Source organism: Rothia sp. 88186D007BW (assembly GCF_053544215.1).
Window position 1 is genome coordinate 1 of sequence record NZ_JBPPTR010000003.1, and the last position, 115,343, is coordinate 115,343.

Here is a 115,343-nt window from a genome sequence, read left to right on the forward strand (position 1 = left end):
GATATTGGTCGGGATCAGACCTACCGACTCATGAAAATAGCCGGTGTTGCTGGTGCTCATCGGGGTCGTAAACCTATGACCACCAGAGCGGCCACAGTGATTGATGACCGTCCTGATTTGGTTCAGCGTAACTTTACCGCTGATGCGCCTAACCGCCTTTGGGTAGCAGATTTTACCTATGTCAGAACCTATTCAGGTTTCTGCTATACGGCCTTCATTACTGATGTGTTTTCCCGGAAGGTTGTGGGTTGGGGTGTTTCTTCGACCATGCATACTCTGGGGATGCCTTTGACGGCGTTGAAGCAGGCGCTTTTTGAAGCGAAGAAGGGTGGCTCTGATCTAACGCAGATTGTGCATCATTCTGACCGTGGTTCGCAGTATATTGCGCAGGATTACACTGCTGGTTTGAAAGAACTAGGAGTGCAGTTATCAGTCGGTTCTACTGGTGATTCGTATGATAATGCTCTGGCTGAGAGTGTGAATGGTGCTTATAAGGCTGAGCTGGTGAGGAATCGCCTTTTTGCTTCAGTTGGTCAGTTGGAGGTTGAGACTGCGTCTTGGGTTGCTTGGTGGAATGCTGGTCGGTTGCATCAGAGTCTTGGTTATCGGACTCCGCAGGAGGTGGTTGATGGTGCTTTAGTGGTCTTATAATTGTCGGAACTAAAGCCAGTACATATCAGGCTGTTAGTAGCGTGGTGAATCGCTGGTTGGATAGCTCTGTTGTAGGCTGGTGCTACAACGGTCTTTTCGGTTGGTGTGGAGGTTATTTGGTTGAAAATTTAACTTTTATTTTGCTCTGTGGTGGATCTATAGTCTCTTGGTGAGTATGAGATGACCTACTTTTGAATAGAATTCAATTCCAGTAGATCATCTATAATGAAATAGTTGCCAAGCGGATAGGCCAAATTATTAAACTGCTATAATTATAGTACCTGAGATATATTTATCGAAATGAAAGGATTAATTTTAATGAATATTTATAAATATGTTATTAGTCTAGAAGGTTCAAGTAGAATTGATGGATTTAAAAAGCAAAAAGGGGCTGAAAACTTCAAAATATTTGATGCAATAGATGGGAAGTATTATAGTGGACAAGATTTTAATAGAAATGGTTTTAGAAATCTCTATGGATTTGATGCATCAGATCCCGTCGTTGGGTGTGCTGTAAGCCATTATTTGGTGATGAGGGATTTTGTTTTAAATTCTAGTGATGACTCCGATCTGCTCTTAGTTGCCGAGGATGATGCAATATTTTCAAAAAACTTTGAGGAGGTAGTTGAAGGGGTTGTCAAAGATATCTCAGGCTTGCAGGTGGCGCTTTTGGCTACACCTTTTAGTTCAGCTGATAAAAAGAATTTCTTTAGTGATGATGAGTATTGGTTTCAGCAATCTCTGATAGGGAAAAAATATTTAAATAAATACAAGTTGGCAAGATATGATGGGACTGTCTGGGGTACGGGTCTATATGTTATGACCCGTGATGCTGTTTGTAATTATATAAAGTTCGTTGAAAGATGTTCCGGAATTCATTGGGTTGCGGACGCATGGGATTATTTTAAAGATCCTGCTAATTTGGATATCCTTGTTGTGAAGCCATCTCTTGCTTCATGGGTGGGAGATAGTGGTATTCAAGCACATGGTTTTATTGAGAAAAATGGGTATTCAAATACAAAAATCGGAAAAATAAAAGAATTGGTTGGGCTGCGCACGCGGTGTAAGCGTGCACGTTCGGTTGTTGCTGCTACTTTATATAATTTATACAAAATCTTAACTTACCCCAGGTAGTCTTCAAAAACTCTAAATGAGCATAAAAGTGAATGAAATCGCGTAGCGTTGAGGGGCTAAAGAGAGGCTTATTCATAAGGGGTGCCCAGCAGCGTTTTCACGCCAACTAGAAACAAACATCTCTACGAAGAATCAGGTAAATAATGGATGAGGCAAACAAGGTCGGGACGCTGACTCTTGCAGATCGGCTGAGCACAAACAATAACGCGTTGAATTTTGTACGCCTTGTGCTAGCTACTCTAGTTATCTTTGGGCATGCATTCCTACTGGGAGATTTTGAGCCATTAGTTATTGGCTCCTTTGCTTTGGGTGCGTGGCACGGTACGGCTGTTGAGTGCTTTTTTGTTGCTTCTGGATACCTTATTCTTGCTTCAGGTATGAGAATGAGAGCAAAACCATTTTTATGGAGACGCTTCCTTAGAATTTATCCCGGATATCTTATAGCGCTACTAGCTACAGCTTTTATATTTTCTCCTCTTGGAAAAGTCTTCGGGGCTGAATGGAAACTGTCAGAAGCACTATACTTCTTCTTCAAATCACTAACTCTCAAATCGGGTGATTTGCCTGTCAACGCAGATGTTCCCTTTGCGGTTACGTGGAATGGTTCGTTGTGGACCCTCTTCTACGAGGCTCTTGCCTATGTGGGGGTGTGTCTCTTTGTGATGGTTCCATGGGTTCGTAAACATCTGAAACCAGCGGTAATAGTGCTAGCTACTCTGATGGTTTTGATTTCCTTATTTATTCCTTCCTCTGTCTACACTTTCTTTCCGGGGCCGCTAGAAGTTATTATCGCGAACGGTGTGAGGCTCTGGACCTTTTTTGCGGTAGGTATGCTGTTTTATGTCTTCGCTGATAAAATCCCTGCAAGCTTACCTTTAGCTGTTGTTGCATGCTTAGTTACACTCTCCTTGGTATCGACGTCCCATAATATTTGGGGCAGCATTATCATTTTTGTTGCAATGCCCTATATGGTTCTAGCGTTGGGAGCAACACTGCCTACTCGCATTGGCACTCGAAATGATATTTCATACGGGATATATGTATATGCTTTCCCTGTTCAACAGCTACTTGTATTAGCCGGAATTACGCAGTATGGGTGGTTTTTTACTGCTTTTTCTTGTTTTGCTCTTACCTTACCGCTAGCTTTCTTGTCATGGCATTTCATTGAGAAACCAGCCATGCGGTTTAAACGGTTAGTGCCGACAGGGCTAGGGAGTTACACAGAAAAGATTGCATAAGCCGGTGTATACCGCTTTGGGGACCCCTCTGAGTATCCAAAGCCCACCCTAACTACCAATTCCGCCCCGCAGGGAATAGGCTAGAAAAACATGCCGTTATACCAGGCGTACCCAACGGAAAGGCAAAAACAGTGGCCAGTAGCTACAGCACTCCAGCCGGAGCAGAGCTCACCAACGAACTCGTCACCGACCTACGCAAGGACTACCCCATCCTCAGCCGCGAGGTCAACGGCCACCCCCTGGCCTACCTCGACACCGGAGCCACCAGCCAAAACCCCCTCCAGGTACTCGATGCCGAACGTAACTACTACCTCGGAGCGAACTCAGCCGTCCACCGCGGTGCCCACACCCTCGCCGTTGACGCTACCGACGCCTTCGAAGACGCCCGCCGCACCGTCGCCTCCTTCATCGGCGCCGCCGAAAACGAGCTGGTCTGGACCTCCAATGCCACCGAAGCCCTCAACCTGCTCACCTACTCCTTCGGCAACGCGTCCGCCGGAATCGGCGGGGACGCCGCTGCCCGCTTCGCGCTGGCAGAGGGCGACGAAATCGTCACCACCGAGCAGGAACACCACGCCAACGTCATTCCCTGGCAGATTCTGGCAGCCCGTACCGGCGCCACCCTACGCTACATCCCCGTTACCGATGAGGGCCTCATCGACTACGAGGCAGCCGAATCCATCGTCACCGACCGCACCCGCATCCTTGCCTTCACCCATGTCTCAAACGTAGCGGGCTCTATCACCGACGTGGACTTCATGGTCACCCTGGCTAAGAAGGTCGGAGCTCTGACGGTGCTGGACGCCTGCCAATCAGTGCCCCACATGCCCGTCGACGTGAAAAAACTCGGCGTAGACTTCGCAGCTTTCTCAGCCCACAAGATGTTAGCCCCCACCGGTATCGGTGCCCTCTACGGCCGTAACGAGCTGCTTGCAGCCATGCCCCCCTTCCTCACCGGTGGCTCCATGATTACCAAGGTCACCATGACCGAAGCGGAATGGATGCCTGCCCCCATCAAATTCGAGGCAGGCACCCAGCGGGTCTCCCAGGCCGTCGCCTGGGCCGAAGCCGTGCGCTACCTGCAGCACCTGGGCATGGATCAGGTTCACGCCTGGGAATCCAAGCTAGGGCAGCTCCTGGCAGAGGGCGTCAGCTCAATCCCCGGCGTCCGCCTCATCGGCCCGGCAACAGGGCAGCCCCGTGCCGGCCTGACCGCCGTTCACGTCGATGGTGTGCACCCCCACGACGTCGGCCAGCTGCTCGACGAAAAAGGCATCGCCGTGCGCGTAGGCCACCACTGCGCCCAGCCCCTGCACCGGGCACTCGGCATCACTGCATCAACCCGAGCCAGCGCCTACATCTACAACACCACCGACGAGGTAGAGCGCTTCATCGAAGAACTCGCCAAGGTACGCAGCTACTTCGGCTACACCGACTAAAGATAAGCGCAACTAGCCCCCCCACCGTGAAAGAAGGACACCGACTATGAGCGGTCTTGAACAGCTCTACCAGCAGATCATTCTCGAACACTCCAAACAGCGCTCCGGTGAGGGACTCATCGACCCCGCCGACGGAACCCGGGCCGCAACCAACCACCAGTACAACCCCACCTGCGGCGACGAAATCAACCTGCGCGTTACCCTCAAAGACGGTGAGAACACCATCGACACTATCTCCTGGGAAGGCGACGGCTGCTCCATTTCCATGGCAGCTGCCTCCGTACTCTCAGAGATGGCCCCCGGCATGAGCACCCAGGAATTTCAGCAGCTTGTCGACGACTTCCGTGAGATGCTCCGCTCCCGCGGTCAAATCGAACCCGATGAAGAAGTTCTGGGCGATGCAGCAGCTTTCGCCGGTGTCTCCAAGTTCGTAGCCCGCGTGAAATGCGCCATGCTCTCCTGGGTCGCAGCCGAAGAAGCCACCAAGGAAGCAGCAGCTGCCTAACCCGGCATAAAATCCTAGCTCAGCTCAAAGCCCCAGCTCAGCGCACAGAACCCACCCCAAAGTGTCCGCCCCTGTCGGGCTGTAGCGGGGTGGGTTTTGTTACCCCAACCACGCCCTGACCTGGGCTGTCCCCCAAAGTGCCCCCGGTATCGTCCTTACCTTGCTCCCCACCTTAACGTAGGGTTAAGTGGAGAAACACACCTGTACTAGCGCGTTCGCACCGCGCCCACACGCACACTCTGGGGGACCCATGAACATTGGCTATGCCGCCGGCGCCTTCGACCTTTTCCACGTTGGCCACCTCAACATCCTGCGCCAGGCCAAGAAAAACTGCGACTACCTTATCGCCGGGGTAGTCTCCGACGAGATGCTCGAACTTACCAAGGGCCGCAAGCCCATCGTGCCGCTGGCCGAGCGCATGGAAATCGTCTCCCACATCGACTTTGTGGACGAAGTCCGCGCTGAAACCGTGGTCGACAAGCTCGAAACCTGGGAACAGGTACGCTTCAACACATTCTTCAAGGGCGACGACTGGAAGGGCACCCAGCGCGGCATCGACCTGGAAAACCGCTTCGCTGAGGTCGGCGTGCAGGTAGTCTACTTCCCCTACACCGCCCATACCTCCAGCACCAAGCTGCGGGCAGCACTTGAAGCGCTCAACACCCCTGTCGCCGCTGCTGCGTAACTGCTTCCTGCCCTAGAGCAAAGCCCAGACATAATGAAGGACGCCCCGCCCTCCTTCCCCTTGAAAGGGGAGTGGAGGGCGGGGCGTCCTCGGTATCTACGGGCTCTTAGTAGTTAGCCTTGATGTACTCTTCGGCGCTGGTGCCCAGGGCTGAGAAGACGCGGCCAATCTGGGGCTCAGCTGCTGCAGCAATCTTCTTACCAACCAGGGGAATGGAGCACTTGACCTCACCGTCGACCTTAACCTCGGTGGTCTCACCGGCGGGGGTCAGGGTCTGGGTTGCGTTACCGGTAACGGGGATACCCTTGACGGTTACCTCAGACACCACAGTGCGGGAGCCGTCAGCCGCAGGAGCCGACACCCGGTCAACCTGAGAAACAGTCACACCGTTGGATACGCCGGGGAGCTTCTTCGCCATATCGGGAATACGGTCAGCGGGGATAGCGCGCACGGTGGTGGCGGTAAAGGCACCGGCGGGGTCACCATCAACAGAGAAGGACTCGAAGGAGATACGGACCTTTTCGCTGGCGAAGCGAGCGAAGTTCTCGTCAGCAAAGGCGCGGATGACGTTGTCGATAGAAGCGTTGATGGTGGTTGAACTCTGAACAGCCATGGGCTCTCTCTTTCAGGGGCGGTGATAAAGGTGTCGTGCCCTATTCTACGGGGTGTGCTTGAGGGCGCGAAAGCGCGGAGCAGCCTTGCTTACTGAGAGCGGAATCCGGCAATAATCTGGGCGGTTCGGCGGATGAAACCGCTGTTATAGGCTGTGCCCAGGGCTTCTAGCTCGGCTGAGAGGTTATCTGAGGCCTGGTCACTACCGGGCACCCGGTAGGTGCCCCGGAGCGAACCGGGGTCGGCAAAGGCCGCGTCCAGCTTGTTTCGCAGGTCTTCGGGGCTGGTAACAACGATAGCCTCACCGTGGGTTTCCATAACCCGGGAGAACTCGACCTGGTGGTTATCAACGACTTCATCGAGCTCAGCCACACGCGGTACAGCAAGCGGGATAGCCCCGACCTCACGGGCATCGAGAATCGACCCCGGGCCACCCTGAACCAGCACTACTTTGGCAGCCCGGTAAAGATCAAGCAGGTCGGCCCGGGGCATGCGTTCGACGGCGTCCGCATGCTGGGGAGGCGCGGTGAAACCGTGCTGCACCAGTGCCGTGACCTCTGGGCGATCTGCCAGGTAGGAATCAACCCACTGAATCAGCCGGTCAAAGTGGTGATGGTCGGTGCCCAGAGACACCACTAGATCGTAAGCCTTAGCCTGGGCGGCATCCGGGCGCGGGTTTTCTGTCACGGCAGCCTCCTAGAGAATATGGCCGATATTGACGGCTTCGGGGAAGGTTTTCTTCTGCTCATCCCACTGCACCACAAAGAGGTCGCTCATGGGGTAGCACATGCGGCCGGTGAGGGTGGGCATGGTAATGCGGTCATAGGCCTCGATAAAAACGGTCTTGATGCCCAGCAGCTTAGCAATGATAAAGAAGGGCACAGCGACCGCGGCTCCGGTGGAGACCACCGCATCAGGCCGCTCCTTACGGAGCACCCGCCAGGCTACCCCGATATTGCGAATAGCGTTGGGAATGTTGCGGGTGGTGGGGAAGTGCACCCAGTAGGTGCGCTCGCCCTCTAGAGCAGCTTTGACTTCGGGCAGCTCGAAGGTGGCCCAGGCACGGTCGTGTTCTTTCCAGAATTTATCGAGGGCAATGAGCTGGGCCAGGTGGCCGCCAGCGCTTGCGGTGAGGAGTACTTTCATGGCTGCTTATTTCTGGGTGGGTGCGTCGAAGTAGACGGGGATGACCTTGGTGGAGCTGGCCGGGGTGAGCTCGTCGAAGAGTCGCTGGGCGCTCTTGACGGTGCTCTTTGAGGTAAAGGGCAGCAGCAGCACGCGGGTATGGTCGGCGGCCAACAGGACCTTTGAGGTCGAGGCAGACGCGGGGGCATCGATGATGACGGGGGAGTTCTGCTTGATGTGGTCCTTGAGGTTCTCCAGGCCCAGGGCGTTGAAAGTAGCGGCGTCGGCGATGCTGTAGTTGCTATCGGTGAGGACACCGGTGAGCAGGGAAGTCAGCGAGGCTGCTGCGCGGGGGGTGGGGGAGAAGATGGTGATGCCGCGCAGATCGGCGTTCTTGAGGCGCCCGTCTGCTACGCCGATACGGCGTAACAGCTGGGTTGCTGATTCGGTTTCGGCACCGCGGGCAATGATGGAGACGGGAGCCCCTGAGATTTCTGAGAGGCGCTCTGAGTAGCCCAGGGTGCGGTTGGTGCGGTCTACAACGTAGGCTGCGAAGATACCGATGAGCAGACCCATGGCGCCACCGATGAAGATGGTCTGGGCCAGGCTAAAGTTTGAGGGGGCGTCGGGCACTTGGGCCTCTGAAATGATGGTGCCGCTGTCGGTAGAAGTTGCTTCTAGGGTCAGAATTGCCTGGTCAACGAGGGCCTTATCCATACCGTTAGAGACAGCGTCGATGTTCTCTCGGGTCTCTTCTCGGCTGGCACGCAGGGTATCTGATCGATGGGCCAGGTAGGCGCGGGCAACGGTGTTGGCGATATCTGCTGCCTCGTTGGGGTCCTTGGCATTGACGATGATATCGAGGATAGTGCTATTGGAGTGCCCCGCTGCGGTGACCTGGTCTTTAAGGTCGGCTACGTCCATACCCAGCTCGTCGGCTGCGGCCTGCAGAACCACCCGGGAGGAGGCGATGGCTTCTTCGGTGTCCATGTCGATGGAGTTGAGGGCAGCACGCAGGCCACTGGCGCCGGCGCTGGGCTGGGTGACGTTGATGACGGCCTTGGACTCATAAGAGTGGGGCAGGGCTAGGCCGGCGACTGCACCCAGGGCAGCGAAGATGAGGGCGCTGATGAGTACAACGATTTTGTGACGCAGGATACGGCGGACGGCGGCCCCCAGCGAAATGGGGGTAGCCTGCTGGTCGTTGGCTCTGGCTCGTGAGGAGCGTTCCATGTGTGTTCCTTCCCTAGGAGTGTATGGGCCTAGCGGCGAAGTTTGCGAGTGATTGATGTGACGAGAGATTCAAGGCCGATTGCTCGGCGGAAGCGGTAGATGAGGACTAAGTAGAGGGGGACAAGGAGTAGCGCGTAGACGGCTAGAGCTACGAGGCTCTGCCCCCAGAGGGTAATAATCGCGGCTGCCCCCACGCCCGGCGTCAAGGCCGCTAGAGCCATGACCGGTAAAATTTCGCCAGGGCGCGGGCGAATACCCAGTTTGCCGTAGACCTGGGCGGTAGCAAGGCCACAGTCGGTGAGGACGGCTGCCGCCCAGGCTGTTGCTGCCCCGGCAAGCCCCCAGAGAGGGATGAGCGTTAGGTTCAGCACAAGGGCTACCAGCAAAGCTGAAAGCTTGTTGTAGAGCTGCCAGCGGGCGCGTCCGCTCATCAGCAGTACCGACTGCACGCCGCCTGCCGCCATCTGCACCAGCATCGCCGCGCCGATGATATAGAAGAGCGGGGCGCCAGCGGTAAAACCTTCACCGAAGAAACCCAGTAAGACCGGCCCAAAGGTGGCAAGCGTAATGAAGAAGGGCCATCCGACAGCAATCAGAATACGGGTAGCGGAGACAAAAATCTGGCGGGCCCGGGGCTGGTCGCCGGTAGCGATAGCTGCTGAGATATCGGGGCCGGTGACCACCCGGGCGGTGTGTTCAACCATAGCGCCCACCCGAACACAGCGATTGACGGCACCGTAAATACCGCTAGCAGCGGGCCCCAAGAAGAGGCCGATGAGCAGCACATCAACCCACTCCAGTACCGCTTCGACCATGGCAGAGACACCGCGAGCCGAGCTAAAAGCCCAGAACGAACGGGCCGACTCGGGGGCTGCCACAGCGCTAGTGGGAACCTGCTCGACCGCAAGATGACGAGCCTGGTAACTGGGCACGTCCTCCTGCTGGGGCATATATTTCCGCACCCAGAGCGCTGCCACCACAAAAACCACCAGAAGGGGCACAGCCCAGGCAAGCGCCAGGTAGGCGATAGCTCCCGAGAAGGCCACCGCCAGTAAGACCGCGCCGATACGTAGGGTCGGCAGCAGGGCAGACTGCAAGAAGGTGAACTCAACCGTGTGCCCCAGCCCGCGCAGGGCACCGAAACACAGGGTCATCCAGGCTGCCACCACCACAAAGGGGGCTGACACGAGAACTGCGGCGCGGACGTCCGCCCCCAGGCCCGGGGTCACAGCCGGTAGCGCACAGAGCAGGGCAGCGGCAGCTAATACCAGAGCGATAACAGTGGCCGGACCGAAAGCAAAACGCATGAGCTGAGGCAGGCTAGAGTAGCGCCCCACGGCGCGTTGGGCGCTCATGGTACGCACCAGGCCGGTGTCGGCACCGAATACGCACAGAGAGGTGGCAATCGCGAAGAAAGCCATGACCTGGAAGAAGGCACCGGCCCCTGCCTCGCCCACCCCGTTAGAAACAATCAGGGTGGCCACAAAAGCAGCGGCAGAACCGTACATCACATACAGGGACGAAAAAGCCCCACTGCGGGCAAGCGAACGGGCCATCACAGACCCTCCCCGTACATGCGCGAACGCATCATCAGCGCCACCGACAGCATCAGCACGGTCAGCTGAATCACGTCAAAAGAGTAGAAGAAAACCACGGCCAGAGCCGCAACAATCACCGAGTGCACCCACATACCGGTAATCGAAGCGATGTTCCAGGTATTAATCAGAACCGAAACAACATAGAGCAGGAAAAGCCCCAAACCCACAAAGCCAAAGCAGAACATCAGCGCCCAGACCTGGCCTTGAGTACCCATCGACACACCCACGCTATCGGCCATCTTCGAGGTGCCATAGCCCACTAGAGGAGAGCGCAGGGTGTACTCAAAGGTCAGCTCGTAGAGCGAAGCGCGACCACCGGTGGAGTCAGAATACTCCTGACGGCCCAAAATATCTTCGACAGCGCCAGAAACCATCAGGTAGGTCACCGCACTAATGCCCAGCACCGCACCGATACCGAGCGCCCGCCAGTCACCCTTGAGTAGGAGCCGGAAGAGCACATAGGCAAAAGCTGACCCCAGACCAATAAACATACCCCGGTTAGAAGTAGCCACAGCAGGCACCAGCGACAGAGCCACCGCAAAACCCAGCCCCAGCTGAATCTTCTTCGAGTGCACACCGGTCATCACCGCAAACACCACAGGGGTCAGCAGTGCGTAGGCCAAGCCCCAGGAGTTAGCGTAGGGGAAAGGCGCGGACGGACGGATATAAGCCACCTCAGCGCCCCAGGGCCACTGCACCTCAGCCATCGGCGGAAGCACATAGTCCTTCACCAGCTCGTTATTGAGCAGGGCCCCCGGCAGAATGAAACTCATCGGGGTCGGCAGACGGAAATCGGGGAAGGCCAAGGCCAGGTACCCCAAAATCACCACCGTGAACCAAATCGTCAGCAGCCCACCCAGCATGATGTGGTTGGGAATGCGCTCGCGGGCATTGAAGAAGTAGAGCGTGTAGATACCCACGTTAAAGATATTCATGTAGCGCTGGAACCAGCCCAGGAACTCTGAAGCGGTATCAACCGAAACCACACAGATAAGGCCCCAGAACATGAGGGCAAACCAGATCCACATGGTGGAGTGCACCAGTACATGGCGGCGCATGACCATGAGCACAATCATCGATGCTGCAAGAAGGGTGGGCGCAAACTGCATCATGCCCATAGCCCATACGAGTGGGAAGCCGTAGAGCAGAACCAGAATGGGCCAGGCAGGCAGGGGAGCTCCGGCGGTAGGAGCAACAGCAGATAAAAACCTGTTGTGCCGGTGGGTCGGGGTAAGCACGGTCATGGGGCTAGAGGCCTCGACCGGTCTTATTCACAGCCGCCAAAAGTGCAGAGGGGCTCACCAGACCCAGGGCAACAGGCAACGCAGCCCAGGCTCGTAGCTGCGCGGGATCACGGCGCAGCGTAGCTTGTACATAGGCAAGAGCCAGCTTTTTATTCCCCAGCGCAGCGTGAATAAAAGCAATCTGCCCCGTTATGCGGGCAAGACCCTTGGGGTCGCTTTCAAACTCGGGGAACTTGCGCAGCAGGTAGGTGAGACCCGCGGCCATGTTTTCCCACTTGCCAGCAAAGAAGGACGGGCGATCCCACAGAATCAGTACCAGCGGCTTTTCGACCGAGTAGATATCACCGAACTTGGTGGCGCGCAGAAGCAGATCGTAGTCTTCACCGTAGGCAGCCGGGAGGTCCTCGTCAACGAGCCCCACGCGTCCTAGCAAATCTGAGCGGCGGTAGAGCATCGCCGAGGGGTGGATTTCGGTGATGCGGGACCGGAGAAAATCAGCGAAGGTGGCGCGGGCGGGAGCTAAACGGTCAATATCTTTACCGCCGGAGCGCACCCGGATACCCGAAGAAATTGCAATTGCCTGCGGGGCACTCTGCCAGAGCTCTAGCTGGTCAGCAAGCTTGGTCGGCAGCCAGTAATCATCGTCGTCGCAGAACCCAAGGATATCTCCTGCAGCCGCCTCAATACCGGTGTTGCGGCCACCGGCTAGACCCTGGGGGCGGGTATTAGGGATAGTGCGCAGGGAGCGGTTCTCAGGAACCTGAAGATCTGCCAGCGGGTCAATCTCAACGTGGTCAAAGACCACCAGCACCTCAACCGGGCCGGTATAAGTCTGTTCGAAAAGAGCGGTAACCGCGGTACGCAGTAGCTCAGGACGCTTGCCGTTCGTGGCGATAATGACGGAAACACTCTGCATTAGGCACCTGCCGGCTGAGCGAGGGTAACGAATTTACGGCGCATGGAAAGCAACACGGTGGCAGTATTGGCAGCAAAGAGCAGGCCATAGACCAGCACGAAGCCAAGCCCGGTGCCCCAGAAGATAAAAATCCAGCAGAAGGTACCGGCGTCCATGTGCAGGTTGACGAAAGAACGGAGGGTGCTACCGGTAGCCGGGGCAGCAGTACCCCGATTATTGCGTAGCTGTTCAGCCAGAATCTGGCTCATGAAATGCCCCGTAACAAGAATCGTAAAGGCAAGGGGGAGCCACCAGAGCTGCCAGCCGGTTACAGGGAAAGCCTGAGGGTACTTGATAAAGCCCACCAGAATCGTCAGATGCATTGCGGGGGTGCGCATAGCGTCAACCACGTGGTCGAGCCACTCACCGGCAGGGGAGGACGCCCCCGTCACGCGAGCAACCTGACCATCCGCCGAATCCAGGGCGTAGCCCAGCGCAAACAGCAGAGCCACCCCAACACCCAACAGGGGCGAAGGCGGGAAGAAAATCATCAAGAGCATACCCAGCACAGAAACCGTGGCGCTGAGAGCAGTGACCCCGTTGGGCCCAAGACCAGCCTTGACCGCAGCCGCAGCAAAGATACGGGCAACACGACGGTTGACCCAGCGGGTATAGGCAGGCACCCCAGCCCCAGACTTCTGGGCAGAGTTCAGTTGCGTCAGTGTTTCCCTAAACCCACGGGGGGCCAAAGTGCGAGTGCTAGTCATAAACCCTAGTTAATCCTTGAAAGTGTGTGCGAGACGGGCGTGGCTCTGAGTCTTAGGCAGAGCTACCACAGTGCGATGGTTAGGAGCTCAAACGAGAGGAACACGCCCGAGTACTTAATTTTAGGTGAACAACTGTGCCAGCCATAGGTGAAAACTAGCCCACAAAACTATGACCTTCAATATGTTCTTACCCCAGATCCGCTGACTCATCCTGTCGGGGTGAATACCGGCGTCCGCCTCTGCCGTCTTGAAGAAAAAGACGTGGCCCGTGCTCATCGAGCACGGGCCACAGACTCTTACCAGCAGGTATGTGCCTTACTTAGTGCGCAGAACAGCTTCCATATCGAAAGTCGCGCTTTCAGAACGGCGGTAGGAATGAACCTCAACGGCAATCACGTTCTTACCCTGGTTCAGCTGGCTAGCGGGAACAACCACGGTAATCGGGGTTGCCTTAGCCAGTGAGTAGGGAACAGCCTTCTGCGCCGGGGTATTGGGCGCAGCGTTAGCCATCAGGTTGGTGCGGTTGACCTCGCGGCCGTTGACGTAGATAGCGATACCGTCATCTGCGTAGGTGGTCAGAACCAGCTCCTGGTTAGCCTGCGGGGTCAGCTGCATCTCCTTACGCAGGAACATCGACATAGGCTGATTGTAGTAGGCGAACTGGACGCGGTTTGCCAGTGAGAATTCGCCCCAACCGATGGAGGTCGGTGCAACGTACCACTGACGGGCGGTGTTATAGGCGTAGTTGGTGTTACGCCAGGTCTTGTCGTATTCGTTGGTGAGTACGAAAGCGATATCCCAGTTATCGCCCGAGGCAACAACCTTCTGATCTGCAGGCTTGACCGGTTCAACCGGAGCAACAGGCTCAGCGGGAGCGGGGTTTTCCTCAACTACCGGGGGAACCGGCTCCTCAGTGATTTCCTCAATGGGCTTCACATTCGGGTTATCGGGCTGAGCGGGGGCCTCAGTGGTGGGCTCAGCAGTAGGTTCTGCGGTGGGCTCAGCCGGAGCTTCGGTGGTGGGCTCAGCGGTAGGTTCTGCGGTGGGTTCAGCCGGAGCTTCGGTCGTGGGTTCAGCGGTCGGCTCAGCAGGTGCCTCGGTGGTGGGCTCTACCGTGGGCTCAGGAGTGGGCTGAGGCTTAGCCGCTACGGCGACCGGGGTAGAGGCAGAGACGTTACCGGCAGCATCGGAGACGCGGACGAAGTAGCGAGCGTCTTCGGTGGTGGGCAGCTTGTAGCTGGTGTCCGCCGTTGAAGCAATCACGCGGTTATCGCGCAGAATCTGGTAGGTGACACCGCGCTCAGAAACACCGGTCCATGACAGGGTATCGGTGGTTCCGTCGGTGGTGACGGAGAGGTTGGACGCGGTAGCCGGAGCAGTAGAATCAGCGGGCGCATAGCGGGCGAAACCGACAGTCTGCTGCACACCGTTGTAGCCCAGGGAGCGGGTGATATCGCCGCCAACCCAGAGGGTGCCGGTGGAGTCGGTGAAGGACGCCCAGATACCGTGACCGCGCTGGCCCTGCAGGCTGGGATTGAACTGGGGCAGAATCTCGCCGGTCTGGGCATCAAATGCAGAAATCAGACGGATGGTGTTCACACCGCTGTAAGTGGGTGCGTTCCACGGATTGTCGTGGGTGGTTGCACCGTAGTAAATCCAGTCGCCACAGTGGCAGGCGGCGTAGAGCACGTTATTGCTATCGAGTGATAGGTCCTGGAAGTCGCCGCCGCTCTTGGTGATAGCAGTGGTCAGACGGTTGCTTAGATTGGACTTATCGTACTGGGCGACGAGATGTTCAGCACCCGCAGTCCAGATAGTTGATCCGGCATCCTGCACATCGAACTGGAAGCCATCGCGATGGGTGGGGTTGGTGGCACGGTGAGACAGGGTCCACTCCCAGTTCTGGGCTGCCTTGCCGTCGGTGGTGTTGATGTAGGCCAGCTTCCATGCACGCTGGTCGTTGAGGGTTGAGAAGTAGCCGGCGATAGCGACACCCTCATCGCTTGCCGAAACACCGTTGACGGTACCGTTGGTCACGGGGCGCCAGGACCAGTCAACCGAGTTGTCGTTCAGGCGGAAACGGGCGATGTTCTTGGAGTAGGCGTAGGTATCTGAGGTGGCACCCTTAACGTGGGTGAAGTTACCGCCGATGTAGACATAGTTGCCCTGCACATCGATAGCTTTGACGAAGGAGGTGCCGCTGGCGTTGCGGTTGACAACGTCCCAGCCCAGTGAGGTGTCGGTTGCACCGGTGACGGGGTCCAGAATGACAAAGCCGTTAGAGGGTTGACCGTTGACCCGGGTGAACTCGCCACCAACTGCCAGTTTGCCGTTAGGGAGGGGTGAAATAGCCTTGACCTGGCCGTTGAGCTGGGGAGCGAAGGAACGAACCAGCTCGCCGGTGTTGACGTTGTAGCCAGCGATGAACTTCTGCTGTACCTTCTCGCCGGTGGTGGCGTTTTCGACAAAGGCGAAGTCGCCGCCGGTGTAGACGGTATCACCCAGCTGGTTAATGGCCTGGACGCGGGTGTTCAGCTCACTGGTGGAACCGGTGCCGCTGTTAGCGCTGGTACGCCAAGTGACGCGGGATGAGAAGCTAGCGGGCAGCGCACGTTCGGTAGCTGCTGCGGTACCGCTATCTGCGATGTCGGTCAGGTTCAGGTCAGCCTGGGTAAGTTTGGGGCGGACGAAAACCTGGGTGAAGGGGATACCGTAGCCGGTACCGCGAGGGCCCCACAGGTAGGAGGCGGCGGTATCGGTGCCCTGGACGTTGCGACCAAAGGCGAAGCCAATCTTCCAGGACTGGTTGCTTCGGCCGTAGAAGTTGTTGGAGTAGTAGTAGTCGTTATCGTTGGAGATACGGTTGACTGAGGTGGCTACGGATCGGTCAGCGCCCAGTGAAGGGTCATTATCGTAGCGGATGCTTTCCCAGGGGTGGTAGGCAGAGAGGGTCCACGACCAGTTTTCAGTCTTGGTGCGCTTTGCATACATGTTCTGCCAGGCGGTGCCGGCGGCATTACCCGCGCGGTAGAAGCGCACGCCGTCCTCAAGGTCCTGTACCTTGGTGTCGCCCAGCAGGGCGTCCACGGTGGAGGAGGGAAGCTGGACAGGGGAGAAGGCATCGGTGCCGTCGGGGTTAGTTGCGAGCTCGCGGGGGTCGCCCTTACCGGCGTAGTCCTCGCTCCAGCCTTCACGGCCGCGGCCAATCATGACCCAGCCACCGCCGTTGGTTTCCTGGTCACAGTAGAACTGGGCGGGGGCGTCCATTTCGTCGGTCCAGAGCCAGTAGGCACCTGACTTGGATTCGGGGTCGTTCTGCTTGATTTCCCAGCAGGACGCCGCTGCGGTTTCGGTAGTGAGACCGTTGGCTACATACTCGTTGGTTGCAATAGCGCCGGGGATGACGGAGACGCCAACGCCCAGGGCAACCGCACCAACGGCGATCTTAGTAAACAGTGAGGGTTTTTTCATGTGTGTTTAGCAATCTGCGTTGTTGGGGAAGTCGTGGGAAGCAATCTTCCATTCCCCGTTGTTTTCGACCAGAGTAAAAATGTTGAGTGAGCGGGGGAACTGGTTGGAACTGACGGTGTTACCCGCAGCATCTACAACCTTGACTCCCGAGGAATCTAGACAGACTTCCATAATCTTGGCTGCCTGGCCGTTGTACTCACCATCGGCGATGCGGGGGGTGCCCACGACGGTTGAGGTTCCCTCAACATGCCAGCCTGACTGGGCGTACTCGGTTGCGGTAGCAAGGTACTGGTCAAGGGCTGTGCCGGTGGCTGCTGCTTCAAGCTGCGCTGTGGTTTCTGCAGAGACGTAGCTATCAACCGCGTTTTCGTTGGCTTGAACGCTTTCGGTATCGCTGGAAATTTCTTCCCCGGTGCTGTTTGCATCGCTGGACCCGGTAGCTGGTTCAATTCCGCCAAGCGCCCCTTGGATAGCGGTGTAGAGCTGTTCGGTGGTTTGAACTTCTTCGGTGTCTACAGCGGCTTCGCTCGCTTCAGCGAGGGCTTCGGAACCCGCGAAGTTTTCGGTGAGCGCTTCACCGGCGCTATTTGTTGCGGTTGCCGCTGCTGCAGAGGCTGAGCTTGAAGCACTTTCAGAGCTGCTAGCGTTGCTGTCGGATGAGCCGCAGGCCGCCAGGGCTAGAGTGGCGCTGGCGCACAGGGCAAGGACGCCGGTGCGCAGGCTGGGCGCGCGCAGGGCAGCAGAGAGGGGTGTCCCTAATTGTTTCATTAAGTCCCTAAAAGTTGTGGTGCGTGGTGGGGTAAAGCTCGCTGGTGCTCCGTGCGAAAGGAGTGGGGTTTTGCCAGAGTGCTTTACCGGTCATCTCATACTACCGGTTGGTCCTCGGGTGGGTTAATAGCCTTAGGCGGAAAAGATGGGGTTACTCGGTAGTAACTTATGGGGACAAGAATGGTTTTCCTCGAAAATACTATTGGTGTTTATCACACTTGTATTAGTTATTTCCTTGAATAGAGACTTCTACCGTCTTAGCGGTTTAGCCCTTAGGGTAGTGAAGATGCCTGTGGGATAATGGAGCCTGCACCAACCGGCCTTACCCCAGGGGAGCGAAGATGTCACTGAGCGGCCTTGCCCAAGCCCTCACCCACGAGCCCAGCTATACCGCAATCATCACCCAGGCAGGTACAGACCCCAAAGCCCGCCTCGATGAATTTCTGATTGGCTCTCCTGACGGGGCCAGGCCCTTTCTGCTTGCCGGTATAGCCCAGCAACTTGCCGCCCAGAACGAGCCGACCCCGCCCGTCCTGCTAGCTGTCACCGCTACCGACCGCGAGGCTGAAGACACCGTCACCGCCCTAGAATCGGTGCTAGAGCCTGGACAGGCCCAGCTCTTCCCGGCCTGGGAAACCCTGCCCCATGAGCGTCTCTCCCCGCGAAGCGATACCGTGGGCCAGCGCCTAGCGGTCTTGCGCGCCCTCGCCGAGGGGGGTGCGTCCGCTCCCCGGGTGCTCGTTGCCCCTATCCGCTCGGTGCTGCAGCCCCTGGTCGCAGGTCTCGAAAAAATGCAGCCGGTGACCCTGCGGATGGGCGAAGAACAAGACTTTGATGCCCTGATTAAATCTCTCGCATCGGCCGCCTATTCCCGCGTTGACCTGGTGTCAAAGCGCGGAGAATTTGCCGTGCGCGGCGGCATTATCGATATTTTCTCACCGACCGCAGCTCACCCCGCCCGTATCGAATTCTTTGGGGACGAGGTCGAGAATATCCGCTGGTTCTCGGTTGCTGACCAGCGCACCCTGCCCGGCAAAGACCACCCCACCGAGCTACTCGCCCCTCCCTGCCGCGAACTCCTGATTACCCCCAGCGTGATGAGCCGGGCAGCCAGGCTCAAAGGGTCCTTCCCGGGCGCTGCCGCCATGCTCGAAAAAATTGCCGGTGGTATTTATGTTGAGGGCATGGAGTCCCTGATTCCCCTGCTGGTTGACGATATGGTGACCCTGCTCGACCACCTGCCCCCGGGGTCCCTGCCCCTCATTATCGAGCCGGAAAAGGTACGCTCCCGCGCAACCGACCTGGTTGCTACCAACGAGGAGTTCCTGCTGGCTGCCTGGGATTCTGTCACCGACACTACGGACGCCCCCATCGACCTGGGTGCCAACGGCCCCGATGGTCTGAGCGCCGGTAGCTTCCGCACCATTGCCGCCCTGCGAGAAACCGCCCTCGCGAAGGGCTTTGGCTGGTGGGCTATGACGGCCCTGGGCGTTGACGACGCCATCGATGACGGGATTGACTCGGTCCAGCTGGCTGCCCGTGCCCCCCATACCTACTCGGGCAACGTGACCGAGCTGCTGACCGAAGTTGGGAAGAAGGTAAAGGACGGGTGGCGGATTACCGTGGTGACCGACGGGCCAGGCCCGCTCACCCGCCTGCTTGACCTTTTCCAGGAAGCCGAGATACCGGCGTCTCGCGTGGACAGCCTGACGAAACTGCCTGAGCCGGGCATCATCGAGATGACCACCGCCTCCATGGGGCGCGGCTTCATGATGGACGGCGAAAAGCTGGGTCTACTGACCGAGGCAGATATCCTGGGCCGCACCAGCCCCTACGCCACCCGCGACCTGCGCAGCGGTAAGCTACCGGTGCGCCGCCGCAAGAACGCGGTTGACCCCATGAGCCTGTCAGCCGGCGACTATGTGGTGCACGAACAGCACGGTATCGGCCAGTTTGTCGAGCTGATCCAGCGCCCCATTGCCGGGGCAACCGTCATGCCCGGGCAGCCCAAGCCCATGAAGGAATACCTGGTGCTGGAGTACGCCCCCTCCAAACGGGGCGGGCCCAAGGACCGCCTTTTTGTGCCCTCGGACCAACTGGACCAGGTCTCTAACTACGTGGGTGGCGATGCCCCGGTGCTCTCAAAGATGGGTGGCTCCGACTGGGCTAAGACCAAGTCAAAGGCCCGCAAGGCCGTCAAGGAAATTGCTGCTGACCTGATTAAACTCTACTCAGCCCGCCAGGCCTCCCGCGGCCACGCCTTCGGCCCAGACACCCCCTGGCAGCGGGAACTGGAAGAAGCCTTCCCCTACAACGAAACCCCCGACCAGCTCTCGGCTATCAACGAGGTCAAGGCCGACATGGAGCGCGAAATCCCCATGGACCGCCTGATCTCGGGCGATGTGGGCTACGGCAAGACCGAAATCGCGGTACGTGCTGCCTTCAAGGCTGTGCAGGACGGCAAACAGGTGGCCGTCCTCGTTCCCACCACCCTGCTGGCCCAGCAGCACTACGAGACTTTTACCGAGCGTTTCTCGGGCTTCCCGGTCTCCATCAAGGTGCTCTCCCGCTTCCAGAAGGCTAAGGAGTCAGCTGAAATCGCTGAGGGCATTAAGAACGGGTCGGTCGATGTGGTCGTCGGTACCCACCGCATACTTTCCGAGTCGGTGGACTGGAAGGACCTGGGCCTGGTCATTATCGATGAGGAACAGCGCTTTGGCGTTGAGCACAAGGAAAAGCTCAAAACCATGCGCACCAACGTGGACGTGCTGGCCATGAGTGCTACTCCCATCCCGCGAACCCTGGAGATGTCCCTAACCGGCATCCGCGAGACGTCCACCCTTGCCACCCCGCCCGAGGAACGTCACCCCGTCCTCACCTTTGTCGGCCCCCGCACCGACAAGCAAATTACCGCCGCCATCCGCCGCGAACTTATGCGAGAGGGGCAGGTCTTTGTGGTGCACAACCGGGTTTCAACCATCGAAGAGACCGCCAACGAGATTCAAAAACTCGTTCCCGAGGCCCGCATCGCGGTTGCCCACGGGCGCATGAGCGAATCCCGCCTTGAAAAAATCATCGTGGACTTCTGGGAACGTAAGTTCGACGTGCTGGTCTCGACCACCATCGTCGAAACCGGCCTGGATATCTCAAACGCCAACACCCTAATTGTCGACCAAGCCCAGAATTACGGCCTGTCCCAGCTCCACCAGCTGCGCGGACGCGTGGGGCGCGGCCGCGAGCGCGCCTACGCCTACTTCCTCTACCCGGCTGAGAAGGTGCTGACCGAGGTCGCCCATGAGCGTCTGAAGGCGGTGGCGACCCACAACGAACTGGGCGCCGGTATGCGCTTGGCCATGAAGGACCTAGAAATTCGCGGTGCCGGTAACCTACTGGGCGGTGAACAGTCGGGCCATATCGCCGGTGTTGGCTTTGACCTTTACCTTCGCCTTGTGGGGGAGGCCGTGGCTAACTTCCAGCACAGGGAGAAGGAAGAAGCTCCCGCTGAGATTAAGGTCGATCTGCCGGTCAACGCCCACATGCCGCACGACTACGTGAGTTCAGAGCGCCTGCGCCTGTCTGCCTATCGGCAGATTGCCCAGGCCCAGACCGCTGAAGAACTGGCAGAGGCCCGCGAAGAACTGGTTGATCGATACGGCACCCCGCCTGCCCCGGTTGAAAACCTGTTCAAGGTTGCAGCGCTTCGCCAGCGCGCTCGCGCTGTGGGGCTGAGCGAAATCGTGGCGATGGGCCCCAAGGTGCGTTTCTTCCCGGCCAATGACCTGCCGGAGTCCCGCCAGATGCGACTAGATCGCATGTACCCGGGTGCCCAGTACCGTCAGATTCCGGGTACCGAGAACTGGCAGATTCTGGTGCCCCGCCCCAAGACGTCCGCTGTTGGGGGTAAAGACCTGGTGGACGACGCCATGGTGGAGTGGACTGAGCAGTTCATCCACGCTATCTTCGAGGCCGGCGTCGCCGCTTCATAGGGCAAAAGGTACCACCTAAGTAAGAAAAACCCACCTAGTTCGTGGGTTTTTCTCGTTTAGATGGTACCTACCGTATCGGTGCTTCTGGAAACACAGATAAGGGGCAGCCCACCTGTTATAGGTGGGCTGCCCCTTAGATTGAAACTGTAGGTATCTCTTTACTTGAGGAAGAGATCTGCGCCGCCGGTGTGCTGCTTCTCGTTGGTCTTCGAAGGCAGGAACCACAGGGGGATGATGAAGGTGACGCCGTAGAGCAGAACAGCTACGGTCCACCAGCCCCAGCCACCCTCGGGGTACATGCCCAGGGTGTAGAGGCAGCCCAGCAGCAGTACGAAGCAGAGAACGAAGAGGGCGATGTTTGAGCCCAGCTCCTTGGTGCCTGAGTACTGGGGGGTGCCGCTACGCGCGGGAGCACCGGATTCCATCCCGAAGGATTCAACGTTGGAACGCTTCTCAGCGTCTGACTGAGCAGTGGTCTTAGCCATGGGGAAGTCCTTTTCGTGTGTGTACTTTATTACTCAGTATAGGTGCTGCCTCAGCGGTTCGCACCATATGACAGAGAAGAACCTGGCTTAGTAGCCGCCCTCTGCCGCTTCGCCGGCGCCGATGATGGCGATGCCCTTTGAAGCACCGATGCGGGTGGCGCCTGCTTCAATCATGGCCAGGGCTTCTTCGCGGGTGCGGACGCCGCCCGAGGCCTTCACGCCCAGGTCAGGTCCAACGGTGGCGCGCATCAGGGCGATATCTTCGACGGTTGCGCCGGAGGACGAGTAGCCGGTGGAGGTCTTGACGAAGTCGGCCCCGGCTTCAACAGATGCCTGACAGGCCACAACCTTCTGGTCGTCGGTCAGCTCGGAGGTCTCGATAATGACCTTGAGCAGGGCACCACCGGCGTGTGTTGACTCGGCGACAGCCTTGATATCGGCAACCAGGGCCTCCTTCTTGTTGGCACGGGCATCGGCGATGTTGATGACCATATCAACTTCGCGGGCACCGGCTTCAACGGCGGTCTTGGCTTCAAAAGCCTTGACTACGGTGGCGCTGGCGCCGAAGGGGAAGCCTACGACCACGCAGGGGACGGAGGCAGACCCGGCAAGTTCTTCGGCCAGCACGGGGGCCCAGACGGGATTAGCGCAGACAGAGGCGAAGCCGTACTGCTTGGCTTCGGCACAAAGGCGTCGGACGTCCTCTTCTGAGGCAGAGGGGGCCAGGATGGTGTGGTCAATCATGGCAGCCAAATCGGCTGATGAGAGTTCGAGAGTCATGGTGTTCTTCCTTGAAATCTTGGTTCGGTTAGAGGCCCAGAGCCGCTGACATGTCTGCCTTAAGCAGGGCCAGCTTGGTATCGGCTACGGAGCGGGCATCGGCGACGGTGGTGCTGACAGGTACGACCACTTCCAGGTAGCACTTGAGCTTGGGCTCGGTGCCGGAGGGGCGCACAATGACGCGAGTGGAATCCTCGGTGTAGTAGCGCATACCGTCGGTGGGGGGTAGGGTATCGGTGCCCTCGGTAAGGTCCTCTACCGATACCACGGGGGACTCAGCCAGTTCAGCCGGAGGGGTAGCGCGCAGACGCTGCATCATGGCAGGAATTTGGGCTAGGTCGTCTACACGTACAGAGAGCTGGTCGGTGGCGTAGAGGCCATGCTCGGTGGCAATCTCGTCAAGGAGCGCGGGGAAGGAGGAACCGGCGTCCTTGAGCTCCTGGGCGTAGTCGGCCATGACCAGGGCTGCCGAGATGCCGTCCTTGTCGCGTACCTGGGCGTGATCGACGCAGTAGCCCAGCGCTTCTTCGTAGCCGAAGGTCAGGTTATCGACACGGGCAATCCATTTGAAACCGGTCAGGGTTTCGCGATGGGCCACGCCTGCTGCCTTGGCGATAGCTCCGGCCAGACGGGAGGAGACAATTGAGTTAGCGAAAGTGGCCTCTGCGGGGTCGCTGACGGACGCCAGCACACGGGTAGCCAGGATTGCTCCGGCTTCGTCGCCGCGCAGCATAGCCCAAGTGCCGTTTCGTTTGACAGCGAAAGCCGCGCGGTCAGCGTCCGGATCGTTGGCAATGATGAGGTCAGCGTCAATCTTCTCAGCTAGAGCCATAGCCAAATCAAGGGCACCGGGCTCTTCGGGATTAGGGAAGGCGACGGTGGAGAAGAGCGGGTCGGGCTCAGCCTGTTCAGGTACGAGGGTGACGTTAGCGAAGCCAGCCTGGCGCAGCACAGCTTCAGCGGTCTGACCTCCAACACCGTGCATGGGGGTCAGCACGATCTTGAGGTCGCGGTCCTTCTGCTCGACCAGCGGGGTAACGCGGGCAATGTAGTCGGCTGCTACGCTCTCGGGCAGTACCGTCCAGCCGTCGGCTGCCAGAACCGGAGTGTCAACAGCTGCGATTGCGGCTGCGATATCCCCGTCGTAGGGAGGGATAATCTGGGCCCCGCGGGCACCTGGTTCAACGGCGGCTCCACCCAGGTAGACCTTGTAGCCGTTGTCGTTAGGGGGATTGTGGGAGGCAGTGACCATGACGCCAATTTCGGCGCCGTATTCGCGGGTCGCCCAGGCGGTTACGGGAGTGGGCAGGGCAGAGGGCATGAGGTGAACCTCGATACCGGCTGCGGTGAAAATAGCTGCTGTGTCGAGGGCGAAGATATCCGAATTCTTGCGGGCATCAAAGCCCACCACAGCGGAAATCTTCTCCCAGCCTTCAGCGGACGCGCGCGCGGTGGCGTAGTCTGCCAGGCCCTGGGCGGCACGCTGAACGACGACGCGGTTCATGCGCATGGGGCCAGCGCCCAGTTCGGCTCGCAGACCTGCGGTTCCGAACTGGAGGGTTCCCGAGAAGCGGTCGGCCAGATCAGCGGTTGCGGCCGCATCGCCTGCCTCAACCTGGGCGATGATGCTCTCAAGCTGGGCTTTGGTTTCTGTATCGGGGTCGATAGCGGCCCAGATGCGGGCTTGCTCAAGGAGCTGCTGAGTATCGAGTGACATGGTCTTTCCTTGTCCTTAGAGGGCCGCGATAATGTCTGCGAGCAGGCGGGAAATGCGGGGGCCAGCAGCTTCACCGGCCTCAATGACCTCTGCGTGAGAGAGGGGGGTCTCCTGGATACCGGCGGCCAGGTTGGTGACGAGTGAAATACCAAAGACCTCAAGGCCGGCTGCGCGGGCGGCAATGGCTTCAAGAGCGGTGGACATGCCCACTAGATCAGCACCCAGTACACCTGCCATCTTAACCTCAGCCGGAGTCTCGTAGTGGGGGCCGGGGAACTGCATGTAAACGCCCTCCTGCAGGGAGGGGTCAATGCCGCGGGCAATCTCGCGGATGCGAGGGGAGTACAGGTCGGTTAGGTCAACGAAGTGAGCACCGGTGAGCGGGGAGGCTGAGGTGAAGTTCAGATGGTCAGAGATCAGGACGGGTTCACCGGCGGAGTAGGCGGGGCTCAGGCCGCCACAGCCGTTGGTGAGAATCATGGTCTCAGCGCCTGCGGCAGCTGCGGTGCGTACACCGTGGACGACAGCGTCAACGCCACGGCCCTCGTAGAAGTGGGTGCGGGAGCCAATCACCAGGGCTCGCTTGCCGCTTTCGGTCAGAATTGAGGTCAGGGTACCGGGGTGGCCCACCACAGCGGCCTTGTGGAAGCCAGGTACCTCATCGGCTGAGAGAACATGGGTGGCCTCGCCAATGAGTGAGGCAGCCTCGCCCCAGCCAGAACCCAGCGTCAGCGCCAGGTCGTGCTTCTCGACGCCGGTTTTCTCAGCAATGAAGTCCGCGGCCTCACGGGCACGAACCAGTGCCGGGTGGTTGGGATCAGCGGTGGAAACAGCGGAAATATTTGAATCATTCAACACCCTTCTACGGTACCAAACCTGCCCAGAGTTGAGCGCGCGTGCGATGTGCGACACAATAAAAGGGTGACTCTCAAAACAGACTACGCATCACACAAGATTGTTATTCTCGGTGGTGGCCCTGGCGGTTATGAGGCCGCTCTTGTTGCCGCTAGCCACGGCGCCGACGTCACTATCATCGAAGATAAAGGTATCGGCGGCTCAGCCGTCCTCACCGACGTCGTACCCTCCAAAACCCTCATCGCCAGCGCGGACGCCCGCAACCGCTTCGGCAAAGCCCAAGAACTCGCCATCTCAGTAGGCGACGACGACAACCCACCCCCCATCTCCGTTGACCTGGCCAAGGTCAACCAGCGCCTCATCGACCTAGCCCACCAACAATCCCACGACATTAAACGCACCCTAGAACGCAGCGGTGTCAAAGTCATTGAGGGCCGCGGCAAGCTCATCGACCCCCACACCGTACAGGTAACCGACTCCACCGGCCTCACCTACGATTTGACCACCGAATTCATTATTCTGGCCGTGGGCACCCACCCCCGCGAGCTACCTACCGCCCAGCCCGATGGTAAACGCATCCTCAACTGGACCCAGCTCTACTCCCTAGAAGAACTCCCAGAAAATCTAATTGTGGTCGGCTCTGGCGTCACCGGCGCAGAATTCGCCTCCGCCTACAACGGCCTAGGCTCCCAAGTCACCCTGATTTCTTCTCGCGACCGGGTGCTCCCCGGTGAGGACGAGGACGCCGCCACCGTCCTTGAAAACGTCTTTGAGCGCCGCGGGGTGCGCGTCATGCCCCGCTCACGTGCTGATGCCGCCTGCTACAACGAGACCGGGGACGGCGTCATCGTCACCCTAGGGGACGGGCGTAAAGTCGCAGGCTCCCATGTGCTCATCGCTGTAGGCTCTATCCCCAACACCGACAACCTGGGCCTAGAAGAAGCTGGGGTCGAAGTCAGCGAGTCAGGGCACATTAATGTTGATCGTGTCTCGCGCACCAATATTCCCAATATTTACGCAGCCGGTGACTGCACCGGGGTCTACCCGCTCGCTTCTGTAGCGGCCATGCAGGGCCGGGTTGCTGTCTCCCACATGCTCGGTGATAGCGTCAAACCCCTGCGCACCCACCAGGTAGCAGCCAACATTTTCACCTCCCCAGAAATCGCAACAGTTGGTATTAGCCAAAGCGAAATCGAATCAGGTAAATACCAGGCCGATATGGTCATGTTGCCGCTGGCTACTAACCCCCGCGCCAAGATGATGGCAGTGGAGGACGGTTTCATCAAAATCTTTGCCCGCAAGCACTCAGGGACTGTTATCGGTGGCGTGGTGGTAGGGCCCCGCGCCTCAGAGCTGATCTTCCCCCTGTCCCTAGCTATTGATAAGAAGCTACACGTTGATGATATAGCCGAAACCTTCACGGTCTACCCCTCACTGACCGGCTCCATTTCAGAAGCGGCCCGCCAGCTACACATCATGCAGTAGCACACCTCATAGAAGAAGGGAGGGGTAGCGCTCGCTCAGTGCTGAGCGGGTGCTACCCCTCCCTTATGGGTGAAGGTTCATCTTCTCCTTATTTGATGCGGGCCATGGTGGTCAGGTCCACATCGCGGGTTTCATGGGTGATAGCCATGAAGAAGAGGGTCAGGACGCTGGTTGCGGCCAGGTAGAGACCAACGGCACCCACACCGCCGTTAGCATTCAGCCAGACCGCAGCGTAGGGGGTCAGGGCTGCACCCAGGATGGATGAGACGTTGTAGCTCATACCTGAGGCAGTGTAACGGACGTGGGTGGGGAAGAGCTCAGGCAAGTAGGCGCTCATGGAGCCGAAGGTGAGGCCCATCAGAATCATGCCGATTGCCATGAAGAGGACGATACGGCCGGTGTTGGCGTTCTCGCCGGTGCCTACAACCTGGGGGTCCATGAGGAAGCCGAAGGAGAGGCCGAAGACCAGAATTGCGGCGGTGATGACCAGCTGGGAAGAGCGGCGACCGTACTTATCTGCTAGCCAGCCGGAGACCGGGATCATGGCTGCCAAGAAGAGGATGGTGATGAGCTGGATGATAAGGAAGGAGCGGTAGGGGATACCCAGGCCGCCCTCTTCTGGCTTGCCGATACCGAAGGAGAGGATCCAGGCGGTCATCAGGTAGAAGAGTACGTAGTTAGCCAGCATGATGAAGGTGCCCTGAATCATGGGCCACCAGGCAATCTTGAAGGCTTCAGCCAGGGGGGCCTTGACCTTCTGGTTCTGGTTGAGGGCCTGCTTGAAGACAGGGGTTTCTTCCAGCTTGAAACGGACGTAGAGGCCCACCGCTACCATGACGATGGAGGCGATGAAGGGAACACGCCAGCCCCAGACCAAGAAGGTGTGGTCGATGGAGTCACCGGCTGCCAGGGAGGTAAAGCCCATGGCGACGGTCAGCAGTAGCATGAAGCCGTTGGCCAGAATGAAGCCGAACGGGGCGCCGAGCTGGGGCCACATGGCGGCGCGGCCGCGCTTGCCCTTTTCAGCGTATTCGGTGGCTAGTAGGGCTGCGCCAGACCATTCGCCGCCCAGGCCCAGGCCCTGGCAGAAACGTAGGATGGTCAGCATGGCAGGTGCCCACAGGCCGATCTGGTAGTAGGTGGGTAGTAGGCCGATGAAGAAGGTTGCGATACCCATGGTCAGCAGTGCACCGACCAGGGTTGCTTTACGGCCTACCTTGTCACCGAAGTGCCCGAAGACGACAGAGCCGATGGGGCGGGCGATAAAGGCTGCTGCGAAGGTTGCCATGGAGGCTAGGAGCTTGGCGGTTTCGTCCTCGCCGGTGAAGAAGAGGGCGGGGAAGACTGCTACAGCTGCGGTGGCGTAGATGTAGAAGTCGTAAAATTCAATGGTGGTGCCAATGAGTGAGGCCAAGATGACGCGGCTGCGGGGTACGGGCTTATGGGCCGTAGTAGGCGCTGGGGTTACAGCTGGTGTGCTCACAAGATCTCTTTCTAGAGGTATGCGTGACGTGTTGTATTGTTTTACTCTAAAACCGATGTCCCCTAGCTGAAACCCAGATTCCACTATGTGAGCAATAGTGGTGGGGTGTAGCGAATACCTGCACCCCACAAGGACTACTTGATAGTAGCGATCACCGCACCAGCTGAAACAGTATCGCCAGTCTTCAGCTTAAGACCAGTGACCTTACCCGCCTTATGGGCGGTAATGGGCTGCTCCATCTTCATGGCCTCAAGCACCACAATCAGATCACCTTCGGCAACCTTAGCGCCATCCTTAACAGCGACCTTGACGATAGTGCCCTGCATGGGGCTGGTCAGCTCATTACTGTTAGCAGAACCGGACGCACCGCCGCGGCTGGAACGAGACTTACGAGCCTTAGAGGCAGCAGCAGCCTTAGAAGCAGTACCACCCAGAGCCGGAAGGACTACCTCCATCCGCTTACCATTGACCTCAACAGTAATCTTCTGGCGCTCATCATCCCCCTCAGCCAGAGTAAGAGCACCATTATAGGAGGGTAGAGTGTTCTTGAACTCGGTTTCAATCCAACGGGTATGAACCGCAAAATCAGCCCCATCAGCGGGAGCAAAAGCTGGCTCATCAAGCACCGCACGGTGGAAATTAGCAACAGTAGGCATACCCTCAATCACCAGCTCATCCAAGGCACGGCGAGCCCGCTGCAAGGCCTGCTCACGGGTGGCACCAGTGACAATGAGCTTAGCAATCATAGAGTCAAAGTTGCCGCTGACAGTATCGCCTGCAATAACACCTGAATCCCAGCGGACGCCCGGGCCTGCCGGTACTACCAGCTTGTCGATGGTGCCAGGGGAAGGCATGAAGCTGCGCCCGGCGTCCTCACCATTAATACGGAACTCAAAAGAATGACCGCGCACCACAGGGTCAGTGGCCTCAATGGTCTCACCACGGGCAATGCGGAACTGCTCACGCACCAGGTCAATACCGGTCACCTCTTCAGAAACCGGGTGCTCAACCTGCAAACGAGTATTAACTTCAAGGAAAGAGATAGTACCGTCAGTACCTACCAGGAACTCACAGGTACCAGCGCCCTGGTAGCCTGCCTCCCGCAAAATAGCCTTAGACGCCTCATACAGACGCTCATTCTGCTCATCAGTCAGGTAAGGGGCAGGGGCCTCTTCGACCAGTTTCTGGTTGCGGCGCTGTAAGGAGCAGTCACGGGTAGACACTACCACCACGTTACCGTGGGCATCAGCCAGGCACTGGGTTTCAACATGGCGGGGCGAATCAAGGAAACGCTCAATGAAGCACTCGCCGCGGCCAAAGGCTGCAATAGCCTCACGGACAGCTGACTCGTAGAGCTCACCAATACCCTCACGTTCGCGGGCAACCTTAATGCCGCGCCCACCGCCACCAAAAGCAGCCTTAATAGCAACAGGTAAGCCGTACTCGTCAGCAAAAGCCTCAACCTCAGCAACGCTCTTGACAGGGTCCTTAGTGCCCGGAACCAGAGGGGCACCCACCTTCTCAGCGATATGACGGGCAGCTACCTTATCACCCAGACGGTTAATAGACTGAGGGGAAGGGCCAATCCAAGTAAGACCGGCATCAATGACCTGCTGAGCAAACTGGGCATTCTCAGAAAGGAAACCATAACCGGGATGCACAGCATCGGCACCAGAACGCTGAGCGACCTCAAGCAGCTTATCCATAACCAGGTAAGACTCAGCGGCGGTGGCGCCACCGAGGGCATAAGACTCATCAGCGAGCACCACATGCTGGGCTTCACGGTCAGGCTCTGCGTAGACAGCAACCGTGGAAATTCCCTCATCCTGGGCGGCACGAATCACACGCACGGCAATCTCACCGCGGTTGGCAATCAGTACCTTGCTGACGGGGCCGGTGTGACGACCTTTCACCGGGGTAAAAGTCTGGGCCAGGTCATTGTGTGCAGTCACTGTAAAAGCTCCTCGGGTTGATGCGCCGATGCCGGCAAGCACGCATTGCTGTGAGACGCCGAAAAACGGCGCCTCACAATATCGTATCTTGAAATTTATCGCGAAGTTTTCCAAATGGTGTTGATTGAAACACCAAAGTCAGCCAGCATTCTGCGCAGAGCATGAATAGAGAGGCCCACCACCGTATGGTACTCGCCCTCAATACCCTTAATAAAAGCCGCACCAAAGCCATCAATGGTGAAAGACCCCGCCACCCACAGGGGCTCCCCCGTAGCCACATAGGCACGGGCCTCCTCCTGGCTGAAGGTATCAAAATGCACGGTAGCTGTACGCAGCTCGCCAGCCTCTCCACAGTCAGCGCCCTGACCTGCTGTCCCGACCCGAGTATCAACCAGCCAATGGCCCGTGTGCAGCCGCCCGCTGCGTCCGCTCATTGCGGTAATCCGTTCCAGAGCTTTCTCAGCACTACCGGGCTTACCGTAGGCGGCACCATCGAGCTCAAACACAGAGTCACACCCCAACACCAGGGCACCAGCAGCCTCAGGGAGGGCAGCCACAGCCTGGGCCTTGGCTTTAGCCAATAACTGGGCGGTCTGGGCCGGGGTAATGTCACCCAGCCCCGCCTTATCGGCAGCCTGCTGGGCTTGGCGCAGAGCAGCCTGCTCATCAACATCGCTGACAATTACGGTGAAGCGGACGCCAGCGTCCTCCAAAAGTTTCTTACGGGCAGGGGAAGAGGAGGCAAGGACGAGCCGCACCGGCTGATCACTCGGCGCAGCTGTGGTTTCAGTGAGGTTTTGCATGGGTAACAGTCTAACGGGGTCTAGTAGGTCTACAGCCTAAAGCCTTGGCGCCAGGTGAAATGTGCAAAGCGGTATAGAGCCTGTGGTATCACCTTGGTATTGTTGAGATATGGCTCTTAGCCTACGACTTCCTGAAGATTTAGACCACCAGCTTGCAGATTTAGCAGAGCGTGAGCATTCATCTAAACACTCCCTCATTGTTGAAAGCGTCCGTCGCCTGCTGGAGGAAAGAGATCACCGCGCAATGGTAGAAGAGGGACTTGCATATGCCCTTGAACATGATGCGAAAACCTTGGAACGACTAGCCGACTCATAAATGCAACGAAAGAGACAGTAGGGCCTGGGTGCGCATCCCCACGGATTAAACAAACGAAAGATAACTTGTGACGTATTCTGACATCCGACTCTGCTCTCTTAAAGAGGTGAGTGACATGGTGGGCCGCCCGCTGGCTCAGGTGCAGATACTGGACCGGGCTCATGCCTTGGGGCGTGCATACACCACCGGCGCTAAGTCACGTTATTACCCCTATGAGCGAGTGGCTGAGCTCGCTTCTGCTCCACGCTGGGATAAGCCGGGCTTCATTCAACGGCTAGCTGAGCTAGGTGTTCGGGGTCAAAAAGTTGTTATTTTGCGGCAAATCGATGCCCAACCTACTGGAAGCCCGGCAGGGCGTACCTGGTATGGGTTTGATATGGCAGCTGAAATGTCTGAAGACACTACCGTTCGAGCAGGCCAAACAGATGCTTCACGGATGGCCTGGAAGGTTAGCTCTTCTAACCTGTCTTTGATTCGTTCTCTAGCCCCAGGGCAGACCCTTCCTCTTGTTATTACTGTGGGCGGGCTAGTGGTTGCCGGGCGAGAAATTATAGGTGTGGATGAGGCTATCACCGCTGAGATGGGTGACCTTGTGGCATTTGAGGTTCAGGACGCTGGCCCCTGGCTGGAAGCAGTGAGGTTTAGTTGGCTTAACTCTGGGCCTGGTCAGCCAATTCTCTGGTGGGATCTACCCCAAGGGTAGGCCTAGGGGACTCGAATCATTGAGCCGTCCCAGAGGGTTAGCGTATGGGAGACGGATTCTATATCGATGGTGAGCTTCCAATCTGCGTAGGTACTGCCTGGGCTGAGTCTGGCTTGCTGGTGGCAGTGCGGATTCTGGATAAGGACTTCTAACTCTTGTGGTGTTGGAGAAAACGGAATAAGCCAGGTGGTGTTGATGCCGAGTGCTTCTAGGTCGCTGTAGGAATTGCATCTGATAGGGGCGAGCGTAACGGTTTGCGCGGTGAGCGCCAGGACGACGTAGAAGCCGGTTTGGGCGAAAGGGTCGAGCTGCCCTTTGGGAATGGGGCAGCGGTTCCTTGTCTTGGGGCGCAGGTTGAAGTGGTAAAAAATCTGGCCGACAGTGATTCCCAGGTCTGTGGGTCCAGTGGGCTGCTCAGAGGAAGGGTTCATGACACACCTTTTTCTAACTGGTTGATTTAACTAGATAAGAGTATAGTGTGGGTAGTGTGAGGTGTCACCACGCCTGTGGGGCTAGGTGATAGCTGGAAAATCTTTAATTAAAGTGCAAAATTTTGAAAGAAATTTTTTGAACTTTGTTAAATAATATACGTTAGGAGAAGAGATTTTTATGTACAATGTGGATCTTATTAAGGAATATTTTTGTAATGAAGATATTTTCTTTCAAGGATATGTTGAGGCATGGTCGGAAAGCAGATGGGGTCGGATTCAAGAAGGTAGAGTTCAAGAAAGTGATATAACTGCACTGTTGTTAGCGACAAATGGATCCCTAGAGGATCGAATTATTGAGTTTTTTATATATGAAGCTGGCTTGTTGCTTGAGAGTGGATGTTTCTATAGACTCCGTTCCTCTCAGGATCCCTTGATTAAAAAGTTTCGGCGGCGCGATGAGGCTGGGAATTTGGTAAAAAATGTTCCTGATATTTTCGTGACTAAAGAAAGTGCTTCGGGTGATGAGGTGACTCTAGTTGTTGCGGTTGAGCTTAAAAAGAATGCCCAGGTAAATTACATAAACTGCCCAACGGGAAAGCATTTGCGTTATAGTAATCAGATTGTTTGCTATGCTGAGGGATGTTGTTTTTCAGATGAATTAAAAGACATTGTTCGATATATTTGGCTTTCCCCGAAGCGAAAAAAGAGGAGTCATCGAGGGGTTAATGGCGAAAATCAGATGATGGGTTGGGGTTTTGATGAACAATTTTCGCATGAATTTTTTGAGTTTCAGCAAAATGTTTTTTCATCATTATGGCGTCATGCCAATCTCGAAAACTTATGTGAAGAATTAGATGAATCAATTGAAGGGGTGATTTTGTCAAAAATTATTAAGGACTGGATATCCTGATAATTGCTTGTAGCTAGCTTGGGATAGCAAAGGCTCCGCCTTCCTTCTGCGGACTGTGCCAAACCAGTCTAGGAAAGGCGGAGCCTAAGAAAGCTTATTCATAAGGGAGCGTGAGCCTGTGGAACCCCTTATGAATAAGCCTCAAGCTATCAGGGGCAGATTTTAGAAGAGCCCCATCGGCTTATCTGAGTAGCTGACCAGCATGTTCTTGGTCTGCTGGTAGTGAGCCAGCATCATCAGGTGGGTCTCGCGGCCGATGCCTGACTTCTTGTAGCCACCGAAAGCGGCGTGGGCCGGGTAATTATGGTAGTTGTTGATCCAGACACGGCCAGCCTGAATGGTGCGGCCTGCCCGGTAGACGGTGTTTTCTGGTCGCGCGTCCAGACACCCGCACCTAGACCGTAATCGGTGTCATTGGCAATACGCATAGCCTCATCAAAATCAGTGAAAGAGGTAGTAGCCAGAACCGGGCCAAAAATCTCTTCCTGGAAGATACGCATGTCGTTGCTACCGGCAAAAACGGTAGGCTGAATGTACCAGCCGTCCGCCAGATCGCCGCCCAGCTCACAGGCCTCACCGCCCACGAGAACATTCGCGCCCTCGTCCTTACCAATCTTCAGATAGGCAGGCCAGGCCCTGGTAGCCCTGATTGTCGCCAAGCGCGAGGGTATTCTGAACGAGGAACTCTATAAGGCTCCCCGCACTGAGGGCGGCTTTGTAGCTGAGGACGTCTACGTCCGTCTTGGCGAGGCACCCCAGGTGCCTGCCGCGGCAGCGTCCTAATACTCCACTACCACATAGCAGAGGGCGGGCCCTGCACATCGGTCGGTGTGCAGGGCCCGCCCTCTTGTTCTCTTGTTCAGGCTAAACAGCTAGCGCCCGGCGCAGGGTATCTAGCCCGACTGAGCCTAGAAGTAGGGCGCGGGTGTGGAAGTCGCGGTCAGAGATCCCGGCGGCGCGGGCGTCCTCACGCAGCTGGAGCCAGAGGCGCTCGCCCACCTTGTAGGAGGGGGCCTGACCCGGCCAGCCCAGGTAGCGCAGGAACTCAAAGCGGCGCTGGCCCTCAGAGAGATCCAGGTTAGCCTCCAAGAACTTATAGCCCTTCTCGGCGTCCCAGATGCCCGGCTCGACACCCAGCTCAGTGACCCAGCGTTCGGGAATCTCAAAACCGCAGTGCAGGCCAATGTCGAAGACCACGCGCGCTGCGCGCAGGCGCTGAGCATCCAGCATACCCATACGGTCGCCCACATCAGAAAGATAGCCCAGCTCATCCATCAGACGCTCAGCATAAAGCGCCCAACCCTCACCATGGCCCGAAACCCACACGGCCTTAGCCCGCCACTGGTTCAAGGTCTCCGCCATAGCCGTTGCATACGAAACCTGCAGGTGGTGGCCGGGCACACCCTCATGGTAGACAGTTGAGGTTTCACGCCAAGTGCCAAAAGTGTCCTCACCCTCAGGCACAGACCACCACATGCGCCCGGCTCGCTCAAAATCGGCGGACGGGCCGGTGTAATAGATACCTCCTTCTTGGGTGGGGGCAATCATACATTCGAGCTTGCGCAGCGGCCCCTCAATAGTGAAATGCTCCTTGGCCAGGTCATCAAGGGCAGCATCAGAGAGTTTCTGCATCCAAGCCTGTAACTCGGCGGTACCCTTGAGCGTACGCTCAGGGTCAGCATCCAGCAGGGCCTTAGCCTGGTCAATGGTGGCACCGGGTTTGATAGCCTCAGCAACCTCCTGCTGGGCTGCGATGATGCGGTCAAGCTCCTCAACACCCCAGGCGTAGGTCTCTTCCACATCAAGGCTAGTACCCACAAACTGGCGAGAGTAAAGACTATAGCGTTCACGGCCCACCGCATCGGCCTCAGGCGCGTCAGCCCGTAGAGTCTCTTTGAGGTAGGTGAGAAGTTCCCCGTAGCCTTCCTGAGCGGACGCCGCGCCCTGGGCTGCAAGGTCAGCCTGCTCAGGGGCTGCCTCCGCAACCTCACCTGCCAGGGTGTCGAAGAAGCCGCCCTGGGCAATGTAGGCGGTAACCTGCTCAATAACAATATCTACCTGGCGTACCGCCGCTACCCTACCTGTGGCTCGGGCAGCTTCTAAGGTCTGAATATAGCCACGAACCGCTGCCGCGACCTTACCTAGACGGCCCGCAATATGCGCCCAGTCCTGGGCTGTTTCGCGGCTCATCAGGTCAAAGACGGCCCGGATACTCTGAACGGGGGAGGCAATATTGTTGAGTTCCCAACCGCCCAAACCTGCCTGGTGCATCTCAAGTTTCAGGCCCAGACGCTCACGCATAGCATCGATAGTGACCCGGTCAGTCTCATCAGCTGGCTCGACCCCATCAAGAGCCGCTAAAGTCTGACGGGCCAAATCAATCTCGGCCTGAGTACCGGCAGGAGAGTAGTCAGGGTACTCAGTCTCCCGGCCCTTACGGCCCTCGATAGTGGCAGAAGCCGGGTCGAGTTCTAGGATCTTCTCGTAGTAGTCGTTAGCAATCTGATCGACCGCAGTTTGTGCACGGTCGGCCTTGAAAATCTGGGGTAAATCTGGGTGTAGCGTCATGCCCCTATTCTAGGCCACGTGACCCACAAAACAGGGCGGGGGGGAGAAGGAGAGGCCAACTACTGGGGCCGGGCCCGCTTCCAAGAACCAGGGCCCGGGCGCAGCCGCATACCCAGACGCTGGGTATTGTTCAGGCGGCGCTGCCACATCTCCGAGGCAGTCTCCTGCTGAGAATCAGCCTGAGCCTGCAAAGCCACTATAAGGCTGGCCAGTGCAGCTAACTCTTCATCAGTGGGGTTACCCCGCACCACCGAAAAAGCGGGGGCGGGCACCTGCTCATCACCAGCGTCCTGCCCCTGGGCATCACCGGGCGCGGACGCAGGCACCGGCTTCTTACCGAAACCCAGCAGAGAGAGCGGATTGGGAGTTGGCATAATCTATCGACCCCTTAGAGCGGAATATTGCCGTGCTTTTTAGCGGGAGTTGCCGCACGCTTATCGCGCAGAGCCCGCAGAGAAGAAATAATACGCACACGAGTCTCAGAAGGAGCAATCACCTCGTCAATGTAGCCCAGCTCAGCAGCCTGATAAGGGTTGAGCAGCTCCTCTTCGTACTTGGCAATAAGCTCAGCGGTCTTAGCCTCAACGTCACCGCCCTCTTCGGCTATGGCAGCTAGCTCTCGGCGGTAGAGAATATTGACCGCACCCTGGGCACCCATCACACCAATCTGGGCGGTCGGCCAAGCCAGGTTAATATCGGCACCTAGCTTCTTAGAACCCATCACAATGTAGGCACCGCCATAGGCCTTGCGGGTAATCACAGTAACTAACGGCACGGTAGCCTCAGCGTAAGCATAAAGTAGCTTGGCGCCGCGGCGGATAATGCCGTTAAACTCCTGGTCAGTACCCGGTAGGAAGCCAGGCACATCAACAAAGGTCAGAATCGGGATATTGAAAGCATCACAGTTACGCACAAAACGGGCGGCCTTCTCCGAGGCGTTAATATCAAGGGTCCCAGCAAACTGAATCGGCTGATTAGCCACAATACCCACAGTCTTACCCTCAACCCGGGCATAACCAATCATGACATTAGGGGCATAAAGGGCCTGCATCTCAAAGAAATGCCCGTCATCGACAACCGCCTCAATAACCGCCCGCATATCATAGGGCTGGTTAGCTGAATCCGGTATCAAGGTATCAAGGTCCAGATCCTCAACAGTAATCTCAGAATCCTGGTCATGATCCAGCGGGAAAGTCTCGGTGAGGTTGTTCGAGGGCAAGAACTCAACAAGCTCACGGACGAAATCAAAAGCGTCCTCTTCATCCTCAGCCAGGTAAGTAGATGTGCCAGTGACCGCGTTATGCTGGCGGGCACCACCGAGGCTCTCCATATCAACCTGCTCACCGGTGACAGTCTTAATAACATCCGGGCCGGTAATAAACATGTGACTGGTCTTATCAACCATAACAATATAGTCAGTCAGAGCAGGGGAGTAGGCTGCACCACCGGCACAGGGGCCCATAATCACTGAAATCTGCGGGATAACACCAGAGGCGCGCACATTCATGCGGAAAATATCAGCAAACATGGCCAAGGAAGCCACACCCTCCTGGATGCGGGCGCCACCACCGTCATTAATACCGATAATGGGGCAACCATTTTGCAGGGCAAACTTCTGCACCTTCACAATCTTCTCACCATTAACCTGCGAGAGAGAACCACCATAGACGGTGAAATCCTGGGAGTAGACCGCAACGAGACGGTCATCAATGGTGCCATAACCAGAAACCAGGCCATCACCTACCGGCTTCTTCTTCTCCATACCAAAGGCCGTGGTGCGGTGCTTAGCTAGGGCATCAAACTCAACGAAAGACCCCTCATCAAGGAGCATGTCGATGCGCTTGCGGGCGGTCTGCTTGCCGCGCTCGTGCTGGCGGTCGATGGGGCCCTGGCCGGTGGGGGCGAGGGTTTGCTCGCGGCGGGCGTAGAAGTCAGCGATTTTACCGGCGGTGGTGGTCAAATTGGGGGCATCGGTGGTGGGGTTATCGCTCATGCTGTACCTGCCTCGTGCGCTGGTGGGTCAATGATGTGGGGTGACCTGGGATTAGGGTCATTCTGTTCAACTATAGACCGGCCACCCCCGTGCGCCCAATTATTCTTGGGTTTTTGAGTGGTTTTTGCAGATAAAGATGGGGTGTCTCGGTGAGCTAAAACGGGCTGAAGCAGGCTCACCCTATCTGGGGGCCTGCTTCAGCTGCTTGAGATTCTTGAGGCTACTTGCCGACCTTGCCGATAACAGCATTCCATTCGCGGGCAGTGTAACCGGTCAGCACGCCACCGGTGCTCATGGGGTCTGCGGCGATGATGCCATCTAGGTCTTGGCGATCTTCAGCGACGAAGATGAGTAGGGCACCGGCCGGGTCCCCATCGAGGAAGGCACCTGCCGCATGGAGCTTACCTTCTTCGTGGAGTTTGGCCAGGTACTCACGGTGGGCGGGGCGGTGCTCAGCTTGTAGCTCAGCCGGGCCATAAGAATACTGCACAGCGTAAACGGTCATAGTGGAACCTTTCGTAGGGGTCAGACATTTCCAGTATTGCACCACCAGGCCGGTGAAAGGGCGCATGACCCCGTAGAATAAGGGCCGAACTTATGTGAAATAAAAGGAGCACCTATGGGGCAGTTGCAGGCTACATCAGTGGAAGTGAGCGGATTCGATCGGGTAGAGATTCTACCGTCGGTGGGCTCAACCAACGACTACGCCCGGCAGATTCTTGTGGGAGATACCCTCGTGCGCCGCAGCTATGGTGAGCTCTCCTTGGTATCAACAGCCGACCAGAACGCGGGAAAAGGACGCCTGGATAGGGTCTGGGTGGCCCCGGCCGGTACTGCTTTGGCCACCAGCTTTATTGTGCGCCCGCACGTGAACCCCATGAATAGGGTGGCCCCTGACCAGTACCACTGGTTCACTTCCCTGGCGGCGCTGGCTGCTTGTGATGTTTTTGAGCAGCTTGCGGGGCTGCGCCCCTCTATTAAATGGCCTAACGATGTGCTGCTGGGTAACCGTAAAGCCTGCGGTATTCTGGCCCAGCTCATCATTGAACCTGAAGGGCAGATTTCTGTTGTGGTGGGTATCGGGTTGAACCTGAATCTGACCCCAGATAATGTGCCTGTTCCTACCGCTACCAGTGCCCTCATGGAATCTGGTCAGCCGGTTGATCTCAACCAGGCTCTTACGGTCTTGGCTAACAATTTTGCCCGCTACTATCGGGACTTTGCGGCGTCCGGCTTTGAAGCGGATGCCCTGACCGGCGGAAATTCACTACTGACCCGTTTGCGTAACCGAATGAGTACCCTGGGTGCCACTTTGACCATTCACCTGCCTGGGGATGAGACTTTTAGGGGCACCGGTGTTGAGCTGACCGCAGAAGGGGAGCTGGTCGTCCGCGCCGAGACGGGTGAGGAGCGCAGCTTCACGGTGGGGGATGTGGTGCATGTGCGTCCCCAAGGCTACGGCCAGGCTTAGCTACCTCCTGGGCGTACCGGGTAATCTTCAGAAAGCACCGCTAGAATCACCGATGATGAAACTTCGAGGTCAGCTCTACCCAGCAGAACACACCCTTGCCGCTACCCGCGCCCATGGGGTGCTGCTGGTGCGCCCTTTGAGCTATTTTTTTGCTGCCATGACCGCCTGGAGCTTTGCCTCCGCCATAGGTACAGGGGCACCTGCCTGGTACTACCTGGGGCTGGGGTTGGCTGTGTGGCTGGTCTGGTTGGGTGCGCGGGGGCTTCTGCGCTGGGCTACTACCAGCTACCTGCTCACTAATCAGCGGCTAGTCATTAGGCGGGGCTTGTTATCTGGTAAGGACGTGAGCGTCCCGCTTCTTGAAATTGAAGGAGTGAGCGTGGGCAACCGGCATTTAATGGGCCTGACGGATGCGGCGGCCTTGACTGTTCATGCTCGCGGGGGCCTCTACGTCCTGCGGTCTGTGCCGTATGCTGACCGTTTTAGTCAAGAGATTCGTAGTGCTCAGCAGGCCCTCTTGAAGGGGTCTTCTCCCTCGGTGTGAAGCTTGTAATATGGGGCTGATATGTCGTGATGAGCTAGCTTGGTTCGATAAAAAGTGATGGAGGGCATAGAATAGGCGATGGCGCCCAGTAAGTGACGACATTTTGTAGCCTGTATCACACTATATGGGTATTCTGGAAGTAGTTAACTGCTTGCAGCCTCAGCCCTAGGGCTCACAGCCCCTAGAACAACATAGCACTCACCAAAAGAAGGAAGACTCCAGTGGAGAAGTCAGCACCCGGTAGCGGCACCGCCGAACAGGTCGGAACCGCACCCAACCGGAGCAGGCACCCCCATAAACATGTGCAAAGCCAGCTCTACCGTAGCAACGAAGCACGGCAAGGAGTTCAAGAACTCGAACGTGCTCTCTTGGGGGAAAACCGCAACATGAAGCGCGGCGAAGTTGCAGATCAGGCCGGGGTGCCACTACTAACAGCCCGCAAAATTTGGCGTTCCCTAGGCCTTCCCAACCTCACCGATGAAGACACCTACTTCACCCAGGCCGACAGCAAAGCCCTGACAGCAGTTACCTCCTTAAGCAAAGAAGGAAAACTCAGCGAAGAAGCAGCCCTCTCCCTGACCCGTTCTGTAGGGCAGATGATGGATCGCATGGTGGTCTGGCAGATTGAAGCTCTAGTCGAAGATATGGTTATTAACGGCGGGCTCACCGATACCGAAGCCCGCGGCGAACTTCTAAGCCTACTGCCTCGCCTCATCGAAGACCTAGAAGACATCACTGTCTACGGCTACCGCCGCATGCTCAACGCAGCAATCCTGCGCCTTGCCCTACGCGATGAAGAAGGCTGTAGTGACCTCTCCGAAAGTGACCTACCACTGGCCCGCGGAGTAGGCTTTGTCGACCTAGTCTCATACACCTCACTCTCACGCGAAATGAACGAGCGCACCCTAGCCCGCCTGGTCAAAAGCTTTGAGCAACGCTGCGCCGAAGTTATCGCAGTGGGCGGCGGGCGCATCATCAAAACGGTAGGCGATGAAGTCATGTACCTAGTCGAAACCCCTGAAGACGGTGCCCGTATCGCACTAGCCCTCTCAAAACTCATCAGTGAAGACCCCCAGCTACCCGAAGCCCGCGTATCTTTTGTCTGGGGCAGGGTGCTACCCCGCCTAGGGGATATCTACGGGCCGACCGTAAACCTAGCCTCCCGCCTAGTGGCACTCACTGAACCCGGAGTCGTCCTCACCGACGTGTTTACCGCTGAAACCCTCGAAGACGACAAACGATTTGTACTTATCCCCCAAGGCGTGCGCAACGTGCGTGGCTTTGGCAATGTTAAGCCCGTAGCTATCACACCGGGCATCGGTAACGAACTGGAGATCGATTTCGAATGACTCACGCCCCTCACCTCACCATCTACGCGGGCAAGTCAACCGACGTAGGCCAATACCGCGATAACAACGAAGACTCCATGATCGTTGCCGGCAACCTCTGCGTGGTCGCAGACGGCATGGGCGGGCACGAAAAAGGCGAAGTAGCCTCCCGCCTGTGCACCCGAACCTTAGCCTACGCCCAGATGTTTACGCTCCCCGGCGGTATGACGGAAGAAGAAGCCACCTTCCAGCAAGAACTTGCCAGCGAAACCCAGAGCGACGAAGGGCAGACCCGTCGCTTCCGCAAGCGCCGCAAGGAAACCTCGGCCCTTAACCGCCAGATTCTTAGAACTCTCGATAAAATCAAGAACATTATCGGTCAAGCCGATGAGACCATCAAAGCTGCCCTCGACCTGCGAGCAGGCACAACAGTTACAGGTGCCTGGCTCACCCACATCGGGAATCAACCCATGTGGTTTATCTTCAACGTAGGCGACTCACGCACCTACCGCCTTGCCCGGTCTGAAGAGATACACCCTGAAGAAGCTCTATCTGTTTCTAACGGACCAGTCGAGGGGTTAGAACTAGAGCAGATTACTGTAGACCACTCTGAGGTGCAGTACCTGGTAGACACCGGCCAAATCACCGCCCTAGAGGCCCTGACCCACCCGCGCCGCAACGTCATCACCCGAGCCCTGGGCACCGGTAATTACTGGGAGCCTGACTTCTGGGTCATTCCTGCCCGCGAAGGCGACCGCCTCATGATGTGCTCCGATGGTCTTTCTGGTGAACTCTCCCATAACTACATGGCACGAGTGCTGGCCACCGTTGAACACCCCCAGGACGCCGCCGACGTACTCCAGATGGCGGCCCTACGCGCCGGGGGGCGAGATAACATCACCGTCATTGTGGCAGATGCTATCACCGTAGAAGAATCCGAAGCCCGTGAGGCTGAGCTCAAAGCGCTGACCGAAACAGACGCCCACCAGATTGTGGCTCACATCGACGGCTACGACTACACCCACACCACCACCACGGAAGAAGAGCAGTTCCACTCTGAAAAAGAACTGCACCGGGGTATCAACGGCTAGGGTTGAGCAGGGATGTCATAGGGCAGAATAGATAGGGTGAGTGAAAACAAAGACCTTCCCGGTGTAGAAGAAGAAACCGTGCACGGCGTTGACCGTGACCTGGTCGAAGGCCAGGGCGTTGCCCCCGCTATTAAGGAGCGATACGCCCAGCTCATTGACCAGGTGCGAGTAGCCCGCCAAAGCTACTACGTTAACGACGCCCCCACCATCTCTGATGCTGACTACGATGCCCTCTACCGTGAGCTTGAAAAGCTCGAAGCCCAGCACCCCGAACTGGTAGCTAACGACTCACCCACCCAAGAAGTTGGCGGCGAAGCCTCAGCAGCTTTTGCTCCGGTGACCCACCTGGCCCGCATGTACTCCCTCGAGGACGTCTTCTCCCTCGAAGAACTCGGTACCTGGTTAGACCGCGCCGAAACCAACGCCCAAGAAATGACGGGCGCTCGCCCTGCCTGGCTGACTGAACTCAAGATTGACGGGCTGGCCGTCAACCTGCTTTACCGCAAGGGCAAACTGGTGCGTGCCGCCACCCGCGGCGACGGAACCACAGGGGAGGACGTAACCCACAACGTCCTGACTATCGGCACGATCCCCACCCAGCTTGCCGGGAAGAATCACCCTGAAGAAATTGAAATTCGGGGTGAAGTCTTCATCTCATCAGCCGATTTTAAGATTCTTAACGAGCAGATGGTGGAGCAGGGCAAGGCTCCTTTCGCCAACCCGCGTAATGCGGCGGCGGGTTCTTTGCGGCAGAAGGACGCCGCCCTGACTGCCGAGCGCCCCCTGAGCATGTTCGTGCACGGAATCGGCGCCCGCACCGGCTTAGATATCGCCACCCAGTTTGAAACCTACACCCAGCTGCAAGAATGGGGGCTACCCGTCAGCCCTTACTCCCAACTGCTGACCAGCCGCTCAGAGATCCTTGAGTTCATTGCAACTTACGGGGAGAAACGCCACTCCCTGGTGCATGAAATTGACGGCATTGTTATTAAGGTCAATGACTTTTCTACCCAAGAACGCCTGGGTTACACTTCTCGCGTGCCCCGCTGGGCTGTGGCCTATAAGTACCCGCCTGAAGAGGTTAATACTAAGCTGCTGGATATTCGGGTAGGGGTGGGGCGTACCGGTCGTGTGACCCCCTTTGGGGTGATGGAGCCTGTGAAGGTTGCTGGTTCAACGGTCGAGATGGCTACCTTGCATAATCAGGACGTCGTCAAAGCTAAGGGCGTTTTGATTGGCGATACCGTGGTTCTGCGCAAGGCGGGGGACGTTATCCCTGAAATTGTGGGGCCGGTAGTGGCTCTGCGTGATGGGAGTGAACGGGAGTTCGTCATGCCCACCGACTGCCCTTCTTGTGGGCAGCCTCTAGCTCCTGCTAAGGATGGGGATGTAGATATCCGTTGCCTCAATGCCCGCTCTTGCCCGGCCCAGCTCACAGAGCGCGTGAACCACTTGGCAGGCCGTGGGGCTTTTGATATTGAGGCTCTGGGGTATGAGGCTGCTAAGGCGCTGACAAACCCGGCAGCCCCCGAGCAGGCTCCTTTAGTGTCAGAGGCTTTTCTCTTTGACCTGACCGCCCAGGATCTTGCTGAGGTGCGGATCGAGCGGGAAAAGAAAGTCAAAGGTGAGCCTACTGGTAAGACGGAGTTGGTGCCTTACTTCTATACCCGGGGCACTGCTAAGAAGCCGAGTGCCCCTACCCGTAATACTGAAAAGCTTTTTGAGCAGTTGGAGAAAGCTAAGAGCCAGCCCCTGTGGCGGGTGGTGGTTGCCTTGTCTATCCGGCATGTGGGCCCTACCGCGGCACGGGCCTTGGCGGCCGAGTTTGGGTCTATGGAGGCGATTCGTTCAGCTAGTGAGGAACGGTTGGCAAATGTTGATGGTGTAGGTGCCATCATTGCTCGTTCCCTTAAAGAGTGGTTTGCCGAAGACTGGCACCGGGAAATTGTGGAACGCTGGGCTGCTGCGGGTGTGCGGATGGAAGATGAGCGCGATGCGTCGGTGGAGCGCACCCTTGAGGGGCTGACCATTGTGGTCACTGGAACCCTAGCCCGCTTTACTCGTGATAGTGCTAAAGAGTCCATTATTGTGCGTGGTGGGAAGGCTTCTGGGTCGGTTTCTAGGAAGACTAGTTTTGTGGTTGCCGGTGAGTCTGCTGGTTCTAAGCTAGATAAAGCTGAGCAGTTGGGGGTTCCGGTGCTAGATGAAGAGGGTTTTGAGCTGCTCTTGGCGCAGGGGCCGGACGCCTTTGTTTAGGTGCTAGGTCACAGGAAGGTCACGGGGACGTATAAACCTGTAACCTAAATGTGACCTAGGCCCCTGTTCGCCACGGGGGAAGTGGTGGGAAGTTTAAAAAAATTTTAAGGCTGCAGCAACCTACCTTAAAAACAGACAAGTTTCTCGTGATTAAAATTTTTTGTCCCCATTTAAACCCCAGAAATACACGCTTTGTGTCGGTGTTAAGGGTGATACAAGCCTGTCTTTAAAACATCTTCACCCAGAGGGTGGGGGAGGTGTCGGCAGGCACGGAGTGCGGTGATCTGTTTCAAACAGGGGTTGGCAAAGCTGAAATCGTTACGTTATCGTTATCAACGAATCAAAAACGACCGGCACGAACCACTTCGCAACGGTCAATAGCTCACAGTGGAAGCTGTGGGCGCATGCTGGGCTCTACCGCACACCTGATGCCGTCTACAGGGTAAAGCCTCAAGGAATCCAATCTACGATTACGGGTAGACGGCAACGCAAAGACGTCCAGGGATGGAAAGAGCGTAAGGTGGCCTAATGGAGCATTTCATGACTTCCAACATTCGTCGTTCAGCAGCAGTACTTGCAATCGGTGGCGCAGCAGCAGCAAGCCTGGCAGCTACCCCCGCAGCCAACGCCGCTCCCCTCGAAGCTTGGGAAGCCCTCGCACAGTGCGAGTCCGGTGGCAACTGGGCCATTAACACCGGTAACGGCTACTACGGTGGCGTCCAGTTCTCACAGACCTCTTGGAACGCAGCCGGTGGCACCGGTAGCCCCGCAGCTGCTTCAAAGGCAGAGCAGATTCGTGTTGCTGAAAACCTTCTTCAGATGCAGGGCTGGGGCGCCTGGCCTGCATGCGCTGCCAAGCTGAACCTTTACGCTTACGGCACCGCAGGCGCACCTGCTGCTCCTGCTGCAGCTGTAGCACCCCAGGCAACCGAGGTGACCGAAGTTGCCGTAGCTCCTGTTGTTGTAGAAGCTGCCCCTGTTGCTGTAGAAGCTCCTGCAGCCGAGGTTGCTGTTGCTGAGGCACCCGCCGCAGAAGCAGTTGCTGAAGCAGCACCTGCAGCTAACACCTACACCGTCAAGGCTGGCGACACCCTGTCAGAAATCGCTTACGCTCACGGCTTCAACGGCTGGGACGAAGTTCTGGCAGCTAACGCTGACCTGATTCAGAACGCTGACGTCATTGAAGTTGGCTGGGTTCTGACCATCCCCGCTAAGTAAGACCTTCCCGGTTCTTATCCTTTGAGCGGATTCTGATCTCACACTGTTGCCCCCTAGCCTGTGCAGGCTAGGGGGCAATTCTTTTTAAATCGTGTTATGACCGTCGGCGGGCTAAGATAGACAATGAAAACCTATGTCTAACTCGTGGAAGTGATTATGTCTGCTATTACGAGTGAGCAGGTGGCACACCTTGCCATGCTGGCTCATATCGAGATGACTGATGAAGAGCTAGCCGCTATGGCCGCTGAGCTCGACGTCATCGTAGAATCCGTTAAGTCAGTCTCAGACGCTGTCTCAGACGACATCCCGGCAACTAGCCACCCCATCCCGCTGAAGAACGTTTTCCGTGAGGACGTGGTGGGCGAAACCCTGAGTGCTGAGGAAGCGCTCTCAGGTGCCCCCGACGCTGAGGACGGTAAGTTCAAGGTTCCGGCAATTCTGGACGAAGACTAAGGAGCGGGCATGAAGGACATCATCAAACTTTCTGCAGCAGAACTTGCTGAGAAGCTGGCCGCTGGCGAACTGACCTCTGTTGAGGCGACCCAGGCCTACATTGACCACATCACCGCTACCGACGGTGAACCCCTAGATGCAGAAAACCGCGCAGCCGGTAAGAGCGGTCTCAACGCTTTCTTGCACCTGAACGCTGAAGAAGCCCTTGAGGTAGCCGCTAGCGTCGATGCAGATCGTGCAGCCGGTAAAGAACTCCCTGCCTTGGCAGGCGTCCCCATCGCTGTCAAGGATCTTATTGTCACCAAGGGCCAGCCCACCACTGCTGCCTCCCGCATGCTTGAAGGCTGGATGAGCCCCTATGACGGCACCGTCACCCAGAAGATTCGTGAGGCTCGCATGCCTATTCTGGGTAAGACTAACCTCGATGAGTTCGCTATGGGTTCTTCCACCGAGCACTCAGCCTTTGGCGTGACCCGCAACCCCTGGGCCCTGGACCGTATTCCCGGTGGCTCAGGCGGTGGCTCCGCGGTCGCTGTGGCAGCCTTCCAGGCTCCCTTGGCCTTGGGCACTGACACCGGCGGTTCTATCCGTCAGCCCGCAGCGGTTACCGGCTCGGTCGGCGTGAAGCCCACCTACGGCTCTGTCTCCCGCTACGGTGTGATTGCTATGGCATCTTCCCTGGACCAGGTAGGCCCCTGTGCCCGTACCGTCCTCGATACTGCCTTGCTGCACGAGGTTATCGGCGGCTACGACCCCAAGGACTCTACCTCCCTGAACGAGCCAGTGCCCGCCTATGCGGATGCTGCTCGCGCCGGTGCTGCTGAAGGTGGCCTCAAGGGCCTGCGCGTTGGCGTCATCAAGGAGCTCACCGGTGAGGGCTTCCAGGCTGGTGTGATGGCTCGTTTCAATGAGTCCCTGGAACTGCTCAAAGAAGCCGGTGCAGAAATCGTTGAGGTTTCTCTGCCTTCCGTTAAGGAAGCTATTGGGGCCTACTACTTGATTATGTCCTCTGAGGTTTCCTCAAACCTGGCTAAGTATGACGGTGTTCGTTTCGGTCTGCGTCAGCTACCTGAAGAGGGTAACGTCACGATTGAGCGCGTCATGGCTGCCTCTCGTGCAGCCGGTTTCGGTGCAGAAGCTAAGCGCCGTATTATTCTGGGTACCTACGCCCTGTCTGCTGGCTACTACGATGCCTACTACGGTTCTGCCCAGAAGGTGCGTACCCTGATTCAGCGCGATTACGCTCAGGCCTTTGAGGTCGCAGATGTGCTGATTAGCCCCACTGCTCCTACCACCGCCTACAAGCTGGGGGAGAAGACCAAGGGCGATCCCATGGCCATGTACAAGGGCGATATTGCCACTGTGCCCACTAACCTTGCCGGTGTGCCCTCACTTTCCTTGCCCGGTGGCCTGGCAGATGAGGACGGTCTGCCGATAGGCATCCAGTTCACCGCACCTGCCCATGAGGACGCCCGCCTCTACCGCGCCGGTGCTGGCCTGGAGGCCCTGCTGACCGCCAAGTGGGGTGGCTACCTGCACGAGCAGCTACCTGATACTGCCGCCCTGATTCGTGACTTTGACTTCGAGGGAGCTAAGTAAATGTCTGAGGAAATCCTGTCCTTTGAAGAAGCCATGGAGAAGTACGACCCCGTACTGGGCTTCGAGGTTCACGTTGAACTCAACACCAAGACCAAGATGTTCGATGCCGCTCCTAACGAGTTTGGTGATACCCCCAACACCAACGTCACCCCCGTCTCGCTGGGCCTGCCCGGTGTGCTGCCGGTGGCCAACGGTAAGGCTGTTGAGTCTGCTATCAAGCTGGGTCTGGCTCTGGGCTGCGAGATCGCACCTATCAGCCACTTTGCCCGTAAGAACTATTTCTACCCCGATACCCCCAAGAACTTCCAGACCTCCCAGTACGATGAGCCCATCGCCGCTAACGGGTCCTTGGATGTTGAGCTGGAGGACGGCACCGTCTTCACCATTGATATTGAGCGCGCCCACATGGAAGAGGACGCCGGTAAGCTGACCCACAAGGGTGGTACTGCTGGCCGTATCCAGGGTGCAGATTTCTCCCTGGTGGACTACAACCGTGCCGGTGTGCCCCTGATTGAAATTGTTACCCGCCCCATCGTGGGTGCAGGGGATAAGGCCCCTGAGCTGGCCCGCGCCTACGTGGCAGCTATCCGCGAAATCGTGAAGAACCTGGGTATTTCTGATGCCCGTATGGAACGCGGTAACGTGCGCTGCGATGCTAACGTCTCGCTCATGCCTAAGGGTAGCACCGAGTTCGGTACCCGCTCTGAGACCAAGAACGTGAACTCTCTGCGCTCGGTTGAGCGTGCGGTGCGCTATGAGATTCAGCGTCACGCAGCAGTTCTGGACGCTGGTCAAAAGGTTGTGCAGGAAACTCGCCACTGGCATGAGGACACCCGCGAGACCACCAGCGGCCGCCCCAAGTCTGACGCTGATGACTACCGTTACTTCCCTGAGCCTGATCTGGTTCCGGTGGTGACTGACGCTGAGTGGATTGAGCGTCTGCGCGCGGAGCTTCCTGAGCCTCCGGCTGAGCGTCGCCGCCGTCTCAAAGCTGACTGGGGCTTCTCCGATGAGGAGTTCCGCGATGTGGTCAACGCTGGTGCCATGGACGCCATTGAAGAGACCGTTGCCGCTGGTGCCCCTGCCGCTGTTGCTCGTAAGTGGTGGATGGGTGAGATTGCCCGTATCGCCAAGGAGCGTGAGGTTGAGCTGACTGAAACCGGTGCAACCGCCGCTACTATCGTTGAGCTCAACCAGCTCATTGAGGGCAAGAAGATTAACGATAAGATCGCCCGCCAGGTGCTGGGTTTCGTCATTGAAGGCGAAGGCACCCCCGCTGAGATCGTTGAGAAGCGCTCTTTGGCTGTGGTGTCTGATGATTCGGCCCTGACCGCTGCTATCGATGAGGCCCTGGCTGCTATGCCTGATGTTGCCGATAAGATTCGTGCCGGTAAGGTTCAGGCTGCTGGCGCTGTGGTTGGTCAGGTCATGAAGGCTACCCGTGGCCAGGCAGATGCCGGACGCGTGCGCGAGCTGATTCTTGAAAAGCTGGGTGTTGAGGGCTAAACATCCCACTAGCTAGCTAATGTGCTGACCGGGTGCTCTTCTTCAAAGGGAGGGCACCCGGTTTTTCTTTTCATGCGTGTGCTGGCACAACGGTCTTTGGGGTGTGCTGGCGCAACGGTCTTTGGGGTGTGCTGGCGCAACGGTCTTTGGGGTGTGCTGGCACAACGGTCTTTGGGGCGTGTGCGGGCTTGGTGTACATGGGTACAAAAAGGCGCCCGCTCTGGGAAGGAGGGGCGCCTTATTGATATGTACCGCGGGTAGGGCTCTGAGGTGAAGAGCTCTACGCGGCCAAGGGCCGGTGCACTAGGGAAGGTTGACCGGCCGCCAGGGTAGGTAGCAAAAAAATCGCACTGAAGCTACCTGGGTTCTCGATTTAACACGGTGAGAGGCTCTCACACTAGTACAAGGGGGGACAACTAGGAGCGAAAACATGCACCAGGGGCGTGCTGCCTTTCAGAAGCTCTGAGCCTCCTGCACCGGTTATAAAATCGAGTGCAAGGGAAGGTGGTTACCACATCCACCATGCCTTACACGTATTAGGTTATGTTCTGCTACGTCTCGCTTATATCGCAGTTCTAGGGCGAGCCTTAACACGGGGGCAGACGAAGCCGGCTGACAGCGGTGCTACCTAGGTGGTTGCTGGTGCCCAGCTGAGGGTGAGGGTGGTGTCCTTGAGGCTGGGGTAGAAGTGGGAGAGGTAGTCAGTGATGGTCTGAGCGCAGGTAGTGCGGGCAGGGGCTTTACTGCCGCTTGCCTGTTCGGTGAAGCTCACGGTCAAGGGGGTTCCGGTTGCGGTGAGTTTGATAGCTGCGGAGTAGCTGCGGTGGGTGAAAGGCAACAGTAGCTGGTAGCTGCCATCTGCTGGTGGGTGGACTCTACCGCGGACGCTAAAGCGTAGCATGAAGGTTTGCAAGGGTGGGATGAAACTGGTGGGGGTGAAGACCCATTCTTGGTCTTTACTCACACGCGAGACGGTGAAGTGCTGGTTAGTGCAGGTGAGTTCTTGGCCCTGGGGGAGGGCAAAGACGAAGGCGGAGCACCCTGATTCTAGGCTCAGTAGGGTGTAGGTGGCGTTGAGGGTGAAAGCTTCTAGGTCTGCTGGGTCAAGGAGGATATCGAGGTAGCAGCTTGAGGTGAGCACCTGGGGGTTATTGCGGAGAAACTGTAGGGTTTCGGAGTCGTCAAAGCCCTGGGTTGCGGCCTTGTGCAGGGCTTTTTGGGTGCGTTCGTCGAAGCTGAAAGTTTCGCTGAACAGGTCGATGGTTTCGCTGCTTATATGTTCGCCGGTGATGGCCCGCCGTACCCGGTCTTTGTACTTATAGGGTGGGATTTCTAGGCCGTAGACCGTGTGCTGGTGGGCGCTGATGGCCCGGGCGATTGCCCTGATAGAAAAGGGGTTGGATTCGCCGAGTTTTTCGTGGTGAACGTAGCGTTCCCAGGTTTCGCGGACGTAGGGCTCAAGGAGTTCTGAGCGCAGGAGGGAGCTGACCAGGTGGGTGGTTGAATCTGATGTGGGTGTGCTGCTCATGGTAGGGGCGTGGTGGTGTTGGTGGTGAGACGGGAGAGCCAGGAGGGGTCGTTTCCGTGGTAGTGGCGGATAGCTCCTTCATAGTTGCATTCCCAGAAGTAGGCGAAGATGGTGTCTTCGGTGATGGGGAAGCTCATGGAATAGCGTAGCTGGGCTGGTAGTTCTATGACTTCCATGAGGTTTTGATCGCTCATGGTGTGGGACCAGATTTTCTGGTGCATGTTGGTGGGTGGGGCATCGAAGGTTAGGGCCAGGCTGGTGTTGAATCTGGCTGGGGTGAAGGGGCCTAGGGATGCGTAGTTGAATTTTTCTTGCTCAACGAGCATGGGGTCGATGTCCATGTCGATGCGGTAGCGAATCTGATGCACCTGGCCGTAGCGGATAGGTGCTGGTGGCTGGATGGCGAGCTGCCACATGGTGTTTTCTTGGTGGTGGATGTGAGCGCCTGTCTGCTCGTTACGGGAGATGAGCTGGCCGCCCTCAATCAGGGTGATGGTTGAGTCGGTGCACTCAAAACGGGGGCAGATGAGGGTGAGCTCATCAATCTCGGAGCGGATGATTTCGGTGACAAGGAAGTAGCGCATGAACCCGAACGCATCGACGTGCCCGTCCATGAGAGTGGAGAGGGAGGTGTAATTGCGGGTATCAATGGTGCGTTCGGCTCTGGTGAGGGTTTCTGCTCGCTGGGCTAGCTTACGGCTAAGGCTGTGGGTAGAGAGGGCCCGCTGTAGTTCTCTAGCTTCGGCTGCGGTGAACTCGAAGGCTGTGATGAACATGTGGGCGGTGGCGTCCGAAATTGCTTCGCCGTTGAGGGCCCGTGAAACCCTGTCTTTGATGGTGGCTGGGTCAATGTCGTGCTCGAGGTAGTCTGAGAGCTCGTAGGCGATGAAGGTGGCTACGGCTCGCTGGTTGATGGAGTTACCCCGCCGTCTTTGTACGTGCCGCATCCATTTTTCCCGATAGGGCGGTTTGTTGAGCAGGGAGAGCAGGATTTGGTGGGGGACGCGCGGGGTCAGATCTACCAGATCAGCGGACGGTGACATGGGCGGGGTTACTCAGAGAGGGTGCTGGCACCCAGGTGGGTGAGGAGAAAGGCGTAGTCCCAGGCGATTTCGCGCCAGGCGGTGTAGCGTCCTGACCCGCCGCCGTGCCCGCCGTCCATCTCAATTTTGAGCAGGGGAGTGGGGGAGGCCGGGTCAATGGTTTCGCGTAAGGCCGCTACCCATTTGGCCGGTTCGACGTAGAAGACGCGGGTGTCATTCAAGGAGGTGACAGCAGCAATGGCCGGGTATGTGACGGGGCGGATGTTCTCGTAGGGGGTATAAGACTTCATATAGTCGTAGACCTCCCGGTCAGTAATGGGGTTGCCCCATTCTTCCCATTCCAGGGCCGAGAGCGGCAGGTCGGGGTCAAGAATGGTGGTGAGAGCATCAACGAAAGGCACCTGGGCCAGGCAGACTGCATACTTTTCAGGGGCCATATTCACAACAGCGCCCATGAGCAGGCCACCAGCTGACCCGCCCATGATGCCGATACGGTTGGCATCCACCCAGTCTTGGGAGGCTAGGAAGTCGGTGGCGTCGATGAAGTCGGTGAAGGTGTTTTTCTTGGCCAGTTTCTTCCCCTCGGTGTACCAGGCACGACCCATCTCACCGCCGCCGCGCACATGGGCTACAACGAAGATGACGCCGCGGTCTAGCACGCTCAGGCGGGCGGTGGAGAAATAAGGGTCCATGGAGGACTCATAGGACCCGTAGCCGTACTGAATCACGGGGTTTTCACGTGTTTTATCGAGGTCGGCGCGGTGCATGATAGACAGGGGAATCATGGCCCCATCTGCTGCCGGTGCCCACATGCGGTAAGAGATGTACTTTTCTGGCTGGTAGCCAATGACGGGGGTGCGCCGGCGCAGCACCAGCTCGTCGGTGTCTGGGAAATAGTCGTAGACACTGTTGGGGGTCAGGTAAGAGGTGTAGTTCAGCCGGATGACCGGTGACATGATATTCACACCAGAGAAAGCTGAGGTGTAAAGCTCTTCGGTAAAGCCTCCCGGCTCATAGAGCTCAATACCCTGGGGGTGGCCGCTGGCCACCTGCTCAGCCAGGGCGCTACGCGGGGCCACAAAGACCTTGACGGTGGTGTTCTCACGGGCCATGAGCACCAGGTGGTTGCGGGAGAACTTGAAGCCTTCCAGGCGGACGTCCGCCCGGTGGGGAACCAAGGGCACCCAGCTGGCCTTGAAGTCGTCAAAGGGGACGTAGCGTTCGCGCAGGGGTGCCAGCACTACCTCACCGTTGGGGGCCTGATAGTTATGGCCGATGACCAGGTAGCCGGTGCCCCCAATATCGATAACATCGGTGGAGTACTCAATACCGGCGTCCCGTGTGATGATGAGTGTGGGCTCTACCTGCCCCAACTCATGAATGTTAATAATGCGGGTCTCTGAATACTCCGAATTAGCAGAAGTAATCACCACATGGGTGCGGGAGGAGGACATACCAGCACCCAACCAGAGCCCAGGATCATCCTCACGGTAGAGGGCAAAATCTTCAGAGGCGCTGCTACCAATAGTGTGGGCGCGCACCTCATAGGGGCGCCAGGCCTCATCAACCACCGAATAAATCAGGTGCTTAGCGCCAGAAGCAAAGAAAGCCCCCGCGAAGACGTCCTCTACCTTCTCATCAAGAATTTCACCCGTATCAAGGTTCTTAAAGTATTGGGTGTAGCGTTCATCACCAGAATCATCAACACTGAAGGTCAGTAGGGAACCATCACGGGTGACCTGGAAAGAACCCAGCGAGAAGAAGGCCATGCCACGGGCAAACTCGTTGCAGTCCAGCACCACCTGCTCACCCTCAAGAGGCTCACCAGGGCGGATAACCGGAGGCCGGTAGCGCTCTTCCACACTGCCCTCGGTCAGGGCAGGGACACGGCACATAACCGGGTACTGTTCACCGGCAACCGTGCGGTTAAAGTACCACCAGGCCCCGCGGCGGGAAGGAACCGACATATCAGTTAGTTGGGTGCGGCCCTTAATCTCTTCAAAAATAGCTTCACGCAAGGGCTGCTGGTCTTCTGTCACAGCCTCGGTGTAAGCATTCTCAGTGCGCAGGTGCTCAAGAACCTCGTCATTGCCCTTATCCCGCAGCCACTCATAGTGGTCCACAAAAGTATCGCCGTGATGGGTGCGTTCAACCGGTACACGCTTGGCAAGAGGAGGAGTTAAAGACATCATGAGCCCTTTCGTAAAAACTCGCTTTCCCCTCATTCTAAAGGACGTTCACACAGCCTAACTTATGCAATACAAAGATACATGCAGAAACTTTTGACCCCTTTTAGAACGCCCCCAGGCCCTTAGACCAGACTGGAGGCAAGCCAAGAGAACCAGCCCTAAGCCCCAGCTAGTTGGTCGGCAATCTACCCTTAGGGCTCAAACATTTGCTTGCTGGCGCTCGTAAAACTTACCTGCGGAAGATAGACTGCCTACGCTTGCCCTTCATACCGAGACATACTTAGGAGAGTTTCATGAGCCAGTACACGGTTGAATATTCAAAGGCCGAACCCTACCGCCGGGGCACCCACCTGGTGGTGCTCCTACACGGCTACGGCTCCCACGAGCGCGACCTACTCGGGCTCACTTCTTACCTGCCACATGACGCAGTGACCTACGCGTCCGTCCGCGCGCCCCAGCCCGTCGGCTACCCGCTACCGGCGGACGCCAGCACCGCCTACGTCCCGGCACCCGCCACCGGCTACCAGTGGTGGCCCCTCAACCAGCAGCTAGAAACCGTCGGCTTCACCGCCATCAAACTAGCCGTAGACTACCTGCTGGGCTGGCTTGAACCTATTGCCGCTGACTACGAAAGCGTGACCCTGCTAGGCTTCTCCCAGGGTATGGCACTTGCCACCTCGGTAGCCCGCACCCGCCCCGATATGGTCAAAGCCGTCGTGGGGCTCTCCGGCTACGCCGTAACCGGAGGAGAGGGCTACTTCAAGGACGAACAACTAGCAGCTAACCCCCTGCCCCTCTTCTGGGGTCGCGACGAAGCTGACCCCATCATCCCCGCCGCAAATATTGCCGAAACCCAAGAATGGGCCGCCCAGCACGCTACAGTCACCGCCCAAACCTACACCGGTATCGGGCACGGTGTCGCAGCAGCAGAACTGGCCCACATCTCAGCCTTCTTGAAAGAAAAAGTGCTCCCCTAGGAGAACCACACCGAAGAAGAGGAGAGGGGGCTAGTCAGTTTCGACCTGCACCGTCATGCCGTTAAGCTCAACGGTATCCCCAGCATGCAACTGACGCCCCCGCTGCTCACAAATCTCCCCATTCACCTTCACCAGGCCCTCCTGAATGACCTCACGGGCATGCACCCCGTTCTCCACCAGATTCGCCAGCTTCAAAAACTGGCCCAGACGAATCATCTCATCACGAATAAAAACAGACTCAATACTCATACCCACCACTCTACCTGCGCCAGCACCCACGCCCCTAGGTGCGGTAGGCTTAAGAGCGAGTGCGCCACCCCGGCCCACGTCCTTTCACATCCAAGCACGCCACAACCGGTGGCGCAGGCTCACAGGAGAAAAAACACCTATGGCACCGAAGTCCAAACTCGATAACGTTATTTCACTGGCAAAACGCCGCGGATTCGTCTTCCAGGCAGGTGAAATCTACGGTGGATCCCGCTCAGCATGGGACTACGGCCCGCTCGGTGCCGAACTCAAAGAAAACATCCGTCAGCAATGGTGGCAGACCTTCGTCCGCGCCCGCGAAGACATGGTCGGGCTGGACTCCTCCATCATCCTGCCCAAGGCAGTCTGGGAAGCCTCAGGCCACGTAGCAACCTTCACCGACCCCCTCGTTGAATCCCTCCACACCCACAAGCGCTACCGCGCCGACCACCTCATCGAAGCCTACGTCGCCAAGCACGGCCACGAACCAGCCAACGGCCTAGCAGATATCCGCGACCCCGAAACCGGCCAGGAAGGCGCCTGGACCGAACCCCAAGCCTTCTCCGGCCTCATGAAAACCTTCCTAGGCCCCGTCGATAACGAAGAGGGCCTGCACTACATGCGCCCCGAAACCGCCCAGGGCATCTTCGTCAACTTCAACAACGTCGTCACCGCCGCCCGCAAGCGTCCGCCCTTCGGCATCGGCCAAATCGGTAAAGCCTTCCGCAACGAAATCACCCCCGGTAACTTCATCTTCCGCACCCGCGAATTCGAACAGATGGAAATCGAATACTTCGTGCACCCCAACGACGCACAGAAGTACTTCGACCAGTGGGTAGAAGACTGCTGGAACTGGTTCATCGACCTAGGCATCAACCCCGACAACATGCGCAAATTCGATGTCCCGGCAGAAGACCGCGCCCACTACTCAGACGGCACCATCGACCTCGAATACCGCTTCGGCTTCCAGGGCTCCGAATGGGGCGAACTTATGGGCGTTGCCAACCGCACCGACTACGACCTGGGCGTCCACAATGAACACTCCAACGCCAAGCTCGAATACTTCGACCAGGGCAGCGGCGAACGCTACGTCCCCTACGTCATCGAGCCCTCCTTCGGTCTGACCCGTTCCATGATGGCCTTCCTGGTGGACTCCTACGTTGAAGACGAAGCCCCCAACACCAAGGGCGGGGTAGATAAGCGCACCGTACTCAAACTCGACCCGCGCCTCTCCCCGGTCAAGGCCGCCGTCCTTCCCCTGTCCAAGAAGGAAGACCTGGTGCCCACCGCCAAGAAGCTCGCTAACGAGCTGCGCCGCAACTGGAACATCGACTACGACGACTCCGGCGCCATCGGCCGCCGCTACCGCCGCCAGGACGAAATCGGTACCCCCTTCTGCATCACCGTAGACTTCGACACCCTCGAAGACCAGGCAGTTACCATCCGCGAACGCGACACCATGACCCAAGAACGCGTCTCCCTGGACAAGGTCACCGCCTACCTAGCAGACAAGCTGACCAAGTAGGTAGCGTAGTTTAGATACACAAAAGGACGGCCGTGCGTGAGCAACGGCGCTACAGACGCGTCTCTGCCAGCGACCCTCTCGCTCCTCGCCTGGGGCTCGCCCAGCCTCGTAAACTCGGCTGATTCCGTGCTCTCTTACATGCTCGCTAGCTCGCACCCGAGCACTTCATCACGCCAGCCCCGAGCCAGCTGGCTTAAGACGCGTCTGTAACGCCTAGAGAAGGTACAGAAAAGTCGCCCCTCCCCAAAGCGGGAGAGGCGACTTTCGTCTATTGAAGAAGCACGCAGGCAGCCTAGAAGAACAATATCTTCTAGATTTCTACCCGCTTCAAGTCGAGGGTCAGGTGGCCTGTCACTGAGCGGGCGGCCTCCCAGTCGCTGCGCAGCACAGCTTTCAGTACCGCGTCGTGGTACTCGCCGTCAATCAGGAAGGCTTCGCGGCGGCGCCCCTCAGACACAAACCCGCAGGAAGTATAGACGTGCTTGGCGCGCTCATTAAAATTCAGCACCTCAAGCCCAATACGGTGCAACCCCAGCTTCTCAAAAGCATAATCGACCATGAGCTGAGTAGCCTCCGTGCCGTACCCCTTATTCTGGCCAGCTTCACCGATAGCAATACGGTAATTAACAGACCCGTTATCGGGGTCAAACTCATTAAACGCCACTTCGCCCACATACTTTTTCTGATCTAAAGCGTAGATAGCAAGGTCAAGCCGCTTCTTTTTCTCATTGCGGCGCGAATACCATTGGCGGGTTTTCGTCTCATCGAAAGGGCGGCCCTGGGTCACCCGCGAGTGTGCAGTACCGGTTTTCAGGAGCACCTCGGGCTCTTGCAGAATACTAATCATGGCATCAATTGCTTCATCGGTGAAAGGGCGAAGCTCTACCAGTGAACCTGAGAGGGTGGGCTTGTGGGCAAGGGGAGAAGTCATAACACCACGCTAAATAATAGACTCAAATAAACTTCAAGCCCTTCGAGTCTATCCGGTGACAGCCCGGTGAAATCAAGGTGTTTGCTGGCCGTTTCACGCTCAGCGTGCACCACGCCCCTACAGTAGGTGCCCGCCCGTAGGGCAGGGGCGCTAAAGTAGATGGGTACACCCACCGGCTACCTGAAAGGTACTATCGTGAGCACCGCCGAGAACACCTACACTCTACGCCCCTGGCGCGAGGGCGATACCCTAGCCCTCTTAGAGTACTGGCACGATGCTGAAAACCGGCAGGTAGCCGCCTTCCGCTCATCCTTCGGGCCAGATTCTGACGCCCGCTTCTCCCGCACCCTTGTTGCCGAACACCAGGGGGTGCCCGTAGCCGCAGGCACCATCTACGAGACTGACCTACACCCGGCCCGCCTCTGGTGCTACATCGAGGTAGCCCCTGAACACCGCCGCACAGGCCTAGGTAGCCTACTTCTGCAGAATCTTAAGGACGCTGCCGCCTCAGCCCCCAGTGCGGCTTCGGCTTTCCGAACCAAGGTGGAACCAGCCTCCACCGGCCTAGACTTTGCTTCTGCCCGCGGTTTCACCGTCGCCCAGCGCTCGCGTATGGTGCGTATTGAAGCTGGGGCGGTGCCCTCGGTGCCCCTACGCCAGGATGAATCTGAGCGTATTACCCAGGCGATTGAAGATTTAGCTACCGGGTCTGTGGAGCTAACCCAGCGTTTCTGGGAGTTCTACCGGGCCGTGCACACCTGGGATGAGCCAGCCGATATGCCTATCGGCCGGGTTAACCGTCTTTTCCTGTCTGATGAGGCTGAGGCTCTGGGCGCTGTGGTCTTGCGTGATGATGTGCTGCGTGCCCAGGCTAATGGTAAGAAGGGCGATATTATCGCCTTTGCTGTGAGCTACCGCCCTATTGAGGTTGATGCCGGGCAGATGCCCGTCTCAGAAGATGATGCTACTGAAATCACTATCGGTTACCGGGTGGGCCACCCTGGTGCCCGTGAGGCTATTATGCAGCTTCTTTCGGTGCTGACTGGTACCTATGCGGTGCAGGTTGAGGTTGATGATTCTATGGAGGATCTAGCCGTACTGATTGACCAGCTCGTGAAGATGGGGGCTGCCACCGTGACCAGCGAGTCCCTGGTGCTGGTGGACGGCTAACCCAGACATTTTTTCTAAGACCCCTTGGTTCTCTCTTCACCCCCATACTTTTTGAGGGGGTGAAGAGAGAACCAAGGGGTCTTTATTATGGTCGAGCGGACGGGGTGTATCTGCCGATATTATTTGACGTCCTACAAGCGCCTAGTGCCTCTTATGTGCCGATGGTAAATATGATTTTAGAGGGTGTTTACCTTAAAAATAGACCTGCGTTACCTTGTTGGGTAATACCTGCTAGGAAGATGGTGACTAGGTGCCTTGGTGCTGTATATACACTGTTTGGCTTTATGGTGTTCTTTGTTTTGTCTCAGAGTGAAATCTTGTCATTTTTCTTAAAAAGCCCGCTTATGAACTTGCTCAGTCTACTGAAAGTATGTAGTGTTATAAACAGTTGTTCAGCCTACTGATAGCACTCATAGGGAGTCTATCGCTGAAGCAACAACTCGTACTGAGAGTCGCAAAGAAAGGCAATAGCTCATGGCTACCAACGAAACCATTGAAACCCTGCGCAACAGCACCGTTTTCGGCACCGACGGCGAAAAGATCGGTCACGTAGGCGAGCTCTACCTGGACGCACAGACCGGCGAACCCACCTTCGTCACCGTCAACACCGGTTTCTTCGGCACCAACGAATCCTTCATCCCCGTGGACCAGGCTCGCTATGCAGGCGACGAAATCCACGTCCCCTACACCAAGGAATTCGTCAAGGATGCCCCCAACATCGCAGAAGATGGCGAACTCTCACCCGCTGAAGAGCAGCGTCTCTACGAGTACTACTCACTTACTGCAGGCACCGCCACCGCAGGTGTAGCTCACACCGAGCGTCCTGCCACCGGCGCACCTGCAACCCATGCAACCAACACCGCTGAACACGGCGACGTTGTAGCTCACGAAGAGCGCCTCAACGTAGGCACTGCCACCAGCGCAACCCAGACCGGCCAGGTCCGCCTGCGCAAGGTCGTCCGCACCGACACCGAAACCGTCGAGGTGCCCGTCCGCAAGGAAGAAATCGTCGTTGAGCGCACCAACCTCAAGGACGGCGAAGTCGTCAACAACTACGACTTCGACTCCGCAGAGGCACACGCAGACGTCACCGTCACCGCCCACGAAGAGCGCCCCGTAGTCTCCACCGAGACCGTAGCAACTGAGCGCGTCTCTGTAGGCAAGGAAGTACACACCGACACCGAGCGCGTCTCAGCAGACGTCCGCAAGGAAGAAATCGTTGTAGAAGGCGACAAGAAGTAAGCACTAGACTAAGCCTCTAGCGCTGAACAGCCTCACGCAGGGCCCCGGGAAAACCACCCGGGGCCCTTTCCTATAACCCCCAACCCCAAAGGACGAAAAATGGCCCACCTCGTAGACCCCCGCAGCAAATACCCCGTCATTGCCCCTCCCAAACAAACCCAGCCCGAACCCGGCCTTGACGCAGAGATGACCCCCAAAGCTGACCTAGGCATCGACACCTACAAAGGAAACGGCAGACTCAAAGGGCGCCGCGCCCTTATCACCGGTGGCGACTCCGGTCTCGGGGCAGCAGTTGCCATCGCTTACGCACGCGAAGGCGCCGATGTCGCTATCGCCTACCTGCCAGAAGAAGAACCAGATGCCCGCCTCATCATCGAACAGATTGAGCAAGCCGGTGTTAAAGCCCTAGCACTACCCGGGGACCTACGAGAACGTGAACACTGCCAGCAGATCGTTAAGCAGACAGTAGAAGCCTTTGGTGGGCTAGATATTCTGGTCAACAACGCCAGCCGCCAGGTCTGGCACGAAAAACTCGAAGACATTTCAGACGAAGACTTCGACTCCACCATGAAAGCTAACGTCTACTCCTCCTACCGGGTCACCAAAGCGGCACTACCGCACCTTGAGCCTGGGTCAGCTATCATCTTCACCTCCTCAATCCAGGCCTATGAGCCCAGCGAAACTCTGCTGGATTACGCCCTGACCAAGGCGGCAATGAACAACTTCAGCAAGGGCCTGGCCCAGGCCCTAGCACCGCGCGGTATCCGCGTCAACGCCATCGCCCCCGGCCCCTTCTGGACCCCACTGCAACCTAGCCACGGCCAGCCCCAAGAAAAGCTCACCCAATTCGGGCAAGACACGCCCCTGGGCAGAGCCGGCCAGCCTGCCGAAATCGCTGGGGCCTATGTTTACCTCGCCTCAGATGAGGCAAGCTACGTATCGGGTGAGACCCTGGGCCTTACCGGCGGGCGCCCCACACCCTAAAGACACACCCCCTTTTATCTCTCACGACGCCTGCCCCCACCTTCCCAACCCCACCCCTAACCGGTGCCGGGTCGGGGAGCGGGGGTGGGCGTCCTTACCTATTGCTCTAGCTAACAGCGCACCAGGTGGCCTTTATGCCAGAATTGGTAGGTTATGACAGAAGAGACTCTTGGGACCGGGCAGATGCCGGCCCGCGCTAAGCAGCTAAAACTGCCGCCCCTACAGCTAGGCAAACAGACCATCGACACCCCGGTAGTGCTGGCCCCCATGGCAGGCGTTACCAATAAGGCCTTCCGCAGGCTCTGCCGCGACTACGGCGGCGGGCTCTATGTAACCGAGATGGTGACCGCCCGCTCCTTGGTCGAACGCAACCCTGAGTCTCTACGCATCATTGACCACGACGGCGACGAGAAAATTCGCTCTATCCAGATTTACGGGGTGGACGCCGTCAACGTGGGCAAAGCAATTCGCATGGTGGTCGAAGAAGACCGCGCCGACCATATCGACCTGAACTTTGGCTGCCCCGTCCCCAAGGTCACTAAGCTTGGCGGCGGGTCTGCCCTGCCCTGGAAGACTGACCTTTTCACGGCTATCGTCCAGACCGCGGTGCGTGAGGCTTCCCGCAACGATATTCCCCTGACCATCAAAATGCGTAAGGGCATCGATGAGGACCACCTGACCTACCTGGAATCAGCCAAAATAGCTCGTGACGCGGGGGTTGCGGCTATCGCCCTGCATGGGCGCACTGCCGCCCAGCACTACTCTGGTAAGGCCGATTGGGGTTCTATCGCCCGTTTGCGTGAGGCTATCCCCGATGTGCCGATTTTGGGTAATGGCGATATTTTTTCTGCTGAGGACGCCATCGCCATGGTCGAGCAGACCGGGGTGGACGGCATTGTGGTGGGTCGTGGCTGCCAGGGCCGCCCCTGGCTCTTTGGTGACTTGCAGAATGCTTTTGAAGGGTCTGAAGAGCGCCACCGCCCCTCTGTTTCTGAGGTGGCTGACATGATTTACCGCCATGCTGAGCTGCTGGTTGAGACTTTTGGTGATGAGTCCCGTGGCCTGCGGGAGATTCGTAAGCATGTGGCCTGGTATTTCCATGGCTACCCGGTGGGCGGTAAATTGCGCGCCAAGATGTCTACTGTTCCCACTCTCACCGCTTTCCGTGAGTACCTGGCTGAGCTGGATCACTCTATCGGCTACCCTGGTGCTGCTGTTGAGGGGCCGCGTGGCCGAGCTGGTAACCCCAAGAAGCCTCACCTGCCCGATGGCTGGCTGAACTCCCGCCTCCTGGGGGACGCCGAGCGTCTGGGTCTAGTGGACGCCGAACTAGATATTAGCGGCGGCTAGGGGAGCGGACGCCTGCCCCCGCCTAGTCCATGTCGGGCGGCGGAGGGTCGGTGGGTGTTTTGTCTTTCCACAGGTTGATACCCCACATGATGGAGAAGGGGCTCACCATGTGGAGGCTATGAAAGACAGCTCCGCACTCTTCACCGTAGATATCGCTGCTTGGGTCTGATGCGGCGATGGCTCGTACCGCTGCGATATTGAGGCAGATGGCAAGAATCAGTAGGAGAAGCCCGAGTATCCACCCGTAGATGAGTAGGCCAGCGGCTGCCACAGTGAGTAGGAGCGTAGCCCAGCCTTTGAAGGTGTTGCCCAGAAAGAATTCGTGGGTGCCGAGGTAGCCCTGCCAGCAGGCTATCTGGTAGGCCCCGGACTTGGTTCGGACTAACCTTTCATAGCGAAAATGCTCCAAATCGCCATAGTTGGGTACGTACTTCTCGCTCATAGAAGACGACTGTACCTTCCAGTAGGGGGGCGCAAACCGTAGGTTACATTGAGTGCTTACCAGAATCGCGCAGTGCCCACGCCGTGTGTGGACGCTGCGCGATTCTGGTAGACGCTGGGTTCGCAGTGCACACGCGGACGGACGCGCCCGCCTTCTTATCGCAGGTCAGGGAGGTAGGCGAGGGACACCCCGCCACAGTTTGCGCACCCCGTAGACACCGTAGTTCTCCTGGTGTATTTTGACCAGTTCCGGGATGAGCAACTGGTCGCTTAGTGTTCTGGCAACTGGCACACGGGCCTTAGCAGCCCGGTAACCACGGGAGGTGATAAACCCACCGATGAAAGTGGTTGCTAGTACCCGGCAAATAGGTTCGACCCCGAAGAGATCCTTGTGCGTGTCTATGAAGCGGATCATCAGCGGGCCGGACGGTCGAGCTCGGTTGCGAAAAAAGCTGAAGCGGCTTTCAGGATTTCGTTGGCTCTGCGTAGTTCAGCGATTTCTTTGCAGGAGGTGTAGAGGGGTTCGTTTGGGTGGTTTTTCGTCGGTCAGAGGGTAGGCGTAGGGCTCTGGTTTTGAGTTCTTGGGGTATCTTGGGGGCATGGGTAAAGTTTCTTTGGGTTGTTGGTTTCCAATTTTAGGGGTGGGAACTAAACCCAGTACATATCACTTTGTCTTCTTGGTCCTCGCCATTATTTCCATTGTGATGACGGTGCCCGGCAGTCTAAAAAGTAGCACACCGGTAAGCCCGTACTACTTGGCGACCGCCCCTGAAGGGTAAAAACTCATCTCCCCGTAGCATCTCGCTGCGGGGAGATATGTTTAAAGGGCAGCAGGTAGTAAATAATATGCGCTCTTTTTTTTTGGGGGGGATAGGACGTTCGTACCTCTAGCTCAGGATTTTCCTCAAGCCGCTTCTGACATCAGCTTTAATCTCATCGACTAGCCCTGGTTGGCTTGGTGCGTTCAGATAATCTAGGGTCAGGCCATTGATAAAGGCTGTTAGAAGCCGGGCAGTGCGAGCAAGATCTTCAGTGGCGATTCCCAGCTCTCCGGTAGATTGCCAGGCGGTCAGTCCCTGTATTAGACGATCCTGGAAAGTTGCTAGCTCCTGCTGATACAACTTGGCTAGCCCGCTGCGAGTTGAAGCTGCTGCGCCCATAATAATCCAAAGCGTGGCGTCCTCTCGTTGTACCTCTCCAATCGGTAGAAGCTCGAGTAGGGCAGTCGTCAGTCTTTCCAAGGGGTCAGCGGGCAATTGTAGATTCTGTACCCGTTCGTGTTGCCGTGCTGTAGAGCGCAGGAGTGCTTTTTCGAGCAACTGATTTTTTGTGCCCATGTAGTACTGGACGGTGCCGTGGGTAAGGCCTGCTTCTTGGGCTACTTTTCGCACACTCACTACATCAAAACCTTGTGTGACAATCACGCGGATTGCCGCATCACTTATGGAGGTTTCTTGAGCAGATATATCAGACATATATGCACTTTATCAACGAAGAGGCCTTAACCTTATTTTCTCATGCGTTCGTATGATAATGTCTTATACGATCGTATGAAGGAGCGGGTTATGGCCAATTACTTTCCACTCTTCGGGCTGGCGTTAATTGATAGCCTCAGCCTGGGGACCCTGGTGATTCCTATAGTCCTGCTTCTCAAATGGGGGCGGGTGCGGGTACTTCCATACGGCACCTACCTGGCCACAATATCCGTCTCTTATCTTCTGATTGATGTCGCTCTTTTCTTTGGGATGCGATGGGTGATAGAAGCCTTCAGTCAGGTAGCAACCACCGTGTGGTTCAGCTGGATAACGCTGGTACTGGGTGTAGCTCTGTTTATCTTTGGAGTTTTCTCACCGAACCCCGTGAAGAAAACAGCAGATGAGATCATGGAGGCTCGCGCCAGCCAGATTAACCTTACGGCTCGGAGGGGAACCGGTTTGTTAGGGGTTATGAGCCTGGCTGTTGGGTCGGCTGTTTTAGAGACGGCAACCATGCTGCCCTACCTGGCTGCTATTGGCATTGTTCAATCGTTAGAAGTATCTTTCGGAGCGCAGCTGGTGGTGCTGGCTCTCTATTGCCTGGTGATGGTGGCACCGGCGGCTCTCATCGGTTGTTGTGCGCGCATGTGGGGTGACCGTGCCTTTGAAAAAATCTTCAAAATAATGCCGCGTTTAGAATACGAAGCCAAAGTAACCATCCTCTGGGCTGCGGCTATTGTGGGGGTGTTGTTGGCTAGGAATGCTGTGATTAGGCTCGACTTGTTCTAGAAAGCTGGAGTCGGCAGATTTTGATGTGCCGTTGTCAGCTGGATAGGGGCTACTAGACTTAAACCATGAAGACCACCCCAAGTGCACAACAACTGATTGAAAACTCACCCAATGAGCCCGCGCCAAGCCCCGGCTATACCGAGGCGGACGCCGAACGGTGGGTGCCTGAACATCACAAGTCTGTTTACCGTTCACCTTTTGAGCGCGATCGCGCTCGTGTGTTGCACTCGGCCGCCCTGCGCCGGTTGGGCGCTAAAACCCAGGTGGTTGACCCTGATACCGATGATTTTGTGCGCACGCGCCTGACTCATTCCCTTGAGGTCGCCCAGGTTGGTCGTGAGCTGGGGCGCATGTTGGGCTGTGACCCGGACGTCGTTGATACAGCCTGCCTGTCCCACGACCTGGGCCACCCGCCCTTTGGGCACAATGGTGAAACTGCCCTCGACCGGCTGGCGGCTGATGCTGGCGGGTTTGAGGGCAACGCCCAGACTCTGCGCCTGCTCACCCGCCTAGAACCTAAGGTGATTAGGCATGATGGGGGCCCGGCTGGGTTGAACCTGACCCGGGCGTCCCTGGACGCAACCTGCAAGTACCCTTGGGCCCGTGAGAAGGCCCCTGCCCGCGCTGACGGTAAACCCAACCGCAAGTTCGGTGTCTATGCCGATGATATGCCTGTCTTTGACTGGTTCCGTGCTGGGGCTGTTGAGGCTGGGGCTGCACCGACCCAAAAGTGTATCGAGGCGCAGGTTATGGATTTGGCTGATGATATTTCGTACTCGGTGCATGATGTTGAGGACGCTGTCTTTGGTGGGCACTTGCAACTTGATGATCTAAAAAATGCGGACGCCCGCCAGCAGGTTTTTGAGAAGACCCGGCTCTGGTATCTGCCGGGGGTTGAGGACGCCACCCTTGACCTGGCTCTGACCCGTTTGGAGGGCCTTGACCGTTGGTTGCCTAATATGACGGGGACCCGCTCGTCTATGGCATCTTTTAAGGCGCTTACCTCTACTTTGATTGGGCGTTTTGCTGCTCGTGCTATGGTGGCTACCCGTGAGGTGTATGGGGATGAGCCGCTGACCCGTTACCAGGCCCAGTTGGTTGTGCCAGAAGAGACGGAGCATGAGATTGCTGTGCTGAAGGGTATTGCTACTGCTTTTGTGATGGCACCGCGGGACGCGGCGGCTCAGGCTACAGATGGTAATCAGCAGGAGATTTTGGAGTTCTTGGTTCATGCTCTCTATGAGAACCCTGATTACCTTGACCCGGTCTTTACCGCTGATTTGCAGGAGCTGGGCCGTCATGATGATACTGCCCGCCTGCGCCTGGTCATTGATCAGGTTGCCTGTTTGACCGATCGTTCTGCGCTTGCTTTGTTTAAGCGGATTACTGGGACTCACTGGGCGGTGGGCGATAAGCCCCTCTGGTAGGTGTTGATAGAAAAGGAAAATCAGTATGAGATATAAGAAATCTTTGAGAGAGATTTTTGTGGCTGCTCTAGCTAGTGTGCTTGTTGGGCTGCTGGCGGGTGCTGTGACGGGCCTTTGGGTGGTTGGTGTGGGTTCTTTTATCGTCACCTTGCTTATAGCGCTTTCGCCGGAGTCTTTCGGGTTAGGGCGCACCCGTCGGGGGCCGCTGGATGACGACGCGGTTTGATGACGTAGTTTGACGGGGCAGACTAAAATTGAACCTGTGGCAGGCTTAATCAAACGAGAAGACATTGACGAGGTGCGCTCTCGCACCGACATTCGCGAAATCATTGAAGGGTATGTGACCCTCAAATCTGCAGGTATTGGCTCTTTCAAGGGCCTGTGCCCTTTTCATGATGAGCGCACTCCGAGTTTCCATGTGCGCCCGCAGATGGGCACCTATCACTGCTTTGGTTGCGGTGAGTCGGGGGACGTGATTAGTTTCCTCATGGAAATGGATCATACTTCTTTCACTGAAACGGTGGAGAAGTTAGCTGCCCGCATTGGCTATGAGCTGCACTATGAGCAGGGTAGCGGTATGAGCCGGGAAGAGGTAGGACGCCGCCAGCGGCTACTGGATGCCCATAAGGTTGCGGCGGAGTTCTTCCAGAAGAACCTTTATACTCCTGCTGCTGTGGAGGCCCAGAAGTTTTTGGGTGCCCGCGGGTTTGACCCTGTAGCGACCCAAAAATTTGGGGTTGGTTTTGCCCCTAAGGGGTGGGATAACCTGCTTAAATATTTGATGAATAAGGGCTTCACCACCGACGAGTTGCGTGAAACGGGTATGTTTTCTGAGGGGCAGCGGGGCCTCTATGACCGTTTCCGTGGGCGTATTATCTGGCCTATCCGCAATATTACTGGTGAGACTATTGGTTTTGGCGCCCGCCGTATTTTCGATGATGATCAGGGCCCCAAGTACCTTAATACCCCTGAGACTGCTCTCTATAAGAAGTCGCAGGTGCTCTATGGCCTTGATTTGGCTAAGCGCCCTATTGCTAAGAAGAAGCAGATTGTGGTGGTGGAGGGCTATACCGATGTTATGGCTGCCCAGCTTGCCGGTATTGATACTGCTGTGGCTACCTGCGGCACCGCATTTGGTACTGATCACATCAAAATTGTGCGTCGTCTGATTTCTGATGATGGCACTGGCGGCGAAGTGATTTTCACTTTTGATGGGGATGCTGCGGGGCAAAAGGCTGCCCTGGCTGCTTTTTCAGAGGATCAGCGGTTTGTTGCTCAGACCTTTGTTGCTGTGGCTAAAGACGGTATGGATCCTTGCGATTTGCGCCTTACCCGCGGGGACGCTGCGGTGCGTTCTTTGATTGCCTCCCGGCGTCCGCTCTTTGAGTTTGCTATTGATGCCACGCTTGCCAACTACGATTTGAGTACCTTGGAGGGGCGGGTGCGCGGTATGCGCGCTATTGCCCCCATTATTGCTGGTATTAAGGACGCTGCCCTGCGCCCGGCCTATGTGCGGCAGGTATCTGGGCAGTTGGGTTTGGACGCTGCTGAAGTTCAACGAGCGGTGAGCGCGGCGGCAGCTTACCCGCAGGCGTCCGCCAGTCAGCGAGCTGAAGCCGCAGAAGCTGAGCGTGCTGCCCGAGCTGCTGCAGAAGAAGCCCCGGCACCGGTGGAGGACCCCTATGAGCTCCCTGATATGCGCGACCCTGTAGCCCGTACTGAGCGGGAGGCTCTTGAAGTTGTCTTGCAGTACCCTCAGTACCTTTCTGTGGAGCAGTGGCAGGAGTTGGCTACCGTGCATTACCGTTACCGGGCCCATGGTGGGGTTGCTCAGGGCATTATTGGGGCGGCTTCGATGATGGCTCCTGCGGCTGGGGCTACCTGGGTTAATACAGTGCGTGCCTATGCCCCTGAGCCTGTGCATACTCTTCTGGCGGAACTTACTGTGGCCCCTATCCCGGCTCGTACCGATGAGCAGTTGATGCGTTATTCGCGGGATATTCTCAATCGTCTCTTTGAGCAGGAAATTACCCGCCAAAAGTCAGATTTGCTGATGCAGCTACAGCGCCTTTCGCCCCAGAATGATGCTGAGGCTTACCGGGAGATACAGCAGCAGCTGCTTGCTCTTGAGTTGCGCCGTCGTAGTAAGATGCAAGGCCAAGACTAGACTGTGACTGAGCTAACCTGCTCTCGGTTTGCGCGGTACGGGAACCCCGTGTAAAGTTATTACTCGTTGCGGCGATGAAAACATCGCAAACAACATTCCCCCGTAGCTCAATTGGCAGAGCATTCGACTGTTAATCGAAGGGTTACTGGTTCGAGTCCAGTCGGGGGAGCCACCAGAGAAAAGACCTAGCTTCGGCTAGGTCTTTTGCTTTAACTACTTACACCTTGCATAAACACGCTATATTCCGCTGCCTAGTCGCCACAAGCACCTAAAAGACGGTAAACTTACTATTTAGAAAATGTAAGATGCAAGTACGCTTATTGACACTAAGAGAGGTGGCACATGACCACTCCCAACGATCTAAACGGCTCCGTCCGGGCCCGGGGTCTACGCGCTGGCTATAACAACCTCAAAGCTAGCGCACAACACGTGGTTGACGCCGGTAAGGTGCTCACCAACCTAACCCCTAAGCAGCTCAAAGACGAAATCCAGATTGCCAAAATCGAAGTCAAAGAAAAGGGCATCGCCCTGGGCAAAGGCGCCGCTGTTGCCGCCATCGCCCTCATCTTTGCACTCTTCATGACAATCGCCCTCATCATCCTGGCCTACGTCGGCTTAGCCGCCCTCATGCCCAACTGGGCCGCTGCCCTCGTGCTCGTCGTGCTCTTCCTCCTCCTCGCCGCTATCGCCGGTTTCATAGCCTTCAAGATGATTAAGGCCCAGATGCCTCTCAAGCCTGAATCAGCTATCTTCGGCCTGCTCTACGACCTGGGCGTGCTCAAGGAAGGCTCCGCCATGACCGCCAAGCGCGTCAAGCGCGAGCAAGAAGAACGCGCTGAAGCCAAGAAGGCTGAAAAGCAGGCCTCTGAAAACGCCCAGGGCGGTAGCGATCAGCAGACTCACGCCACCCTCAACCCCAGCAAGGAACAGCTCATCCAGCGCACCAAGCAGCGCCGCGAGCACCTCAAGACCCTGCGCGATGACATCGAAACCTACTCACGCAACGTACAGGTTGGCACCCAGAACCTGGTCAACAACGCCAAGGCCTCCGCTAAGAACGCCCCAGCAAACGCAGCTAAAAGCAGCCGCAAACTGGCCGTAAACGCCTCCAACCCCGAGACCCTCCAGGTCCACTGGAAGTCCTTCGCAACCCTGGCAACCTCCCTGGGAGCCTTCTTCCTCTTCCTGGGTAAACTCATTAGCCGCCGCAAGTAAAACCCTTGTCTCGCCTCAGAAAAGGCGGCACAAGCGTCCTTGCCCTAAGCCCGCCCCAGCATCTACCGCCGGGGCGGGCTTGGTGTTTTCCCGCACTCAACCGACCACCGGGCTGTGCGCCAGTACCAAAAACCCGGTAAGGTCAGTGTGACAAGGAACGAAGAGACCCCGAAAGGCCCCGCATGGCTGACACGCCCCTGACCATCCTCATTGGCGCCGACACCTACCCACCCGACATCAACGGGGCCGCCCAATTCTCATCCCGTCTTGCCCACGCAATGACCGCACGCGGCCACACCGTACACGTCATGGCACCCAAACAAGAAAAAGGTATCACCAGCTGCCACACAGTCGACGGCATCGTGGAGCACCGCATGCGCTCGCACCGGGTCATTACCCACCCCTATATGCGCTTGAACTTCCCCTGGGAGATTTATGCTGAGGCAGACCGCCTGGTGCAAGAAATTCAGCCCGATGTGATTCATATTCAGTGCCACTACCTGATTGGGCGCGTACTGGCCCGTATCGGCGCTAAACGCGGTGTGAGAGTAGTTGCCACCAACCACGTCATGCCCCAGAACATCACCCCCTTCTTACCCTTCAATGACCGGGTCAACTCTGTGCTAGAGAAAATATCCTGGGGTGATATGCGCCGGGTGCTAGGCCAGGCAGCCGTGGTGACTACCCCCACCCAGATTGGTGCGGACGCCATGGAAAGCGGCGGTAAGTTCTCTCGCCCCGTCATGCCAGTTTCTAACGGTATTCAAAGCTCTGACTATGAGCTTGCCCCGGGGGAGAGCATCGATAAGCCTGCCGGTGAGCTAACGATTTTCTTTGCCGGGCGACTAGCGGTTGAAAAGAATATTGATGTGCTCATCGAGGGCTTCTCACGTCTGCCTGCTGACCTCTTGCAGAAAACCGTGCTTGAGGTGGCCGGTACTGGCGAAATCTTAGCCGAGCTGCAGGCTAAGGCCGCTGACTGTGGTGTGGCTGATCGGGTACGTTTCTTAGGGTATGTCTCTGATGAGGAGCTTCGCGCAGGCTACCTGCGCGCTGATGTTTTCTGTCAGCCTGGCACTGCCGAGCTGCAGTCGCTGGTGACCTTAGAAGCTATGAGCGCATCAAAACCTGTGGTTCTGGCGGATGCGCTGGCCTTGCCTCATCTGGTTGATTCGGGGAAGAATGGTTACCTTTTTACGCCCGGTGATACCGCTGAGCTGGCGGGGCGTCTGGCTGATATTCTGAGCCTGCCTGAGGCGGAGCGTCAGGCCATGGGGGAGTGCTCCCGCCAGATGGTGGCCCGCCATGCTGCTGAGAAAACCTGGGAAACTTTTGAGTCTCTCTACCGCTCAAATGAGCCTTATGAACGGTTTCTGGCGGGGCGCTAGAGCCACCTGTGGTTTGGTTTCATCTGCCTTTTTCGGTATTCTTAGAGGCAGTGTCACGCTCGTTAGAGCCTGGTGCTGTGGGGCCTTAGCTCAGCTGGTTAGAGCAGGGGACTCATAATCCCTTGGTCGCGGGTTCAAGCCCCGCAGGCCCTACAAAATAAGCCCCTCACCTGGGAAACAGGTGGGGGGCCTTTTTCTTGGAATACTTTTCTTCCCGTATGTGTGGGGGCTTACAGAAAGCCTTGCCCCAGGCTTTAACGACACACTTCATTCACCCTGTATTCTCATGCAGTTCCCGTGTTTGTCCTTGCGAGATGCTACATTTGTTGAGGAAAGTTATTACTTTCTCTCATTTGTCCCCCACCTAACTCAGAGGAAACTATGTCTTTCTCCCTCAAGCGCATTACTGCGCGCGTCCTGGCAGCAGGTCTGCTGGCAGGCTCTCTGGCCTTTGCCGGTTCTGCCGGTGCCCAGGCGGCAGTTAGCCCCGCCCAGTTCGCCAGCTACACCTCAGAAGCTGGCGTGCACTCCAATTACCACGTCTATGCTGAGAACATTGACTGGAACCAGCCTGTGGGCGTTGTCTTCTACCTCGATGGAGACTACTGGCAGACTAACCAGTCAAAGGTGCACTCACCCGACAATTCTCAGCTGCTGGGCATGGCTAAGGTCGCTAATGAGCGCAACATGGTTTTTGTGCCCGTCATCTCCCCTGATAAGGACGCCACCGGCAACGGTATTACCTGGTGGCAGTCCATGGACGCCAACGGCGACTGGTTCCGTTCTTTCGCTAGTTCCTTCATTGCTGAAGCAGGCCTAGATTCTTCCAACGTATGGACTATCGGCCACTCTGGTGGCGCAGAAATCACCGGTTTTGAGTTACTGGCTGACAGCCAGGATTCCTGGCGCACTGGTGGCGGTTCGGTCATGGTCGGCGGCGGTAACAGCAACGGACTGCAGACCCTGCCCTCAGAGACTGCCCAAGACTTCTCCCTCCAGTGGTACATCGGTTCTGAGGACGGCGTGGGCGCAACCTGGCCTGTTGCCTGGTCAGCTTACGGCGCAGCAGAAAACGGTCACAGCATCTACTCTGCTGCCGGTTTCAAGAACGTAGATTTCACCGTGATCCCTGGCATCGAGCACCACAACTATGATTTCCCCGTCATCCTTGAAGAGGCCCTTGATAAGGTTGAGCCGCAGCTTATTGGCGGTATTGGGGCTTACTTCTACACCCACGGTGGTGCCCAGGTTTTTGGTGAGCCTGTCGCTAACGAGTACGCCATCACCGGTGGCGCCCAGCAGCTCTTCCGGGCAGCTAACGGCGTTGAGACCCTTTTGGTGTGGTCCGCTGAGACTGGTGAGGTTACCCCGGTAGCTTACGCTCGTTTCTAGGTGTGATCTTCTGTAGCTCCCTCGTACCGTATGCTGTGTAAGGACACACATTTTTTGAGGGAGTAAGCATGTCTCGTTCACCGTTTTTTCAGTCCGTTGCAGGCACCTGTTCTTTGGTTCTTGCAACGGGCTTTTTGGTCACTGCCCTACCTACTGCCGGTCAGGCGGCACCCCCGCAGGGTGCCCTCGGTGATGCTGCTTATCAGGGGCAGGTAGCAGGAGGGCCGGACGCTGGTACCGCCGGTGAGATGACCACCCGCTACCAGCCGCGGGTAGAACCTGATACGGACCGTCTGATTGTGAAGTTCAAGGAGGGGGTGGTGGAGCAAGAGCAGGCTGAGATTCTTGATGATATTGCAGAGGCCACCCCTGCTGTAGAGGTCGCTGAAATCTCCCATGAGACAGTTGAACAGGCTCAAGTGGTAGATGTTCAAGAGATGATGACCCCCAGTGAGCAGGCGCAGATTGTTGAGCTTCTAGAAGAGCAACCTGAGGTTGAATACGCTGAGCCTGATCTCATCATTAGCGCTGGGCAGGCAGCTACTCCCCGAAACCCACCTAATGACCCCTATTTCGCTGGTTACCAGTGGAATATGAGAGCTATTGATGCCCCTGGGGCCTGGAAGTACGCTACGGGTGAGGGCGTGGTGATCGGTGTGGCAGATACCGGGCAGACCTGGCACCCTGAGCTGGCGGCTAAGACCTTGCCAGGCTACGATTTTGTGTCGGCTGACCAGAGTAGGGACGGTAACGGTTGGGACTCTAACCCCAATGATGAGGGGGACTGGGGCCCACAGGTGCCGCGTTCTATGTGGCATGGCACCCATGTAGCTGGTATCGCTGCTGCTTCTACCGATAACGGTGTGGGCGTTGCTGGGGTTGCGCCTAACGCCCGTATTCAACATGCTCGCATTATGGGTGTGAACGGGCGAGCCTATACTTCTGATCAGGCTGCTGGTGTTGCTTGGAGCGCGGGTGTGCCCGTGCCTGGGGCACCGGCAAACCCGACCCCTGCGGCAGTAGTGAACTATTCTGAGGGGTTCTATTCACCGACCTGCCCTCAGGTGCTTCAGGACGCTATCAATGCAGCTCATGCCCGGAACGTTCCGGTCGTTGCGGCAGCCGGTAACTTTGGTGCTAATGCTGCTGGAACCTCACCGGCTAACTGCCTGGGCGCTATCGTGGTGGGCGCAACTGCCAGCGGGAATAGGATGACCGGTTACTCTAACTGGGGGCCCATGCTTGATGTGGTGGCCCCTGGTGGGGCGGCTGGGTCCGATATCTGGTCTACGGTCAATACTGGCGCCTATACCCAGGTGGGGCCAGGCTATGGGCCTCTGAATGGTACCTCCATGGCGGCCCCTCACGTCACTGGCATTATTGCCTTGATGAAGGAGCGCAACCCTAATCTCACCGTTGAGCAGATTCGCTCTATTCTCAAAAATACTGGTACGAGCGTGAACGGTTACCGCCTGGTGAATGCGCCTCGAGCTGTCTCAACGGTTGCCGATACTCGAGGGTTTCCTCTGATTGGTGCTATTGGCGGCTATTACTATACTCATGGGGCAGCTGGTGCTTTTGGGGTTCCTACCAGCGGTGAGTTTCTTCTCCGTGATGGGGGAGTAGGGCAGAACTTCTCTCGTAATTTCACCATCTATTGGACCGCGCGTACTGGGGCTTATCCTGTGTATTTTTCTGGGGGTATTGGTGCTCGATACCGGGCTGGTGGTTATGAGAATAGGTATGGGTACCCGGTAATGGCTGAGACTGCTATTGCCGGCGGAGCCATGCAGAAGTTTGCGCTGGCTGATGGTCGCCGATCTGCTTTCTATTGGACTCCTGAGCATCACCGTACCCATGTGGTGTGGGAGGCCGGTGGTATCGGTGGACGTTTTACCCGTGAGGGTGGTACTGGTACTTATGGTTTTCCCAGTGAGGACGAGACCGCTTACGCTTATGGGGCGCGTAAGACTTTCCGCCTCAACGGGAAGGAGACTCGTTTCTACTGGTCACCTACTACCGGAACACGGACGATGAACGGAAAGGGTGCTATTTTTAGCCGCTGGGTAGATTTAGGGCATGCTACCACTCTGGGCTTCCCGCTTACTGACGAAGAGGCTATTCCTGGGGGAGCGCAGCAGGTATTCCGGGCGCAGAATGGGTGGGAGACTAGGTTGGTTTGGTCGCCGGCTACGGGTACTCGTAAGGTTGCTGCTAATGGTGCGCTTTATTGGTATTGGGTCAATAACGGCTATACAAGCACCTTGGGGTTCCCCACAACTGATGAGACTGCGCAGGCTGATGGTAGTGTGACTTTGAAGTTTTCTAGTGGTGTTGAGTTGCGGTGGACTGAGGCTGGTGGGGTGAAACGAGTACGCTAGGCGGCGAAGTCATCACCAATTGGTAGGAGCACACTAGGGCCATCTAGCCCGAGAAGAAGCAGGGGGTTCGTATAGTCGAGCCCCCTGTCTGCTGTCTTAGACCCGGGGGCGGGTTCTCTTACACCCCAGTGCAGGCAAAAGCGTGGGGCACAGTGCTGAATTTCTGGGTCAAGCTGGGCGATGACGTCCCCGGCCTGCACCTGGCTACCAAGAGGTAGGGGGTTGTTCACCGGCTCAAAGGAGGACAGCCTCCCATCTGGGTGCTCGATGGTGAGTACCTGGCGGTCTACCACCGTGCCAGCAAAAACTATTTCCCCTTCAAAGGGTGCCAGGACGTTCCCGCCTGCTTGGAGTGTAAGATCAACTCCACGGTGCCCAGCTGACCAGCGTGCGGCGGGCTTTTCAAAGCCGCGTATCACCTCAACCTGCCCTTCTAATGGGGCCTGCCAGGGGTGCGTCCGCTGTGCTGAAGCTAGGGGAGCTGCTGCACCTATGAGTAGCAGGGCACAAGAACAAGCCCCTAGAACTCTCGTCACTGCTTGAGCGGGGAGGGGAAGAAAAGACATGGCAAGAAACCTCCTGGTCGGTGCCCGCCCCTTACCCTAGGTGGCGCCAACCATTGGTTGCTCCTATCTTTACCACTGGAAACCTGCCATCACAAGAGCTAAAAACTCGGTGATTAAAAGCCAATGATGGGGTATAGTTGTTGATTGCAGTTTGTCCCTGCACCCTGCCTAAAAATAGGTGGCGCTGGGGGCAAGGGGAATCCCTTTACATAGAGACCTCTCCTTGAGGAGCCGTTTACGCGCGCTTCATCTAGGATCTGACATCGCGTAACGTGAAGCAACTAGCCTCTAGTTGATAAGGAACTTTCGGTCCGGCATAAGCCGGTGAAGGTCTGAGACTGCTTCGTCACTCCAACGAAAAAGTCTGAGCGTTACCAGGGGAGCGGGCCTTGGCCCAAGACGCTCCACATGTAAACCGATAACTACTATGCGCGGAGCGCGGCTAGCCTGGAATCAGGGGCCCGCCCGGCACCCATCACACTAAGGAGACGACATGCCCGTCGTAACTATGCGCCAGCTTCTCGATTCAGGTGTCCACTTCGGTCACCAGACCCGCCGCTGGAACCCCAAGATGAAGCGTTTCATCCTCACCGAGCGCAACGGCATCTACATCATCGACCTGCAGCAGTCACTGGCCTTCATCGACCAGGCTTACGAAGCTGTTAAGGCAACCGTTGCTCACGGCGGCACCGTTCTGTTCGTTGGTACCAAGAAGCAGGCTCAGGAAGCCATCGCTGAGCAGGCTACCCGCGTGAACATGCCCTACGTTAACCACCGCTGGCTCGGTGGTATGCTCACCAACTTCGCCACCGTTTCCAAGCGTATTGAGCGCATGAAGGAACTCGAGCAGATCGACTTTGACGATGTTGCAGGCTCACAGTTCACCAAGAAGGAACTGCTGCTTCTTCGCCGCGAGCACGAGAAGCTCGAGAAGACCCTCGGTGGTATCCGCAACCTCACCAAGGCACCTTCACTGATCTGGGTTGTTGACACCAAGAAGGAACACCTAGCTGTCGACGAAGCTCAGAAGCTGGGCATCCCCGTAGTTGCTATCCTCGACACCAACTGCGACCCCGACGAAGTTTCCTTCCCCATCCCCGGTAACGACGACGCAATCCGCTCCGTCAACCTGCTCACCCGCGTCATCGCGGATGCAGTTGCTGAGGGTCTGCTGGAACGCGAAAACAAGAAGACCGGCAAGTCAGCTAACGCTTCTGAAGAGCCCATGGCTGAATGGGAACGCGAACTGCTGGAGCAGCACGAAGCTGCCAAGGCAGAAGCACCCGCTGAAGAAGCTAAGTAAAGCTTAATAGAGAGTTACGGCACCCGCCCACATTCGGTGGGTGCCGTTCTCACACACCCCACCGTCATAGTGGGGCGATAGATTTCCCTAATCTGTTCAAAATATAAGGAGTTCACCATGGCGAACTACACCGCAGCCGACATCAAGGCACTGCGCGAAAAGACCGGCGCAGGCATGCTCGACGTCAAGAAGGCCCTCGACGAGGCCAACGGCGACCAGCAGAAGGCAATGGAAATCATCCGCGTGAAGGGCCTTAAGGGCGTCACCAAGCGCGAAGGCCGTGCAACCGCAGAAGGTCTCGTCGCTGCACGCGTTGAGAACGGTGTTGGCTTCATGGTTGAAGTTAACTCAGAAACCGACTTCGTTGCTAAGTCCGAGCCCTTCATCAAGTTCGGTAACGACGTACTGGAAGCAGCAGTTGCTGCTAACGCCTCCAACCTGGATGAGCTCAAGGCAGCTTCCTACGAGGGCAAGACCGTTGAAGAACTCACCACCGAAGCAGGTGCCCTGCTGGGTGAAAAGATCGTTGTTCGTCGCGTAGCTCGCGTTGAGGGCGAGAACGTTGCAGTTTACCTGCACAAGACCTCCAAGGACCTGCCCGCACAGGTTGGCGTTCTGCTTGCAGTAGCTGGCGACAACACCGACGAAGTTGCACACGATGTTGCTGTTCACATCGCTGCAATGAGCCCCAAGTACCTCAACTCAGACTCCATCTCCGCTGAGGACGTTGAGGCTGAGAAGCGCGTTGCTGAAGAAACCGCACGCGGCGAAGGTAAGCCTGAGCAGATCATCCCCAAGATCGTTGAAGGTAAGCTCAAGGCTTTCTACAAGGAAAACACCCTGCTTGACCAGGACTTCGCTAAGGACTCATCCAAGTCTGTTGCAGCAATTCTGAAGGAGAACGGTGCAACCGCAACCGCTTTCGAGCGTTTCCGCGTCGGCGCCTAATACTCTTCAGGTGTGATTGAGCACCAAAAAAGCTCATAGCTCAGGGGAGCCCCGCACAGGGGTTCCCCTTTGCCGTATGCTAGAGACAAAGCGCGCACCTGATGCCGCAAAAAATTTTTGACCTTTTCAGGAGGGCCATCATGGCAGAGTCAACCCGAACCATCCAACGAGACGCCACCGGTCGCCGCCGCGTGCTACTCAAGCTCTCCGGCGAGGTCTTTGGCGGCGGCGAAGTCGGTATCTCCACCGAGGTTGTGCGCGGCATCGCAGAGCAGATTGCCTCAACCATCGGCCATGTTGAGGTTGCTGTAGTAGTAGGCGGCGGTAACTTCTTCCGTGGCGCTGAACTCTCAGAAGCAGGCATGGACCGTTCTCGCGCCGATAACATCGGTATGCTTGGTACCGTCATGAACTCCCTGGCCCTGCAGGACTTCCTGGAGCAGGCCGGTATTGACACCCGCGTGCAGTCAGCTATCTCCATGCAGCAGGTTGCAGAGAACTACATCCCCCGCCGCGCCATCCGCCACATGCAAAAAGACCGTGTGGTCATCTTCGGTGCTGGTGCGGGCCTGCCCTACTTCTCCACTGATACTGTCTCTGCCCAGCGTGCCCTGGAAATTCACGCCGATGAAGTTCTTGTCGCCAAGAACGGGGTAGACGGTATCTACACTGCTGACCCCAAAAAAGACCCCACCGCTGAGCGCCTCTACAAGCTCACCTACGATGAAGCCCTTCAGCGCAACATCCGCGTGATGGACCAGACCGCTTTTTCCCTGTGCAAGGACAACAATGTGACCATGCGCGTCTTTGGTATGCAGGGTGAAGGAAATGTGGCCCGGGCCATTTTAGGTGAAGAGATTGGTACCCTGGTTACTGCCTAAGGGCACCAAGACCACTAGACTAGATAAAGACTACCGATAAAGCGCCCCACTGACGGGCACAACCTTATAAGGACTAACAACAGATGGTTGAAGAAACCCTGCTCGAAGCCGGCGAAAAGATGGATAAGTCTGTCGAAGCCTTGAAGAATGAATTCGCTTCAATCCGCACCGGCCGCGCCAACCCCGCACTCTTTGCAAACCTCACCGCAGACTACTATGGTGCTCCCACCCCCTTGCAGCAGCTGGCCTCCTTCCAGACCCCTGAAGCTCGCACCGTGCTCATCACCCCTTACGACAAGAGCGCCCTGGGTGCCATTGAGAAGGCTATCCGCGACTCAGATCTTGGGGCCAACCCCGCCAACGACGGTAACGTGGTGCGTGTTGTCATGCCTGAGATGACAGAAGAGCGTCGTAAGGAATACATCAAGATGGCCGGCCAGAAAGCCGAAGAAGGCCGTGTTGCTGTGCGCAACACTCGCCGTCACGCCAAGACTGCTCTCGATAAGCTCGTCAAAGACGGCGAAATCGGTGAGGACGAGGGGGCACGCGGCGAAAAAGAGCTTGATGCTCTGACCAAGAAGCACATTGACACTGTTGATGCGCTGCTGAAGTCCAAGGAAGCTGAACTGCTCGAGGTCTAAATCTGTATGACTGTTCATTCTCAAGAACAGCCGCCCCAGGCCTCTAAAGCCGGCAGGAACCTACCCGCCGCCATCACCGTCGGCCTTGTGCTGGGCGCGTTGTTGGCGGTGGGTTTATTTTTTGTTCCCTTCGTGCTGGTGCTGCTGGCGGCGGCCGCTGTCTCGGTAGGCACCTGGGAGGTCTGCCACGGGCTCAACCATAAGCGCGGTATGGGAATTCCTGTTATTCCCGCTGTTGCCACTGCGCTGATTATGCCTTTTGCCGCCTACTATGGGGGCGGTACCTGGCTGATTTTTACTGTGGTGGCCTCGATTCTGGTGCTGATTGGCTGGCGTATTGTGGGGCAGCGTGATGGCATGATTATGTCGATCATGGGCTCTATCTTTGTGATGTCCTGGGTGCCTTTCATGATTTCGTTGGCCCTCTTGCTCTACCGGGAGGATTCAGGGCCCGGTAAGGTGCTCATGATTCTGCTCATGGCTATTGGTAATGACACCTGGGGCTATATCGCTGGCGTTAAATGGGGTAAGACCCCTATGGCCCCTAAAATCTCTCCGAAGAAAACCTGGGAGGGCTTTGCCGGGTCGATGGTGGGTTCCATTATCGTGGGTATCATTTGTTCCCTTCTTATGGGTGACCCCTGGTGGTATGGCCTTATTGTGGCTGTCTTCTTGGTGATTGCATCTACTGCGGGTGACCTGGGGGAGTCCATGGTTAAACGTGAAATTGGTATTAAAGATATGTCGCACGTTCTGCCGGGTCACGGTGGTGTGATGGATCGTTTAGATTCTATTGTTTTCGCTATCGCTATTGGTTACGTGATTTTCTCGGTGCTTACAGCCCTCTTTTAGGGCCCGGCGCTGTCAGATATTGGAGGCTCAATGAAACATCAGGCTGAATCTTCCGGAGAGTTTCGCCGGGTTAGCCCCGAAGAGAAGGGGTACTCGATAGCTAGCGTGGATTCTTTTTTCACGCGTCTAGCTGACGACTATGAGCTCCTGCTCACCGGGGGAGAACTGGGGGCGGGGGTGCATAACTCCTGTACGATACGTGCAGCAGTTTTTAAGTCTGAGAAGGGTGGCTATGCGCCGGACGATGTGGACGCTGCCCTCGATAAGGTTGAGGACCGTTTCTGCGAGCTTGAGCACCAGTTGTATGTGCAGCGTTATGGGCGGCAGACCTGGAATCAGGCGGTAGAGGAGCTGCGAGAGCTTCTGATGGGGCGTCTGCGGCGGCCTGCCGGTCAGCGCTTCCGCAGACCTTCTAGGCGTTTGACGAAAGGGTACTTCAGTAAAGAGGTTGATGCCCTCTGCGAGCGCCTTTTGGCTCATTTTCGGGGGGCGGACGTCCTTACCCCCGCTGATATTAGGGCGGCGGCTTTTAGCCCGGCTACCGGTGATCTCTGTTATGAGGAGACCCAGGTGGATGCTTTTTTGGATAGGGCGATTGAGTATCTAGGCGATACTCGGTTTGAGTAATATTCTGTGATTGCTCAACCTGTGTTGCGGTGTTCTAAGGTGACTTTTGGGTTTTATGAGGGAGAACCTGAAAATAATTAAGAGGTATAAATTCGACACACATGCAGTTTGCTTAGCATTTTGAAAAATTCTGAGCTATACTCAAAGGGTACTGATTGTTCAGGGTATATAGCCCCGAACACCAAGCACAGAAAGAAGGAAACATCATGACTTGGATTGGTTGGATTGTACTTGGCCTGATCGCAGGCGCACTGGCAAAGCTGATTATGCCTGGCCGTCAGGGTGGCGGCATTATCGTCACCATGATTCTCGGTATCGTTGGCGCACTACTCGGTGGATGGTTGGGCTCCTTCCTACCCATCCTCTCCGATGGTGTGGACGGCTTCAGCATTGGTACCCTCTTCACCGCTGTAATTGGTTCACTGATTGTTCTGGGCATCTACGGTGCAGTCACCAAGAACAGCCGCGCATAATATAGCCCCCGCACAGGCTCACTAAGAAGCCTTGCTCAAGCTCATATGGCACAGAGCTGCACTACAGGGCGGGCGTCCTAGAAAATTCTAGGGCACCCGCCCTTTAGCATGCCCACCCCACCGCTAGTAGACCTACCACCCTGCCCCCAGAAGGTAAAGAAGCATGAAAAGTATCGTCAGAATCGTCAGAGCCACCCGAGAACTATGGCCCTACTTCATCGGAATCATCATCTGCGCGGTGCTCACCAGCGCAACCTCTCTACTGGCACCCTTTATCGTCGCTGGGGCAGCAGATGCCGTCGTCGGCCACCTCAACGGCTCAGCACCAACCACCGCAGCAACTATCACCTGGTTGGCCCTGGCCTACCTGGCAGCCCAACTGGTCAGCGTCCTCACCACCAACATTGGTGGCTACATCGGCGATGTCATGAGCCAGCGTATGCGCACCATCCTCTCGGTACGCTACTACGAAAAGCTACTCTCCCTACCCCTGTCATATTTCGATACAGAGCTCACCGGCACCATCATTGCCCGGCTCAACCGATCCATCACCGAAGTCACCAACTTCGTGAAGACCATGAGCAACACCTTCATCTCCCTGGTACTCACCACGGTCTCGGTGATTGTCATCAGCTCCATCTACTACTGGCCCCTGGGGCTACTTCTCATTATTATCTTCCCGGTCTATTTCTGGCTGACCAGTAAAACCAGTGAAAAATGGCAGGTTTGGGAAGGCGAAAAGAACGAGAATATCGATATCGCCTCAGGCCGTTTCGCTGAGGTTATCGGGCAGATTCGCGTGGTGAAATCATTTGGCCGCGAACGCCGCGAACTCACCGACTTCGGTGGACATTTTGAAAAGACTATCGGGCTGACCCGTTCACAGTCTAAATTCTGGCACTTTATGGATGTCGCCCGTCTCTCTTTTCTTAACCTAATTTTCTTCGCCCTCTACCTCCTCATTTTCTTGCGCACCCTAGCCGGGGATTTCACCATCGGTAACATGGTCCTCCTCATCCAGCTCCTGGCCATGGCCGTTGCCCCCATCAATTCTCTATCCTGGATCGTTGATACAGCCCAGCGCGCAGTGACCGGCTCTAAAGACTACTTCGAGGTCATGGAACGAGAATCAGACGCCCGCGCCCTGGCCATCACCGCTGGGGCTACTAGCGCGCGTCCGGCTTCCCAGAAACCTGCCTCCGCCTTGAATGCTGAACCCGGTGCAGAACTCGTCCGCTTTGAGAAAGTAACCTTCGGCTATGAGGGAGAAGAAGACGTACTACACGGGATCGATCTATCCATCAAACGCGGTGAGCGCATTGCTTTCGTGGGGGAATCCGGTGGCGGTAAATCTACCCTCATGGCCCTACTTGAAGGTCTCTATGACCCCCGTGAGGGGCGAGTGCTGGTCGATGGAATGGACATTGCCGGTAGCGACCTAGCTAAGGTACGTTCACTCATCGGCATGGTCTTTCAAGACGCCTCACTTTTTTCAGGCACCATCGCCGAAAACATCGCCTACGGCCGCCCCGGAGCAACCCGAGAGCAGATTATCGAGGCAGCAACCAAGGCCAACGCCCACGACTTCATCTCAAAGTTTGCAGAAGGCTACGATTCCCTTATCGGCGAGCGCGGCCTCAAGCTCTCTGGTGGGCAAAAACAGCGTATCGCTATCGCCCGGGCCATGCTCAAGGACGCCCCCATCCTGATTCTCGATGAGGCCACCAGCGCCTTAGACACTAAGGCTGAGAGGGCAGTACAGAAGGGCTTAGACGAGCTGATGGAGGGCCGCACCTCCCTGATCATTGCTCACCGCCTCTCCACTATCGCAACGGTGGACCGTATCGTTACCCTCAAAGAGGGGCGTATTGATGAGGTGGGTAGCCCCGCCGCCCTGGCCGCCTCTGGCGGTATCTACGCTGAGCTGTTGGGCTTGCAGACTACAGGCGGGAAAGCCAGCAAGAAGAAACTGCAGAGCTTCGATATTGTGGGGTAGATACCCCAAACCAACCTCTAGGAGATACCTGTGAAGAAAGCTCTTCTTGCTGCACTTACCTGCGCGACTCTTGCCCATGTTGGGTTCTGGGGCACCCGGTATTTTAAAGCCCCAAAGGCTGAGCGTAACTGGCTCATCTTCTTAGGGCCTGGGCAGGGCATGGTGAGGTGCCTAGCGAGGCGCCTACTGTCACACCGCTAGGCCTGTGAGAAAATGGAGGCATGCGATTCGGCTCAACACAGCGCTTTGGCGCCTCCCGCGATACTCTCACCGACCAGCTAGCAGACTTTTTGAAAGGCGGGCGGACGGTCACCCTGCTTGGCTCCACCGGCTCCATCGGCACCCAGGGGGTGCAGGTCATTGACCACCTCAACTCTCTGGCAGGGGCACCTACCGGCACTGAATCAGCCCCCGTGCAGGTACTAGCTCTTTCGGCCGGGGCCCGCTCCCTACCCCTGCTAGCAGAGCAAGCAGCCCGCCTGCGTCCGCACCTGGTTGCCACCAGCGGCACCGAGCAGGACGCCGCCACCTTGCACTCGCTGCTGGCTAAGCTAGCACCTGGCTACAGCCCTGAGATTGAGTGGGGCAAAGACGCCGCCACCTCCGCAGCGCAGGCCGGGGCGGATGTGGTGCTCAACGGTATTACTGGCTCCATTGGCCTAGAACCCACCCTGGCAGCCTTGCAGGCTGGTTCCCAGGTGGCTCTGGCTAATAAGGAGTCCCTGATTGCTGGTGGTGAGCTGGTCAAGGCCGCTGTTGATACTTCACCCTTGGATCAGCCTATGGTTCCGGTAGATTCGGAGCATTCAGCCCTGGCTCAGGCTCTGGCGGCGGGTACTGATCGGGAGATTGACCGGCTGGTGCTGACTGCTTCTGGTGGCCCCTTTAGGGGTATGACCTATGAGCAGCTACGGGAGGTCACCCCTTCTCAGGCTCTGGCTCACCCCACTTGGGATATGGGCCTGGTGGTTACTACTAACTCTGCTTCTATGGTCAATAAGGCCTTGGAAGTCTTGGAAGCCCACCACCTCTTTGGTATTGACTTGGATTGTATTGATGTGACGGTTCACCGCCAGTCGGTGGTTCATTCTATGGTGCAGTTTGTGGACGGTTCAACGATTGCTCAGGCCTCCCCGCCCACCATGCTGCTACCGATTGCCTTGGGTTTGACCTGGCCTCACCGTATCCCTGGGATTGCTGAGCCCTGTGACTGGTCGCAGGCGACCGAGTGGACCTTTGAGCCCCTGGACAATAAGGCCTTCCCCGCGGTGGAGATGATTAAGCGGGCAGGCCAGCGAGGCGGTACCTTCCCGGCGGTTTTCAACGCTGCGAATGAGGAGGCTGTGGCTGCCTTCCATGCCGGTGCGATTCGTTTCACCGACATGATTGAGACCACGGGGCGGGTTCTTGATGAGCACGCTAGCTCTTCGGCCCTGGCCGAGTCTGGTTCTCTGACTCTGGAAGCGGTGCTGGAGGCTGAACGTTGGGCCCGCACCCGTGCCAACCAGATTCTGGAGCAGGGCTAGGGTTCCTCCAGCAGAGGTATGTCTATAGAGATGACCCCCTTGTTTCTCTCTTCACCCGGAGATAATCCATGGGGTGAAGAGAGAAACAAGGGGGTCATCGTTTGATGGATAGAGTTTAGAAGACGGTGAGGCCGCGTGCGCGGAAGATGTCGCGGGCTGCTTCGGTGGCTTCTTTACTGGGTGGGTGGACGTCCTTGAGCTGGTAGTCGTAGCCTAGTGTCTCCCACTTGTCGGTGCCCATCTGGTGGAAGGGCAGCACCTCAACGCGCTCAACGACCTTGCGCCAGCGGCAGACGATATCTGCCACTTTCTCAATATTTTCAGGAGCGTCAGTGTAGCCAGGAACCAGTACGAACCGGACCCAGATTTTCTTCCCCAGAGCTGAGAGCCTGTCGCCAAAGTCGATGGTAGGTTGCAAGGCTCGGCCGGTGAGTTTCTGGTAGACCTCCTCAGAGCCGGACTTCACATCTAGTAGCACCAGGTCAACGTTGTCGAGGAACTCATCAGAGGCGTGTGCACCGAGAAAACCTGAGGTGTCGATGCAGGTGTGAATTCCTAGGGATTTGGCGCTCATTAAAATGTTCTCAGCGAAGGCCCGTTGCATGAGCACTTCGCCACCTGAGATGGTGATTCCGCCGCCGGTAGCGCGGAAGACCTTGCGCATGCGCTTAATCTTCTTGATGAGGTCAGCCGCTAGGACGGGCTGCCCGTCTTTCATATTGAAGGTGTCGGGGTTGTGGCAGTAGAGGCAACGCAGGGGGCAACCGTTCATGAAGATGGTCATGCGGGTGCCAGGCCCATCAACGGCGGTAACCAGCTCCCAGGAGTGAACGGAGCCAAGCTGACCTTCCCGCATCAGTTTGAGCTGTGCTGAGCGTTCTAGGTCGGTGAGCTCACCGAGACCCCAGGTTCCGGCCCCTGTATGCCGGTCCGCCGGCGGAGCAAATTCTTGCTCGCCGGCGGTTACGGTGACATCACCGAGGACGTCCTGAGACATGGGTAATCCCTAGGCCCCGTGGTGGAAGGTGCGTGAGAGTACGTCCATCTGCTGTTCGCGGGTGAGGCGGACGAAGTTGACGGCGTAGCCTGAGACGCGCACGGTCAGGTTAGGGTACTTGTCGGGGTTTTCCATGGCGTCCTCGAGGGTTTCGCGGTTGAGGACGTTGATGTTTGCGTGGTAGAGGCCCTTGGGGGCGGTCTTTGATGCGCGGTTCTGCTTCATTGAAGCCAGGCGCTCTTCATATGACTTAACTGCCATGATGTTCTCCTTAGTGGTGAGTTAATGAGGTTGCGAGCCCGGTAGAGGGGTGCCAGCCAGCTGGCTCGGGGCTGGCGTTAAGGGTGCTGGCGGGCACCCCTCTACCGGTGTTGCTGAATCTATTGAGTTTTAGTCCTCTTCAGGAATGAATCCTGCATCCAAGATGCCGACCAGGTTCTTGACCTGTTCGTCCTTGGTGCGGCCGAGGGCGGTGGGGGTGATGGTGTTGGTTAGGGAGATGCCGTCGAGGGCGTCTTCGTAGTCCAGCTTACCGACCGAAAGCATGGAGGCAACCATGCCGTGGGTGTCCATACCGTTTTCGGGGTTGGCGCCGGGGGAGAAGGGGGTACCTGCTCGGTGGCCGGAGGGGAAGTTACCGGTTGCCTTACCGTAGACCACGTTGGAGGTGATGGTCAGGACGGACTGGGTGGGGATGGCATCGCGGTAGAGGGGGATGGCCTTGATTTTCTCCATGACGGTGTGGACGATGGTGGCGGCGATGTCGTCGGCACGGTCGTCGTCGTTGCCGTAGGCGGGGAAGTCGCCTTCAGTGATGTAGTCAACGATTAGGCCGGTTTCGTCACGGACGGGGGTGACGGTGGCGTACTTGATGGCTGCTAGTGAGTCAGCGACGATGGATAGACCTGCGATGCCGCAGCCCATGGCGCGGACGATGTCTGAGTCGTGCAGGGCCATTTCGATGGCTTCGTAGGCGTACTTGTCGTGGCTGTAGTGGATGATGTTCAGGGCTTCGATGTAGGTGGCGATGACCCAGTCCAGCATTTCTTCGTACTTGACCCAGACCTCATCGAAGTCAAGGGGGCCATCGCCCTTGATGGGCTCGTAGCCTTCGACGATGAGCTTGCCGCTCATTTCGTCGCGGCCGCCGTTGAGGGCGTAGAGCAGGGCTTTTGCTGCGTTGACGCGGGCGCCGAAGAACTGCATCTGCTTACCGATTTTCATGGGGGAGACGCAGCAGGCGATGGCGGCGTCGTCGCCCCACTGGTTACGGATCTGGGGGTCAGATTCGTACTGGATTGAGGAGGTCTCAATGGAGATGGCGGAGCAGAATTCCTTGTAGCCGCTGGGCAGGTTTTCGTCCCAGAAGATGGTGATGTTGGGTTCGGGGGCGGGGCCTAGGTTGCGTAGGGTTTGCAGCAGGCGGAAGGAGGTTTTGGTGACTAGGGTGCGGCCGTCGTCGGTGAAACCGCCGTCTGACCAGGTTGCCCAGTAGGGGTCGCCTGAGAAGATTTGGTCGTAGTCGATGGTGCGCAGGAATCGGACGATGCGGAGCTTGATGACGAGTGCGTCGATCATTTCCTGGGCGTCGGTTTCGGTGATGAGGCCAGCGGCTAGGTCGCGTTCGAAGTAGATGTCCAGGAAGCCGGAGAGACGGCCGATGGACATGGCCGCGCCGTCCTGGGACTTGACGGAGGCTAGGTATGCGAAGTAGGTCCACTGGACTGCTTCTTGGGCGTTGCGGGCAGGGCCCGAGATGTCGAAGCCGTAGAGGGCTGCCATCTTCTTGAGGCGTTTGAGGGCCTTGATTTGTTCTGAGTGTTCTTCGCGGAAGCGTGCCCAGTGCTCGGAGAAGCCCTGGTCGCCTACTGCGTGCTTGGCGCGCTCTTTGTCGGCGATGAGGTTATCGACACCGTAGAGGGCAACGCGGCGGTAGTCACCGATGATGCGGCCGCGGCCGTAGGCATCGGGTAGGCCGGTGATGATGTGGGATGAGCGGGCTGCGCGGATGCGGGGGGTGTAGATGTCAAAGACGGCGTCGTTGTGGGTCTTGCGGTATTCGGTGAAAATCTTTTTGATGTTTTCATCGGGTTCTTTGCCGGCTTCGCGGATGGCGGTTTCGACCATGCGCCAGCCGCCGTTGGGCATCATTGCGCGCTTGAGGGGCACATCGGTCTGTAGGCCGACGATGACGTTGTCGTCTTCTGAGATGTAGCCGGCGGGGAAGGCGTCAATTTCGGCGGGGGTGTGGGTGTCTACGTCGTAGACGCGCTGCTTGCGTTCTACGGAGAGGTAGTCCTTTTCGAGGGTGTCCCAGACGCGGAGGGTTTTTTCGGTGGGCCCTGCCAGGAAGGAGGCATCACCTTCATAGGGGGTGAAGTTTTCGAGGATGAACCCTCGAACGTCAATGCTGTCTTGCCAGGGGCCGGGGGTGAACCCTTCCCATGCGGCGGCGGATTGGTCGTTGACAAAGACTCCCGTTGAGGGGGCTTCAACCTGTGCAGTCATTAGTGAGTGCTCCTAGTGAAGTGATGGGGTGGCGCTCGTTTGTTGGGTAGCGCGTTTTCACCTCTTATTGTGCTGAGTTTGGCCCTTAAAACAAATAGGTATATTTCATACCTAAAAATGTTTTGATGTGGTAGTGGCTGATATTTTCGCAGGTCACTGGGGGTCTTTAGTAGTTGGCCTACCTGATAATCCGTATGTTCTATCCAAATAAAGGGGAGGGAAATCTTCTCTTTGACGTTTTGTGACGTAAAGGCTTTTCTGACCTAAAAGTAAAGGTGAAAACCACCTCAAAGGGCCAGTTGCCTTGCCACATTATGGGTAAATTCAAAGACCCCACAAAGCGACAGCCCCTCATACTATGGCGTACTCTAACAGATGACCTGCCCAACCCCTGTGGGCGCCGCACCTCTAAGGAGCACCCTCGCGTGACCGTCCTACTTTTCATCATTGGTGTAGTGCTGATGGCCCTAGCTATCGCCGCATCTATCGCCCTGCACGAACTAGGGCACCTGGTACCAGCCAAACTCTTTGGTGTGCGCGTACCCCAATACATGATTGGCTTCGGCAAGACCCTTCTTTCCTGGCGGCGCGGCGAAACCGAGTACGGCTTCAAGGCCCTACCGTTAGGTGGCTATATCTCCATGATTGGCATGTACCCACCCGGCAACGACGGTAAGGACGGGCGCGCAGGCGGCACCAGCCCCTTGCAGCAGCTTGCCCGCCAGGCACGAGCAGCGGATGCTGAACGCGTCACCGAAGCTGACCAGGGCAGGCTCTTCTACCAGCTGCCGGTCTATCGGCGCATCATCATTATGTTGGGTGGGCCAGCTATGAACCTGCTCATTGGGGTGGTGGCTACCGCCGTGCTCATCACTGGTTTTGGCTCTTATCAGCCGACCACCAGCGTCCAGAGCGTTGCCCAGTGCGTGCAGGTTATTGACCCCACTACTGTAGGTGCTCCTAGCCCTACCGAATGTGGGGCCCAGGACCCCCAATCCCCAGCTAACGCCGCCGGGCTACAACCGGGCGATACTATTAGGACCTTTGCAGGTCAGAGTATTACCAGCTGGGACCAACTCACCGAGCTCATCCGCACCAACGCAAATACCCAGGTGCCTCTTACCATTGAACGGAACGGGCAGAGCATAGAACTCAGCATTACCCCTATGCTGACCGTGCGCCCCATCTACGATGAACTCACCGGCACCTACCTCACCAACCCTGATGGAAGCTACCAGACCCATGAGGTCGGTTTCATTGGTATTGGCCCTAGCACGGAGCTAACCCCTGGAACCATCGACCAGGTGCTACCCACTGTAGGGGAGTCGCTCCACCGCATTGGGGCTGCCCTCATCAAGCTACCAGCCCGCGTCTACGGGGTAGCTACCACCCTTATCACCAACGGCCAGCGCGATGCCAACAGCCCGGTATCTATGGTGGGTGTAGGCCGTATTGCCGGTGAAATTGCTTCACACGACCAGATTATTCTGCGCGATAAGGCCGCCTCTTTGGTCTCTTTGGTTGCTCAGATGAACCTCATGCTCTTTTTCTTCAACCTTATTCCTTTGCTGCCGCTTGATGGCGGGCATGTGCTAGGTGCCCTCTGGGAGGGGTTCCGCCGCAAGAGCGCAAAGCTCTTAGGACGCCGCGACCCTGGCCCCTTCGACCCGGTTAAGCTGCTGCCCCTGATCTACCTCGTTGCTGGGGCCTTCCTGCTGCTGACGGTGATTCTGGTGGCTGCCGATATCTTCAAGCCAGTGAGTATTTTTTAGAGTTAGCCGGCTGTCAGGGCACCCTGCCTACCCTGTGTGCTTTACCTCAACCGCTCTTTAGCCTGAAGCGTGGCACAATAGATAGTTGAACAGGTGCGCCTTGCTCGCACCGCCAAAGAACCTTTGGAGGAAGATTTGACCTCGGTCGCCCTTGGAATGCCCGCTGCTCCGCCGCCCGTTTTGGCTCCGCGCCGTAAAACCCGCCAGTTTAAGGTCGGTAGTGTAGGGGTTGGCTCAGAATCTCCTATCTCGGTACAGTCTATGACCACCACCAAAACCCACGATATTGGCGCCACCTTGCAGCAGATCGCTGAGCTCACTGCCTCTGGTTGCGATATTGTGCGTGTCGCCTGCCCTACCGATAAGGACGCAGAGGCCCTACCCATCATTGCCAAGCAGTCCCAGATTCCTGTGATTGCCGATATTCACTTCCAGCCCAAGTACGTCTTTGCTGCTATTGAAGCCGGTTGCGGGGCGGTGCGCGTGAACCCCGGTAACATCCGTAAGTTTGATGACCAGGTTAAGGAAATCGCGGCAGCCGCTAAGGACCACGGCACCTCCATTCGTATCGGTGTGAACGCCGGTTCGCTCGATAAGCGCCTACTGGAAAAGTACGGTAAGGCAACACCTGAGGCCCTGGTTGAATCAGCAGTGTGGGAGGCTTCTCTCTTTGAAGAGCACGGCTTCCACGACTTCAAGATTTCGGTTAAGCATAATGACCCTGTCATCATGGTTGAGGCCTACCGTCAGCTTGCTGCTGCCGGTGACTGGCCCCTTCACCTGGGTGTGACCGAGGCCGGCCCTGCCTTCCAGGGCACTATCAAGTCGGCTACTGCTTTCGGCGCTCTACTCTCAGAGGGTATTGGCGATACTATCCGTGTTTCCCTCTCTGCTCCTCCGGTTGAAGAGGTTAAGGTCGGTGCTCAGATTCTTGAGTCCTTGAACCTGCGCCCCCGCAAGCTCGATATTGTCTCCTGCCCCTCCTGCGGCCGTGCCCAGGTGAACGTCTGGGAACTGGCTGAGAACGTCACCAAGGGCCTTGAAGGTATGAAGGTTCCCCTGCGTGTGGCTGTTATGGGCTGTGTTGTCAATGGCCCCGGTGAGGCTCGTGAAGCTGACCTGGGTGTTGCCTCCGGCAACGGCAAGGGCCAGATTTTTGTTAAGGGTGAGGTCATTAAGACTGTGCCTGAAGAGGATATTGTGCAGACCCTGATTGAAGAGGCCAACCGTATTGCCCGCGAAATGGAAGAGCGCGGCGAAATTGACCTCTCTGGTGAACCTACCGTCTCCGTCTCCTAAGTACCTTTAAGAAAATCCACCGTGACCGTCTTTTCATGTTTCCCCCGCGGGGCAGATGACGCCCTGATACGCCCCCTGACTAAGGATGACCGGGCGGAACTTGAAACCATGATTGAGACGGACCCGGTGGGTTTCCTTTTTGCCGCTGAGCACCTGCATCACTTCGGTTTACCGGCCCCCAGCGCCCTGACCTCTTTGAAGGTCTCTCAAGGTTTTATGGGAGTTTTTGTGCCCCGTGAAATACACCCGGAGGTAGGGTTCCAGGGGGCTGGGAGCACCCAGCCTTCTGCTGGCCTGACCCTGCCTGTAGGGGAGAGGCTGCCCGCTAAAGTCAAGACTGCCCTCAATGGCTTATGGTCTAAAACTGGGGCTCTGGTTGGGCGCTCTGCTGGAGCGCACTTCGCCGAGCCGAACCCTCGCACCGCAGCCCCTATGCCGGGTCTAGCTGAGACTTTTGCTCCTGCGCCGTCTCAGGGCCAACCTCGTTATGCCCTGGTGGGGGCTTTCTGGTTAGGTGCGAACTGTGTCCCTCTGACTGTGCCGCAAACCTACCACCGGCAGGTGGCGGCCTACATCTGGAGGCATAATCGCAAGATAGGCTCCATTTTTGGTCACCAGGAACCTGTCATGGGTATATGGAGTTACCTTGCTCATCGCATGCCAGCCCCTTTTGACGTGCGCAAAAATCAGCCTCTTCTTGAGTTGCCTGTGACCACTGATTTAAGCCACATAGCCGGTGCGACTTTAGCTCGTCCCTCCTTGGGTGCCCCTGCTGTGGTGGAGCAGGTGCGCTGGGCTAGGACTGATGATAGGCCCAGCCTCATACAGGCCTCGGTGTCTATGTTTACCGAAGAAGTGGGCTATGACCCCATGACGCGTGACCCGGCCGGTTACGCCCGTCGCGTTGATGAGTTCACCCGCACTGGCCGAACCTTAGTGGCGGTAAATAGTGAAAATGTGGTGGTCTTTAAAACTGATGTGGGTTTGGCGCATGGGTCAAGCTGCCAGCTTCAGGGGGTTTGGTTGCACCCGTCCTACCGTGGTCAGCGGTTAGCGCCTGTTCTTTTGGCGCAGGCTTGTCAGCTGATTCGCCAGCGTTTTCCGCACCTGTCGCTCTATGTTAATGACTACAATGCACCGGCCAGCGCTCTCTATGCTGCAACGGGCTGGAAGCAGCGCTCAACCTTTGCAACAGTTCTCTTCTAAAGAGGAATATCCCCCAGTGAGACTACACATGTCCCCTAAAGGGGTGGTGTTCTGGCCCTGCTGTAACTGGTAGTTTTAATGGTGCACACTTTTACCTCTGCATCGCAGGTCTGGAAACCCCAATCACCCCAATTTCGGACGCAGAGCACCCCATTATTTACGAAACTTTGAGGGAAAGCATTGAAGAGCCTCCGCACATCTCTTGGCCTCACCACCTTGATCGGTCTTTCACTGACCTTGACTCCCGGCGCCTTTGCCGTTGACGCCGCTGTTGATACCACCACCCCTATTGGCGCCTACTGGGAGCAGCATCAGGACGTCCTAGGTGCAGCAACCGGCGAACAGCAGGTTTTTGCTAACGGCGCCACCCAGCAAACCTTTGAAAACGGCGTTGTAACCCAGGGTAAGTACGGCGGTGTTCAGGCTGTCACTGGTGCAGCTGGCGTAGCCTTCCTTAAGGCAGGCGGTGCTGAGAAGTTCGGCAACGCTGAATCATCCCCTTGGAAGCACAGCCACTGTGGCCTTTCGGTTACTACCCACGATGGTAAGACTCGCTGGCTTGTTGTGCTGGATGAGAAGACTCAGGCAGGCTCCTACCTTAACCTGAACTCTGCTGAGGCAAAGGCCTGGCAGGCAGAGCGTTCTAAGACCCGTTCCTGCTTTACCAATAACGCGGTTGCCCCTGCCGCCCCTGTTGTCTACGGTGCTCAGCCTGAGCCGGTAGTAGCTGAGGGTCCTGCCCCCCTTGCAGAAGGCGTTACCCCTGTAGAACCCGTTGCCGAGGGTATCACTCCTCCTGTCGAGCCTGTCGCTGAAGGTATCGCCCCTCCTGTAGAGCCTGTCGCTGAAGGTGTCACTCCTCCCGTAGTAGCGGCAGAACCTGAGGCTCCGGTTGCTCCTGAAGTTCCCGCAGAACCTGAGGCTCCGGTTGCTCCTGAAGTTCCCGCAGAACCTGAAACTCCGGTAGCCCCTGAAGCTCCGGCTGATACTAACTTTGGCGATGCTGCCAACAAGATTGCTGAGGCCCGCGCCCTTGCTCTTGCTGAGGGTGTAGTCGTTGCTGAAAACGGCGGTGAACTCACTAAGGTCACCTCTGACCTGGTCACCTTAAACTTCGGTGGCAACATCTCAGCTATCTACTCAATCTCCCAGGACCGCGCGCTGATGATCAACACTGACGCGCTAGCAATCTACCTGGCTAACCCTGGTGAGTACGGCACCTACCTCTACCAGAACGAGTACACCAAGCACTGGAAGACCGGGGCCTTAGAACTGCGTGCTCTCTTCTACAACACCACCGCTGAGCAGTGCTCCACCCCTGTCACCTGGGACGATCACGGTTATGCCCTCTTCTCTTCTGGCACCGCAGTCATCTCCCACTACTTTATCCAGTACAACGATTACGGCACCTGCATCAACTGGGATAACCAGACCGTTGCCTCTCCCGTTACCTGGGGCGCTGGTTTGATGGACCGCACCGCAACCGGTACTGAGATTGACGCCACCTACGACTGGTCAGCAGCTAAGTTCATTCCCCTGCAGCAGGTTCTTGAACTGCGCCTTGACGCTAACAAGGTTGTCTACATCAAGGCTGACGCGAACGGCAAGCCCCTGGCCGGTGCCCAGCCTGTTGAGTCTTCAGCTCTGACTGAGGCCCTCAACCTCGCTGATCGTGGCCGTTTCTCCTCCTACAACGACTGGGCTACCGGTGGCGACTGGAACATCTGGAACGAGATGACCATGCTGGGCGCTCCCATTGCTGATGCAACTGAAGTAACCGCCAATGGCACCACCACCGTGACCCAGCAGTTTGAAGGCGGCACCCTGATCTGGGCTAAGGGTTCTATCTTCATGAAGGCTGAACTCAACGACCTGGGCAAGGCCAAGCTAGCCTGGTACAACGACCTGGGCCTCTAAGCCCCTAGAATTCGCAGGTTCTTCTGCGCGGACACCGGCACCTACCTACCTGCCCTAAGGCAGGGGAGCGGGGTGCCGGCGTCCTTTCTTTAAAACCGGGTACAGCCCGTGCAGGTAGGCGGTAAACTGGTAGGTAAGTATGCCCGCCCCCGCCTTTTGTGCCGGTGGGTGGGCCCCGTACGAGAGAAGCGAGAAACCACTTGGTCCAGCGCCTGTCACACCTGTTCCTGCGCACCCTGCGTGAAGACCCCGTCGATGCCGAAGTTGCCAGCCATAAACTACTGGTCCGTGCCGGCTATATCCGCCGTGCTGCCCCCGGCGTCTACACCTGGCTACCGCTGGGCCTGAAGGTACTGGGCAAGATTGAGAACATCGTGCGTGAAGAAATGAACGCTATCGGTGCCCAAGAGGTACACTTCCCGGCCCTGCTGCCCCGCGAGCCCTACGAGGCAACCAACCGTTGGGAAGAATACGGCGATAACCTCTTCCGTCTGCAAGACCGTAAGGGCGCAGATATGCTGCTGGCCCCTACGCATGAGGAAATGTTCACCCTGCTGGTCAAGGACCTCTACACCTCCTATAAGGACCTGCCGGTTTATCTCTACCAGATTCAGACCAAGTACCGCGACGAGGCCCGCCCCCGCGCCGGTCTGCTGCGTGGCCGTGAATTCATCATGAAGGATTCCTACTCCTTCAACGTCGATGATGAGGGCCTGGAAGAGGCTTACCAGGCTCACCGTGCCGCCTACATCAAAATTTTTGAGCGCCTGGGCCTTGAAATCGCTATTGTGCAGGCCCAGTCTGGTGCGATGGGTGGTTCCCGCTCTGAGGAGTTCTTGCACCCCACCCCCATTGGTGAAGATACTTTTGTGCGCTCTGAGGGCGGGTACGCGGCTAACGTTGAGGCTGTTACTACCGTGGTGCCTGAGCCTGTGGACGCCTCTTCCACCCCAGCTGCCCACGTGGAGATGACCCCTGACTCAGCGACTATCGACACTCTCGTTGAACAATCCAACGCCTTGTACCCGCGCGAGGGTGAGCCCTGGAGCGCTGCTGACACCCTGAAGAACGTGGTGCTGGCCGTTATTCTGCCTGATGGTAGCCGCCAGCTGGTTGCTATTGGTGTGCCCGGTGACCGTGCCGTTGATCTGGGCCGTGTTGAGGTGAACGTGGGCGCCCTGCTGGGTGTTGGCGGTGAAGTTGAGGTTGAAGCTGCGAGCGAGGAAGACTTTAAGAAGTTCCCGCAGCTAGTCAAGGGCTACATTGGCCCCGGCCTGGCGCTGAGTGAGAAGTTCCTGGGCGCTGAATCAGCTACCGGTATTCCTTATTTTGTTGACCCCCGCGTCGTTGAGGGCTCTGCCTGGATTACTGGTGCTAACGAGGATCAGAAGCACGTCTACGACCTGGTACTGGGCCGTGACTTTGAGGCTGATGGTGTGATTGAGGCCTGCGAGGTGCGCGAGGGCGACCCGGCTCCTGATGGTTCTGGCCCCCTGATTGCTGCTCGTGGTATCGAGATGGGCCACATCTTCGCCCTGGGCCGTAAGTACGCTGAGGCCCTGGGCCTGAAGGTTCTGGATCAGAACGGCAAGCTACAGACCGTGACCATGGGCTCCTATGGTGTGGGTGTTACCCGCGCCCTGGCAGCTATTGCTGAGGGCAACCACGATGATAAAGGCCTGGTCTGGCCCCGTAACCTGGCCCCGGCCGATGTGCATGTGGTCATGACCGGCAAGGGCGCTGAGGTTGCAGAGGGCGCTGAGAAGCTGGTTGCTGACCTTGAAGCTACTGGGCTGGATGTCATGTTTGATGACCGCCCCAAGGTATCACCCGGTGTGAAGTTTGGTGATGCTGAACTTCTGGGTGTTCCTACCATTGTGGTAGTTGGCCGTGGCTTCGCTGAGGGTAAGGTCGAAATTAAGGACCGCCGTAGTGGTGAGGCCCGCGAGGTCACCCTTGAGGACGCCGTTACCGAGGTGCTGGCTGAAGTTTCGCTAACTCCTGGGCATCGAGGGTAAGCATAAGCGCCAGGGCCTCAAGGTCATCTGCTGACCTTGCCAGGTTCTGATCGGCAAGAGCGGCCCGCGCGTTGGACTCTATAGCTGTGGTGACGTCGGTGAGGTGCTGGGGTGCGTCCGCTGCTCCCACTAGGGGGTAGGACGCCGCCGGTGCCTCAAAGACCCCGTAGCAGGTGAGTACGGGGGCAGCTAAGCGGCTCATGCCGGTGCTGGCCTGCGCTAGCTGGCCAGCCTGGGAGGCTACCGCCCCATAGCCCTGCTGGGCTCGGGCGGCATAGACTTCGCTCACGTAGTTGAGCTGGTAGATGCTCTGCTGAAGAAGCGCCAGCGAGACAGGTTGTGCAGCCTCTTCACTACCTGAATTATCAGGAGCACCGGCGGCAAGCCCTTCATCGCTGCAGGTGTAGTTGCTGATTTTTTCTACATCATCAGCCAGGGCATCGGGGTAGGCAGCAGAAACCAGGCCGTCCTGGCGGGCAGCCTGCCACAGGTCGGCAAGGGCTGTGAGCGCGCGGGCCCGATCGCCGGCGTCCTCGGTGGTAAACCCTAGCTCAAGGAGCACCGAGATCGTGCTTTGAAGCTGCTGGTCAACCGGTTCATAGTCTCCTACGGTTACTTCTTGGGCCGCAGGGGCTAGGGATTCAAGGGCGCCCTGGGTGGCCTGGGCCAAATCATCTTTCCCTGCATCCTTGGCTGACTGCTGCAGGGCCGTGAGCTGGGTAGCCATGGTGCTTTGGTCTTGTAAGTTAGCCCGTATCTGTTCTGTCTGACGCTGGGAGAACCAGCCCATCGCAAGGAGCACTACCAGCAGGCCAGCCAAGAGGGCTGCCAGGAGCACGGGGGTTAGACGAATAGAGCGATTCATAGGTAGCTACCTCTCACAAGAAACAGTGCAGGCAAGGGCCCACCCTCCCCATTCTGCCAAAAAGTGCTCTGACTCGCCCGCCCTCAGCGAATTCCTAGCAGGCTGCTAGGGCACCGGTGGTAGGCTGGAGTGAATATATTTGAGCCCCAATACCAGGAGTTACGCGCGATGGCATCACCTAAAGCCAGTAAAAAGGACGCCCCCAACGCCCGTGAGCGCCGGGCTGCTGCCCGTGCCGAGCAGGGCATCACCCAAAAAGCCCCTGCCGGTAGCTTTGTGAGTGTTGAGGGTGTGCGTGAAGCTGTTACCCAGGTGGTAGAGCAGGAGTTCAAGCTGGTTTTGGAGAAGCTCACTGCTAAGGGCAGTGGTGCTAACCGAACCTTGGAAATTGTGGTGGACTACCCTGAAGACCGCACTGATGCCCTGTCTCTCGATACTATTGCTGAGGTTTCTCAGGCCCTCTCTACGGCTCTTGACGCCGTTGATGATGGTGAGGTGCCTTACTCTCTTGAAGTCTCATCGCGCGGTGTGACTAGCCCCTTGCTTGAGACTCGTCACTGGAAGCGTTCTATTGGCCGTCTGATTGAGATTACTGAAGCTGGGGGAGAGAAGTACCTGGCCCGGCTCGATGTTGTGACCGATGAGGGGCCAGTACTGCGCCGGAAGAAGGAGACCAAGAAGGGTCAGCCTGAGAGCTACCGTGACCCTGTTACCCTGCCCTGGGGCACAATTTCTGGGGCAAAGGTTGAAATTGAATTCAACCGCTAGCAAGTAATCGCTAGAATATAAAGACAAGACTGCACCTCAATACTTTTTGAGGCAGCGCGCCGCATACGCGCGAACATACACCGCAAGCGGTGCCGGAGCTTCTTTGCCCCGGCACCGTGTTACACGGAAGGGCCAACCATGGACATTGATTTGAGCAATCTCCGCCTGCTCGAAAAAGAGCGCGACATCTCAATCGACACCCTGATCCCGATGATTGAGAGCGCCATCCTGCTGGCCTACCAGAAGCAGCCCGGTGCTATCCGCGGCTCACGCGCTGAGCTTGACCGTACCACCGGTAAAGTCGCCATTTGGGCTCCTGAACTTGATGAGAACGATGAGCAGATTGGTGAGTTTGACGATACCCCCAATAACTTTGGTCGTATTGCCGCCTCAACTGCCCGCCAGGTCATTCAGCAGCGTCTGCGTGATGCCCAGGATTCAGCTGTTCTCGGTGAGTTCAAGGATCGTGAAGGTCAGTTGATTTCAGGTGTGATTCAGCAGGGCCCTAACCCCCGCATGATTCACGTTGATTTGGGCACCCTAGAAGCTGTACTGCCCACTAACGAACAGGTGCCGGGGGAGCGTTATACTCACAACACCCGTCTGCGCGCTTATGTGCTTGAAGCGAAGCGTGGCCCCAAGGGCCCCTCAATCGTGCTTTCTCGTTCTCACCCCAACCTGGTGCGTCGTCTTTTTGAGCACGAGGTCCCTGAAATTGCTGATGGGTCGGTAGAGATCATGGCTATTGCCCGTGAGGCTGGGCACCGCACTAAGCTTGCGGTGCGTGCCACTAAAGCTGGTGTAAACCCCAAGGGCTCTTGCATTGGTGAGATGGGTGCGCGTGTGCGTGCTGTGATGGGCGAACTCAACGACGAAAAAATTGATATCGTCGATTACTCTGAGAGCCCTGAAGAGTTTATTGCTGCTGCTCTCTCACCGGCTAAGGTCAGTGACGTTACTGTAACCGAGCGTAAGACTTTCTCAGCCCGCGCTATCGTACCTGATGACCAGCTTTCTTTGGCTATCGGTAAGGAAGGGCAGAACGCCCGTCTAGCTGCTAAGCTCACCGGCTGGCGTATTGATATCATCTCAGCATCTAAGTACGAGGCTGCCATGGCAGCAGCTCGAGCTGCGGGTACCGAAGATGATGAAGAAGCCCTCGATACTAGCGCAGAATAAGAGAGCTGACTAACATATTTGCCGTTAGCCCCCGCAAGGGGGCTAAACTGGTCTATTGAGGTCACACCACCAGAGGGTGCTCATGACTGGCAAGCGCCCAGCCATGTCTGCAAGCTCCGCCAAAAGAGCTAGCAGAAGATAGGTTAACAACACGAAGGGAGCGCCTGAGCTGCACACCCCCGTCCGCACCTGTATTGGCTGCCGAACCACAGCACCTGCCCCTGACCTCACCCGTATTGCCCTCACACAGACTGAACCACCGTGTGCAGTCTTTGACCGGGCCAAAAACCTCCCGGGGCGTGGAGCCTGGCTCCACCACACACCCGAATGCCTTGCCCTCGCACTCAAAAAGAATGCGCTGGCCAGGGCCTTTAGAACCCGGGTCGATGCCAAGGAACTGGTCATTCCCGCCCAGCGGGTAGCCGGTCCAACCCCGCCAGGGGTGGCGAACCAATAATGTCAACGAGTTTGACGACTTACTGTGTACGAAAGCGAGTCAGAAAACTGATGGAAACCCGATGAGTGCCGCGCAATGAGTACTTTCCTGTGCTCACCCACCGGCAAAAACCCAGCTGAAAACCAGCTGAAACCTCATACAAACTGAAGGTTCGCCCCTGTTCGGTGCGAACCAGAACAGGAGAAAAGTGGCTAAGCCCCGCGTTCACGAGATCGCTAAAGAACTCGGAATTCAATCCAAAGAAGCTGTCGCTAAGCTTCAAGAACTTGGCGAGTTCGTCAAGGGTGCATCATCAACCCTCGAACCGCCCGTAGTTAAAAAATTGCGTGCTGCCTTCCCCAACGCTACTGCCTCAACTGAGGCCCCGGCAGAACAGAAGAAGGCTGCTGCCTCCACGTCAGCTCCCAAGCCTGGGGCAACGTCAGCGAAGCCTGCTGCTGCGCCCAAGGCTGCTGGCACTCCTAAGCCTGCTAGCGCACCTAAGCCCGGTTCAAGCGCCCCCAAGCCTGGGGCCGCTGCACCGAAGGCTACCCCCGCAGCTAAGCCTGCTACCGAGGCTGCACCTGCTGCTGAGAAGAAGGACGCCGCCACCAAGCCTGCTGGCCCCCGCCCCGGCAACAACCCCTTCTCCACCACCCAGGGCATGTCAGCGCCCAAGCCGGCTGCTCCTAAGCCTGCTGCCCCTCGTCCTGCTGGCGCTAAGCCTGGGCCCCGCCCCGGCAACAACCCCTTTGCCCCTTCACAGGGCATGGGTAAGCGCAATGACCGTAACGAGCGTGGCGAAGGCGGCCGCTCAGGTGGCCCCCGCCCCGCAGGTGGTCGTAACGGCCGCGGTAACAACCCCGGTGGGCCTCGTCCTGCCGGTGGCGGTAACGGTGGCCCCCGCCCCGCAGGTGGCCGCAACAACGCTCCTCGCCCTGCTGGCGCAGGTGCCGGTGGGCCTCGCCCTGCCGGTGGCGCACCCCGCCCCGCAGGTGGCGGCGGCAACCGCCCCTCACCTAACATGATGCCCACCAAGATGAGCGGTAACGTCGGTGCCCGTGGCGGCGCCGGTGCATCTGCTGGTGGTGGCCCCCGCCGTGGCTCAGGTGGCCCCGGTGGCGGTAACGGTGGCGGCTTCAACCGTGGCCCCGGTCGCGGTGGCCCCGGTGCTGGTCGCGGCAACGCCCAGGGCGCTTTCGGTCGCGGTGGCGGCAAAAAGAAGAAGGGCAAGACTAAGTCAGCTCTGCGTCGTGAAGAGCAGCTGCGTCAGCCTACTATCGGTGGCGTAGCCGTACCTCACGGTGACGGCACCACCGAGATCCGTATGCGTCGCGGCGCCTCACTGATGGACTTCGCCGAGAAAATTGGCGCAAACGCCGCAGCCTTGGTGACCGTCCTGATTCACCTTGGTGAAATGGCAACCCAGACCCAGTCCCTCGATGAGGAAACCTTCGAACTGCTCGGTGCCGAACTGGGCTACGTCGTAAAGATCGTTTCCCCCGAGGACGAAGAACGTGAACTGCTCGAATCCTTCGACATCAACCTGGCTGCCGAAGCTGAGGCTGAGGACGAAGAGGTACTTGAAGTACGCCCGCCGGTTGTAACCGTCATGGGTCACGTTGACCACGGTAAGACCCGCCTGCTCGATGCTATCCGTAACACCAACGTCATTGACGGTGAAGCTGGCGGCATCACCCAGCACATCGGTGCCTACCAGATTCGCACCGAAGTTGAAGGCGAAGAGCGCTACCTGACCTTCATTGACACCCCCGGTCACGAGGCCTTCACCGCCATGCGTGCCCGTGGTGCCAAGGTCACCGACATCGCAATCCTGGTTGTTGCAGCGGACGACGGCGTCATGCCCCAGACCGTTGAAGCACTCAACCACGCCCAGGCAGCTAACGTGCCGATCGTTGTTGCAGTCAACAAGATTGATAAAGAAGGCGCTAACCCCGAGAAGATTCGTGGTCAGCTCACCGAATACGGCCTGGTACCCGAAGAATACGGTGGCGACACCATGTTTGTTGAGGTCTCAGCCCGCCAGGGTAAGAACATCGACGAACTGCTCGCCGCTGTCACCCTAACCGCAGACGGTGCCCTGGAACTGAAGGCTAACCCCAACAAGGAAGCCCGCGGTGTGGCCATCGAAGCTAACCTCGATAAGGGCCGTGGTGCTGTCACCACCGTACTGGTCCAGTCCGGTACCCTACGCGTAGGTGACGCTATCGTTGCAGGCTCCGCCTACGGCCGCGTCCGTGCCATGTTCGATGAGAACGGCACCAATGTGGAAGAAGCAGGCCCCTCACGCCCCGTACAGGTACTGGGTCTGAACACCGTGCCCCGCGCAGGTGACACCTTCCTCTCCACCGAAGAAGAGCGCACCGCCCGCCAGATCGCTGAAAAGCGTGAAGCAGCTGACCGTAACGCCCAGCTTGCTAAGCGCCGTAAGCGTGTGACCCTCGAATCCTTCGATGCCGCCGTGGCAGAAGGCAAGATGGACACCCTCAACCTCATCATCAAGGGTGACGTCTCCGGTGCTGTTGAAGCACTGGAAGAGTCCCTGATGAAGATCGAGGCCGGTGGCGACGAAGTTCAGCTACGTGTTATCCACCGCGGCGTTGGCGCAATCACCCAGAACGACGTCAACCTGGCAACTGTCGATAACGCAATCATCATCGGCTTCAACGTCCGCCCCGCCGAGCGTGTGGCAGAACTGGCCGACCGTGAAGGCGTAGAAATGAAGTTCTACTCCGTCATCTACCGCGCTATCGAAGAAGTTGAAGCAGCCGTCAAGGGTATGCTCAAGCCTGAATACGAAGAGGTTGAACTGGGCTCAGCCGAGATCCGCGAAGTCTTCCGCTCCTCCAAGTGGGGCAATATCGCCGGTTCAATCGTCAAGTCCGGCATCATCAAGCGCAACTCCAAGGCACGCCTGGTACGCGACGGTGCTGTGGTTGCAGATAACCTCAACATCGAATCCCTGCGCCGTTTCAAGGACGACGCCACCGAGGTCCGCGAGGGCTACGAGTGTGGTATCGGCCTGGGTTCCTTCAACGACATCAAGGAAGGCGATGTTATTGAAACCTGGGAGATGCAGGAAAAACCCCGCGTCTAGGCTTCTACCTGGCTGATACTAAGGACGCCGGCAGGCGGGGCACCCCGCCCCGCCGGCATACCAGGTACACAACCTAGCAATCACGCTTAGGCACCCTAGGGTTCGCGCTCGCAGCAAACCCTAGGGTGCCTTTACACTTAAAGATAGAAATATCTCTTACGAAGGAGAACATCATGGCAGATCCCGCACGCGCCGCCCGCCTAGCCGACCGTATCAAGGTCATCGTTGCCCAGGCCCTTGAACGTCGTATCAAGGACCCCCGCCTCGGCTTCATCACCGTCACTGACGCCCGCGTCACCAACGACTTGCAGCACGCCACCGTCTACTACACCGTGTTTGGTTCTGAAGAAGAGCAGGCCTCCACCAAGGCTGCCCTCGAATCAGCTAAGGGTATTTTGCGCTCTGAGGTGGGTAAGAACATCACTGCCCGTCTGACCCCCACCTTGACCTTTGTTCCCGATGAGGTGCCCGTTAACGCGGCCCACATTGAGGATTTGCTCCGCAAAACTAAGGAACGTGACGCTGAGCTTCTTGCTGCTCGTGAAGGGGCCGAATACGCCGGTGGCGAGGATGCCTACAAGAGCACCGAGACTGAGGAAGACGAAGCCTAAACCGTGGCCAAGAAAGCACCCACCGGGCCCTCTGGCCTCATTGTTGTCGACAAACCTGCCGGATTAACCAGCCACGACGTCGTTTCTAAAATGCGCTGGATTGCTGGTACCCGCAAAGTAGGGCACGCCGGAACTCTTGACCCTATGGCCACGGGGGTGCTCATTCTTGGTGTCAATAAGGCAACCCGCCTTCTGACCTGGGTGGTAGGGGAGACTAAAACCTATACCGCCACTATCCGCCTGGGTGTCTCTACCCTCACCGATGATGCAGAGGGCGAGGCAAGGGCAATCGCTGCTGCCGGTGCCCTGGACCAGATTAGTGAGGACGCCATCAGGCAGCAGCTTGCTCTTCTCACCGGGGATATTATGCAGGTGCCCTCTGCCGTTTCGGCTATCAAAGTCCAGGGGGTGCGCTCCTATGCGCGGGTACGCTCGGGCGAAGAGGTAGAACTGGATGCACGGCCTATCACCGTACATTCCTTTGACCTGCACCAGGTTCGCCCTGCCCAGGGCACCTACCAGCTAGGTGAAGACGAGGTGAGCACCAGCGTCCTTGACCTTGATGTGACCGTTGTCTGCTCTGCCGGTACCTATATTCGTGCCCTAGCCCGCGACCTGGGTGCGGCCCTGGGAACCGGCGCCCATCTTACTGCCTTGCGCCGCACCGCCATTGGCGAGATTCGTGCAGAAGATGCCTATAGTCTTGATGATCTTATTGCTAGGCGTGAAGCTGAAGAAGCTGCCCCCCTGCTACCTCTAGAAGAGGCAGCTCGCCGCCTTTTTGCCGTCCGTCATCTCACTGCGGCTGAAGCCACTGATTTAGCTAACGGGCGCCGTATCACCCCCACTGAGGGCAGTCTGGCCACTCAAGCTACTACTAAAACTGGTTCCACCGGTGGGCACGATAAACCTACCACTACGGGCCTTACCGCAGCCTTTGCCCCTAACGGGGTTCTGGTTGCCATCATCGAAAATACCCGTTTCCGCCGTCAAGATGTTGCCGCCCCTGTGCTCGTCTTTGAGGCCGGAACTAGTTTCACGGAAGACTAGCCCGCCATGATGATTGCTGGACTCGATCTCTGGTTCTGGGTGTGTGCGGCCCTGGGCACCGTCTCCTTCCTGATCTGTCTTACTAAGTTCCTGCGCGGGGCAGCCCCGGATGATTGGGCTCAAGGCTCCGTTATTGTCCTTGAGGTCTTTCTGCTTATGTACCTGGTCGGGTCTATTATCATGCAGGTCAGCACTGACGGCCCTAGCGGCGACTGGCTTGAATACTACGGCTACCTGATCACTGCCATGATTATTCCTGTTGGCACCTTCATCTGGTCCCTTGCAGAGCGGACCCGCTGGTCAACCCTGGTGCTGGGGCTAACTGGACCGGTGCTGGTGATTATGGTGCACCGCATGAATATGCTCTGGTACTACTATTAGGTTGGTGCGGCAGAAAGTAAGCGCACCCCCTGCACTAAAGGCCAGAAATACCCATAAGAGCAGCATCAACAGATTGCATGGGAGATAAGGACAAGACTATGAACCAAACGCAGAAGAACAGCGGCTTTGGGCGTCTACTTGTGCTGGTTTACGGTATTTTCACGCTTTCAGCCGGGGCGCGGGCTCTTTACCAGGTCATCCGAAAATTTGATGAAGCCCCGCTATCCATTAGCTTGTCAGCTCTTTCAGCTCTCATCTACCTGGTTGCCACTATCGCTCTGGCCAAGAAGGGGGAGAGGGCGTGGGTAGTTTCCCTGGTTGCCGTCAGTTTTGAAATGGTGGGGGTGTTGCTCATTGGTATCTTCTCCTACCTGCAACCCCAGCATTTTGAGGTGGCTTCGGTCTGGTCGCATTTTGGCTCTGGCTACGGTTATATTCCCCTGATTTTGCCTATGGTAGGGCTCTGGTGGCTTGCCAAAACCAGGCCTGTTCGTACTCGCTGAGCGAAGACGTCCGTCTGCACCTGAGCAGACCGTGCTAATTCCGCGTAGTATAGACACGAAGCAACCCAACCGAGGAGCACAGTGAAGCGCTTTACCGATCTCGCTCAAGTCCCTGCCGACTTTGGCCCCACCGTGGTTACCATCGGCAACTTTGATGGTGTGCACATCGGTCACCAAAAAGTGCTCTCTACCCTGGTCGATACGGCCCGGGCTCACCAGCTTGACTCTGTGGCGGTCTCCTTTGACCCTCATCCTGCTAAGGTTCACGGGCCTGCTGGTGGCCATATTGAAATCATGGGGCAAGATGGCCGGCAAAAAATTCTTGCAGATCTCGGCGTCGACTACTACCTGCTTCTGCACTATGACCTCACCTTTGCCGCCCAAACTCCTCAAGAGTTCGTTAAGCGCACTTTTGTTGATGCCCTGAATGCTAGGTTCGTGGTCATCGGTGATGATGTCCGTTTTGGGGCTCATAATTCTGGTGATCTCAACACCATGAGAGAGCTGGGCGAAAAATATGGTTTTGAGGTGCTTGTTGTTGAGGACCTGCTGGCCCTTGATGACCGCCGTTGCTCATCAACGTCTATCCGGCAGCTACTTGCTCAAGGGCAGGTGGGGCACGCCGCCTCTATCTTGGGGAGAAACCACTATATGAGCGGTGAGGTGGTACATGGTGCTGCCCGCGGCCGCGAGCTAGGCTTTCCCACCGCCAACCTACACGTTGATTCAGAAGGGCTTGTTCCTGCGGACGGGGTCTACGCTGGCTGGTTGACTGATCAGGGCGGCACCCGCCACCCTGTGGCTATCTCTGTTGGCACTAACCCTACCTTTGAAGGCATCACTACCCGCCAGGTGGAGGCTCATGTTATTGACCGCCCCCAGGAGAAGGTTGAGGACTTCAACCTTTACGGGCAGCATGTCACCTTGGAGTTTGTAGAGTACCTGCGCGGTATGGTGGCCTATACCGGTGTAGAAGCACTCATTGAGCAGATGCACGACGATGTAGAAAAGGTTAAGACGATCCTTAGCGGTAACTAATGAACATATAAAGAAGTTCCCGGAATAAGAACTCTTATTCCGGGAACTTCTTTACCTTCTCCTACATCTCTTCGTGGGTGTTGGGGTCGAAGTCGCGGCCCACCCCAGATTCTAGGGCGTCGATACGCTCAACCTGCTCGTCGGTGAGTTCCCAGTCGAAGACGGCCAGGTTTTCTTCCATGCGCAGGGCGTGAGAGCTCTTGGGCAGGGGCACCAGGTTCTTCTGAACCTCCCAGCGCAGGATTACCTGGGCTACGCTCTTGCCGGTTTCGGTTGCGATAGCCTCTAGGGCGGCGTCCTTGAGCAGGTCGGTTTTGCGGCCCAGGGGTGACCAGCACTGGGTGAGAATGGCGTGGTCGAGGTTGTAGGCTGCCCAGTCCTGCTTCTGGGAGTAGGGGTGCAGCTCAATCTGGTTGATGGCGGGGGTGACGCCGGTTTCTTCAATCAGGCGGTCAATGTGTTCGGGCAGGAAGTTAGAGACGCCAATAGATTTGACTAGCCCTTCTTCTTGGGCTTTGATGAGGGCCCGCCAGGTATCGACGTAGAGCCCCTGGGAGGGGTTGGGCCAGTGAATCAGGTAGGCGTCCAGGTAGCTAAAGCCCATACGGTTCAAGGTGCCTTCAAGGGAGCGTAGGGTGGCCTCGTAGCCGTGGTCGCGGCCGGGTACCTTGGACTGCACAAAGACTTCGTCGCGTGGGGTGCCTGAGCGTAGCACGCCGCGGGCAACACCTGGCTCGTTCTCGTAGTTCACGGCGGTATCAATGAGGCGGTAGCCGCGGATGATGGCCTCAGATACCGCGGCTTCGGCCTCTACATTATTGAGCGGGTAGGTGCCTAGACCTAGGAGTGGGATGGTGTTGCCGTCGCGTAGGGTGTGGGTTTGCATTGGTTTTCCTCTCAGGTGGTGCGGTGCGGACGCCGGTTAGCGGGTGAGCAGATCTAGCACGAGGGTTGCGCTTCGTTGGGCGACGATGGGGGCGTCCATGTGGAAGTCCTGATCGGCGGCTGGGCCGCATAGGTCAGAGATGCCGCGTACTGCGATGAAGGGCAGGGAGCGGCTGGAGCTAATCTGGGCCAGGGCGGTGGTTTCCATGTCGGTGGAGATAGCCTGGGGGAAGAGCTGCCGGGTGTCTTTGACGTTATGGGCGGTGACGAAGGACCCACCGGCTAGCATCTGCCCGAAGAGGGCACTGCCTTCGCCGGTGTAGGCTGCTGCTGCGGTGCGGGCTTTATCACCTAGGGCCGGGTCGGTGCTGTAGCTTGCGGGCATGCCAGGGACCTGCCCGAACTCGTAGCCGAAGGCGGTGGCGTCCGCGTCGGTGTAGGTGTAGTGAGTGCCGATAGCTAGATCTCCCACATTGACGTCGGCGCGTAGGCCACCGGCGGTACCGGCTGATACGATCACGCGCGGGATCGGTACTAGGGCCAGGGCAACAGAGAGGGCGGTGGCCGCATTGACCAGGCCAATCTGTGAGCGCACCAGCAGGATTTTTAGCTCATCAGTGCCGGTAGCTAATACTCGGGGGTAGAAGAGGGCTTCGCCCAGGGCGTAGGCTTCACCGGCAGGTTCTGTCTTCTCCAGGAAGGGGGCTGCTTCTACATCCATCGCTACTTGAACGATGGCAGCGTTCTCAAAGCCAGCGGGAAGTGCGAAAGCTGACATTAGGCCATCACCTGCTCCCACTCGTCCTTTTTCTTTAAGAAGGTACGCACCGCAGCCTGGGCTTCTTCCAGGGAGTGGTTGGCGCCCCAACCGCACTGCACCGCGTTAGCTGCCGGGACTTCATCAGCTTCAAGCAGGTCCTTCATGGTGGCTTCAAGCACCTGCATGAACTCGGCAGGTTCAAGGCCTAGAGTGAGGGCGTAGAAACCGGTCTGGCAGCCCATGGGAGAAAAATCGACCAGGGCGTCGGTGTGGTTACGCATGTGGTGGGCGGTCATGTGCTCAATAGAGTGAATAGCTTTCATGCCCAGGTGCTCCTTGTTGGGCTGGGCGAAACGCACATCGTACTTAACGAGGACGTCGCCCCCCGGCAGGGTCTTACGGGCTGCTACGCGCACGTATGGGGCGGCCACAGCGGTGTGGTCGAGGTCGAAGGATTCAACGTTTGTCTTTTGCTTCTCAAAATTTTCAGGCTTTTGCATGGTTTCCATTCTCCCAGGCTCGAAGCTCAATAGCTACCTGCTCAGTAATCTACTCAACATAGGCTGATTCAGTAGCGAGGGTAGACCTGTAACTGCGGGGTAGGGAAGAAGGGCAGGTGAGCCAAGCTACCGCCGGGCTCTCTTCCCGCTAGCAGGCTTGTGCGGTAGAGTTGTTGATGCATGTAACTGCAGTCCGTGGCAGTTCCCTGCAGAGGCTAAGTCACCTACCGGCGTCCTGGCCCTCAACCCGGCAGCAAAAATGTTGACCGGGCCGCACACGGCACTAACTCTAGGAGTTACACCATGGCTCTTGATCCCAAGATCAAGCAGGACATCATGAAGGAATACGCAACCCACGAAGGTGACACCGGTTCACCCGAGGTTCAGGTTGCAGTTCTGACTCGTCGTATCACCGACCTGACCGAACACCTCAAGTTCCACAAGCACGACCACCACTCACGTCGTGGTCTGATGATTCTCGTTGGTCGCCGCCGCAACCTGCTCGGCTACCTCAAGAGCGTCGACATCGAGCGTTACCGCGCCCTCATTGAGCGTCTCGGTATCCGCCGATAACACAAGGTTTGTGAGCGTGAGGGCGGCACCTGCACCCGCGCACCCGGCTTAGCATAAGCCTGATGCCGCTGGTCAAAGGTGACGCCCTCACCCACACCTACCACCCCCCCCAAATAACAGAATAAGTCGCCGCGTGCTTTGACGGTCCTCGGTAGCGGTTTACAGAAAACCCCACAGGCGGGGTCTGTGAGCCTCAATCGATGACCGAAGACGCGGCGCAGACAAGAGAAATGGAGGAACCTTGGAAGGTCCCGAAATTCAGTTTGCAGAAGCAATCATTGACAACGGCAAGTTCGGTAAGCGCGTAGTACGCTTCGAAACTGGCCGCCTAGCCAAGCAGGCCGCAGGCTCTGCCCTGGTCACCATCGACGACGACACCACCTTGCTCTCAGCCACCGCCATCGGCAAGAGCCCCCGTGACGGCTTCGACTTCTTCCCCCTGACCGTAGACGTTGAAGAACGCATGTACGCAGCCGGCAAAATCCCCGGCTCCTTCTTCCGCCGCGAAGGCCGCCCCTCAACCGAAGCAATCCTAGCTGCACGTCTCATCGACCGCCCCCTGCGTCCTGCCTTCAAAAAGGGCATCCGCAACGAGGTTCAGGTCGTTGTCACCGTACTCACCGTTGAGCCCGATGAAATCTACAACACCGTCGCCATCAACGCAGCCTCCTGCTCCACCACCCTCTCAGGTGCCCCCTTCGCAGGCCCCGTCGGCGGCGTGCGCGTAGCCCTGATTGACGGCCAGTGGGTTGCCTTCCCCAAGCACTCCCAGCTCGAGAAGGCTGTCTTCGATATGGCAGTAGCCGGTCGCGTTGTGACCAAGGCAGACGGCACCGAAGACGTAGCCATCATGATGGTCGAGGCAGAAGCTACCGACAACTCCTGGAAGCTCATCAAGGAAGACGGCGCCTCCGCACCGACCGAAGATGTCGTAGCCGAAGGCCTAGAGGCTGCTAAGCCCTTCATCGCCGCCCTCTGCAAGGCCCAGGCCGACCTGGCAGAACGCGCCGGCAAGCCCGCCCTGGAACTGCCCATCTTCGGTGAACGTGCCGCAGATGTAGATGAAGCAGTCAAGGCTTTTGAGCCCAAGATCGTTGAGGTCTACTCCATCGCCGGTAAGCAGGACCGCGAAACCGCCTCCGCTGACCTGCAGCAGGAAATCGTTGAAGCGCTCGCCGCTGAAGGCAAGGAATTTGAGGGCCGCGAGGACGAAGTCAACGCAGCTTTCAACGCCCTGACCAAGCACGTTGTGCGTCAGCGCATCCTGACCGAGCAGGTTCGTATTGACGGCCGTGGCCTGACCGATATCCGCCAGCTCACCGCTGAGGTTGAGGTACTGCCTCGCGTTCACGGTTCCGCTATCTTCGAGCGCGGCGAAACCCAGATTATGGGTGTCACCACCTTGAACATGCTCAAGATGGAGCAGCAGCTAGACTCCCTCTACCCGGTCAAGTCCAAGCGCTACATCCACCACTACAACTTCCCGCCCTACTCAACCGGTGAGACCGGTCGCGTTGGCTCACCTAAGCGCCGCGAAATCGGCCACGGTGCCCTTGCTGAGCGCGCCCTCACCCCGGTTCTGCCTTCCCGTGAGGAATTCCCCTACGCTATCCGCCAGGTCTCAGAGGCCCTGGGGTCCAACGGCTCAACCTCCATGGGTTCAGTCTGTGCCTCCACCCTCTCCTTGCTGAACGCCGGTGTGCCCCTGCGCGCACCTGTTGCCGGTATCGCCATGGGCCTTGTCTCTGATGAGGTTGACGGCGAAACCCGCTACGCAGCTCTGACCGACATTCTCGGTGCTGAGGACGCCCTGGGCGATATGGACTTCAAGGTCGCAGGTACCTCCGAGTTCGTCACCGCTATCCAGCTGGACACCAAGCTTGATGGTATTCCTGCCTCTGTTCTGGCAAGCGCCCTGACTCAGGCCCGCGAAGCCCGCCTGCACATCCTTGAGGTCATCAATGCAGCAATTGATGCCCCCGATGAGATGAGCGACTACGCACCGCGCGTTATCTCCGTGCAGGTACCGGTTGCCAAGATCGGTGAAGTTATCGGGCCTAAGGGCAAGATGATTAACCAGATTCAGGAAGATACCGGCACCGACATCTCTATCGAGGATGACGGCACCGTCTACATTGGCGCTACCGACGGCCCCTCAGCCGAAGCAGCCCGCTCAGCAATCAACGCGATTGCTAACCCGCAGGTCCCCGAAATCGGTGAACGCTACCTGGGCACCGTTGTGAAGACTACTACCTTCGGCGCTTTCGTCTCACTGACCCCCGGTAAGGATGGCCTGCTGCACATCTCCGAGCTGCGTAAGCTCAACGACGGCAAGCGCGTCGATGATGTTGAGGACGTCGTCGGGGTTGGCCAGAAGGTCCAGGTCGAGATCTCCAAGATTGACGACCGCGGCAAGCTGTCACTGGTACCTGTGGTTGCTGAAGATGAGAGTGGCGACGAAGAGTAAATAAGCTCTCCATAGCTTCTACAGTAGGAAGCAGATAGAGGGGGCAGGCACCAGGTGTCTGCCCCCTCTGACGTCTCTAAACCCTTATTTTCTCTAGAAGAAAGACATGACTGATATGCCCGTCCTTCTACCCCTTGAAACCGCAGACCTCACCGACGAGCTCAATTACCGCAACGGCCGCCTCATCTACGCTGGTGGAGGCGGTAACGAAGTTCGCCGGTCTGTGCTGCCGGGCGGCGTCCGCGTTATCACCGAGCGCATGCCCTCCCAACGCAGTGTCTCCATCGGTTTCTGGGTGGGCGTAGGCTCCCGCGACGAAGAGCCTGGCATGCTAGGCTCTACTCACTTCCTTGAACACCTACTCTTCAAGGGCACCGAGAGCCGTAGCGCCCTCGATATTGCTCATGCCTTTGACCGGGTAGGCGGCGAATCCAACGCCCTCACCGCCAAAGAGCACACCTGCTACTACGCCCGTGTGCTTGATGAAGATACAGCCATGGCCATCGACGTGATTGCAGATATGGTGACCGGTGCCAAGCTTGACTCTGCCCTACTTGAACAAGAACGCGGCGTTATCCTCGAAGAAATCGCCATGGATCAGGATGACCCCACCGATGTTGCCTTTGAGTCCTTTATTGAGCAGCTCATGGGCAGTAATCCACTGGGCCGCCCCATTGGTGGTACCCCGCAAGAAATTACCGATGTTGCCCGCAATAAGGTGTGGGAGCACTACAAGAAGTTCTACACCCCTGACCGTCTGGTGGTCTCAGCAGCCGGTAGCCTCAACCACGCTGAGATCGTCAACCTGGTGCTTGAATCGCTGGCCAACCGCGGCTGGAATCTGATTGAGGGAGCACTTCCTGCCCCGCGCCGTATCCGCCAGCAGAGTGAGGTTGTACCTGGTGCCCGCGAAAAAACCCTGGAAAAGGGCTTTGAACAGACCAATATTGTGATGGGCTGCCCCGGTCTCATTGCTGGGGACGAGCGCCGCTACGCTATGAGTGTGCTCAACTCTGCCTTGGGTGGGGGCATGTCTTCTCGCCTCTTCCAAGAAATTCGTGAGAAACGCGGTCTGGCTTATTCGACCTTCTCTTTTACCGGCGCTTACTCAGACGCTGGCTACTTCGGTATGTACGCCGGTTGCCTGCCGGCTAAGGCGGAGCAGGTTGCCGAGCTGATGCGCGCTACCTTCAAAGATTTTGTGCAGGACGGTATCACGCAGGAAGAGCTTGAGAAGGTTGTGGGGCAGCTTGGCGGCGCTACCGTCTTAGGCAGTGAGGACGCTGGTTCCCGTATGAGCCGTCTGGGCCGGGCAGAGCTCGACTCAGGTAAGTTCCTGTCCATTGACGAACTTCTTGAGGGAGTCCGGTCGGTCACTGCAGAGCAGGTCAATGAGCTAGCCCGCTATCTGGCAGACCAAGACTGGGTCACTACCCTCGTTAAATAAAAAGAAGCAGGGGCACCCGCCAATGAGGGGTGCCCCTGCTTCTTTGCTGATAGCTGTTTTACTCGGTCAGGGCCTTGGCTACCGCGTCCTTGACAGTCTGGGCGTAGACGGTTAGACCCTCATTCTGAGGGTGTACTCCGTCAGAGACCAGGTATTCGGGGTGGCCCTTGGCGGCGGCCTGCCAGTCGGCAATAAAAACCGTGCCGGGGTTTTGCTCGGCGAACTCACGAATCACCTGGTTAGACGGCTCAATCCAGGTCAGGTTGGCTGGGCCCACACCGGTCACCAGCACAATCTTGCGTTCACCCTTAGGGGAGACTGCGGCCTTGAGGCCTTCTAGCTGCTCAAAGCTGAAAGTGGAGTTAGCTGTTACGGAGAAGACCAGCACCTGGCGTACCTGCCCTGCCTCTAACATCTGATCAACGACGGGTAGGGCAGCTGCGCTAGTGCGGGAGACCTCTGCATTGACCAGGGCCTGGGGTAGGGCCTCGCCTAGGGCACCGGAGGACGCTAGCGTAACCGAGTCACCTATAATCGTCACCTGCGAGCCGTCAATATCAGCCGGTGTGAGAGGCGCAGTGGCTGTGGGGGAGGGGTGCCCGCTTTCGGCCGGTTCAGCTGATGTACTGGGTTCAGCGGATGCGCTGGGGGCAAGTGTGCTGGGCTGGGGAGCCGGTGCGGACGCCTGCGAATACTGAGCGCCAGCAGCTACTACCGCTTCTGCCTGGGTCATAGTGGGGGCGGTACGCACAGCAAAGACAGTGGCAATGAGGGCTACCCCAGCTAGGAGAGCTGCGCCCACCGGTAGGGCACGGCCAGCAGGTGCCAGCATGGCTGAGAACCAGATAGAGAGCGCCCCGCGGAAGCCCAACTTACGCACGGGCTGCTCCACATATATGTACGACAAGCCTGCCACAGCAAGGGTCAGGAGCAGTACCGCCACGTTCACCCAGGGGGAGCGGGTAGCACCAAAAGCATAGTGGGCCAGTACCATCAGCGGCCAATGCCACAGGTAGATGCCGTAGGAGCGTTGGCCCACCCAGCGCAGAGGAGCTAAAGATAGCAGCGCCCTAAAAAGCCCAGAGGTGCCGCCACGGACGTCCGGAAGTAGAGCCTGAATAATGCCCATACCCAAGGCGGACCCTACCAGCAGACCCCAGGGCATTAGCCAGGTGCTCTGATCTGAGAGAACGAGCGCAAAAGGAAGAAGAGCAATAAGACATACCCAGCCGGTAAGCTGGCGCACCCAGCCCCAGATGCCGTTACCGTAGCCCACCAGGGGGTAGAGACGGGGGTCAGCAGGTGGGTACATGGACCAAGGAATCATCATAGCCAGCAGTACACCCAGCATCAGCCCGTAAAGGTGGGTATCAGTACCGTAGTAGAGGCGGGCAGTAGAGACCCCAAAGAAACCTAAAACCACAGCCAAAAGGAGGGAAAATAAGCCCAAAATGGCCGGTACGAGGGCCCGCTGCCACCACTTAGCGATAAACATGAAGACAAAAACCAAGACCACAGGCCAGAAGAGGTAGAACTGCTCTTCTACCGCTAACGACCAGAAATTAGTCATAAGCTCAGGGGAAGTCTGCGTGAAATAGTCGTTACCAGCCCAAATCAGCAACCAGTTCGAAGAGTAGGTAAAAGCACCCACAATCTGACGGCCCAAACCGACCTGGGCATCACCACCGACCACCAGGGCCAAAGACCCAACCACCAGGGTAAGTAGGGCAAAGGCCGGCACCAGGCGGCGTAGACGCCGCACCCAGAAGGAAACAATGTCCATCTTGCCGGTGTAGGCGCCCTCCCGCAATAAGAGGGAGGTAATCAGATAACCCGAAATGACGAAGAAAATATCAACACCAATCATGCCTCCGGGCAGGAACTGAGGCCAAAAATGGTAGACCAGCACCAAGGCCACCGCGAGCGCACGCACACCGTCAAGACCTTGCAGGATAAAACGTCGCTGCCCCTCATGGGGGTGCACAGCGGAGTAAAAAACGTGATCGTCTTTCATAGTTCCTTTGAGTCGGTGAGTCGGTGGGGGGGTGGAGCGCAGGCGCACCTTTCTAGTGTA

Annotated in this window: 97 protein-coding genes, 2 tRNA genes and 1 pseudogene; 61 read left to right on the forward strand and 39 right to left on the reverse strand. The window is 57.4% G+C overall.

Going from position 1 to position 115,343, the window contains the following annotated elements; translation table 11 throughout:
- The 6 genes from ACEE09_RS02140 to ACEE09_RS02165 all read left to right on the forward strand — a co-directional run.
- Positions 1 to 651 (forward strand): IS3 family transposase (locus ACEE09_RS02140; RefSeq protein WP_449081656.1); only part of this gene is annotated, 651 nt, incomplete at its 5' end.
- A gap of 318 nt (positions 652 to 969) precedes the next feature.
- The gene (locus ACEE09_RS02145) at positions 970 to 1,785 is read left to right on the forward strand and encodes a glycosyltransferase family 25 protein (protein WP_449081658.1); all 816 of its coding nucleotides are present in this window, start codon (positions 970 to 972) and stop codon (positions 1,783 to 1,785) included.
- A gap of 143 nt (positions 1,786 to 1,928) precedes the next feature.
- On the forward strand, positions 1,929 to 3,023 hold the full coding sequence (locus tag ACEE09_RS02150; protein WP_449081660.1) for an acyltransferase family protein: 1,095 nt from the start codon (positions 1,929 to 1,931) through the stop codon (positions 3,021 to 3,023).
- A gap of 131 nt (positions 3,024 to 3,154) precedes the next feature.
- The gene (locus tag ACEE09_RS02155; protein ID WP_449081662.1) at positions 3,155 to 4,462 is read left to right on the forward strand and encodes a SufS family cysteine desulfurase; all 1,308 of its coding nucleotides are present in this window, start codon (positions 3,155 to 3,157) and stop codon (positions 4,460 to 4,462) included.
- A 46-nt stretch (positions 4,463 to 4,508) separates the two neighbouring features.
- Positions 4,509 to 4,967: a Fe-S cluster assembly sulfur transfer protein SufU gene (gene sufU / locus ACEE09_RS02160; protein WP_449081664.1), complete on the forward strand. Its 459-nt coding sequence runs from the start codon at positions 4,509 to 4,511 to the stop codon at positions 4,965 to 4,967.
- 250 nt (positions 4,968 to 5,217) lie between these two features.
- Complete coding sequence (locus tag ACEE09_RS02165) at positions 5,218 to 5,652, forward strand: adenylyltransferase/cytidyltransferase family protein (RefSeq protein ID WP_237198666.1); 435 nt, start codon at positions 5,218 to 5,220, stop codon at positions 5,650 to 5,652.
- A gap of 106 nt (positions 5,653 to 5,758) precedes the next feature.
- Here the strand turns inward: ACEE09_RS02165 and ACEE09_RS02170 are convergent, their stop codons facing one another.
- The 10 genes from ACEE09_RS02170 to ACEE09_RS02215 all read right to left on the reverse strand — a co-directional run bounded on the left by ACEE09_RS02170 (position 5,759) and on the right by ACEE09_RS02215 (position 17,365).
- Entirely contained in the window at positions 5,759 to 6,265 is a 507-nt protein-coding gene (locus ACEE09_RS02170; RefSeq protein ID WP_135010995.1) for a DUF2505 domain-containing protein, read from the reverse strand.
- 89 nt (positions 6,266 to 6,354) lie between these two features.
- Complete coding sequence (locus tag ACEE09_RS02175) at positions 6,355 to 6,951, reverse strand: glycosyltransferase (protein WP_449081667.1); 597 nt, start codon at positions 6,949 to 6,951, stop codon at positions 6,355 to 6,357.
- Positions 6,952 to 6,960: 9 nt separating this feature from the next.
- Entirely contained in the window at positions 6,961 to 7,410 is a 450-nt protein-coding gene (gene pssD, locus ACEE09_RS02180; RefSeq protein ID WP_237187093.1) for a PssD/Cps14F family polysaccharide biosynthesis glycosyltransferase, read from the reverse strand.
- Positions 7,411 to 7,416: 6 nt separating this feature from the next.
- On the reverse strand, positions 7,417 to 8,622 hold the full coding sequence (locus ACEE09_RS02185; protein ID WP_449081669.1) for a YveK family protein: 1,206 nt from the start codon (positions 8,620 to 8,622) through the stop codon (positions 7,417 to 7,419).
- Between the two features lie 29 nt (positions 8,623 to 8,651).
- On the reverse strand, positions 8,652 to 10,178 hold the full coding sequence (locus tag ACEE09_RS02190; protein WP_449081671.1) for a lipopolysaccharide biosynthesis protein: 1,527 nt from the start codon (positions 10,176 to 10,178) through the stop codon (positions 8,652 to 8,654).
- Positions 10,178 to 11,464, reverse strand: a complete 1,287-nt coding sequence (locus ACEE09_RS02195) for an O-antigen ligase family protein (protein ID WP_449081673.1) — start codon at positions 11,462 to 11,464, stop codon at positions 10,178 to 10,180. The genes ACEE09_RS02190 and ACEE09_RS02195 overlap by 1 nt, the downstream gene beginning before the upstream one ends.
- A gap of 4 nt (positions 11,465 to 11,468) precedes the next feature.
- Positions 11,469 to 12,380: a glycosyltransferase family 2 protein gene (locus ACEE09_RS02200; protein ID WP_449081675.1), complete on the reverse strand. Its 912-nt coding sequence runs from the start codon at positions 12,378 to 12,380 to the stop codon at positions 11,469 to 11,471.
- Positions 12,380 to 13,126 (reverse strand): CDP-alcohol phosphatidyltransferase family protein, encoded by a 747-nt coding sequence (locus ACEE09_RS02205; protein WP_449081677.1) that lies wholly within the window; start codon positions 13,124 to 13,126, stop codon positions 12,380 to 12,382. Before ACEE09_RS02205 ends, ACEE09_RS02200 begins: the two co-directional genes overlap by 1 nt.
- Before the next feature lie 315 nt (positions 13,127 to 13,441).
- Positions 13,442 to 16,597, reverse strand: coding sequence for a fibrinogen-like YCDxxxxGGGW domain-containing protein (locus tag ACEE09_RS02210; protein WP_449081679.1), 3,156 nt, complete (start codon positions 16,595 to 16,597; stop codon positions 13,442 to 13,444).
- A gap of 6 nt (positions 16,598 to 16,603) precedes the next feature.
- On the reverse strand, positions 16,604 to 17,365 hold the full coding sequence (locus ACEE09_RS02215) for a hypothetical protein (RefSeq protein ID WP_449081681.1): 762 nt from the start codon (positions 17,363 to 17,365) through the stop codon (positions 16,604 to 16,606).
- Positions 17,366 to 17,706: 341 nt separating this feature from the next.
- On the opposite strand from ACEE09_RS02215, the gene mfd reads away from it, so the two are divergent.
- On the forward strand, positions 17,707 to 21,351 hold the full coding sequence (gene mfd / locus ACEE09_RS02220) for a transcription-repair coupling factor (protein WP_449081683.1): 3,645 nt from the start codon (positions 17,707 to 17,709) through the stop codon (positions 21,349 to 21,351).
- Between the two features lie 158 nt (positions 21,352 to 21,509).
- Here mfd and ACEE09_RS02225 read toward each other — a convergent pair whose 3' ends face one another.
- The 4 genes from ACEE09_RS02225 to ACEE09_RS02240 all read right to left on the reverse strand — a co-directional run bounded on the left by ACEE09_RS02225 (position 21,510) and on the right by ACEE09_RS02240 (position 25,173).
- Positions 21,510 to 21,836: a hypothetical protein gene (locus tag ACEE09_RS02225; RefSeq protein WP_449081685.1), complete on the reverse strand. Its 327-nt coding sequence runs from the start codon at positions 21,834 to 21,836 to the stop codon at positions 21,510 to 21,512.
- Between the two features lie 87 nt (positions 21,837 to 21,923).
- Entirely contained in the window at positions 21,924 to 22,616 is a 693-nt protein-coding gene (gene deoC / locus ACEE09_RS02230; RefSeq protein WP_449081687.1) for a deoxyribose-phosphate aldolase, read from the reverse strand.
- 28 nt (positions 22,617 to 22,644) lie between these two features.
- A complete protein-coding gene (locus ACEE09_RS02235; protein WP_449081689.1) occupies positions 22,645 to 24,333 on the reverse strand; it encodes a phospho-sugar mutase in 1,689 nt (562 codons plus the stop codon).
- 15 nt (positions 24,334 to 24,348) lie between these two features.
- Positions 24,349 to 25,173 carry a purine-nucleoside phosphorylase gene (locus tag ACEE09_RS02240; RefSeq protein WP_449081905.1) on the reverse strand — a complete coding sequence of 275 codons (825 nt, stop codon included), beginning with the start codon at positions 25,171 to 25,173 and terminating at the stop codon, positions 24,349 to 24,351.
- Positions 25,174 to 25,254: 81 nt separating this feature from the next.
- On the opposite strand from ACEE09_RS02240, the gene ACEE09_RS02245 reads away from it, so the two are divergent.
- Positions 25,255 to 26,673 carry an NAD(P)H-quinone dehydrogenase gene (locus ACEE09_RS02245; protein ID WP_449081691.1) on the forward strand — a complete coding sequence of 473 codons (1,419 nt, stop codon included), beginning with the start codon at positions 25,255 to 25,257 and terminating at the stop codon, positions 26,671 to 26,673.
- An 88-nt stretch (positions 26,674 to 26,761) separates the two neighbouring features.
- On the opposite strand, the gene ACEE09_RS02250 is transcribed toward ACEE09_RS02245, so the two are convergent.
- The 3 genes from ACEE09_RS02250 to ACEE09_RS02260 form a co-directional block, all read right to left on the reverse strand.
- A complete protein-coding gene (locus ACEE09_RS02250) occupies positions 26,762 to 28,156 on the reverse strand; it encodes an MFS transporter (RefSeq protein ID WP_449081693.1) in 1,395 nt (464 codons plus the stop codon).
- 134 nt (positions 28,157 to 28,290) lie between these two features.
- Positions 28,291 to 30,108 (reverse strand): acetyl/propionyl/methylcrotonyl-CoA carboxylase subunit alpha, encoded by a 1,818-nt coding sequence (locus ACEE09_RS02255; protein ID WP_449081695.1) that lies wholly within the window; start codon positions 30,106 to 30,108, stop codon positions 28,291 to 28,293.
- A gap of 95 nt (positions 30,109 to 30,203) precedes the next feature.
- Positions 30,204 to 30,911, reverse strand: coding sequence for a Maf family protein (locus tag ACEE09_RS02260; protein WP_449081697.1), 708 nt, complete (start codon positions 30,909 to 30,911; stop codon positions 30,204 to 30,206).
- Between the two features lie 109 nt (positions 30,912 to 31,020).
- On the opposite strand from ACEE09_RS02260, the gene ACEE09_RS02265 reads away from it, so the two are divergent.
- Together ACEE09_RS02265 and ACEE09_RS02270 are read left to right on the forward strand one after the other, a co-directional pair.
- Positions 31,021 to 31,227: a CopG family ribbon-helix-helix protein gene (locus tag ACEE09_RS02265; protein WP_449081699.1), complete on the forward strand. Its 207-nt coding sequence runs from the start codon at positions 31,021 to 31,023 to the stop codon at positions 31,225 to 31,227.
- A 67-nt stretch (positions 31,228 to 31,294) separates the two neighbouring features.
- Positions 31,295 to 31,930 (forward strand): hypothetical protein, encoded by a 636-nt coding sequence (locus tag ACEE09_RS02270; RefSeq protein WP_449081700.1) that lies wholly within the window; start codon positions 31,295 to 31,297, stop codon positions 31,928 to 31,930.
- A gap of 2 nt (positions 31,931 to 31,932) precedes the next feature.
- Here ACEE09_RS02270 and ACEE09_RS02275 read toward each other — a convergent pair whose 3' ends face one another.
- Entirely contained in the window at positions 31,933 to 32,361 is a 429-nt protein-coding gene (locus ACEE09_RS02275) for a hypothetical protein (protein ID WP_449081702.1), read from the reverse strand.
- Between the two features lie 187 nt (positions 32,362 to 32,548).
- On the opposite strand from ACEE09_RS02275, the gene ACEE09_RS02280 reads away from it, so the two are divergent.
- The gene (locus ACEE09_RS02280; RefSeq protein ID WP_449081704.1) at positions 32,549 to 33,271 is read left to right on the forward strand and encodes a hypothetical protein; all 723 of its coding nucleotides are present in this window, start codon (positions 32,549 to 32,551) and stop codon (positions 33,269 to 33,271) included.
- A gap of 162 nt (positions 33,272 to 33,433) precedes the next feature.
- Here the strand turns inward: ACEE09_RS02280 and ACEE09_RS02285 are convergent.
- The 5 genes and pseudogenes from ACEE09_RS02285 to ACEE09_RS02305 form a co-directional block, all read right to left on the reverse strand.
- Positions 33,434 to 33,897: pseudogene (locus ACEE09_RS02285) on the reverse strand (aldehyde dehydrogenase family protein); the annotation flags it as partial.
- Between the two features lie 238 nt (positions 33,898 to 34,135).
- Positions 34,136 to 35,839, reverse strand: coding sequence for a DUF885 domain-containing protein (locus ACEE09_RS02290; protein ID WP_449081706.1), 1,704 nt, complete (start codon positions 35,837 to 35,839; stop codon positions 34,136 to 34,138).
- A gap of 59 nt (positions 35,840 to 35,898) precedes the next feature.
- Positions 35,899 to 36,213 carry an acyl-CoA carboxylase subunit epsilon gene (locus ACEE09_RS02295; RefSeq protein WP_449081707.1) on the reverse strand — a complete coding sequence of 105 codons (315 nt, stop codon included), beginning with the start codon at positions 36,211 to 36,213 and terminating at the stop codon, positions 35,899 to 35,901.
- Positions 36,214 to 36,227: 14 nt separating this feature from the next.
- On the reverse strand, positions 36,228 to 37,832 hold the full coding sequence (locus ACEE09_RS02300; protein ID WP_449081709.1) for an acyl-CoA carboxylase subunit beta: 1,605 nt from the start codon (positions 37,830 to 37,832) through the stop codon (positions 36,228 to 36,230).
- Between the two features lie 220 nt (positions 37,833 to 38,052).
- Positions 38,053 to 38,337, reverse strand: a complete 285-nt coding sequence (locus ACEE09_RS02305; protein WP_449081711.1) for a YciI family protein — start codon at positions 38,335 to 38,337, stop codon at positions 38,053 to 38,055.
- Positions 38,338 to 38,451: 114 nt separating this feature from the next.
- Between ACEE09_RS02305 and ACEE09_RS02310 the strand changes: the two genes are divergently transcribed.
- The 9 genes from ACEE09_RS02310 (at position 38,452) to gatB (ending at position 49,298) form a co-directional block, all read left to right on the forward strand.
- Entirely contained in the window at positions 38,452 to 39,303 is an 852-nt protein-coding gene (locus tag ACEE09_RS02310) for a biotin--[acetyl-CoA-carboxylase] ligase (RefSeq protein WP_449081713.1), read from the forward strand.
- A gap of 52 nt (positions 39,304 to 39,355) precedes the next feature.
- Entirely contained in the window at positions 39,356 to 39,847 is a 492-nt protein-coding gene (locus ACEE09_RS02315) for a PH domain-containing protein (RefSeq protein WP_449081714.1), read from the forward strand.
- A 221-nt stretch (positions 39,848 to 40,068) separates the two neighbouring features.
- Positions 40,069 to 41,196 carry an adenylate/guanylate cyclase domain-containing protein gene (locus ACEE09_RS02320; RefSeq protein WP_449081716.1) on the forward strand — a complete coding sequence of 376 codons (1,128 nt, stop codon included), beginning with the start codon at positions 40,069 to 40,071 and terminating at the stop codon, positions 41,194 to 41,196.
- Positions 41,193 to 42,266, forward strand: a complete 1,074-nt coding sequence (locus tag ACEE09_RS02325) for a PP2C family protein-serine/threonine phosphatase (RefSeq protein ID WP_449081718.1) — start codon at positions 41,193 to 41,195, stop codon at positions 42,264 to 42,266. Before ACEE09_RS02320 ends, ACEE09_RS02325 begins: the two co-directional genes overlap by 4 nt.
- A 99-nt stretch (positions 42,267 to 42,365) precedes the next feature.
- A complete protein-coding gene (gene ligA / locus ACEE09_RS02330; RefSeq protein WP_449081907.1) occupies positions 42,366 to 44,522 on the forward strand; it encodes an NAD-dependent DNA ligase LigA in 2,157 nt (718 codons plus the stop codon).
- A 540-nt stretch (positions 44,523 to 45,062) separates the two neighbouring features.
- Positions 45,063 to 45,740 (forward strand): transglycosylase family protein, encoded by a 678-nt coding sequence (locus ACEE09_RS02335; protein ID WP_449081720.1) that lies wholly within the window; start codon positions 45,063 to 45,065, stop codon positions 45,738 to 45,740.
- Between the two features lie 156 nt (positions 45,741 to 45,896).
- On the forward strand, positions 45,897 to 46,193 hold the full coding sequence (gene gatC, locus ACEE09_RS02340) for an Asp-tRNA(Asn)/Glu-tRNA(Gln) amidotransferase subunit GatC (RefSeq protein ID WP_449081722.1): 297 nt from the start codon (positions 45,897 to 45,899) through the stop codon (positions 46,191 to 46,193).
- A gap of 9 nt (positions 46,194 to 46,202) precedes the next feature.
- On the forward strand, positions 46,203 to 47,792 hold the full coding sequence (gene gatA, locus ACEE09_RS02345; protein ID WP_449081724.1) for an Asp-tRNA(Asn)/Glu-tRNA(Gln) amidotransferase subunit GatA: 1,590 nt from the start codon (positions 46,203 to 46,205) through the stop codon (positions 47,790 to 47,792).
- The gene (gene gatB / locus ACEE09_RS02350) at positions 47,793 to 49,298 is read left to right on the forward strand and encodes an Asp-tRNA(Asn)/Glu-tRNA(Gln) amidotransferase subunit GatB (protein ID WP_449081726.1); all 1,506 of its coding nucleotides are present in this window, start codon (positions 47,793 to 47,795) and stop codon (positions 49,296 to 49,298) included.
- Between the two features lie 628 nt (positions 49,299 to 49,926).
- Here gatB and ACEE09_RS02355 read toward each other — a convergent pair.
- From ACEE09_RS02355 to ACEE09_RS02365, 3 genes are read right to left on the reverse strand one after another with little or no spacing between them, the layout of a single operon-like run.
- A complete protein-coding gene (locus ACEE09_RS02355; RefSeq protein ID WP_449081727.1) occupies positions 49,927 to 50,826 on the reverse strand; it encodes a hypothetical protein in 900 nt (299 codons plus the stop codon).
- On the reverse strand, positions 50,823 to 51,869 hold the full coding sequence (locus ACEE09_RS02360) for a hypothetical protein (protein WP_449081729.1): 1,047 nt from the start codon (positions 51,867 to 51,869) through the stop codon (positions 50,823 to 50,825). The genes ACEE09_RS02355 and ACEE09_RS02360 overlap by 4 nt, the downstream gene beginning before the upstream one ends.
- An 8-nt stretch (positions 51,870 to 51,877) precedes the next feature.
- Positions 51,878 to 54,061 (reverse strand): S9 family peptidase, encoded by a 2,184-nt coding sequence (locus ACEE09_RS02365; protein WP_449081731.1) that lies wholly within the window; start codon positions 54,059 to 54,061, stop codon positions 51,878 to 51,880.
- Positions 54,062 to 54,351: 290 nt separating this feature from the next.
- Between ACEE09_RS02365 and ACEE09_RS02370 the strand changes: the two genes are divergently transcribed.
- Entirely contained in the window at positions 54,352 to 55,035 is a 684-nt protein-coding gene (locus ACEE09_RS02370) for an alpha/beta hydrolase (RefSeq protein ID WP_449081732.1), read from the forward strand.
- Between the two features lie 30 nt (positions 55,036 to 55,065).
- Here the strand turns inward: ACEE09_RS02370 and ACEE09_RS02375 are convergent, their stop codons facing one another.
- Complete coding sequence (locus tag ACEE09_RS02375; protein WP_449081734.1) at positions 55,066 to 55,284, reverse strand: RNA-binding S4 domain-containing protein; 219 nt, start codon at positions 55,282 to 55,284, stop codon at positions 55,066 to 55,068.
- 139 nt (positions 55,285 to 55,423) lie between these two features.
- On the opposite strand from ACEE09_RS02375, the gene ACEE09_RS02380 reads away from it, so the two are divergent.
- Positions 55,424 to 56,806 carry a glycine--tRNA ligase gene (locus tag ACEE09_RS02380; RefSeq protein WP_449081736.1) on the forward strand — a complete coding sequence of 461 codons (1,383 nt, stop codon included), beginning with the start codon at positions 55,424 to 55,426 and terminating at the stop codon, positions 56,804 to 56,806.
- A 310-nt stretch (positions 56,807 to 57,116) separates the two neighbouring features.
- On the opposite strand, the gene ACEE09_RS02385 is transcribed toward ACEE09_RS02380, so the two are convergent.
- Entirely contained in the window at positions 57,117 to 57,737 is a 621-nt protein-coding gene (locus ACEE09_RS02385) for a GNAT family N-acetyltransferase (RefSeq protein ID WP_449081738.1), read from the reverse strand.
- A 195-nt stretch (positions 57,738 to 57,932) separates the two neighbouring features.
- Here ACEE09_RS02385 and ACEE09_RS02390 point away from each other — a divergent pair, with 195 nt between their 5' ends.
- From ACEE09_RS02390 to dusB, 4 genes are all read left to right on the forward strand, one after another.
- Positions 57,933 to 58,907, forward strand: coding sequence for a GNAT family N-acetyltransferase (locus ACEE09_RS02390; protein WP_449081739.1), 975 nt, complete (start codon positions 57,933 to 57,935; stop codon positions 58,905 to 58,907).
- Between the two features lie 474 nt (positions 58,908 to 59,381).
- A complete protein-coding gene (locus tag ACEE09_RS02395; RefSeq protein WP_449081741.1) occupies positions 59,382 to 60,149 on the forward strand; it encodes a DUF2382 domain-containing protein in 768 nt (255 codons plus the stop codon).
- 99 nt (positions 60,150 to 60,248) lie between these two features.
- The gene (locus ACEE09_RS02400; protein ID WP_449081743.1) at positions 60,249 to 61,133 is read left to right on the forward strand and encodes an SDR family oxidoreductase; all 885 of its coding nucleotides are present in this window, start codon (positions 60,249 to 60,251) and stop codon (positions 61,131 to 61,133) included.
- Positions 61,134 to 61,286: 153 nt separating this feature from the next.
- Complete coding sequence (dusB, locus tag ACEE09_RS02405; protein ID WP_449081745.1) at positions 61,287 to 62,483, forward strand: tRNA dihydrouridine synthase DusB; 1,197 nt, start codon at positions 61,287 to 61,289, stop codon at positions 62,481 to 62,483.
- 22 nt (positions 62,484 to 62,505) lie between these two features.
- On the opposite strand, the gene ACEE09_RS02410 is transcribed toward dusB, so the two are convergent.
- Positions 62,506 to 62,925, reverse strand: a complete 420-nt coding sequence (locus ACEE09_RS02410) for a hypothetical protein (protein WP_449081747.1) — start codon at positions 62,923 to 62,925, stop codon at positions 62,506 to 62,508.
- 886 nt (positions 62,926 to 63,811) lie between these two features.
- Positions 63,812 to 64,399, reverse strand: a complete 588-nt coding sequence (locus ACEE09_RS02415) for a TetR/AcrR family transcriptional regulator (protein WP_449081749.1) — start codon at positions 64,397 to 64,399, stop codon at positions 63,812 to 63,814.
- Between the two features lie 90 nt (positions 64,400 to 64,489).
- Here ACEE09_RS02415 and ACEE09_RS02420 point away from each other — a divergent pair, with 90 nt between their 5' ends.
- From ACEE09_RS02420 to ACEE09_RS02460, 9 genes are all read left to right on the forward strand, one after another.
- Complete coding sequence (locus ACEE09_RS02420) at positions 64,490 to 65,188, forward strand: GAP family protein (protein WP_449081750.1); 699 nt, start codon at positions 64,490 to 64,492, stop codon at positions 65,186 to 65,188.
- A 65-nt stretch (positions 65,189 to 65,253) separates the two neighbouring features.
- Positions 65,254 to 66,615 carry a deoxyguanosinetriphosphate triphosphohydrolase gene (locus ACEE09_RS02425; protein WP_449081752.1) on the forward strand — a complete coding sequence of 454 codons (1,362 nt, stop codon included), beginning with the start codon at positions 65,254 to 65,256 and terminating at the stop codon, positions 66,613 to 66,615.
- A gap of 262 nt (positions 66,616 to 66,877) precedes the next feature.
- Positions 66,878 to 68,782, forward strand: a complete 1,905-nt coding sequence (gene dnaG, locus ACEE09_RS02430; RefSeq protein WP_449081754.1) for a DNA primase — start codon at positions 66,878 to 66,880, stop codon at positions 68,780 to 68,782.
- 96 nt (positions 68,783 to 68,878) lie between these two features.
- Positions 68,879 to 68,954: transfer RNA gene (locus tag ACEE09_RS02435), tRNA-Asn, on the forward strand.
- 170 nt (positions 68,955 to 69,124) lie between these two features.
- The gene (locus ACEE09_RS02440) at positions 69,125 to 69,997 is read left to right on the forward strand and encodes a phage holin family protein (RefSeq protein WP_449081756.1); all 873 of its coding nucleotides are present in this window, start codon (positions 69,125 to 69,127) and stop codon (positions 69,995 to 69,997) included.
- A gap of 182 nt (positions 69,998 to 70,179) precedes the next feature.
- A complete protein-coding gene (locus ACEE09_RS02445) occupies positions 70,180 to 71,385 on the forward strand; it encodes a glycosyltransferase (protein WP_449081758.1) in 1,206 nt (401 codons plus the stop codon).
- A gap of 79 nt (positions 71,386 to 71,464) precedes the next feature.
- Positions 71,465 to 71,538, forward strand: a tRNA-Ile gene (locus ACEE09_RS02450).
- 228 nt (positions 71,539 to 71,766) lie between these two features.
- Positions 71,767 to 72,777 carry a hypothetical protein gene (locus tag ACEE09_RS02455; RefSeq protein ID WP_449081759.1) on the forward strand — a complete coding sequence of 337 codons (1,011 nt, stop codon included), beginning with the start codon at positions 71,767 to 71,769 and terminating at the stop codon, positions 72,775 to 72,777.
- Positions 72,778 to 72,845: 68 nt separating this feature from the next.
- Positions 72,846 to 75,158 carry a S8 family serine peptidase gene (locus tag ACEE09_RS02460; RefSeq protein WP_449081761.1) on the forward strand — a complete coding sequence of 771 codons (2,313 nt, stop codon included), beginning with the start codon at positions 72,846 to 72,848 and terminating at the stop codon, positions 75,156 to 75,158.
- On the opposite strand, the gene ACEE09_RS02465 is transcribed toward ACEE09_RS02460, so the two are convergent.
- Positions 75,155 to 75,724 carry a M23 family metallopeptidase gene (locus ACEE09_RS02465; protein ID WP_449081763.1) on the reverse strand — a complete coding sequence of 190 codons (570 nt, stop codon included), beginning with the start codon at positions 75,722 to 75,724 and terminating at the stop codon, positions 75,155 to 75,157. The two genes, ACEE09_RS02460 and ACEE09_RS02465, sit on opposite strands and share 4 nt — an antisense overlap.
- A 493-nt stretch (positions 75,725 to 76,217) precedes the next feature.
- Between ACEE09_RS02465 and rpsB the strand changes: the two genes are divergently transcribed.
- The 9 genes from rpsB (at position 76,218) to dxr (ending at position 84,971) form a co-directional block, all read left to right on the forward strand.
- The gene (gene rpsB / locus ACEE09_RS02470) at positions 76,218 to 77,027 is read left to right on the forward strand and encodes a 30S ribosomal protein S2 (protein ID WP_449081765.1); all 810 of its coding nucleotides are present in this window, start codon (positions 76,218 to 76,220) and stop codon (positions 77,025 to 77,027) included.
- Positions 77,028 to 77,144: 117 nt separating this feature from the next.
- Positions 77,145 to 77,975 carry a translation elongation factor Ts gene (gene tsf, locus ACEE09_RS02475; protein ID WP_449081767.1) on the forward strand — a complete coding sequence of 277 codons (831 nt, stop codon included), beginning with the start codon at positions 77,145 to 77,147 and terminating at the stop codon, positions 77,973 to 77,975.
- A 140-nt stretch (positions 77,976 to 78,115) separates the two neighbouring features.
- Positions 78,116 to 78,856, forward strand: coding sequence for a UMP kinase (gene pyrH, locus ACEE09_RS02480; RefSeq protein ID WP_449081768.1), 741 nt, complete (start codon positions 78,116 to 78,118; stop codon positions 78,854 to 78,856).
- A gap of 83 nt (positions 78,857 to 78,939) precedes the next feature.
- Positions 78,940 to 79,497, forward strand: a complete 558-nt coding sequence (gene frr, locus ACEE09_RS02485; protein WP_449081770.1) for a ribosome recycling factor — start codon at positions 78,940 to 78,942, stop codon at positions 79,495 to 79,497.
- Between the two features lie 6 nt (positions 79,498 to 79,503).
- Positions 79,504 to 80,349 (forward strand): phosphatidate cytidylyltransferase, encoded by an 846-nt coding sequence (locus ACEE09_RS02490; RefSeq protein WP_449081772.1) that lies wholly within the window; start codon positions 79,504 to 79,506, stop codon positions 80,347 to 80,349.
- A 105-nt stretch (positions 80,350 to 80,454) separates the two neighbouring features.
- On the forward strand, positions 80,455 to 80,976 hold the full coding sequence (locus ACEE09_RS02495) for a DivIVA domain-containing protein (RefSeq protein ID WP_449081774.1): 522 nt from the start codon (positions 80,455 to 80,457) through the stop codon (positions 80,974 to 80,976).
- 206 nt (positions 80,977 to 81,182) lie between these two features.
- Positions 81,183 to 81,449, forward strand: a complete 267-nt coding sequence (locus ACEE09_RS02500; protein ID WP_449081775.1) for a GlsB/YeaQ/YmgE family stress response membrane protein — start codon at positions 81,183 to 81,185, stop codon at positions 81,447 to 81,449.
- 163 nt (positions 81,450 to 81,612) lie between these two features.
- Positions 81,613 to 83,445, forward strand: a complete 1,833-nt coding sequence (locus ACEE09_RS02505; RefSeq protein WP_449081777.1) for an ABC transporter ATP-binding protein — start codon at positions 81,613 to 81,615, stop codon at positions 83,443 to 83,445.
- 221 nt (positions 83,446 to 83,666) lie between these two features.
- Complete coding sequence (gene dxr, locus ACEE09_RS02510; RefSeq protein ID WP_449081779.1) at positions 83,667 to 84,971, forward strand: 1-deoxy-D-xylulose-5-phosphate reductoisomerase; 1,305 nt, start codon at positions 83,667 to 83,669, stop codon at positions 84,969 to 84,971.
- A gap of 115 nt (positions 84,972 to 85,086) precedes the next feature.
- Here dxr and pflA read toward each other — a convergent pair whose 3' ends face one another.
- The 3 genes from pflA to ACEE09_RS02525 all read right to left on the reverse strand — a co-directional run bounded on the left by pflA (position 85,087) and on the right by ACEE09_RS02525 (position 88,476).
- Positions 85,087 to 85,968, reverse strand: a complete 882-nt coding sequence (pflA, locus tag ACEE09_RS02515; RefSeq protein WP_449081781.1) for a pyruvate formate-lyase-activating protein — start codon at positions 85,966 to 85,968, stop codon at positions 85,087 to 85,089.
- Between the two features lie 9 nt (positions 85,969 to 85,977).
- Positions 85,978 to 86,229 (reverse strand): autonomous glycyl radical cofactor GrcA2, encoded by a 252-nt coding sequence (grcA2, locus tag ACEE09_RS02520; protein ID WP_449081783.1) that lies wholly within the window; start codon positions 86,227 to 86,229, stop codon positions 85,978 to 85,980.
- Positions 86,230 to 86,358: 129 nt separating this feature from the next.
- Positions 86,359 to 88,476 (reverse strand): pyruvate formate lyase family protein, encoded by a 2,118-nt coding sequence (locus tag ACEE09_RS02525; protein WP_449081784.1) that lies wholly within the window; start codon positions 88,474 to 88,476, stop codon positions 86,359 to 86,361.
- 461 nt (positions 88,477 to 88,937) lie between these two features.
- Here ACEE09_RS02525 and ACEE09_RS02530 point away from each other — a divergent pair, with 461 nt between their 5' ends.
- From ACEE09_RS02530 to ACEE09_RS02550, 5 genes are all read left to right on the forward strand, one after another.
- Positions 88,938 to 90,248, forward strand: coding sequence for a M50 family metallopeptidase (locus ACEE09_RS02530; RefSeq protein WP_449081909.1), 1,311 nt, complete (start codon positions 88,938 to 88,940; stop codon positions 90,246 to 90,248).
- A gap of 135 nt (positions 90,249 to 90,383) precedes the next feature.
- A complete protein-coding gene (ispG, locus tag ACEE09_RS02535; RefSeq protein ID WP_449081910.1) occupies positions 90,384 to 91,547 on the forward strand; it encodes a flavodoxin-dependent (E)-4-hydroxy-3-methylbut-2-enyl-diphosphate synthase in 1,164 nt (387 codons plus the stop codon).
- Positions 91,548 to 91,568: 21 nt separating this feature from the next.
- Positions 91,569 to 92,753, forward strand: a complete 1,185-nt coding sequence (locus tag ACEE09_RS02540; protein ID WP_449081786.1) for a GNAT family N-acetyltransferase — start codon at positions 91,569 to 91,571, stop codon at positions 92,751 to 92,753.
- Positions 92,754 to 92,933: 180 nt separating this feature from the next.
- Positions 92,934 to 94,670 (forward strand): hypothetical protein, encoded by a 1,737-nt coding sequence (locus tag ACEE09_RS02545; protein ID WP_449081788.1) that lies wholly within the window; start codon positions 92,934 to 92,936, stop codon positions 94,668 to 94,670.
- A gap of 200 nt (positions 94,671 to 94,870) precedes the next feature.
- Positions 94,871 to 96,688 carry a proline--tRNA ligase gene (locus ACEE09_RS02550; RefSeq protein WP_449081790.1) on the forward strand — a complete coding sequence of 606 codons (1,818 nt, stop codon included), beginning with the start codon at positions 94,871 to 94,873 and terminating at the stop codon, positions 96,686 to 96,688.
- Here ACEE09_RS02550 and ACEE09_RS02555 read toward each other — a convergent pair.
- On the reverse strand, positions 96,639 to 97,553 hold the full coding sequence (locus tag ACEE09_RS02555; RefSeq protein ID WP_449081792.1) for a hypothetical protein: 915 nt from the start codon (positions 97,551 to 97,553) through the stop codon (positions 96,639 to 96,641). The genes ACEE09_RS02550 and ACEE09_RS02555 overlap by 50 nt on opposite strands.
- Before the next feature lie 168 nt (positions 97,554 to 97,721).
- Between ACEE09_RS02555 and ACEE09_RS02560 the strand changes: the two genes are divergently transcribed.
- The 9 genes from ACEE09_RS02560 to ACEE09_RS02600 all read left to right on the forward strand — a co-directional run bounded on the left by ACEE09_RS02560 (position 97,722) and on the right by ACEE09_RS02600 (position 106,637).
- Positions 97,722 to 98,321, forward strand: coding sequence for a ribosome maturation factor RimP (locus ACEE09_RS02560; RefSeq protein ID WP_449081793.1), 600 nt, complete (start codon positions 97,722 to 97,724; stop codon positions 98,319 to 98,321).
- 138 nt (positions 98,322 to 98,459) lie between these two features.
- Positions 98,460 to 99,500: a transcription termination factor NusA gene (nusA, locus tag ACEE09_RS02565; protein WP_449081795.1), complete on the forward strand. Its 1,041-nt coding sequence runs from the start codon at positions 98,460 to 98,462 to the stop codon at positions 99,498 to 99,500.
- Positions 99,501 to 99,693: 193 nt separating this feature from the next.
- The gene (locus tag ACEE09_RS02570) at positions 99,694 to 99,957 is read left to right on the forward strand and encodes a YlxR family protein (protein ID WP_449081912.1); all 264 of its coding nucleotides are present in this window, start codon (positions 99,694 to 99,696) and stop codon (positions 99,955 to 99,957) included.
- 187 nt (positions 99,958 to 100,144) lie between these two features.
- Positions 100,145 to 103,054 (forward strand): translation initiation factor IF-2, encoded by a 2,910-nt coding sequence (gene infB, locus ACEE09_RS02575; protein WP_449081797.1) that lies wholly within the window; start codon positions 100,145 to 100,147, stop codon positions 103,052 to 103,054.
- A gap of 173 nt (positions 103,055 to 103,227) precedes the next feature.
- Positions 103,228 to 103,665 carry a 30S ribosome-binding factor RbfA gene (rbfA, locus tag ACEE09_RS02580; RefSeq protein ID WP_449081798.1) on the forward strand — a complete coding sequence of 146 codons (438 nt, stop codon included), beginning with the start codon at positions 103,228 to 103,230 and terminating at the stop codon, positions 103,663 to 103,665.
- Positions 103,666 to 103,668: 3 nt separating this feature from the next.
- Positions 103,669 to 104,715, forward strand: a complete 1,047-nt coding sequence (gene truB / locus ACEE09_RS02585; protein WP_449081800.1) for a tRNA pseudouridine(55) synthase TruB — start codon at positions 103,669 to 103,671, stop codon at positions 104,713 to 104,715.
- A gap of 6 nt (positions 104,716 to 104,721) precedes the next feature.
- Positions 104,722 to 105,096, forward strand: coding sequence for a hypothetical protein (locus ACEE09_RS02590; RefSeq protein WP_449081802.1), 375 nt, complete (start codon positions 104,722 to 104,724; stop codon positions 105,094 to 105,096).
- Positions 105,097 to 105,194: 98 nt separating this feature from the next.
- Positions 105,195 to 105,599: a hypothetical protein gene (locus tag ACEE09_RS02595; protein ID WP_449081804.1), complete on the forward strand. Its 405-nt coding sequence runs from the start codon at positions 105,195 to 105,197 to the stop codon at positions 105,597 to 105,599.
- Between the two features lie 81 nt (positions 105,600 to 105,680).
- Positions 105,681 to 106,637, forward strand: a complete 957-nt coding sequence (locus ACEE09_RS02600) for a bifunctional riboflavin kinase/FAD synthetase (RefSeq protein WP_449081805.1) — start codon at positions 105,681 to 105,683, stop codon at positions 106,635 to 106,637.
- Between the two features lie 61 nt (positions 106,638 to 106,698).
- Here ACEE09_RS02600 and ACEE09_RS02605 read toward each other — a convergent pair whose 3' ends face one another.
- The 3 genes from ACEE09_RS02605 to ACEE09_RS02615 are packed head-to-tail and all read right to left on the reverse strand — an operon-like array spanning position 106,699 to position 108,782.
- Complete coding sequence (locus tag ACEE09_RS02605) at positions 106,699 to 107,523, reverse strand: aldo/keto reductase (RefSeq protein ID WP_449081807.1); 825 nt, start codon at positions 107,521 to 107,523, stop codon at positions 106,699 to 106,701.
- Between the two features lie 36 nt (positions 107,524 to 107,559).
- Positions 107,560 to 108,300, reverse strand: coding sequence for a 5'-methylthioadenosine/S-adenosylhomocysteine nucleosidase (gene mtnN, locus ACEE09_RS02610; protein WP_449081809.1), 741 nt, complete (start codon positions 108,298 to 108,300; stop codon positions 107,560 to 107,562).
- Positions 108,300 to 108,782 (reverse strand): S-ribosylhomocysteine lyase, encoded by a 483-nt coding sequence (locus ACEE09_RS02615; RefSeq protein ID WP_449081811.1) that lies wholly within the window; start codon positions 108,780 to 108,782, stop codon positions 108,300 to 108,302. Before ACEE09_RS02615 ends, mtnN begins: the two co-directional genes overlap by 1 nt.
- Before the next feature lie 303 nt (positions 108,783 to 109,085).
- Here ACEE09_RS02615 and rpsO point away from each other — a divergent pair, with 303 nt between their 5' ends.
- The 3 genes from rpsO (at position 109,086) to ACEE09_RS02630 (ending at position 113,269) form a co-directional block, all read left to right on the forward strand.
- On the forward strand, positions 109,086 to 109,355 hold the full coding sequence (rpsO, locus tag ACEE09_RS02620) for a 30S ribosomal protein S15 (RefSeq protein WP_449081813.1): 270 nt from the start codon (positions 109,086 to 109,088) through the stop codon (positions 109,353 to 109,355).
- Positions 109,356 to 109,596: 241 nt separating this feature from the next.
- A complete protein-coding gene (locus ACEE09_RS02625) occupies positions 109,597 to 111,822 on the forward strand; it encodes a polyribonucleotide nucleotidyltransferase (RefSeq protein WP_449081815.1) in 2,226 nt (741 codons plus the stop codon).
- 115 nt (positions 111,823 to 111,937) lie between these two features.
- Positions 111,938 to 113,269, forward strand: a complete 1,332-nt coding sequence (locus tag ACEE09_RS02630) for a M16 family metallopeptidase (RefSeq protein WP_449081914.1) — start codon at positions 111,938 to 111,940, stop codon at positions 113,267 to 113,269.
- 58 nt (positions 113,270 to 113,327) lie between these two features.
- On the opposite strand, the gene ACEE09_RS02635 is transcribed toward ACEE09_RS02630, so the two are convergent.
- Positions 113,328 to 115,283 carry an acyltransferase family protein gene (locus tag ACEE09_RS02635; RefSeq protein ID WP_449081817.1) on the reverse strand — a complete coding sequence of 652 codons (1,956 nt, stop codon included), beginning with the start codon at positions 115,281 to 115,283 and terminating at the stop codon, positions 113,328 to 113,330.
- Positions 115,284 to 115,343: the final 60 nt, after the last annotated feature.

What these genes read in the sequence shown, in the direction of transcription:
- ACEE09_RS02145 (WP_449081658.1), top strand. Translation starts at nt 970, where the DNA reads ATGAATATTTATAAATATGTTATTAGTCTAGAAGGTTCAAGTAGAATT.
- ACEE09_RS02150 (WP_449081660.1), top strand. Translation starts at nt 1,929, where the DNA reads ATGGATGAGGCAAACAAGGTCGGGACGCTGACTCTTGCAGATCGGCTG.
- sufU (WP_449081664.1), top strand. Translation starts at nt 4,509, where the DNA reads ATGAGCGGTCTTGAACAGCTCTACCAGCAGATCATTCTCGAACACTCC.
- ACEE09_RS02165 (WP_237198666.1), top strand. Translation starts at nt 5,218, where the DNA reads ATGAACATTGGCTATGCCGCCGGCGCCTTCGACCTTTTCCACGTTGGC.
- ACEE09_RS02170 (WP_135010995.1), bottom strand. Translation starts at nt 6,265, where the DNA reads ATGGCTGTTCAGAGTTCAACCACCATCAACGCTTCTATCGACAACGTC.
- pssD (WP_237187093.1), bottom strand. Translation starts at nt 7,410, where the DNA reads ATGAAAGTACTCCTCACCGCAAGCGCTGGCGGCCACCTGGCCCAGCTC.
- ACEE09_RS02185 (WP_449081669.1), bottom strand. Translation starts at nt 8,622, where the DNA reads ATGGAACGCTCCTCACGAGCCAGAGCCAACGACCAGCAGGCTACCCCC.
- ACEE09_RS02190 (WP_449081671.1), bottom strand. Translation starts at nt 10,178, where the DNA reads ATGGCCCGTTCGCTTGCCCGCAGTGGGGCTTTTTCGTCCCTGTATGTG.
- ACEE09_RS02195 (WP_449081673.1), bottom strand. Translation starts at nt 11,464, where the DNA reads ATGACCGTGCTTACCCCGACCCACCGGCACAACAGGTTTTTATCTGCT.
- ACEE09_RS02200 (WP_449081675.1), bottom strand. Translation starts at nt 12,380, where the DNA reads ATGCAGAGTGTTTCCGTCATTATCGCCACGAACGGCAAGCGTCCTGAG.
- ACEE09_RS02205 (WP_449081677.1), bottom strand. Translation starts at nt 13,126, where the DNA reads ATGACTAGCACTCGCACTTTGGCCCCCCGTGGGTTTAGGGAAACACTG.
- ACEE09_RS02210 (WP_449081679.1), bottom strand. Translation starts at nt 16,597, where the DNA reads ATGAAAAAACCCTCACTGTTTACTAAGATCGCCGTTGGTGCGGTTGCC.
- ACEE09_RS02215 (WP_449081681.1), bottom strand. Translation starts at nt 17,365, where the DNA reads ATGAAACAATTAGGGACACCCCTCTCTGCTGCCCTGCGCGCGCCCAGC.
- mfd (WP_449081683.1), top strand. Translation starts at nt 17,707, where the DNA reads ATGTCACTGAGCGGCCTTGCCCAAGCCCTCACCCACGAGCCCAGCTAT.
- ACEE09_RS02225 (WP_449081685.1), bottom strand. Translation starts at nt 21,836, where the DNA reads ATGGCTAAGACCACTGCTCAGTCAGACGCTGAGAAGCGTTCCAACGTT.
- deoC (WP_449081687.1), bottom strand. Translation starts at nt 22,616, where the DNA reads ATGACTCTCGAACTCTCATCAGCCGATTTGGCTGCCATGATTGACCAC.
- ACEE09_RS02235 (WP_449081689.1), bottom strand. Translation starts at nt 24,333, where the DNA reads ATGTCACTCGATACTCAGCAGCTCCTTGAGCAAGCCCGCATCTGGGCC.
- ACEE09_RS02260 (WP_449081697.1), bottom strand. Translation starts at nt 30,911, where the DNA reads ATGCAAAACCTCACTGAAACCACAGCTGCGCCGAGTGATCAGCCGGTG.
- ACEE09_RS02265 (WP_449081699.1), top strand. Translation starts at nt 31,021, where the DNA reads ATGGCTCTTAGCCTACGACTTCCTGAAGATTTAGACCACCAGCTTGCA.
- ACEE09_RS02275 (WP_449081702.1), bottom strand. Translation starts at nt 32,361, where the DNA reads ATGAACCCTTCCTCTGAGCAGCCCACTGGACCCACAGACCTGGGAATC.
- ACEE09_RS02290 (WP_449081706.1), bottom strand. Translation starts at nt 35,839, where the DNA reads ATGACGCTACACCCAGATTTACCCCAGATTTTCAAGGCCGACCGTGCA.
- ACEE09_RS02295 (WP_449081707.1), bottom strand. Translation starts at nt 36,213, where the DNA reads ATGCCAACTCCCAATCCGCTCTCTCTGCTGGGTTTCGGTAAGAAGCCG.
- ACEE09_RS02300 (WP_449081709.1), bottom strand. Translation starts at nt 37,832, where the DNA reads ATGAGCGATAACCCCACCACCGATGCCCCCAATTTGACCACCACCGCC.
- ACEE09_RS02305 (WP_449081711.1), bottom strand. Translation starts at nt 38,337, where the DNA reads ATGACCGTTTACGCTGTGCAGTATTCTTATGGCCCGGCTGAGCTACAA.
- ACEE09_RS02310 (WP_449081713.1), top strand. Translation starts at nt 38,452, where the DNA reads ATGGGGCAGTTGCAGGCTACATCAGTGGAAGTGAGCGGATTCGATCGG.
- ACEE09_RS02315 (WP_449081714.1), top strand. Translation starts at nt 39,356, where the DNA reads ATGATGAAACTTCGAGGTCAGCTCTACCCAGCAGAACACACCCTTGCC.
- ACEE09_RS02325 (WP_449081718.1), top strand. Translation starts at nt 41,193, where the DNA reads ATGACTCACGCCCCTCACCTCACCATCTACGCGGGCAAGTCAACCGAC.
- ACEE09_RS02335 (WP_449081720.1), top strand. Translation starts at nt 45,063, where the DNA reads ATGACTTCCAACATTCGTCGTTCAGCAGCAGTACTTGCAATCGGTGGC.
- gatC (WP_449081722.1), top strand. Translation starts at nt 45,897, where the DNA reads ATGTCTGCTATTACGAGTGAGCAGGTGGCACACCTTGCCATGCTGGCT.
- gatA (WP_449081724.1), top strand. Translation starts at nt 46,203, where the DNA reads ATGAAGGACATCATCAAACTTTCTGCAGCAGAACTTGCTGAGAAGCTG.
- gatB (WP_449081726.1), top strand. Translation starts at nt 47,793, where the DNA reads ATGTCTGAGGAAATCCTGTCCTTTGAAGAAGCCATGGAGAAGTACGAC.
- ACEE09_RS02355 (WP_449081727.1), bottom strand. Translation starts at nt 50,826, where the DNA reads ATGAGCAGCACACCCACATCAGATTCAACCACCCACCTGGTCAGCTCC.
- ACEE09_RS02360 (WP_449081729.1), bottom strand. Translation starts at nt 51,869, where the DNA reads ATGTCACCGTCCGCTGATCTGGTAGATCTGACCCCGCGCGTCCCCCAC.
- ACEE09_RS02365 (WP_449081731.1), bottom strand. Translation starts at nt 54,061, where the DNA reads ATGATGTCTTTAACTCCTCCTCTTGCCAAGCGTGTACCGGTTGAACGC.
- ACEE09_RS02370 (WP_449081732.1), top strand. Translation starts at nt 54,352, where the DNA reads ATGAGCCAGTACACGGTTGAATATTCAAAGGCCGAACCCTACCGCCGG.
- ACEE09_RS02375 (WP_449081734.1), bottom strand. Translation starts at nt 55,284, where the DNA reads ATGAGTATTGAGTCTGTTTTTATTCGTGATGAGATGATTCGTCTGGGC.
- ACEE09_RS02380 (WP_449081736.1), top strand. Translation starts at nt 55,424, where the DNA reads ATGGCACCGAAGTCCAAACTCGATAACGTTATTTCACTGGCAAAACGC.
- ACEE09_RS02385 (WP_449081738.1), bottom strand. Translation starts at nt 57,737, where the DNA reads ATGACTTCTCCCCTTGCCCACAAGCCCACCCTCTCAGGTTCACTGGTA.
- ACEE09_RS02395 (WP_449081741.1), top strand. Translation starts at nt 59,382, where the DNA reads ATGGCTACCAACGAAACCATTGAAACCCTGCGCAACAGCACCGTTTTC.
- ACEE09_RS02400 (WP_449081743.1), top strand. Translation starts at nt 60,249, where the DNA reads ATGGCCCACCTCGTAGACCCCCGCAGCAAATACCCCGTCATTGCCCCT.
- dusB (WP_449081745.1), top strand. Translation starts at nt 61,287, where the DNA reads ATGACAGAAGAGACTCTTGGGACCGGGCAGATGCCGGCCCGCGCTAAG.
- ACEE09_RS02410 (WP_449081747.1), bottom strand. Translation starts at nt 62,925, where the DNA reads ATGAGCGAGAAGTACGTACCCAACTATGGCGATTTGGAGCATTTTCGC.
- ACEE09_RS02415 (WP_449081749.1), bottom strand. Translation starts at nt 64,399, where the DNA reads ATGTCTGATATATCTGCTCAAGAAACCTCCATAAGTGATGCGGCAATC.
- ACEE09_RS02420 (WP_449081750.1), top strand. Translation starts at nt 64,490, where the DNA reads ATGGCCAATTACTTTCCACTCTTCGGGCTGGCGTTAATTGATAGCCTC.
- ACEE09_RS02425 (WP_449081752.1), top strand. Translation starts at nt 65,254, where the DNA reads ATGAAGACCACCCCAAGTGCACAACAACTGATTGAAAACTCACCCAAT.
- ACEE09_RS02440 (WP_449081756.1), top strand. Translation starts at nt 69,125, where the DNA reads ATGACCACTCCCAACGATCTAAACGGCTCCGTCCGGGCCCGGGGTCTA.
- ACEE09_RS02445 (WP_449081758.1), top strand. Translation starts at nt 70,180, where the DNA reads ATGGCTGACACGCCCCTGACCATCCTCATTGGCGCCGACACCTACCCA.
- ACEE09_RS02455 (WP_449081759.1), top strand. Translation starts at nt 71,767, where the DNA reads ATGTCTTTCTCCCTCAAGCGCATTACTGCGCGCGTCCTGGCAGCAGGT.
- ACEE09_RS02460 (WP_449081761.1), top strand. Translation starts at nt 72,846, where the DNA reads ATGTCTCGTTCACCGTTTTTTCAGTCCGTTGCAGGCACCTGTTCTTTG.
- ACEE09_RS02465 (WP_449081763.1), bottom strand. Translation starts at nt 75,724, where the DNA reads ATGTCTTTTCTTCCCCTCCCCGCTCAAGCAGTGACGAGAGTTCTAGGG.
- rpsB (WP_449081765.1), top strand. Translation starts at nt 76,218, where the DNA reads ATGCCCGTCGTAACTATGCGCCAGCTTCTCGATTCAGGTGTCCACTTC.
- tsf (WP_449081767.1), top strand. Translation starts at nt 77,145, where the DNA reads ATGGCGAACTACACCGCAGCCGACATCAAGGCACTGCGCGAAAAGACC.
- pyrH (WP_449081768.1), top strand. Translation starts at nt 78,116, where the DNA reads ATGGCAGAGTCAACCCGAACCATCCAACGAGACGCCACCGGTCGCCGC.
- frr (WP_449081770.1), top strand. Translation starts at nt 78,940, where the DNA reads ATGGTTGAAGAAACCCTGCTCGAAGCCGGCGAAAAGATGGATAAGTCT.
- ACEE09_RS02490 (WP_449081772.1), top strand. Translation starts at nt 79,504, where the DNA reads ATGACTGTTCATTCTCAAGAACAGCCGCCCCAGGCCTCTAAAGCCGGC.
- ACEE09_RS02500 (WP_449081775.1), top strand. Translation starts at nt 81,183, where the DNA reads ATGACTTGGATTGGTTGGATTGTACTTGGCCTGATCGCAGGCGCACTG.
- ACEE09_RS02505 (WP_449081777.1), top strand. Translation starts at nt 81,613, where the DNA reads ATGAAAAGTATCGTCAGAATCGTCAGAGCCACCCGAGAACTATGGCCC.
- dxr (WP_449081779.1), top strand. Translation starts at nt 83,667, where the DNA reads ATGCGATTCGGCTCAACACAGCGCTTTGGCGCCTCCCGCGATACTCTC.
- pflA (WP_449081781.1), bottom strand. Translation starts at nt 85,968, where the DNA reads ATGTCTCAGGACGTCCTCGGTGATGTCACCGTAACCGCCGGCGAGCAA.
- grcA2 (WP_449081783.1), bottom strand. Translation starts at nt 86,229, where the DNA reads ATGGCAGTTAAGTCATATGAAGAGCGCCTGGCTTCAATGAAGCAGAAC.
- ACEE09_RS02525 (WP_449081784.1), bottom strand. Translation starts at nt 88,476, where the DNA reads ATGACTGCACAGGTTGAAGCCCCCTCAACGGGAGTCTTTGTCAACGAC.
- ACEE09_RS02530 (WP_449081909.1), top strand. Translation starts at nt 88,938, where the DNA reads ATGGCCCTAGCTATCGCCGCATCTATCGCCCTGCACGAACTAGGGCAC.
- ACEE09_RS02555 (WP_449081792.1), bottom strand. Translation starts at nt 97,553, where the DNA reads ATGAATCGCTCTATTCGTCTAACCCCCGTGCTCCTGGCAGCCCTCTTG.
- ACEE09_RS02560 (WP_449081793.1), top strand. Translation starts at nt 97,722, where the DNA reads ATGGCATCACCTAAAGCCAGTAAAAAGGACGCCCCCAACGCCCGTGAG.
- nusA (WP_449081795.1), top strand. Translation starts at nt 98,460, where the DNA reads ATGGACATTGATTTGAGCAATCTCCGCCTGCTCGAAAAAGAGCGCGAC.
- rbfA (WP_449081798.1), top strand. Translation starts at nt 103,228, where the DNA reads ATGGCAGATCCCGCACGCGCCGCCCGCCTAGCCGACCGTATCAAGGTC.
- ACEE09_RS02590 (WP_449081802.1), top strand. Translation starts at nt 104,722, where the DNA reads ATGATGATTGCTGGACTCGATCTCTGGTTCTGGGTGTGTGCGGCCCTG.
- ACEE09_RS02595 (WP_449081804.1), top strand. Translation starts at nt 105,195, where the DNA reads ATGAACCAAACGCAGAAGAACAGCGGCTTTGGGCGTCTACTTGTGCTG.
- ACEE09_RS02605 (WP_449081807.1), bottom strand. Translation starts at nt 107,523, where the DNA reads ATGCAAACCCACACCCTACGCGACGGCAACACCATCCCACTCCTAGGT.
- mtnN (WP_449081809.1), bottom strand. Translation starts at nt 108,300, where the DNA reads ATGTCAGCTTTCGCACTTCCCGCTGGCTTTGAGAACGCTGCCATCGTT.
- ACEE09_RS02615 (WP_449081811.1), bottom strand. Translation starts at nt 108,782, where the DNA reads ATGCAAAAGCCTGAAAATTTTGAGAAGCAAAAGACAAACGTTGAATCC.
- rpsO (WP_449081813.1), top strand. Translation starts at nt 109,086, where the DNA reads ATGGCTCTTGATCCCAAGATCAAGCAGGACATCATGAAGGAATACGCA.
- ACEE09_RS02630 (WP_449081914.1), top strand. Translation starts at nt 111,938, where the DNA reads ATGCCCGTCCTTCTACCCCTTGAAACCGCAGACCTCACCGACGAGCTC.
- ACEE09_RS02635 (WP_449081817.1), bottom strand. Translation starts at nt 115,283, where the DNA reads ATGAAAGACGATCACGTTTTTTACTCCGCTGTGCACCCCCATGAGGGG.